This is a genomic window from Pontibacter sp. SGAir0037, assembly GCF_005491705.1.
Taxonomy (GTDB): Bacteria; Bacteroidota; Bacteroidia; order Cytophagales; family Hymenobacteraceae; genus Pontibacter.
In genome coordinates this window covers 4,495,534-4,610,876 of sequence record NZ_CP028092.1, presented here as the reverse complement: position 1 = coordinate 4,610,876, position 115,343 = coordinate 4,495,534, and the positions used below count along the sequence as shown (strand labels likewise).

The window sequence follows — 115,343 nt, the reverse complement described above, 5'->3', positions numbered from 1 at the left end:
AGAAGAGCAGCCTCGAAGTGGATTTGAGCCTAGTTTTTTCCAGACTGAGCGGGGTGTTTATGGTGGCTTAACTTCTATGTATGCCCACTTGAGGTATATTTACGGACAAGCCTATTATTACAATACCACCCTTACAGGCACCGACGAAGTAACGTATGGGCAAAGTGCTGACGAAAATTTTCTAGTCATGGACCTGTCCGGCCGTGGTGCTATCAATCCTACTAATAGCCGCGCAGATGCTTTGTGGGGAGCTGCCTACTCGAATATTAATACCGCTAGCGGCATAATAGAAAATGCAGCCGTTGTAGGCACCATTTCACCGGCACTGATTGCCGAAGCTAGATTTTTCCGTGCTTTTGATTACTTTCAACTGGTGCAAACCTTCGGTGGCGTACCATTAGATTTAGGGGCTGGTGAGCTTAGATTTAATACAAACCCAGTAAGAACCTCTGTTCGGAATACAGTTCCTGAAGTATATACAAAGGCTATTTTCCCTGATTTGCTTACCGCAGTTAATGATTTGCCGGCAACCTCACGTGTTACGGGAGGCGCAACTAAGACACTGGCACGTCTTTATCTTGCAAAAGCCTATTTAACCTACGCATGGTGGCTGGAAAACCCCAATAATATCCCCACTTATCCTGAGGCACAACGTGTTGATCCTGATGGACATAATGCTCAATGGTATTTTCAACAGGCATATGATGTAGCAACGACAGGTATCGACGATCCAGGGCCATTTGGTCTACTGGACTACTACTACGATGTTAATCTTGGGTCAAATGATCGGAACAAAGAAATCATGCTTTATGCCGACCATACCGAAACCAGTGAGTTTTATAACGGATCCAGCCTTACGTATGCTAATGGTGGCGCTCCAGATAACTTTGCCGGTTGGATGATGACGTGGAACTACACAGAAATAAGAAGCAGTTCCTCCAGTACTTCCTGGAATGCTGTAAGTTCTGTTCAGCGGGAAGCAGTACAACATCTTGGCCGCCCTTGGACACGTATGGCTCCCACTATTGGTGCTATTAAAAACACCTTTGCTGATAAAACAAATGATTCACGCTACGATGGTACCTTTGTAACCGTTTACCGCGGCAACTGGCCTAAAGGCGGCGTAGCTAATTCTACCCTTTATAATGCCAATTTATTACCGGTTCAGCCTGGTGATGCAATTCTGACATTCCTTAACGATGAACCTGCCACTCCTATCACTTATCCGACTGGAGGTGGACAGAATAACGTTGGAGCAGGCGTATTACCAGGCAGAGCCGATTTCGTGGTATCGCCAAACGGCATTAGCAGAATTATGTATCCAGGCCTCTGGAAGCTTGGCCCTTATCGTACTGATAATGGCAATGGATTAGGACAGCCTAATGCTGCAAGTACCCGCCCTTTTAACATTGCTAAGTTTTCGGAACTATACTTTGTAGCTGCTGAGGCCGCTGTAAAGGGAGCATCAACACAGGCTGGTAAGACTGCCCGAGATTTAATAAACGTAATACGTGCCCGTGCAGGCAAGTGGCGTTGGGACAACAACGGCAATGTAGCTAAAGTGCAGGACAACAGTGCTGCCATGGTGGCTGCAACACCTGCAACGATAGATATTAACTATATTCTGGCAGAACGCTCACGGGAATATTTTGGCGAAGGCTATCGTTGGTTCGATTTAGTGCGTACGCAAAAGTGGAATGAACTTGCTTCCACATATCAAATAAGCGGGGCAGCAAAAGGAGATCATACACCTGAAACGATAACACGTACTATACAGCCGCATCACTACCTGCGACCAATCCCGCAGGGGCAGCTGGATGCCATGGATGTTAGCTTAGCAGAAAAAAGGGCTTACCAAAACCCTGGATATAACTAATCTAATTATCATAAAATGGCAGCCCGATATGTCGGGCTGCCATTTTATGATTTTAATAAACTTGTAAACTGGTATATTCAGCTCTTTTATTTTAATGTAAGACATGTGCCTACATTTCCTATATCAAAACAATGAATTAGCACTTATAAACAGATCAACATTTAAGATACATTATGTCACTACTACAAAGTTGGAGATGGTACGGGCCCAATGATCCGGTTTCATTACAAGATGTTAAACAAGCCGGAGCTACGGGTATTGTTACTGCACTACATCATATACCGCATGGAGAAATCTGGCCATTGGAAGAAATACAGGAACGAAAACAAATAATAGAAGAAGCAGGATTACAATGGGTGGTAGTGGAAAGTGTGCCGGTGCATGAGTCTATCAAGACAAGACGTGCCGATTGTGAAAAATATCTTGAAAATTACCGTCAGTCCTTACGCAATCTGGCGGCTTGCGGCTTAACTACAGTATGTTACAACTTTATGCCAGTGCTGGACTGGACCAGAACTAACCTGGCTCTGCAAATGCGGAATGGGGCTAAAGCTTTGTATTTTGATTGGACAGACCTGGCAGTGTTTGACCTGTTCATTCTGAAAAGAGAGGGCGCTGAGCAGGATTATGCACATGAGATCGCACAAAAGGCAAAACAAAGATACGCTTCTTTATCGCAACAGCAGTTAGACGCCTTAAGCGAGATTATTAGGATGGGTGTTCCTATGGAGGGCTTTATTTCTCTGGAGCAGCTAACTGAGAGCATTGAAATTTATAAAAGCATCGGGCATAATGGTTTACGGGAAAATTTAGCATATTTCCTCGAATCTATTATGGATGTTTGTGAAGAGGCTGGAATCAGGATGACTATTCACCCGGATGATCCACCTTACCTAATCCTAGGGCTACCTCGTATTGCTTCCAGCAAAGAAGACCTTTTATATATTATTGAAAGAGTAGATCGTGCTCCTAATGGCATATGCTTTTGTACTGGTTCTTTGGGAGCAGGAGCACACAACAACGCTGTAGACGTTCTGAAAGCAGTAGGCCATCGGGTGTACTTTGCACACCTGCGCAATGTAAAAAAAGATGAGGCGGGTAACTTTTACGAATCAGATCATCTGGCTGGCGATGTAGACATGTATGGCGTTATGCGCGAGCTGGTTGCCATCAACAGAGACCGACAGCAGCCTATTCCTTTCCGCCCCGACCACGGGCACCAGATGCTAGACGACCTGCATAAAGTAACTAATCCCGGTTATTCTGCAATAGGCAGGCTTCGGGGATTAGCTGAATTGAGAGGATTGGAAATGGGTATAGAAAGGACTTTGTACTAATGCTTCTGCCCTTTTTAATTATATAGCATTAAAATTTTTATAATGAATACATCCACCAAAAAAGAACCCGCCACACAAAAGGTTAAAATCGGCTCTTACCGCTGGACCATTTGCGCGTTGCTGTTCTTCGCTACTACCATTAATTACCTCGACAGGCAAATTATCGGCTTGCTGAAGCCTGCTCTGGAGCAACAATTTAACTGGACAGAAAGCGACTATGGCAGTATAGTTATGGCTTTTACAGCTTCCTATGCTTTGGGTATGGTGATATTCGGAAGAATAATAGATAAGATTGGCTCGAAACTGGGTTATTCCATTTCTATTATAGTATGGAGTGTAGCTGCCATGGCTCACGCCGCAGCCAGAAGTACATTTGGCTTTGGAGTAGCCAGAGCGGCTTTAGGTTTGGGCGAAGCAGGTAATTTCCCGGCTGCCATAAAAACAGTTGCAGAGTGGTTTCCTAAGAAAGAAAGAGCTCTGGCAACAGGTGTTTTTAATTCTGGTGCCAACGTTGGCGCTGTAGTAGCCCCAATTATGGTTCCTGCTATACTCGGAGCCTACGGCTGGGAAGAGGCCTTTATTATAACAGGAGCTATAGGTTTTATATGGCTTGTGTTCTGGTTAATTTTTTATGAAATACCGGCTAAGCAGAAAAGGCTTGGAAAGGTAGAATATGAATATATCCACAGCGATAACGAAGACGCTGCTGTAGAAGAAAACCCAAAGCCGATGAGATGGGGCAGGTTACTCGTCGTAAGGCAAACCTGGACTTTTATACTTGGAAAATTTATGACGGACCCCATCTGGTACTTCTTCCTTTTCTGGCTTCCCTCCTACTTCAGCACGACCTTTAACCTTGATTTAAGTAAACCGAGCATGCCCCTGGTTATTGTCTACACTGCCACGACAGTGGGTAGTATTGGAGGAGGTTTCCTGTCTTCCTATTTTATTCGCAGAGGGTGGCCTGTGTTTCGGGCCCGCAAAACAACTATGTTTATTATAGCTTTGCTGGTCATGCCGATTATGGCAGCCCGTTATGCTACTGATATTTGGGTGGCAGTTGGCCTGATTAGCTTAGCAGCTGCTGCGCACCAAGCATGGAGTGCCAACATTTTTACCACCGTATCAGATATGTTCCCTAAAAGAGCCGTTAGCTCAGTAGTGGGTATAGGCGGCATGGCAGGGTCATTAGGGGGTGCCCTATTCCCGCTTTTTATAGGATGGTTGCTCGACTATTATAAAGGCATGGGCAACATTATTGCGGGCTATAACATCATATTCACTATTTGCGGCTGTGCCTATGTAGCAGCCTGGCTGGTTATGCACTTCCTGTCACCTCGCATGAAACAGGTGGAAATATAACAATTGTAAATCCAGGGTATATCATCCTTAAATCTACTGAAATGAAGATACCAAACTTATATAGCACAGTTAACTACAGTTTAGGAGCATTGGCTAAGGCAGCTTGTGCAAGCAGGGGTGTAAGAACTCATTCTCTGTTTTTCTTGCTGGTGTTTGTCTCTATGGCAGCCTCATACCAGGCACAAGCTATCGATAAAGATTCTTATATCTCCAACAAACAGGAAAAAGGATATTTCCCACTTTCAGTAGCCGGTAAACCGGCTAACATATTTGTCGGCTCTGAGGATTATACTGGCGTTATTCGTGCTGCCAAAGATTTGCAGGCCGACATCAATCGTGTTACAAAATCGGAACCCGCCTTACTCGCTGCTAAAAAAGCGCCAAAGGCAAAAGAACTGGTACTAATAGGCACGCTCGGTAAAAGTCCGGTTATCGATAAGCTGGTTAAAGACAAAAAAATTGACGTATCGGATGTAAAAGGTCGCTGGGAAACATACCTGGTGCAGGTGGTTAAGAAGCCCTTACCCGGTGTAGACCAGGCTCTGGTAATTGTAGGAAGCGACAAACGAGGCACTATCTTCGGCATTTACGATGTATCTTCACAGATAGGAGTTTCGCCCTGGTACTGGTGGGCCGATGTGCCTGTAAAGCAGCAACAGAACTTATATGTAATGCCTGGACGCCATACCCAGGGTGAACCAGCCGTAAAGTATAGGGGTATCTTCATAAATGATGAGGCTCCTGCACTGGCAGGCTGGGCCACAGAAAAGTTCGGAGGCTTTAACCACAAAATGTATGTACATGTGTTTGAGCTGATTCTGCGCATGAAAGGAAACTATCTATGGCCAGCCATGTGGGGCAGAGCTTTTTATGATGATGATCCAATGAACCCGAAGCTCGCCGATGAGTACGGTGTGGTGATAGGCACTTCGCACCACGAGCCCCTGATGCGCGCACATGATGAGTGGCGCAGATACGGCAAAGGCTCCTGGAATTACCAGACCAATGCTGCTAACCTGCAGGAGTTCTGGAAACAAAGCATTCAGCGGATGGGCAACAACGAGAGCCTGGTAACAATAGGTATGCGCGGCGACGGAGATGAACCCATGAGCGAGAGCAGCAACATTGCTCTGCTCGAAAAGATAGTAGCCGATCAGCGCCAGATTATTTCCGAAGTAACAGGCAAAGAGGCTTCGGCTACACCACAGGTTTGGGCACTTTACAAAGAAGTGCAGGAGTACTACGACAAAGGCATGCGTGTGCCCGACGATGTCACGCTGCTGCTGTGCGACGACAACTGGGGCAACATCCGCAAGCTACCGAAAGCAGGCGAGAAACAGCATGCAGGAGGCTACGGCATTTATTACCATTACGATTATGTGGGCGGACCAAGAAACTATAAATGGCTTAACACCAACCCAATTCCAAGAATATGGGAACAGATGCACCTGGCCTACCAGCACAAAGCGGATCGTCTCTGGATTGTGAACGTAGGCGACATCAAGCCCATGGAGTTTCCTACAGAATTCTTCCTGGACTACGCCTGGAACCCGGAAAAATGGCCGGCAGAACGCTTAGATGAATACACGCAGCTCTGGGTGGAGAGGCAGTTTGGGTCAGAGCATGCCGCTGCTATTGCCGATATACTTTCGAAGTATGCCAAGTATAACAGCCGTCGTAAACCAGAACTACTGGATCAGAACACATACAGCCTTACTCATTACCGCGAAGCTGAAACAGTAGTAGCAGAATATAATCAGCTGGCTACAGAAGCAGAGAGAATTTATAATAAGATTCCTGCGGAGCAAAAAGACGCTTATTACCAACTGATTCTGCACCCGGCAAAAGCCTGTGCCAACCTGAACGAACTCTATTTTACAGTTGCTAAGAACCGGCTGTACGCAAAGCAAGGCCGCGCCATCACCAACGATCTTGCTAATAAAGCAAAAGAACTGTTCGCCAAAGATGCCGAGCTATCTCGCTACTACAACCAAACCATGGCAAACGGCAAATGGAGCCACATGATGGACCAGACACACATCGGCTATACCTATTGGCAGCAGCCTGAAAAGGATGTCATGCCCGAGGTAAGCGAGCTAACTGTACCGGCTTCGGCAAGCATGGGTGTAGCAGTGGAAGGATCTGATGCATGGTGGCCCCAGGAGAAAAGCCAGGCTATTTTCCCAGAGCTTACACCCTACGGCCAGAGCAACTATTACATTGAAATATTTAACCGTGGCAAGGCTTCTTTCAATTATACAGTGCAAACGGGAGCAGAGTGGCTGCAGGTTTCGTCTAAACAGGGGCAGGTTGAGCAGGAGCAAAAAATATTGGTAAGTGTTGACTGGCAAAAAGTGCCTGCAGGCATGCAGCGCATTCCGATTACGGTAGCCGGAGCCAATGGCAAAGTAGTAGTACAGGCTGTAGTAAACAACACTACCTCTCTGAAACCAGATCAAATAAAGGGATTTGTGCAAAGCAACGGGTATGTCTCTATGGAAGCTGCACATTATACACGTGCTGTAGAGGCTGGCGGTATCAGCTGGAAGCTAATTCCTGACTTAGGTCGCACTTATTCAGCCATGTCGCCTTTTCCTGTTACAGCACCGGCGCAGACACCTGGCGGGAACAGTCCTTGTTTAGAGTATCGCATGTATCTGCAGGACAGTGGCGCAGTAAATGTTCACGTTTACCTGTCTCCTACTCTGAACTATCAAAGCACCCAGGGAATTCGGTATGCCGTGTCTATTGATGACGAAGCTCCACAAATAATCAACATGCACCAGGATGAAAATAAGCAAGGCATGTGGGATAAGTGGGTGGCGAATAACATCAACATCCAAACATCAAAGCATACTGTTAAGAAATCAGGGGAGCATGTACTTAAGTTCTGGATGGTAGACCCGGGCGTAGTGCTGCAGAAGGTAGTGGTAGACACAGGTGGTTTAAAACCGTCTTACTTGGGTCCACCAGAAAGCTTTTACAAACCTGAAAAGGTAGCAGCGCAATAGCAAAATTCCAAGAGGGGGGCTGCTTTCAATTACAAAGTAACTTCCCCCTTGTACTTCTTTAATTAAATTCTTTTGAAATCAACCCAGTAGTCAGAGGTGGCATCGGAATAGGCTTTTAATTTTTGCAATAGCAGCTCTGCATCCTCCTCTACTATAATATTATCCCGCTGATCTGGTTTTATAAAGCCCTCAGCTACACAATGGTCAATCATCGAAAAAAATTTATCATAAAAACCATTTACATTATAAAAGGCAACAGGCTTTCTGATAATCCCCAATTGGTTCCAGGTGATGATTTCACAGACTTCATCAAAGGTTCCGAAACCTCCTGGCATAGCTATAAAGGCATCTGATCTGGCTGCCATCATGGCTTTTCGCTCATGCATTGTCTGCACCACATGCAGTTCTGTTAAACCTTTGTGGGCCACTTCCCTGTCTACAAGGCTTTGCGGGATAACGCCTATGGCTAAGCCTTTACTGCCTAAAACAGCATCTGCAATAATGCCCATCAGGCCTACATTTCCACCACCATATACCAGTGCCACATCCTGCTCCGCCATTAACTTACCCAGTTTAGCAGCCGCGTGTGTATAAGCCAGGTTTGCACCCGCATTGGCACCGCAAAAAACACCTATACTTTTCATACTTACTTATTTGTTCAAAAACAGAAAAGGCTTTAGTTAAACCAAAGCCTTTCTTATTTTAACTATAAAATTGCTATGCCGGAATCTTTTTATACATGTTAATAAGAACCTCAGCTGCATAATCGATTTCCTCGGGGGTATTAAGTTTACTAAACGAAAACCTGACATTAGCCCGATCAGGATCAACGCCAAGTGCCTCCAGCACATGAGAGCCAGCGTTGGCTCCACTACTACAGGCACTTCCTCCAGAAACCGAAATCTTATTGATATCCAGGTTGAAGAGCAGCATTTCCGTCATGGATGAAGGTGGCAGAGAAACGCTCAGCACGGTATAAAGACTTTTATCCGCCACTGCAGACATTCCATTAAAAGAAACACCTTCCAGGCCGTCTCGCAGTTTATGGATCATTCTGTCTTTCAGGCTTTGTATATGCAAGCGATGCTCCTCCATATCACGGTAAGCAATTTCTAAGGCCTTAGCCAGACCAATAATGCCGTACACGTTCTCAGTGCCACCACGCATATTCCGCTCCTGGGCACCTCCCTGGATTAAAGGCTGAATTTTAACGCTTGCGTCGCTGTACAAGAATCCTACACCTTTCGGACCATGAAACTTATGTGCCGACCCAACTATAAAATTTGTATGCAGCTTCTGCAGATCATGCTTAAAATGCCCCATCGTTTGAACAGTATCAGAATGGAAAATAGCATGAAAGCTCTTGCAGATATCTCCGATGGCCTCTACATCATTTAACGTACCGATCTCGTTGTTGGCATGCATAATTGTCACCAACGTCTGAGAGTTTTGCGCCAGCAACTCTTTCAGGTGATCCAGATCCAACACACCACGCTCATCGTGGCGCAGGTAACTTACCTGTACCTCTCCACGCTTCTCCAGCATCTGTACAGTATGCAGCACTGCATGGTGTTCCAGCCTGGTTGTGATAATATGCTTCAGCCCTAAGGTTCGCACACTACATACAATAGCAGCGTTATCTGCTTCTGTACCTCCGGATGTAAAGAAGATCTCAGCGGGAGAAGTATTCAACAGATTGGCTACCGTTCTGCGTGCTTTTTCTATGGCAGCACGCACCTCGCGCCCATGCCCGTGTATAGAAGACGGGTTGCCGTAGTGTTCCAGCATATAAGGTGCCATCACTTCAAATACTTCCTTATCTAAAGGTGTAGTAGCAGCATTATCTAAATAAACACGCATCTTTTATCTTGATATATAATATAGTTCAACTAAAAAAGATCTTAAATAATTGCGCCAAGCGAAAAAAAGTACATCTTCTTCGCTTGGCGCAACAAATTTATCTTTTAAACCATCTGCAACAGCAACAATAAGCCATGAGCATCTTAATCAGGCAGAGATAATCTCTTTTATATCAGCAATAATTTTATTAGCCAGATGCTCTGCAGTTGCATTACTATCCGACTCGGCATAGATGCGGATAATAGGCTCTGTATTTGATTTGCGCAGGTGCACCCACTCCTTATCGAACTCGATTTTAACTCCATCTATGGTATTGATAGGCTGCTTGGCATAGCGCGCCTGCATCTGTGTAAGCACCTCATCCACGTTTACCTCCGGAGTAAGCTCAATCTTATTTTTGGAAATATAATAGTTCGGATAAGATGCCCTCAACCGCGTCATGCTCAGGCCGGATTTTGCCAGGTGCGACAGGAACAGTGCTATTCCCACTAATGCATCGCGTCCGTTGTGCAGTTCCGGGTAAATTATACCGCCATTACCTTCACCACCAATGATAGCGTTCTGCGCCTTCATCATGTTTACCACGTTCACCTCGCCTACAGCGGCTGCAAAATAATTCCCGCCGGCGCTTTCTGTTACATCGCGCAGAGCTCTTGTAGAGGAAAGGTTAGACACCGTATTACCTACCGCATTTTTTAACACATAGTCCGCAACAGCTACAAGTGTATACTCTTCACCGAACATGCTGCCATCTTCATTAACTAAAGCCAGGCGGTCAACATCCGGGTCTACCACAATACCTAAATCAAAGCGCCCTTTCTCTATCAGCTTAGAGATTTCACGAAGATTTTCCGGCAGTGGCTCCGGGTTATGCGCAAAGTTTCCATCTGGCTCGCAAAACAGCTTTTCAACCTGCTTCACGCCTAAAGCCTCCAGCAACATTGGCACCGCAATACCCCCGCTGGAGTTAACGCAATCTATAGCAACTTTAAAATTCTTAGCTTTTATAGCCTCTGCATCTACTAAAGGAAGTGCTAAAATTGCTTTAATATGTTTTTTAAGGGCTTTATCGTTCTGCGTGTACTTGCCTAAATTATTTACCTGGGCAAACTCAAAAGCTTCCTGTTCTGCCAATTCCAGTACCAGTTTTCCTTCTTCATCGGAAATAAACTCACCGTGCTGGTTGAGCAGCTTCAGCGCATTCCACTGCTTGGGGTTATGGCTGGCTGTCAGAATAATTCCGCCACCCGCTTTATGATCCGGAACTGCCATTTCCACGGTAGGCGTGGTAGACAATCCAAGATCAATCACATTTATACCTAAACCCTGCAGGGTAGCACATACTAATTTGTTGACCATGTCTCCGGACAAGCGGGCATCGCGACCAACAACAATGGTGTTGATATTTGTAGTCTGGAGTACCCATGTGCCGAAAGCAGCAGAGAACTTCACCACATCGATAGGCGTAAGTCCCTCTCCGGCACGACCACCAATAGTACCCCTGATTCCTGAAATTGATTTTATTAAAGCCACTTATTTATTTGTATTTAGAGAGACAAAAGTAGTTATTTTTACTTGTAGATATATAACATCTACTCTATTTTAAACGTGTAGGATACACACTATAGCCAGCCTGCATGGCAACAGTTTAGCCAAACAAAGCTGTAAAGCACCGCAGAGGATGCTGTGAACCCAGGAAAAACTCTTCATTCTATTTATTATATTTGCCAATATGGATACAACACAATTTGCCGACACCCCCAGAGGCGAGCAACTGAAAGCATTTGACAGGTTGCTTGATATTATGGAGGAACTGCGGGAGAAATGCCCCTGGGACAGAAAACAAACCATAGATAGCCTACGACATCTGACCATAGAAGAAACCTACGAACTCTCGGATGCAATCATACGCCAGGACATGCAGGAGATCAAGAAGGAAATCGGCGATATTATGCTGCACTTGGTCTTCTATTCTAAAATTGCATCAGAGCTGAATGCTTTTAATGTTGCCGATGTACTGAACACACTTTGTGAGAAGCTGATTTTCCGCCACCCGCACATCTACGGCGACACATATGCCAGCACAGAAGAAGAAGTTAAAAGAAACTGGGAACAATTAAAGTTAAAAGAAGGCAACAAATCGGTGCTTGGTGGCGTTCCTGCTTCACTACCGGCCCTTATTAAAGCCATGCGAATTCAGGAAAAGGCCCGGGGAGCTGGTTTTGACTGGGATAATAAATCACAGGTCTGGGAAAAAGTGCAAGAGGAGCTGCAGGAGTTTCAGGCGGAATTCAATAGCGAGAACAACACAACCATTGATAAAGAAAAGGCAACGGCTGAATTCGGCGATGTTCTCTTTTCGCTCATTAATTTTTCCAGGTTCATAGACATCAATCCGGAAGAGGCACTGGAAAAAACCAATCTGAAATTCATAGATCGCTTTAAGTACCTGGAGACTGAGGTTGCAAAAGCTGGCAGAAAACTACAGGACATGAGCTTGGAGGAAATGGATTTTTACTGGAATAAAGCAAAAGAAGGCAAGTAATATATACAAGCTATAAATCGAGTTATTATATTTAACACTTATTTTCAAAAGTGAGGGCTTACAAGCAGCATATAACTTCTTCAAGACCTCCGCTTAATGGATAAATAAAAAACAGCAACAAGTCGATTGGCATCATAATTAACTGGTGAAGAAAGGATAAAGAAAAAAACAAGGCAGTAACAGAAGCAAACTCATTTTAAAATCAATAGATTAGAGAAGGTAATAGCCGCTTTAACCGAATATTGCTGCTAAAATCTACCAAACTAGCTTTGCATAGTATTTTAAAATAATTAGATTTGTAGAACTGCATACTCTATTCCATCTAATTTTTATAAAAACATTATAAAATTTGATGGTTTGAAAAAGATGTGATAACAATAAAAGCTTAAAAAAACGGCATAATTGTTTGAAAACTGGAGAAAAAGCAGAAATTGCAGTTATATTAAAGAACTAAAAACAAAACAATTTCATTACATATTTATACAAACAATTAAATTACAACACAAACAGCTAAACTTTAAACTTTAAAAAAATGGAAAAAAAGACTGCAGTAGTGAATAAAGATGCTAAAGCAGAAGCAACAACAGGCGGCAAAACAAGCTCTTTATTTGCCACTATCGTAATTCCGGTTGCATATGTAGTAGCCCTACTTATTTATTTATTTGTTTTAGGTAATCCTGAAAACTTCGAAGGTGGAGATCCGCATGGTCACCCACTACCAGGTAACTACTTGGGTATCGTTTATAAAGGGGGTTACGTGGTATCTGTTTTAATGTGCCTTGTACTGTTAATCTTCATCTTCGCGATTGAACGTTCACTTACAATCAGCAAAGCAAAAGGTACTAAGAGCGTTACCAACTTCGTTCGTATCATTTCTTCTAAATTAAATCAGCGCGACATTAACGGTGCAATCGCAGCTTGCGATGCTCAAAAAGGTTCTGTTGCAAACGTTGTAAAAGCAGGTTTGCTTAAGTACAAAGAGATGCAAGGAGAAAGAGACCTTCTTAAAGCAGAGAAAGTAGCAGCTATTCAGAAAGAAATCGAAGAGTCTACGTCATTAGAACTTCCAATGCTTGAGAAAAACTTGGTTGTAATTTCAACTATTGCCTCTATCTCAACGCTTGTTGGTCTGATTGGTACGGTACTTGGTATGATTAACGCGTTCTCGGCTCTTGCAACTGCAGGTTCTCCAGACGCAGTAGCGCTTGCAAACGGTATCTCTGAAGCCTTGATTAACACGGCTCTTGGTGTAACTGGTGCTGCTCTTGCGATTGTTGCTTACAACTACTTTACAAGCAAGATCGACGAGTTAACTTACAGCATTGATGAAGCTGGTTTCAGCATCATTTCAACTTTTGCTACAGAGCACGATACAGTTGCTGCTCCTAGAACACAAACAGTTTAATTTTTTAAAAAGACACAATGCCGAAAGTAAAAGTAAAAAGAACCAAACCGACATTGGACATGACGCCAATGGTTGACTTGGCCTTCTTACTGGTATCTTTCTTTATGCTTACTACTAAATTTGCTCCAGACGAAGCAGTTGCAGTAGACACACCATCTTCAGTTTCAGAAATTAAATTGCCGGAGTCTAACGTTATCGTAATATCAGTAGATAAAGAAGATAGAGTTTTCTTCGGAGTAGATGGTCAGAGTACAAAAGAAAAAGTGCTGGATAAGATGGGTAGCAAGTACGGCGTTACGTTCTCAGAAGAAGAACGCAAAGTCTTCTCTCTACTAACCAACTTTGGGATTCCAATGAATCAGTTACAATCGTATCTTTCATTAGAACCAGACGCTCGTAAAAATGCTCGTCAGCCAGGTATTCCTGTCGACTCTCTGAATAACCAACTTTCTGACTGGGTTCACCAAGCCCGATTAACAAATCCGAAAGTAGTTATAGCTGTTAAAGGAGACGTTGATGTAAGTTATGAAACTGTTCAGAAGGTTATTAATACACTGCAGGACAGAAAGATTAACAGGTTTAACCTGATAACTGATAAGGAAGCAAGACCTACATCGTTATAAAAGAAAGGAATAATCAATGGCAGAAATACAAGAAAAAGCTGACTCCGGCGGGGGTGGTAAGAAAAGAGCCAAAAAGATGTCAGTTCACCTGGACATGACACCAATGGTTGACCTTGCTTTCCTACTGCTAACTTTCTTCATGCTGACGACTACATTCAATAAGCCTCAGACAATGGAGATTAACATGCCTGCTAAAGCTGATGCGCCAGAGGATCAAACACCTATTAAAGAGAGTAATGCATTAACTATTATTCTGGGTGAAAACAATAAAGTATTTTACTACTATGGTTTAGGCGATCCTGCTCAGAACCCGGAAGTAGTAGAAACTGATTTCTCTAACAACGGCATTAGAAAGGTATTGATTTCTCCAAGAGTGAAGTCTAATCCTAAAATGGTAGTATCAATAAAGCCAATGGAAACTTCACGCTACAAGAATGTAGTAGATATTTTGGATGAAATGAAAATCACGGATACCAAAAAATTTGCCTTAGTTGATATTACAGCTAATGATAAACAATTGGTACAAAACACAACAGGACAATAATCATGGATGTTACAAAGTTAGAAAACGCCACGCTTGATGACATCGTCTTTGCTGGACGAAACAAAGCGTATGGGGCCTATCTGCTACGTAAAATCTATAACAAGCACGTTACAATTGCTGCTACTGTTGCTATTCTTCTATTCCTTTTATTTATAAGCATGCCGCTTATAGCTAAATATCTTAAACCAGAAGAAGAAGCAGCTCCGGTAATCGAACGCGTTGTTACAGAAGTAGAACTGGCTCAGCCACCACCATTAGAAGAAAACACGCCGCCGCCGCCGCCGCCGCCACCGGATCTTCCGCCACCGCCGCCGCCAGTAAGGGAGCAGGTGAAATTTACGCCACCAGTTGTTAAAAAAGACAACGAGGTACAGGAACAGGAAGAAGTTCCGGATGTAGAAGAGCTGGTTGGTGTGGATATTGGAGTTAAGAACGTAGAGGGTGTTAAAGGTGCCCCAATGGACTTAGGCTCTATAGAAGGAACAGGTACTGTTGCGATAGTAGAAGAGGTAGTTGAGGAAAAACCATACGAGTACGTTGAGCAAATGCCAGAATTCCCAGGTGGGGAGAAAGCGATGCTTCAGTATCTTGGTAAAAATATCCGCTACCCAGCTGCAGCAACAAGAGCAGGTATAGAAGGTATATGTGTACTTTCTTTCGTAGTAAGCAGAACCGGTGAAATCTCTGACATCCAGATTGTAAAAAATCTTGGTGCTGGTACTGGTGAAGAAGCTGTACGTGTTGTGAAAACAATGCCTAAGTGGACTCCAGGAAAGCAGAATGGTAGAGCAGTGCCAGTACGTTATACACTACCTGTACGCTATACACTTAAGTAATGCTAGAATTGCTTATAAACAGAAAAGGCCATGCAGAAGCATGGCCTTTTCTGTTTATAAGCTTTAATTATATACTTTGTTAACTGAAAAGCGTATATTAATCAATATATATACTAGGATAACAATAGCACTTCCGCAGAGAAAGAAGAAACCTTATTGCACATAATGAACAAAAACATCTGAATAATGGAAAGACCAACAAGAAAAAGAAGGCCTACAAATGTATATGGTAAAATAGCTTTAGCGTTCGGAGTACTGATGACAGCAGTATACTTGGGGTTAGGACTTTTCATTATTTTTTCGGATTCAACACAAATAAATTTGAACATCCCACAAAATATTAAAATATTGCTTGGTGGAACGTTCATTTTATATGGAATTGTTAGATTTGTAAGAGTGTATCAGAATAATTCGAAATCTAAACAAAACAGAAATAATGATTAAGTGGATACAGAACGCCTTAAAGATTAGCCCGATAGTGCTGTTAGCAGCTTGTGGTGGCAATTCAGCAGGTACAGTGAATGATACTCCTACTTCTGGTAATGTAACTATAAGCGCGGATGAGACTTTCCAACCAATCATAGAAACACAGGTAAGTACGTTCCAGGGCATCTATAAGCGCGCAAGCGTAACAGCAAACTACAAAACGGAAGGACAGGTTATCAAAGATCTGCTAAACGATAGTGTGCGTGTGGCTGTTATTTCCAGAGAGCTGAACCAGGAAGAGAAAGAAGTTTTTGCTCAACGTAAACTTGTTCCTAGAACAACTAAAATAGCAATAGATGCTATTGCGCTGATAGTTAACAATGACAACCCTGATTCTTTACTGACATTAGAGCAGGTAAAAAGCATCTTTAATGGGCAAACCACTAAATGGAACGAAATTAATAGTGCCAATAGTTTAAATAATATAACTATAGTATTTGACAATAATAACTCGAGTACAGCACGTTACGTAAAAGACTCGCTGATAACAGACCATAAATTGCCAGGAAACACGTATGCCAGCAATTCTCACAAGGACCTGATAGATTACGTAGAGAAGAATAAGAATGCTATAGGTGTGATAGGTGTAAACTGGATAAGCGATGAAGATGATTCGGCTAGTATAGATTTCCTAAAAAGAATCAGAGTGGTTGGAATAAGCACAGAAAGCCAGCCTTTAAGTTCAGATACTTATTATCAGCCTTACCAGGCTTACATTGCACAAGGGAATTACCCTCTTTACCGTTACCTGTACATTGTTAATACAGAGTCGCGTACAGGCCTTGGCACAGGTTTTGCATCCTATGCAGCAGGAGACGGTGGGCAAAGAATAGTATTGAAGTCAGGATTAGTACCGGCAACGCAACCAATTCGTGTAGTAAGTATTAAGAATTAACAACGTAATCAAACAACTAACCTAAAATAAAAAACGATGACAAATAACTGGAAATATGTTCTTATGATGGCAATAGCATTTCCTTCAGCAGCAGCAGTAGCTCAGACGGGAGATGCGGGAAGAAGGGCAATTGATTTAGAGCGTTACCAAGAAGCAAAAGGTATTTACAAGTCTCAGTTAAATGGTAAAAATGCAGATGAGGCATATTTCTCTTTAGGAGACGTTTATTTAAGAACTGAAAATGTAGACTCTGCTGCTTATTATTTTAATCAGGGTATAGCTAAAAACAAAAAATCTTCCATTAATATGGTAGGTTTAGGCAAAATAGCCTTGAAAAAAGGAGACAGAGCTGGCGCACTGAACCAGTTTGAGCAAGCCGTTAAAGCAAGTAAAGGTAAAGATCCATTCGTTCTGACAATGGCTGCAGAAGCTTATGTAAATGACGAAGCATCAACAGATCAGGAACTAAACAAAGCTGTTGAATATCTTGAGCAGGCAATTGCAAGAGATGCCAACAATGCCGTGGCCAACGTGATATTAGGTGATGCCAGAAGAAGGCTGAAAAATAGCGGTGGTGCTATGTCTGCTTACGACAGAGCTACACAAATAGATCCTAATTATGCAAAGGCGTATTTAAGAAGAGGCCAGGTTTATACAAACTCTAAAAACCTCGGAGAAGCTGAAACTAACTTTAAAAAAGTTTTAGAAATAGATCCAAACTACGCACCAGCTTACCGTGACTTGGGAGAGTTATACTTCTTTGCAGGTCAGTACGACAGAGCATTGTCTACATTCCAGCAATATGTTAATATGGCTGAAAAAACGCCGGAGACGCAGGCTAAATATGCTTCTTTCTTGTTCTTAACAAAAAATTACGAGCAGACACTGGCAGAAGCACAGCAAGTGCTACAAAAGCAGCCTGACAACGTAACCATGAACCGTCTGGTAGCCTATTCTTACCTGGAGCTTAAGCAACCAGAAAAAGCATTGCAGGCTATTGAAAATTATTTCAACAAGGTAGATGAAAACAGACTGGTTGCTGAAGACTATGAGTATTACGCTAAAATTTTAGGCAGAAATAAAAAAGAGCAGCAAGCTGTTGATGCCTATAAGAAAGCACTTAGCATAGAGCCTAAACCTGAACTATATTCAGAGTTAGCCAACTTGTATGTAAGCTTGGAGAAATATGATGAGGCGATTAAAACTTACGAAGAGAAACGTGAGAAAACAGAACCGCTAAATGCCGATTATTTCTACATGGGTAACATTTATATGCAGTCTGGTGACTTCAAAAAAGCTGACGAAATGTTTGCCAACGTAACAGAGGCGGCTCCAACTTATGCTTACGGACACCTTTGGAGAGCACAGGCTAATGCAAACCTGGATCCGGACAGCGAAAAAGGTTTAGCAAAACCTCATTACGAAGAGTTTATAAAAATTGCTAGTGCAGAACCTGAGAAATTTAAAACAGAGTTAGCTCAGGCAAACTACTACTTGGGAGCCTACTACTATCTGGTAGAGTCTGACAGACAAAAAGCTATTCAGCATTTCCAAGAGGTTAAAAAATTAGACCCATCTAATGCTCAAGCAACAGCTGCTCTGGCAGAGATTAATAAATCTGCTCAGAAAAAGCGTAAATAAGATAAATGAAGCTACAAAAAAGGCTGCCTTTATAAGGCAGCCTTTTTTGTTATAGCATAGATCAAGGGCTAATACAATAGCTAAATACTATCCAGCATATAGCTCCCATTTAGCCAAAACCTCTTTAAAATCAGCGGGCAGTTCGGTTTCAAACTGCATAAACTCCTTCGTTACCGGATGTATAAATCCTAAAGATTTAGCATGCAGCGCCTGCCTGGGCATTAGCTTGAAAGCATTATCTACAAAAGCCTTATAAGAACCATTTGGTGTGCCCGCTAAAATCTTATCACCCCCATATACAGCATCTGAGAACAGAGGATGCCCGATATGCTTCATATGAGCTCGTATCTGATGCGTTCTACCGGTTTCTAAGTTACACTGCACCAGCGATACATACTTAAAGCGCTGCAGCACCTTGTAGTGCGTTATAGCATGTTTACCATAATCTCCGTTAGGATACACAGACATTACTTTACGATCTTTCTGGCTCCTGCCTACATGCCCTGTAATAGTGCCTGCATCGGCTTTCGGGCTACCCCATACCAAAGCATAATAAGTTCGCTCAATAGAATGATCGAAGAACTGCTTGGCCAGGAAAGCCATGCTATACTCCGTCTTAGCTATTACCAGCAAACCGGAGGTATCTTTATCAATTCTGTGCACTAGGCCCGGGCGCCCTTCGCCGTTGCGGCTCGTTGGCAGGTTTTGTAAATGATAAACAAGCGCATTTACCAATGTGCCCGACCAATTATTGTAAGCAGGATGCACGACCATACCGGCGGGTTTGTTCACCAGTAGAAGTTCATCATCTTCGAAAAGTATATCAAGCGGAATATTCTCAGGTAAAATATCCGTATCTCGAGGAGGCTCTGCTAGTGTGATAGTGATAATATCGGAAGGTTTTACCCTATAGCTCACTTTCACAGGCTTCTGGTTTACCTGAACAGCCTCCGAACGAATGGCACTCTGTAATTTGTTTCGGGTAACATTCGGCAACCTATCCATTAAAAACTTATCAAGCCGGAGCAGCGCCTGTCCTTTATCAACTACAATACAATGGTGTTCATACAACTCATCAGACTCTTCCTCATTTTCCTGATCTACAAATTCTGTCACGTCTCTTCTATTTAACTATAACTACAAAGTTAGAAGTTTTCTAATTCCACATTGCCACAGCTGGCCTCTTAACAGTAATATAAGCTTAAAAGCTTGCCACCATATAACAGTAGCCACAAAAAAAGGAGCCGAAGTAAAAACTTCGGCTCCTTTAAGAGAATTAAAGTTCTACTACTTATTTCTTCTTAGCAGGTGTTGTTTTTACTGGAGTAGTTTTAGTAGCAGGAGCTGCTGCAGCCGGGCTTGCAGCGGCAGGCTGCTGCACTTTGCTAGGATCTACGCCTAATTTCCTAAGTACAAGAGGAGAAATATCACCATCTTCAGGGCCAGCAAGTAAAGCCTGGTTGCTCAGTACGTATGTGTAACCATTTTCTTTAGCTACGTCTTTAATAGCCTGGTCAATTTTGTTGATAACAGGATCAACTAAAGACTTCTCTTTTTGCTGTAAAGAAACCTGCGCATTACGCTGAAACTCCTGGATAGAGTTATTCATGTTCATCAACTCTTTTTCCTTGTCTTCACGGACTACTTTATCCATGGTAGCAGCAGTACTTTCGTATGCTTTAAGTTTGGTATCATATTCCTGATACTTAGCTTTTAACTGGTTCTCAAGCTGCGTACTAGTAGTTTTTAATTCAGACTCAATTTGTCTGCTTTCCGGTAATTGCATCAGGATATACTCCACATTGGTATAGCCAAATTTTGGCTGTCCGTCATTCTGTGCAAAAGATGCAAAACTGATTAATAAAAAAGCTACTACTAAGGTTTTAACTTTGTTCATCATTGGGTTGATTGATTAATAAATTCTAAGTTTAGTTATTTGACTTCTTTTTTGTTGCCGTCTTTGGTGGTTTATTTTGCTGGTTCGTCTCCTGTACTGCTGTACCTTCTGTTTCACCAACCGGCGGCAAATCATCCGGATCGTCTATCACACCACCAGCTGGTTTAGCACCTGGTGTATTCTGTCCTTCGGAAGCCAGCCCAAGCTCCTCCAGCACATATTCAGTATAATCATGAACAGGGTTAGTATAAATCATGACAATGTCACCTGATTTATCAAACATGATATCTATACGCCTCGCTTTAACTACTTTCTCTACGGCAGTAAAAACTTCGTCCTGTATAGGCTTTATCAGTTCCTGACGTCTCTTAAACATAGTGCCTTCATACCCGAAAATCTTTCGCTGGTAATCGCGCACTTCATTCTCTTTGCCTGCAATCTCCGCCTGGCGTTTCTTCTTCATCTCATCGGTCAGAAGCACCTCCTCAGCTTTATAATCCTGCTTGAGCTTCTCTACATTCTGATGCATCTTTTCGATATCCTGCTGCCATACCTCCACTTGCTTATCCATCTCCTGCTGCACCTTATTGTAAGCCGGCAGTTTACTCAAAATAAAATTTGAGTCAATATAGCCAATCTTCTGTGCTTGCGAAACAAAGGCAAGTAAAAAGCAGCTTAAAAAGAATCCAAAACGCTTCATACCAAGTTGAACAAAAAGTTTGTCTTACTAATTCCCTTTTATCGAATCTGTTGTCCGATTATAAAGTGGAACATACCTCTGTTTGCTCCAGTCTGGCCAGGTAATGTATCTAAGCGCCAACCATAATCAAATCCTAACAAGCCGAATGCCGACATAAATATACGGGCACCCAAACCAGCAGAGCGGTACAATTTAAACGGACTATACTGATTGTAAGAACCGAAGTTGTTACCTGCCTCCAGGAAGGCCAAACCATAAATAGTAGCCGCCGGATTAGGTGAAATTAAGTAACGAGGTTCTATTACAAACTTGTTGTAGGCAATACCACCGGCCTGTAAAACGGTAGCATCTGCTGTATTCACAACTCGTTCATCTTCATAACCACGTAAACCAATATACTCAGTACCTACAAATATATTACCGCCTCCTAAGCCGGAGCCACCTAGTTTAAATCGTTCGAACGGACCAACGTCAGCAGAACCATAAGATCCCAGGAAGCCAAAGTGCGCTCTTGTATTTAATACCAAATTCCCTGCCAAGTTTATAAAATAAGAGGCATCGAACATCCATTTATTATACTCTACAAACTTATAGTTATCCTGCTTCTCTGTAAACAGCGAGTATGGCGGCGTTAAACTTAAACTCAGAGAGAATGAAGAACCTCTTCTAGGGAACATTGGATTATCTAAGCTGTTACGGGCTATCGTGTTTACGAAGGATACACCATGCGAAACACCTGTATTAAAATCAGGGAAGATCGGGTAATTCTCCAGCGCATATCTGTTATAAGACAGTGAATGGCTCATCATGAAGAAGTCATCCGGCCAGTTAATGCGCCTGCTTAAGCCAATAGAACCACCATCTACATTTAAGCTCTGCTGTAGTCCGTCAGAAGCTGTAGGTATTCTTCTTACAGTTTTAAACACGCTCACAGAAAGAGCATTACGCTTACGACCTCCTAACCATGGCTCTGTAAACGACAGAGAGTATGACTGGTAGTACTTACCGTTAGCCTGCACATTCAGCGCTAGCCGCTGCCCGTCGCCACTCGGAATAGGCCTCCATTCTGATGGTTTTAAAAACTTACGTGTGGAGAAGTTATTAAGAGTAAGACCTACTGTAGCAATAGCGCCGATAGAACCACCCCAACCACCAGACAAGCTGATCTGGTCGTTCGGACGCTCGGTAACACTATAGTTAATATCCACAGTACCGTCTGCTGGATTAGGGACAGGCTGCAGACCTATCGTTTCCGGATCAAAGTATCCTAAACCGGCTAATTCGTTCCTGGTTCTGATAAGATCATCGCGGCTGTACTTTTGGCCTGGCAGTGTTCTTATCTCACGCAGGATTACGTGCTCACTTGTTTTGGTATTACCTGTAATTGTTATCTTATTAATCGTTGCCTGCGGGCCTTCAGTCACACGCATTTCCAGATCAATAGAGTCTCCTTCTATATTTACCTCTACCGGATCTATACTCGAGAACAAGTATCCATCGTTCTGATACAGAGCAGAAACATCTATACCATTCGGGTTAAAGTTTACACGTTTCTCCAGTTCTTGCCTATCATACACATCCCCTTTCTTTATACCCAGAATTCTGGTCAGGTAGCTGTCCTCGTACAGGTTGTTCCCTTTCCAGGTAATGTTGCGGTAATAATAACGGTTTCCTTCGTCTAAGGTAATGCGAATGCCTAACCGGTTTTCCCGCGTTTTGTATACCGAATCAGAAACTACAACGGCATCACGGTAGCCTTCTGAATTATAAAAGTCGATTAGTAGCTGTTTGTCGTTTTCGTATTCACTTCTCTGAAACTTAGATGAAGTGAAAATTTTATAAAATTTCTTCTCCTTTGTCTTCTTCAGCTGACGGCGTAACTTCCTGTCAGTAAAGGCCTCATTTCCTTCAAATATAATCTCATCGATCTTCACTTTATCGCCTCTGTCGACATGTATATTTAAGACAACGCTGTTAGGCAGTAAAGAGTCTGGCTTCTGAGAGATATTAATTTTAACATTCAAAAAGCTTTTCTCCAGGTAGTAATTACGAATGATGGTACGAGCTGTATTCAGAACAGACGCATCCACTGTCTTACCGCGAATAAGATTAAGCTTTTCTCTTAAGGCATCTTGCTGTGATTTACGGATACCTGAAAAAGTATAGCGCGACAAGCGGGGGTTCTCTCTAAAGTGGAAGGTAAGGAAAATCTGATTCCCCTCTATACGTGATGTATAAACCTCAACATCACCGACAATACCCTGATCCCATATTCTCTGAATAGCTCGGCTAATTTCCTCACCGGGCACAGTAATCTCATCTCCTACTTTTAAACCCGTAACAGAAATAAGGGTAGAATTATCCAGGAAATTGGTACCGGTAACATCAATCCCACCAATACGATATTGTTTAGGCTGGGAGTAATCTATGGCATTCTGTTGTGAAGGGTTATTCAGAACTTGAGACGAGGCCGTGCCTGTAATTAACAGAAACACAAGAACCCAAATGCATCTTGTCATTAATATTTTTACTTAGTTAATTGTTCACTGGTTTTACCAAAGCGACGTTCACGGCTTTGAAAAGCTATAATTGCTTCATATAAATGCTCCTTCCTGAAGTCGGGCCAGAGCAACTTTGTTATATATAACTCCGTATAGGCTAATTGCCATAACAGAAAGTTACTGATTCTTTGTTCACCGCTTGTCCTGATTAATAGTTCAGGGTCAGGCATACCTGCAGTAGAAAGGTAATCTTTGAACAGGTTTTCGTTAACATCCTGAGGTTTAACAGCACCGTCTTTTACTTCCTGGCTCAGCTTTTGAACCGCCTGCGTAATATCCCACCTTCCGCTGTAACTCAGAGCGAGTACCAGTGTCATGCGGGTATTGTCTTTCGTTATCTCCATTGCCTCCTGCAGCTCAAGCTGGCACGAAGCAGGCAGACTTGCCGTATCGCCAATGGTTAAAAGGCGAATGTTATTCTTATTTAAAGTAGAAGTTTCTTTTCTTATAGTAGAAACTAACAACTGCATCAGCGCCGAAACCTCAAAAGCAGGTCTCGACCAGTTTTCAGTGGAAAATGCGTACAGCGTCAGGTATTCTACACCTAATTCTGCAGCTGCCTCAACAGTTTCGCGCACAGCTGTAATCGCACTCTGATGCCCGAAAATGCGTAAGCCCCCCTTTTGCTTTGCCCAACGCCCATTCCCGTCCATGATAACGGCAATATGCTTGGGTAAATTGTCTAAATCAACTTTTTCCTTGAGACTCATTTATTCCAATTTCGTCGCAAGTTACAAAAAGCAAGACAAATTTGTGAATTTTAACTATTTAATCTAAAATACCTGGATTGGCTTTATAGGTAGGCGGACAATTTATTCTGTAGATTGTATAGGAAAGGCTAATGCCGTTATAAAAATACCAGTCTTTGTCATACGGATTTGCTACCCGCTTATCCTGTCCCTGGCTGTTTTCCATATGAATATTGTCTAGTCGGTCTGTAAAAAGCTTCCTGGCTCCGAACTCAAGACCTAAATTCCAGTACTTGTTCAAGGCATATTTAACTCCTACACCAAAAGGAATGGCAACTCCCAAAGAGGTACGTGCCCCCTGGTTGAAAGCTGCTGCATACACTTCGTCTCCGAACTCGGTTCTGATGTTATATACAAAACCAGCCACACCTGCAAAAAGGTAAGGTGAAAATCTTACTTTCTGAGTTAGATCATAGTAGTCTAAGAAGTTATACTCCACTACTCCCGATATTTCGCCTACGGTAAGGCGCATGTTAGCCTGGCGGAAGTTCGGCAAGGGCAGATCAAAATCGTCGTCACCCATAGTATTATTATTTAAAATCCGATGGCTACCCATTATAGCCCCACGTAACGTAATAGGATGCGATAGATCGTGCCTGTAGAAGACGGTTAAAGCTGGCTGGTTGCTTAAAAAGCGATAATGAGGCGCAAGATCACCCTGGTAGTTCAACCCTCCAAGGCCCACACCTATTTCGCTTGTAGCAAGAGGTTTTTGTGCTACAGCTGGTTCAGAAAAGAAAATATTGATCAGTAAAAATAAAAAGCAAGCAGTAAGTGCCAGTCTAAAACTGAAGATTGTCATGTACACGTTTCAAAGTTTAGATGGATAACGAACAAAAGCTATATTCTGTTATCTAAACTTCGGCTTTCTTCTGGTTTTAGGAGAGATAATATAATTAACCCCTAAACCAGCAATAATGTACCAATCTTTATCCGAAGCATTTCCCCGTCTGTACCGGTTAGGTATGCCATAACCAGTTATATGATTATAAGCCGTACCACTTGGGTCTTGCTCATACTCTACTAACCCTTCGGCACTTCGGTCGGATAATAAGGCCGCTGCCTTGGGGTTAAGGCCGCCTCCGCTCAATAAATCTGCTTTGCTGATATACGAATCGGAGCTTACATCATCTAAGTAGTCAGTAAAAGTTTTTCTCCAGCCAATTTCGAACTTCAGGTCCCACTGGCGGTCCAGTTTATAACGTAAACCCAAACCAAAAGGAATTGCAACCTGCACAAGGCTATAGGGTGCCGACATGCCCACTCCCTCTACATACTGGCCTTCGGTACCAAGAGGCTGCAAGGCATACCAGCCTGTTGGAATATCATTGGCCTCTGATAAGCCGGGATGGGAACCACTTTCATAATAGGTTTTAGGATTGTGATGAAACACTGCTATTCCCACAAAACCGTATGGCACAAAATCCGGCCGGCGCTGGTAGTTAAAGCGGTTCTCAAATAAGTCGATAATTGCAACCGCACTAAACTCGGCTATATTACTCTTGAAAGACAGATTGCGCGTATACCGTGGCTCATTTTCAATTTCTGCTTCCGAGGCACTTTTCTTATCGTCTCCTGTTATAGTACCCCAGCTAAAGGCGGCACGGCCAGAAATACGAGGAGCAAATCTGTAGGTATAATCTAAGGTGAAGTTCGACCGTGTAGACTTAGATCGAAAACTTGTAAAATCAGGATCAGGTACAATATCGCCAAAGTAGTTCATCGCGTTCATACTGAACCCAACAGTTCCGTATTTGCTTCTACTCGAGAAGCGGGGTTGCGCTTCGGCGAGGGTGTTTACTAGAATAAATAAGACAAGCAGCAAAAGGAGAGCTCGAATATTCTTCATGGCACTAAAAATATGGCAATAATAAGTAATAAGACATGTTTTCTTACTAAATCAAGTCTGCTTAAAGAGAATTTATTAGCTTCTATTATATTTAGAGTATGTTATAATTATAGCTTTAAGCCAAAACTGCCTACTAATGATGCCTTATTACCTTAAAATAGGAAGTGGTACTTTAACTAACACTAAATCAGAGACAAAAATACACTAATATTTGTACCAAAAAATACTAGATCAGATATTTGATATCTTTTTATTTTATAATACTATTCCTTTTATCCAATCCCCAATTCAGCTTATTTCGGAGGGTAGATAAGAAATTTACATGATGCAGCTTTACCAGTCGTGCAACAAACTCCTCCCGTCTTACAGCAAGCTGCACTGTCATATCAACAGATACCGACCTGGAGTCTACGGATGCCAGGTAGCTACTGCTTCTTCCTTCTACTTCGAAAGATATAACGCTCCTGTCTGATACGATCATAGGCCTTACATTAAGATTGTGCGGACAAACAGGCGAAACAACAAAATTACCTGTTTGGGGCAGTACTAAAGGACCTCCGCAGCTTAAGGAATAGCCGGTAGAACCGGTAGGAGTAGCTACAACCAGCCCGTCTCCCCAGTAAGAATTCAGGTATTCTCCATCTATGTAGGTATGCACTGCTATCATGGCAGAAGTATCGCGCTTCAGCACACTGAATTCGTTTAACCCAAAATTAATTCCTTCAAAAATATCCTGATCTGAATCAACCCTTATAAGTGCGCGGTCATCCAGGGTATAATGCCCTTTGTACAAAGCATCGAGGGCCATGTTTATGCCATCGTAGGGTATAGTGGCCAGAAAGCCCAGCCTGCCTGTATTAATTCCTAATATAGGAATTTGCCTAGCACCCACATACGTAACAGTATCTAACAAAGTGCCATCTCCTCCTATACTAAGCACAATGTCAACATCTGTTAAATCATCGTTTCGTTTAAACGACTTTACATCTGCTGAGATCCGAATAGTATTGTCGAGGTAAATCTTAAAATGCTCAACTACAAGTAAATCAGCTCTCCGACGCACCAGTTCATCAAACAGGGTTTGAATGTAGGGAGCAAGATCATCGTTGAAAGGTTTACCCAGTATAGCTATTCTCATCTGTTTATTTTAGCATTAAAAAGCGAAGCCGCCATCAATATACAATCCACGGTTGCCTTCGCGGTTTATGGCATATTCAAACCTAAATACAAAGTCATAAAATGTAACAATGTTTAACCCGACACCTCCTCCATATAACAAGCGGTTTGCCAGCGGATTTTGCGCGTAAAACACATTATCTACAGCATAGCCTGCATCTGTGAAAGTAGTAAAATATACTGACAATGGTATGTTATTAAATTTCGGGTTTTTTATTTGTTTGATTCTGATGCTCTTAATATTGAGCAGTTCGTACGACAGCGTTTGTTTAAAAATGCCATAGTGTTGCCCGCCAATCACATTTAATTCATATCCACGTATGTTTGCCCTGAAACCTATTGCCTGGTTATCAGCATAAGCATATTCTTTCGACAGCCTTACCTGGCCCTCTCCTCCTACAGAATAATAGAACTTATCAGATAGCTTCATATAATCCACATATTTTGCTCTTATCGTAGTTATAGGAGTGCCTGAATCTTTAAAGAAGAAAGTTTGCCCGATAATAGCTTCAAAATAGCTTCCGCCTAAAGGATATGAAAAAGATTCCCTTAAGTTGATTACCTTGTATAGCTCGAACTGGGCCGCCTGCCGCTGAATGGAAGAGTTCAGGTAGTAATCAGGGTTTAGCCGCCTTACGGTATCAAGCACCTGCTCCTGCCTGTAAGACACCCTTGCCCCCGCCTGCCTTTGCACACTTTCGCGTTGAATAACACCAAGAGAAACTGAGTTACGCCGGATTGGCCGATCCTCATCCAGGATAAGAAAGCGTTGCTGGTTGCTGGTTGTGTTAAAATCGATTGCATGGCTACTATAGTTAGCTACACCAAACTCCAGCCCCAGGTTATGATTCCGGTTTATGTAAGGTATTCGGTAGGCAAACTCAATCCTCCGGCTAAAGCCGCCCTGTACCCTGAAGCGGATGTCTTCGTTCCTGCCCCTGAAGTTTCTTCTTTGCAAGGTAATGCCATAGTTCACCCTGCTCCAGTCGCCTCTGTCCCACCAGGCATTGAAGTTGCGGTCTGCCAATGAGAAGGTAGGAACAGGATAAAGATACCAGCGTTCCTGTATCGTAAAAGCAACAGAAGCAAATCCATTGTCACAGCTGTATGCATAGCTAACCGTGTGGAACAGGCGCAGGTTGTAAAGCCTCTTGCGGTTTTCCTCCAGCCGCTGTTCTAGGGTTTCGCTTGCCAGGGTATCTCCCACATTAAAGTCCAGCTCCACCATAAGCACGCGCTCCCTGGTAATGTCGTTCCCTTCAAAATCTATATTTTGAATAATAACAGAAGGCACTTCGCATGGCAAAGCGACAGCTGCTGAAGCAGCAACAACACAAGCAAAAAAAAGAAGAAGGCTATACCGGAACAGCACCAGCTTGCTTAAATATCGAGGTACTTAAATAACATATCCAGCCTGTCACGCCCCACATCGTAATTGTTGCCATCCTGAAACTGCGCAGTAATTCTATATTCGAAGCGCTCCAGAGTGGCAATAATGCGTGTCAGGTCGGTTGAGTTAAGCTTTAATGTTAGTTTTATATTGTAGGGGTCCAGCTCATCCGGAGAAACATAGGCGCTCAGAATCTTGGTGTTCTCCTCTTCAATTAAACGGCTGATATGACTTAAAGAGTAGTCGCGTTCGCTCATTGAGAGCACCAGGATGCTTCCCTGCCCCTGTAGAGCAGACATCTGGCCAAATGCAGCCAGCGTATCGTTGATAGTAATAATGCCCATGTACTCCTGCATCTCATCAAGCACGGGCACTACCTGAATTTTATTCTTAATAGCCGCCTCCATTACATCGTAAAAATGCTGGAAGTGCATCACCGTCACATCGCTAAACTCCAGCTGCACATCCTTTAGTGTCTGGCTGCGATCATTCAACTCAATCAGGTGGGACTCAGTAGCAAGTCCCATATATTTCCTGTTTCCAACAACAGGTAGCTCATTTACACGGAACTCATCCATCCACCGCAAAGCTTTCTCAACGGTATCGTAGAGCTTGAGCGGCGGGATCATTTGGTTGATGAGTTCTTCTGCTATCATGTTGCTGTCTCCGTTATACTATTCTTTACTAAAAATCTATTTAAGATACTGTTAAACTTCTCCGGATGTTCCATCATAGGAGCATGACCACATTTATCGATGAAATAAAGCTCCGAATTTTTAATGAGCCTGTTAAACTCATGTGCCACCATTGGTGGTGTAATAGTATCATTCAACCCCCATATTAACAAGGTAGGAACCTGAATGTTTGTAATGTCTTTGGCCATGTTATGGCGCTGTGCCGACTTGGCAATGGCAATTATCCGAAGGCATTTGGCATTGCTGTTCGTTATGTTAAACACTTCATCTACCAGCTCTTTTGTTGCTGTTTCAGGGCTATAGAAAGTATATTCAACACGTTCTTTTATGTAGTCGTAGTTGCCTCGCTTCGGAAAAGAACCACCCATACTATCTTCGAACAAGCCGGAGCTTCCTGTTAATACCAGCCGTTTTACATTGCCGCCATTGTTAAGTGTATAAGATAGCGCCACGTGTCCACCAAGAGAATTCCCTAGCAGCGTTAGGTTCTGCAACTTCTTAAATTTAACAAAGTCTTCTACAAAAGACGTTAAACCCGGCACACCGGCTTTGTGAAGCGACATTTCATAAATAGGCATCAGAGGTATTACAACGCGGTACTGCTTCGAAAAGAAATCGACTACTCCCTGCCAGTTACTTAAAGCTCCGAACAAGCCGTGTAACAAAAGCAAAACTTCACCCTCACCCTCATCAATATACTGGAAATCGCCTTCTTGTCTGATTTGTAGATTCATGTATGAAAACTATGTAAAACTAACGTGTAATAAAAGTGTCCTATTATTTTAATCTGTAAAATTAGCAATTGTCACCCAATTTCGCAGCATATCCAGGCCATAAGTCGTAAGTGCGGCCTCCGGATGAAACTGCAAAGCATATAATGGAAGCTCCTGATGCTTAAACGCCATAAGTTCACCTTCTTTTGTATGTGCCAACGGTATTATACAATCAGGTAGTTCCTTCAAAATTAAAGAATGGTAACGCACCACAGGCATGTTCTTTGGCAAACCTTCATAAATCGGATCGGGTTCACAGGTAATATCAGACAATTTGCCATGCATCGGCTTTATTCCTTTATCCAATGTAGCACCAAAAAACTCCCCAAGCGCCTGATGCCCCAGGCAGATTCCCAGCATAGGTACCTGCTTGTGGTAGTGTTTTATTAACTCCATCATACAACCTGCCTGTACAGGCGCTCCCGGTCCTGGCGACAATACGATGGCCCTGATCGGCAACGCCTTTATTTCTTCCAGTCCTACATCGTTTCGTAATACGTGCGCCTCTACCCCAAGCTGCCCAAAATAGTCAACAAGGTTATAGGTAAAAGAATCAAAATTATCTAACAGGAGAAGCATGAGGAGAATGTGCCAATTCTTTAATGTGTTATTGTGCTAATTAAAAATAATTTTGAAATATTATCATCCTTATGATTGAAGCAGCTATAGCTTAACAGATCTAATAGTAATAATATTTCTTATAAAAGAGTGAGCCTTAAATTTAAAGAAATTAACACATCAGCACACTCACCCATTAACACATTAAAACTGTTTCTTAAACGACTCGAACAGCGATTTTACAAACGGGAGTACGTAGCCAAGCAAGTTGAGCGCATAAGGCGTGGTTTTTAGAACGACAGGATAAATAACAGAGCCTGCGGCTGTTTCTTCTGTTATCGTGATGCCTGCCATGTCTGCTACATAGAGCAGAAGGCTCAGGCCAATGCACCACTTCAGAGCACCTAAAATGCCGCCTAACAGATTATCAAAAAAGCCAAAGGGCGTAAAATCCAATACTTTTTTAAGTAGGAGGCCCAGTACACGCACTCCGAGCACAATGCCTATAAAAACAATCAGGAAGGTTATAAAGGGGAGCAAAACACCCGCGTCGCCCACAAATCCTCGTATAACAGGTAAAGCAGTATCGAGCAGCTTTATCCCCATCAGCAGGGCAAACACCAGGGCAAAAAGAGAGATCAGTTCCAGCAGCAATCCTTTGCGGAAGCCCTGAAAGGCACCATATAGTATAGGCAGCGCTAAAAAAATATCGAATGTACTCAAGCTATAAACATTAAGGCAGTAGCAGGACCAATGCTCCCACTACTGCCTTCAAAGATAACTAAAACTTATACAGACACTCTATAAGAACGACTGCATTAAGCTATTTTTTTAGAAATCAGTATTATTAAGAAGTGCTCCCACAGCATTGGAAATGGCTCTCCCGTCAGCCTGACCGGCTAGTTCCTTAGAGGCTACCCCCATCACTTTACCCATGTCGGATGGTCCTGTAGCTCCCACACGCTGAATTATATCCAATAATCGGGCACGCAGATCGCCTTCATCCAGCTGCTTGGGCAGGTATTCTTCTATTACTGCAAGTTCTGTTAACTCAACCTCCTCCAGGTCAGGTCTGTTTTGTTTAGCATATACCTCCGCTGATTCACGGCGCTGCTTGGCTGCTTTTGTGAGTAACTTCAGCTCTGTGTCGGGCGACAATCCTTCACCTCCACCCTTTTCAGTTTCTGCCAGCAATATCTGAGATTTTATGCCTCTTAACGCCTGCAAACGGGCTTTGTCTTTCGCCAGCATAGCTTGTTTTATATCAGCCTCTACTTTTTGTTTTAAACTCATAGTTTCTTGTTGATTAATACTTAAGAACAGGCATTACCATGCTGCCTGTGCATTATACGATAATTGGCTTTCGCCATAGGTTATCATCTTATTTAAAATTCTACTAATTTAGTCATCGGATTTTAAATTTACTCAGAGCTTAATAAAAGCTCCCTAAACAGTACCATGACTAAACTGAGTGTAAATATAAACAAAATAGCTACGCTACGGAATGCCCGTGGAGGCAACAGGCCGAATGTTGTACAGGCCGCCAAAGATTGCGAACGCTTCGGAGCCCAGGGTATAACCGTACACCCAAGACCTGATGAACGCCACATACGTTACCAGGATGTACACGACTTAAAAGAAGTTGTTACCACTGAATTTAACATTGAGGGCAATCCAACACCTGAATTTCTGAAACTTGTGAAAGAGGTAAAGCCGCACCAGGTCACGCTGGTTCCCGATGCTCCGGATGCTATTACCTCTAATGCCGGCTGGGATACCATCCGCTTTAAAGAGTATTTAACAGACGTAATTGCAGATTTGAGGGAGAGCGGTATCCGAACATCTATTTTTGTAGACCCTGTAGAAGAGATGATAGAAGGTGCTGCCCTGGTAAAGACAGACCGAGTAGAGCTGTACACAGAATCGTATGCCACCGGCTATCACAGCAACCGGGAAACGGCCATTGCGCCTTATGTTAAGGCTGCCCTTTTGGCAAAGCAGCTAGGGCTTGGACTTAACGCCGGTCACGATCTGGACCTTGACAACCTCAGGTACCTCAAAGACAATTTAGCTGGTTTGGATGAGGTAAGTATTGGCCATGCCCTTGTTTGTGATGCGCTCTATCTTGGCCTGGAAAACACTATTCAACAGTACCTGCATCAGCTAAAGTAGCCTGTGGGTAAGAGCAAAGGCAACTCTGCTGTATACTTTCAGGTAGTATAAGAAAGCTAACTGACTTTAATATGAAGCTACACTACAAAGAAATGGGCCATGGCAAACCACTGCTGATCCTGCATGGCTTATTTGGCACATTAGATAATTGGCAAACCCTGGCGAAGCGACTTGCCGAAAATTATAATGTGTTCTTGGTCGATCTGCGCAACCATGGCCGGTCGCCGCATTCGGATGTGCATAATTACGACGCAATGGCTGCCGATGTGCTGGAACTGATAGATGACCTCCAGATTTCGACTCCTGCCATTATGGGGCATTCTATGGGTGGAAAAGCAGCGATGCACTTTGCTCTTACATATCCCACACGCCTGACAAAGCTTATTGTGGTTGATATTGCCCCTAAAGCCTATCCTCCTCATCACGACGAGATACTGGACGCTTTAAAATCTGTTGACATTGCTACTGTAACAAGCCGCAATGAAGTGGACGAGCAACTGGCAAAATATATTCCACAGCCAGATGTGCGTTTGTTCCTGATGAAGAACCTTTACAGAAAAGAAGAAGGAGGCTTTGGCTGGCGCATGAACCTGGAAGCGCTCGACAAGAATTACGACAACGTAAGTGCAGCTATTACTTCCGATATTCCTTTTAAGAAAGACACTCTTTTTATCAAAGGAGGACGGTCAGGATATATTAAACAGGATGATATTTTTGGATCTATTCCACATCTGTTCACGCAGGTAGAGGTAGAAACTATACCTGAGGCCGGACATTGGGTACACGCACAGGCTCCCGATCAAGTATATGATCTGGTAACAACATTTTTGGAAGGGTAGTCCATCATTTTTATAAATTTATAAAAAGCCGCAGCAGTACTTCTGTTCTGCGGCTTTTTTATTTCTGGCACCACCATATTGTTTATACTTTTGTACCATGAAAAAAACAGGCAGCTTATACTTGATACCTACCATCCTGGCAGAAGGCACCGCCGATGCAGTTATATCACCACAGGTAAAAGAAACGGTAGCAAACCTAACTTACTTTATTGTGGAGAACGTACGCACCGCCCGCCGCTATGTAAAAAGTATTTGCCCTGCACTTGTCATTGAAAACCTGAATTTTGTGCAGATCGATAAAGATGCTACTCCCGCGCAAGTTCAGGCTTCTCTTAAGCCCCTCCTTGAAAAAGGAGTTGATGCCGGTGTAATCTCTGAAGCCGGCTGCCCTGGCATAGCTGATCCTGGGGCTGAAGTAGTAAAGTATGCACACCAGAAGAACATCAAGGTGATACCCTTTGCCGGGCCTTCTGCCATATTTATGAGTTTAATGGGGAGCGGCTTTAACGGCCAGCAGTTTGCCTTTCATGGGTATTTGCCCATTGAGCGCGGGCCTCGTTTGCAGGCTCTCCGCCAACTTGAGAAGGAGATGCAGCAGCGCAACCAAACACAGATTTTCATGGAAACTCCTTATCGGAACAATAAACTTCTGGAAGACTTGGTGCAGACGCTCAGCAGCAACACGCGCCTCTGTATTGCCGCCAATATTACCTCTCCCGAACATGAGCTAATACAAACAAAAACTATAGCCGATTGGAAGAAAGGCCTGCCAGATATACATAAGCAGCCTACAGTGTTTTTAATTTATGCGTGAGGGGGAGTAGAAACAACATCTTAATACTTTGTTTTCCCATTAATTCATATTTCCCAAATTAGATATCAACCTATTGTAGGACAAGACAATTTTTAACAAAAAAGGCTGCCAAATAGGCAGCCTTTTTTGTTAAAAATAAACTACTATCTAGCCCCTTTATAATTAAAGGTTACTCGAATTTTTAGAGGTTCAAAATTTGTTGTTGCTGTTGTTTGCGTCATTATAAATGACGCATAAACTGTATGTGTCTCAGGGTCGAAATAATTTGGTCCAGTTGGATCAATTTGAAAAGCTCTTCCATTAGCTGGATTTACCGTTGTATTAACCACTGATGTTATCTCATTTGTTTCCATATCAAACGTAAACCGTGGACTCGCTGATCCAAAACCACTCCAGCCTCCAGTATTAGTTTGTATTGGAAGAATATATGTCCCAAAACCCCATGCATCAAATAAGTCAACTGTATTTTCACCCGTTGTAACTAAGTATACATCTCCAGGCCAAGTCCACTCAGTACCAGTTGCATTTACTGTTGGCCTATCTGATGCAGTCATACTTGCAGTCATGCTATAAATACCATCATATCTGTTAGCTATAGCAAGAACTGTAACTACTTCTTCTCCACCAGTTGTTATTGGTAAACCATTAGCATCTTGAATCCTGAAAGCAACTCCATACTTTTGAGTTAAGTCTTCCCATCGCTGACCATTAAGCATAATGGTTAATTCTTCTGAGAACTTGCCAGGCGCTAATGTTACAGTATAACCTCCGTTACCGTTTGAAGTAAACGCTGAATTGGCTAAGGTGAAAAACTCAGCAGGAAGAGGTTCAACAGCCTCTTCATTATCCTCATTATACTGCTCTATCAGCTCAGGTGCAGGAACTAAAGTTACCGTTACAGTTGAATTTAATGACAAAGTTGAATTAGCATCTCGCCTTATACTTAATAGATCAATTTTTTTTGAATCTTCAAAGGGTTGAAAGAACATTATGTTCTCTGGTGCCTCTAGTAATTTTATATATGTTCTTCCTCTATCTTCTAATTCTTCTACTTCATTATCAATACATGATGTAAAGAGAACTGTAAAAGTTAGGCTGAACAGAAGAAACCCTAAAATTTTCCGTTTCATTTTTTTATTTTTAAAAAGTTAATTTTTAAATTACGAAATTTATTACTGCACATCCCACCATACTCTTGCATCCTGAGTGTCTCCACCAGTAAGCCTTGCAGCAGCAGCATTAACAGCTGCTTCGTTGGTAGCATACTCACTCTGTGCATATACATATCTACGCGGAATTTGTCCGCCAGCATTTGTGGCAGCTGGAGCAGGAGTTAACTCTGGATATCCAGTTTTGCGCCAGATATTCCAACCTTGTAAACCATCTGGGTAGAAGGCTATATAACGTTGTATAGCTATTTTCCTTGCGTTATCAGTCCCAAGCTGAACTCCTGCTTGTGTTAAATAATTATTAGGCATAGTAATACCCCATTGCTCAAATGAGAATCTAATTCCGGCATTATAAACGTCAGTAACATTTTCAGTGGTCCACCCAAGATTTGCTGCTTCTGCTCTTGCTAAAGCAACATGAGCAGCAGTTATAATATATACTGTGCTACTTTGTGTTCTTAAATCACCTCTTAAAATTCGAGCCCAATTTGTGTTAGCGCCTGTAAATGCCTCTGCATTTGCCCGAGCTAAGCCATATGGAACACCAACATTTGAACTTGCATTCGAATTTGCCTGATTTGCCAGATCGTTAGCTCCACCAAAAGCATTTTGACGTAGATCACTTAAAGATCCCATTAAACTTGTCATAGTTGCGCTTTCGGCATAGTCTCTACGGCCATTATACAAAGACCAGTAGTCGCTTGGGAAATTACCACCTGGATAAGCCACATCAAAATTTTCAGCGTTAGTACTAATATAACCAGCTGAATGATTAAGAGCTGCTTTAAATTCAGTAGCCGCATATCCATTTGCATCAGGGAATCTTTCTGAAAGCTGAAGTGCCATCAGCATACGCAAAGAATTTGCAGCTCTCTTCCAAGATGCCACATCTCCAGCATATATTACATCACCTGAAATTAATGAAGCATTGTCAAATGAATTCACTGCATCAGCTAGCGTACTCAACATACCTCTATAAACATCTTCTTGAGTATCATAAGCCGGAGCTGTGTTAACACCTGTTAAAGCTTCACTATATGGTATATCTCCCCACCTGTCTGTAATTGTCCAGTAAATATACTGCTGCAATATTCTGGCCACCTGCGTCATATTATTGCTTTGGTTAGCATTAATGATTGTTTGCAGATCTTGTAATGGACCAGAATAATTACCAGTAAAAGATAACTGTGGCAGCGAATAAAGCGACTCATCAGTATATTGTGTCTGAGAAAAATACTGTGAGTACAAACCTGGCCTTGTTTGAAAAGCGTAGCTTCCCATTTGGGCACCTACGTTAGTCAATAAAGCACTTAAGATTGGTTCCGTCGTAGCAGCGGGATTAACGTTTGTATCACCAAAGTCACTAAAAAGCTCACACCCCGATACTCCTACTAGTAGGAAGCCAGCAAATGCATATTTATATAATCTTTTCATTTTATTCATTCCTATTTCTTTACTATTACCCACTTTAATTAAAATGTAACTCTCAGATTAAAACCTAAGCCACGTGTGCCTGGTAGCTGTCCTGTTTCACCTTGGAGGGCATCAATCTCAGATGGATCAAAATCTGGAGTCTTAGCATAGATTAACAGAGGATTTCGGGCAACTAACGAGAAGTTCGCATTTTGAATAACATTACTTAAACCAAATCTTTTAACTGGGATATTGTAGCCAAGAGACAGTTCACGAAGCTTCACAAAAGTTAAGTCATAAACAAACTCATCAAATGTCTTATTTGTGTTAAGCCCATGGAAATAATCTTGTGCTTCTACATAGTAATCTACAGGCTCACCATCAGCATTCACGCCAGATACATGTACGCCACCCCCATCGGCAACTGCATCTCTTATTGGATTGCCCTTATCATTTATAGTTGCAGTACGTGCAGTTAATCCACTATAAGATCCAAACATATTTGATAAAGAGACGAATTTGCCACCAACTTGATAGTCGATGTTTACATTAAGAGTAAAGTCTTTTAAGAAGTTAAATGAGTTCTGTATACCTCCTGTGTGATTAGGCAACACACTACCAAAGAATACATTCGGATCATTTACGTACAATCCGTTCTCATCTAATACAGGTTGACCATTAATTCTCTTTATACCGTTACCATATATTTGTCCCCATCTCATGCCTTCCTGATGCACCATATATGGCATCGTAGATCCCCATACACCTGCAACAGAAATTCTAGTTACATCATATTCAGGACTCATCTCTACGATTTCATTTTCAATCAATGGAGACCAAGTACCAGTGATGCTCCATGAAAAGTTAGGCAGATCTACTGGACGAGCGTTAATTTGGAACTCCATACCTTTTTTGCGGATTTCGCCAATGTTTGTATAGATTGAAGTAAAACCACTAGCTCCATTTACTTGCAAAGAATAAGGGAAACCTACCTGTGCCTGCTCAAAATAAGTGGCAGATAATCCAAATCTATTGTTGAACACCGCTAAATCTAACCCAAATTCTGTTTCTCTAATAGTAGAACCAGTGATTTGTGGGTTTACTATCTGATCAGGTGTTGACATTAAGAAGTTATTACCCCACTTAAATTGGCCTACACCATAAGCCATACCTGGATAAATATAAGCACCAAAGCCAGTATTACTACTCCCTAAAGCTTTAGGTGCTTCTCCCCAAGAACCTCTTAACTTACCATAACTCAGCCAAGTATTTGACTCAGGAACCAGATCACTAAATACAAACGATCCACCAAAAGATTTAGATAAAACTGAATTGTTATCAGCAGGCAAAGTAGAGTACCAGTCATTACGCAAGGTAACATCCGCAAACAAAATATTTTTAAAACCAAGTGTTGCTCTACCAAAAATAGCATTATAGGCTTCTTGCGACCTACCATTACCAATGCTTGCCTCATTTACAGAATTAGCTATAGTGAACAGATCAGGAACATTCAAGCCTTGATTTGTACTGGCGCTATTACTGTTGCTTCTTGCTCTGAAAAAGTCAGTTACCAAGTTAGCTTCTATACTAAAGTCATTGATTTTCTTAGAATATGCGGCTGCTATTTCAATATTTCTTCTATTAGAGAAAGTATTTCCAGTTCCATAATAACCTCGGGCAAATGCGTTATTACCAGTTGTCTGCAAGCCACTTTCATTTAAACGTGAGCTGTACCTATCTTCATAGAAAGTTGTATTTTGCTGTTTTCTATAAGTTGCAGATAATCTTAAATCGTTATTTATTTTGTAAGTAAATGTTAAATTACCATACAACCGATCTCGTTGATTCTCCATGCTGATCAGATCATAGTAGGTATAGAAATTATACCAGTAGTTTGCAGCATAAAAATTATTTGGGCTACTAGGATTGTAAGTGTTTGGATTAGCATGGTTCCATGAAGCATATATACCTTCAGGAGTTCTTAAGCCTCTAAGTTCTTCCATAATTCCCATGTCCAAATTCCGGTGAAACCATTGATTAAAAGAACCTGTAGATTGATTAGAATAATCATCCGAAATTTCTCCGTTTAAAGTACGGTTAATATAATTAACATTAGCGGATAGCTCAAAGTGACGATTAATTTCGTAAGTAGTATTTAGGAGGATTGTATTCTTATTTAAGCTAGAATTCGGAATAAGGCCTTGCGTATTTTGGTTACCATAAGTAAACCTCAATCGAAGCGCATCTGTTTCTTTGTTAAATGTAATAGAGTTATTTAAGGTAACACCAGTATTGAAATAATCTCTCGCATTATTTGGTTGAGGGTCAAGAGTCGCTGTTTGATAAGACCGGCTATGCCCGCCATACCATGCGTACCAAGGAATATATTCTTGGCCTAACATACGAGGTCCCCAGCTAGCATCATCACTATAGTCGTGGTAGTACTTGCCATCAAGAGCCTGCCACTCAACTGGATCACCTTCTTTCCAGTTATATTTTATTAAGTCTCCAGCACCACCTCCAGCATATGAGTTCTGGTAATTTGGTAATATATAAACATTTTCAACCAAAGCGCCTAGATTGAGTGTAACTCCTAGTCCATCAGTCTTTCTACCTTTTTTAGTAGTGATTACAATGGCACCATTAGCCCCCTGAGATCCGAACTGCACAGCTGCTGCTGTACCTGATAATACAGAGACATCTGCAATATCATCTTGGTTAATATCTTCTATATTTGGAAGAATTGTACCATCTACTACATAAATAGCACCCTGGCCTGATCCAAAACCAGCTGCTCCACGAAGCCTAACTTCTGTTTCTCTGCCAAGTGCTGCAGCGGATTGGCTTCTCACTTGTAAGCCTGCCACTTTTCCAGCAAGGGCATTATTAACATCTGGTTGGCGAATCACATTTAGCTTTTCATCTGTTACTACCTGAGAGTTAGTGGTTGTTGTTCTTGATGTTCTGGTAGTACCGTACGCACCGGTTATAACAACTTCGGATAGCTGTTGTGCATCTACTCCAAGACTCACATCAACTGTTGAAGCAGTACCAATATTACGTTCAACAGTAGTATAACCGATAAAGCTGAATTGAAGTGTATTGTTTCCTTCTGGTACGTTAATTGAATAATTACCTGTGGCATTAGTAGCAGTACCTACTTGTGTACCTTTTACTAAAACGGTCACGCCCGGAAGACCTTCATTGGTAGTAGCATCAGTTACCCTACCTGTAATCGTCCTACTCTGTGCCATAGCTTCTTGAAGAAGAGCAGACAGCAGAAAGAAACTTAGAAGTACTAGTCTTTTCATTTGTTGTTAGGTTAAGTTATAGTTGTAAAAGTAATTAAGAGAATATAAATTTATACAATATGGAATTTATGCCCACCTATGTAAAATCAATAATCCGAAATTTAAGCAAAAAAATCAAAGTTTAAACAATATATAATAAAATTCGCAATGGCTAATTATTAATTTACAGGATATGTTATAGTACAAGTAAGGCTCATTTTTATTAAACAATTTCCCATTAAATTGTTGAAGTAAATCAGCTACAGAAATATTATAAGTAATAACACTTAATACAAACCTGAACACGAAGCACTATTAATTTTCAACTTAAATCTGCAGGTAATAAGCTTCATTCAAGAATAAGTAAAGTAGTAATCTTCAATTTTACTTAAATTTAACTTAACAAACAAAAAATTTACACCTATAAGACTCATTAACTTCTTCTACAAATCAATATAGGATGATATTTAAAAGGCAACAGCAGACCCTAAATTCAAAATTATCAGGAAATAATATAAATTATATACGAAAAGAATGCAGAAATAGATTAGATACACTTTAAAGTGTATCTAATCTATTTCTGGCATCAACTGTTGAGATAGTATCTTTATCAGGATGTAATTAATTATTATGATAGAACAAATGGTATTAAGGATAGATAATCTTGTTCATCAATTGAAGTAACGGTAGAGCAACTACCTAAAAACCTGAAATGTAATGAATGCCGCCACATACGCTAACCCGCTCATGTAAAGTAACTGGGCCAGGGGCCAAGTCCAGCTTTTGGTTTCGCGGCGCACAATGGCCAGTGTGCTGATGCATTGCATCGCAAACATATAGAATACAAGCAATGAGAAGGCGCGGGCTGGAGTAAAGAATGGTTGCCCCTGATCGTCTTTCTCGGCCATCAGCTTGTTTTTAATGGTACTTACATTCTCTTCTTCACCAATGCTATAAATGGTGGACATAGTACCCACAAACACCTCGCGTGCGGCAAAAGATGTAAGTAGGGCTATACCAATTTTCCAGTCGTAGCCCAATGGCCTGATAACAGGTTCTATTGTACGACCAATAATACCGGCGTAAGAAGACTCTAATTGAGCAGAGGCTATTTGGTTTTGCACCTGTTCTTCAGAAAGCCCCTTGCCGTCAACTTGCTGCAGTACCTGCTCTTCTACTGCTTCAAAACTATTCCCAGGCCCGTAAGAAGCAAGCACCCATAACACAATAGAAACAGCTACAATTACCTTTCCGGCTTCAAAAACAAAGGTCTTCGACTTTTCCACAATGGTTAAACCAACATTCTTCCAGCGAGGCATTTTGTATACCGGGAACTCCATGATAAAGTAGCTACGTTCACGGGCTTTCAGAATCTTCTTCAGCACCCAGGCAGAAAGTACGGCTGCCAGAAAACCCGTCAGATAGAGTCCCATCAACACCAACCCCTGCAGGTTCAGAAAACCAAAGTAGTACGTTTCGGGCACTACCAGCGCAATAAGTACAGTATATACAGGAATGCGTGCCGAGCAACTCATCAGTGGTGTCACAAAAATCGTGATCATGCGGTCTTTCCAGTTCTCGATGGTACGAGCCGACATAACCGCCGGTACAGCACAAGCCACACCGGATATAAGCGGCACTACACTTTTACCATTCAGGCCAAACTTGCGCATAATCTTATCCATCATAAAGGTAACACGGGCCATATAACCCGTCTCCTCCAGTATGGCAATAAAAGCAAATAATATAGCAATCTGAGGAACGAAAATAAGCACTCCTCCCAAACCGGCAATAACACCCTCTGTTAGCAGGTTTATTAACGGCCCGTTAAAATTTTCTTGTATCAGTTCATTTAAACTGGCAACCCCAACATCTATCAGGTCCATGGGGTAACTGGCCCAGGCAAAAATGGCCTGAAACATCAGAAACAGCACCATAAAGAATATCATGAACCCAAATACTTTATGGGTAAGTACCTGGTCGATGCGGTTACTTAACCTCTCATCCTTACTTACCTTCTCCACTTTTACCACATCCAGCAACACATCGTTGATGCGGGCATAGCGGGCAATCGTTTCATTAGCCTGCTGTGTAGTAGAATGAAATCCTTCTGCTGCTAACTGATCTTCGAGCCACGCCTTATCTTTTTCGGACAGAAACTTCAGGCTCTTATACTGATGCGCATAATGCAACGCCAGATAATCATTCTGCAATTCAAAGTAAGCTCTGATATTTTTAACCAATGGCTTCACTTCTGCTGGAATTGCGAAGAATTTAGAAGTAGTGTTAGCCAGCTGCTGGGATATTACAATTTTTAAAGCTGCCACTCCAGCACCTTTTCGCGCATTCATAGGAATGATAGGCACCCCCAACTCCTTTTGCAGCGACTCAATATCAATCTTTATACCGGCCTCTTCAGCCACATCCATCATGTTCAGCGCAAGCACAGCTGGTATCTGTAAATCTGCTAACTGGGTAAACAGCAGCAGGTTTCGCTTCAGGTTTGAGGCATCAGCTGTAACTATAACCAGGTCAGGATAATAATTTGATTTTGGATCGTATAAAAGATCTATAATTACACGCTCATCTAAAGACTTTGGATATAAGCTATAGGTACCAGGCAAGTCGATTATCTGAGCTTTCTGGTTTTGCGTGATCTGGCTAATACCAGTTTTTTTGTCGACTGTAACACCAGGAAAATTCCCCACCTTTTGGTTAAGGCCCGTAAGTTGGTTAAAAAGGGAGGTTTTACCTGAATTTGGATTACCTATCAACGCTATTTTAGCTACCGCACGACTGGCTGTTGCTCTTTTTTCTTCTACTATTTCAGGCTGGGCAGTTACAGACATGTATTATTTACTTCTTCAGCAATATGGTTTCGGCTTCGTCTAAACGCAGGGAAAGGGTATAGTCGTTTATTATAATAGTAATCGGGTCACCAAGAGGTGCTTTACTGTTCATTTTCACCTCTGTACCAGGAATACAACCCATTTCCAGCAGTTTTAGCGCCATTTCAGGATCATTCAAAGAACTTATCACTCCGTACTCGCCTACTTTTAAATCGCGTAGACTTTTCTGCACCTGCTTCTCTTCTTTCCTGTTTTGCACTTGTAGCTGCTTTTATTTAGACTGTTTATAAACAAACGCAATTTACAAGCTGTTCACTTCTAAAGCAAAAGAATTAGGTTAATGTGCTGATGTGTTAATTGAATAATGTGCTAACCAGGTAATGTGCTACCTAAATCAGAAGATATGTTCGTGTACTAATGCTAATTGAGCAGCGCGAATTAGAGGTTTTAGAATTAGCTCCAGAATTTATTTTGAGTTACTCATTTGTGAAGGGAAAAACTTTATTAAAACATTAATAGATTACCTATTAACACATTAGCACATTAAATCATCAACACATTAACTACTCCGCATAGAACACCCGCTTTACCCTGGAACTCACGTTGGTAAGAAGTTCATAGGGAATAGTGCCTATCTTTTTTGCCAGTTCTACTAAAGTTAATTGTGGGCCGAATACCGTTACTTCGCTCCCTGCTTTTGCCTCTATGCCTGTAATATCTACCATACACATATCCATGCATACATTACCGATAACAGGTGCATAACTCCCATTAACAAGCACCTGCCCTACACCATTGCTGAACCGACGGTCGTAGCCATCGGCATAGCCAATAGCAATAGTGGCTATTTTTTTATCCACATCTGCGACACCCTTTCGGCTATAGCCAACCGTTTCGCCTTGCTTTATTTCTTTTATCTGGGAAATAGTGGTTTTAAGTGTGCTCACGGGCCGTAGCGCCTCCTGCTCCGATCCTGTAGCTTCTACACCGTACAAACCAATACCCAGGCGCACCATATCTAACTGATGCTGTGGAAACCTTACGATACCAGCTGAATTGAGGATATGCTTGATTACTTTGTAGCCGATGTTCTCCTCTACCTCTGCTGCCAGTTTTCTGAAGGTAGCAATCTGTGTTTCAGAAAAATCGTTGTGCAGTGCTTCGTCGGCTCCGGCCAAATGGCTGAAGGTGCTGATAACCTGCACCTGCTGGTACTGAGACAGCAAAGAGAAAAGCTGTTTAAAATCACCGGCAGTAAAGCCAAGGCGATGCATACCGGTGTCCAGTTTCAGGTGAATCTTAAAAATCCCTGATTTAGGTAAAGACATACCAAAGGCCTCTAATTGCTCCAGCGAATATATTTCGGGCTCCAGGTTATACTGCCTCAGTTTTGCAAAACTATCGGAAGAAGGGTTCATAACCATAATCGGGACTGTAATGCCATGCTCCCGCAGCATTACCCCCTCATCGGCATACGCTACAGCCAAGTAATCCACATTGTGGAACTGAAGCAGGTTAGCTACTTCAAAACTCCCGCTTCCGTAAGCAAAGGCTTTCACCATTACCATCAGCTTGGTACCTGGTGCTATTTTAGAACGGTAAAAGTTCAGGTTATGCACCAGTGCATCCAGGTTCACTTCCAGCACAGTGCCATGTACCTTCTGCTGAAAAGCCTGTACAATTCTTTCAAACTCAAATACCCTGGCTCCTTTTATCAGGATTACCTCGTTCTGAAACTGTGCTGGCCTGAACTGCTCCAGAAACTCTGTAGTGCCCGGAAAAAAAGTACAATCGCAGGCGAACTGGTGGGCATGAGCGGAAATGGTGGTTCCGATACCAATCAGCCGCTGTACCCCACGGGCCTGCACCAGCTCTGCTACCTGCTTATAAAGCGCCTCTTCCTGCAAGCCCGATTGCAGGAGGTCAGAGAGTATAAGCGTGTGCTTTTCTCTTTTTGGCTGGCTTGCCAGCAGGTCCAGTGCTATAGCCAGTCCAGCCAGATCGTTATTATAAGTGTCGTCTATCAGATAGCACCCGTTAATGGCTTCTTTCATTTCGAGGCGCATCGCTACTGGGTGCAGCCTGTCCAGCCTGTCCTGTATCTCATTTAGAGGCAAACCGCGGTAAAGCAACACCGCCAGGCAGTGCAGTACATTTTCTACCGAAGCCTCATCTGTAAAAGGTATAGCTAAACGCTGTTTCTGCCCCAGATAGTTATACACCACGATAGTCTTATGGCCAGCTGCTGTCATACCCGAAATAGTAACATCTGCTTCACGGCTGCGCGACCAGGTAAACGTTTTTAATTGCTTTTCTTTTACCGCCTGATGGATCAGTTCATGGTCAGAGCAGTAAAAAAGAAGTGCTGTAGCCGAAAATAACTTCAGCTTTTCTGCTACTTTCTGCTGCCTCGAGGCAAAGCCTTCGTCGTGGGCACTGCCTATATTCGTAAAAATGCCCCAGGTTGGCTGAATAATAGATTGCAGGTTATCCATTTCGCCAGGCAGTGATATGCCTGCCTCAAAAATACCCAGTGTATGGTTTGAGTTTAATTGCCATACCGAGAGCGGCACTCCAAGCTGCGAATTGTAACTGCGCGGACTTTTTACCACCTGCTCATCTGCACTTAGCAGCTGTGCCAGCCACTCTTTCACAATGGTTTTACCATTGCTGCCAGTAATCCCAATAACAGGTATCGAAAACTGTTTCCTGTGCCATGCAGCTACATCCTGTAAGGCTTTCAGGCTATCTTTCACCTCCAGGATATTAGCCTCCTTCAGCTCCTGCTTTAGTTCCTCGCTGGCCTTTTCTACCACAAATTGCCTTACCCCCTGCTCATAGAGGGAGGCAAGATACCTGTGCCCGTCGTTCCATGTACCTTTTATAGCAAAAAAAAGAGTGCCTGCAGATTGCGATAACTTACGACTATCGGTAAATAATTGCTGCACAGGCACTTGCTGCACATACTGCAACACCTGCCCTTGTGTAATAGAAATGAGCTCCTGAAACTTAAGCATAGTTTATAAATTCTGCTTCAAAGATAGGCAAATTTAAAAGCAGGCAGGTATTGCCGGCTCTCACTTCTGCTAACTATATGCTTCCTGGCTCTAAACATTTTTCATTACAAAAGTACCCTGTCTCATTTACCTGATGTATTCTTTCTGTACTTTTGCGCCTTATTTTCCTGAAATGAAGACACTAAAGGCAAACCCATACTATGCAGCCGGTATTGCGGCATTTGTTATCTGGGGATTTATACCGTTCCCACTGAAAGCACTGGCTGCGTTTCCCAGCGGCCAGATCCTGTTCTTTAGAATAGCCTTATCTATTGTTTTTTTACTGATCATCTCCCTGTTATTCCGCAGGAGAAGCATCAGGAGCACAATACAGCAAGTAAAGCAATCTGCCGCCAGAGAGCGGAGGCTGTTCTTCACTTATACTTTTTTGGGAGGCCTGCTTCTTACAGTAAACTGGCTTTCTTTTATCTATGTCATTAACCATATCAACATTCAGACAGGCTCTTTTTCTTACCTGCTTTGCCCTATTTTAACAGCTGTACTTGGGTTCCTGCTGCTAAAAGAGCCACTACGAACAAACCAATGGCTGGCAATCGGGCTAAGTGCTTTAAGCTGCATTTTGGTTGGCACCGGAGAAATAACCAGCTTACTTTATAGCCTGTTGGTTGGCCTGAGCTATGCTTTTTACCTGATCACGCAGCGTTTACTAAAAGTATACGATAAGATTGTACTGCTTAATCTGCAACTGATTCTTGCGTTTGCCTTTATAGCTCCCTTTTACAGCTACTTTACAAGCGGAACCACACCAGCATTAAACACGCATTTCTTTCTGAACATTGCAATGCTGAGTGCTTTATTTACAGTATTACCACTGTTCCTGAACCTGTATGCCTTAAAAGAACTCACCTCGGGCACCATTGGGATACTTATGTACATAAACCCGCTCCTCAACTTTATAATGGCTTTCCTGTATTTTAACGAAGAAACCACTCTTACTAAAGTTATGGCTTACCTGCTCATTTTTGTATCGGTTATTATTTACAACATTAACCTGAAAGGCAGAAAGAAAACCGGAGCAGGCATGGTGATACCACCTGTAGGCACTACGGCCGTGGTAAAGTAATACCTTTCCAGAACAAGAAAGCCATACCTAGACATGTAGGTATGGCTTTCTTGTTCTGGAAAGGTATGCTCTTATTGAATATCACTTGTTCCATCCACTCGCCTGTTTGACGGCGTTCTGGGAGTTGGTTTTTGGTTAGGGTTCTCTTCCAGCTGCCTTTGCTGATCAACTCTGTTCATTTCTCTTGCCGATGAATCTACGTTAGAAGGTAAATTACCAAACTGATCGGCCTGGTTACCTGTTCTGGCAGTATCTCCTACTGGTGCAGGGCGCGGGTTGTTCAGGTTAGCAGCAGATGGGTTATCTTCCACAATAGCGCTGGATGTTCCGGCTCCCTCTTCCACTAAATCTTCCGGAGCTCTTTCCTGTCCGCAACCATAGGTGAGGGCTGCTACAAAAGTAAGTGCAATTCCTTTTTTAAGTATATCTATAGTCTTTTTCATGTCTGTAAAATGTTATTTCCTTAATTTTAACGACCATGAAAGTTTTTGGTTGTAAAACAGCTATAGCAGCATTTATTTAAGGCTGTTAAGCTGGCTTTTTTGTCTTAAATTTTACAGTAGCACGCCTTCAAGCTGCCTCTAAAGTACAATTAAAGACACTATACAAGCTACCTCAGAAGCCAAGCCCGATCCTAAAGCCTGTGTGCACTTTCTGTTTCTCCTGAAAAGCAGTGACAAAATCAATACGCAGTACTTTAAGAATATGCTCCACACCCAGATTTAGCTCCAGGTAATTATCCGATTCTTTTGTATACAGGTAATGCAAGCCTGCCACTTCCTGCAACTTCAGGTGGCGGAATAAAGGAATTTTATTAAACAGAAAGCCATTAAAATGATGCTCAAAATGCCCTTCCAGGTACGCATGGCTGGTACTATAGCGGTAATAATCTAGCAATTGAAAGCCTTCGTAAGCACCTGCAAATACAGTTCTGTTGCCGTTAAAGTGCTTAAGATCTACCACTGTTATATTTTCTTTGCCCCAGAAGGTGCCTCCCTGCACACTATAGCTGCTGGTTCCGAGTAAACCTAAATCCAGGTCATCTGTAATGCGCATGGCTATGGTTTGGTATTTTACGTCGCTGCCTAATATACCTTTTATACCTGCCCTGTAACCAAACGAGAAAGTAGGATAACCTGTATTAATATTAATTTTCATATCAGGACGGGTAATGTAGCGTTGTCCGGGCCTGTAGCTAAGTATAACAGATGTAGTTAATGCCTGGTTTTCCTGAAAAGAAGCATCTGCCAATTCTGCATTTACAGGTACATTAGAAGTAAAACCTGCTGATTCACGCTCTCTGAAGGTAAAGTAGGTCGCATTCTGCAGCGGAATGCGATTCGCATAATTCACAAAGGTATTCAAGTACACGCCGTTCAAGACTTCTCTTCTGAAGCTCACCTGCCCATAATCCCGCTGATACAGCTTCATGTAGTTCTGGTGCATAAAGAGCGTATAAAAAGTATTTGCAAAAGAAGAGATAGGCTCCAGGTTATTGAGCTGCTCTACATACCTGCCACCTTCTACAGCTATAACACTGCGCTTTACCGGGTTATAGTTATAGCTAGCCCTTAGCCTTACATTTAGCTGGCTGTTGGCAAACCCGTAGCGGATCGCAGGAGCAATTTCGTAGTTGCGGCGGTCTTTGTACCGCTTCGTATAGCGCGTTGCCAGGTTAATAACGGCACCTTCCACTGTATTGTACTGAAGCAAGCTTTCGCCACCCCGTATATTAAACAAAGGCACTACTTCATAGGCTTTTCGGTCATAACTGTTGGAGTAAGTATAGCCCCTTATAAAGAGGTTCCCGACAGATGGCTTGTTACGAAGTCTGTCTACTGAGTCTTTATACTCCCGAGAAGTTACAATTACCTCCAGGCTGTCTTTTGTGTGATAATCCTGGATTTCCTCTCTTGTTAAAGGAACAGGCCTTATAGCAGCCCAGTAAGCAGAGTCGCGGGCATTAGCTTCCCGCTCTATCACCAGCACTTCTTTGCTAAATAGCTTTTCATCGTGAATAGGCGGCTGCTCCTGTGGTGTAGCTTCTTTAGGCTTCACCAGCTTAGGCCGCTTTTTCCGGGCAGGTTTGGCAGCCACAACCTCCGGAACAGTTTCTTCAGGCGCTGGCTCTTCCAGCGCAGGGGGTTTACTGTAAGCAGCCTGCACTTTATAGTTTGAATAAGCTCCTGTTATGTTTCCTCTGCCCTTAAAGCCCATGCCGGAAGCTTCAAAATTATACTTCTGTGAAACCAGCATCCACACGTTTTCCTGCACCGGGGCATACACCTGCTGTACCCGGATAAAATCGACAAACTCTACACCAGCACTTTTGTTCAGGCGTAAGTCGATGCTGTGTATGCGCCAGCTGCCATCTACTATATAGATATTACCTGAGAATACCGGATCGTTTTTGCGGCGGGGAATTACTTTTATTTTGTTGATGGTGCGCCCGTTTTCCTGGAAAGTACCCAGGTATTCGTAAGCATAAAAGAAGAGTGCATTGCTTGCAAGCGGCGAAACAAAGCCTCTTTCGCTCAAGCCCTCTACTTTAAGCAGGTTCTCATAAAAACTGATGTTCATTTCTGAGGCCTGGTTAAAGCTGAAGCCTTTCTTTTCGCCACTCACGCGCGAGGATATCATGCGTTCGTTTATTTTATTGGGCTGCTTAAAGTGTAGCTGCGACACAGATTCCGATAAGTAAACAATACCCGTGTCTACGTCAACCACTCTTATACCTAACACCTTCCCTGGCACTTTATCCATCCGAACCACACATTTCATATACACTTGCGCGCTCCAGGCCAGGGCTTCCTGCAAGTGATATTTCCGCAACCTGATGGCATTGCGCATGATGGCATAAGCAGGATCTTCATCGGAAGCCCGCACAATCACTTCTTTCAGGTGCAGCGTCTCCGGAGTAAGCTGTACGGTCAGCTCCTGGTTAGCCTCTCCTACTGTTATGGTTTTGATTTCAGCCTTATAGCCAACAAACTTAAATTCCAGGGTATAGGCTCCCGGAGGCAGTTGCAGCTGAAAATAGCCTTGCTCATTACCGCTGGTTCCACTGGCTGTTTCTTTTATATAGATACTGGCAAACGGCAAACCCTGCCCCTTCTCATCTAGTATGCGCCCGCTTACAACAGCAGCATTAGCAAGAAAGGGTAGCAAAATACAGCACAACAAGAAATACAATCGGCGCATGCTTTCATCAGGATTTAAACGCAGTTAGAGACGGATAACAAGTATAATTGGTTTGTTATCTGCTAAAGAAAACAGAGCAAAAATGACTTATTTACCCTTACCTGCGTCTGATGCGACTATGGCAACGCAAACTTTTGCTACTTTGTGTTATGCACACCTATCTTCTCTATAAATATATTTAATTTATTTATTAAATAGATGCTCTTTTCTGAATTTGATTTACCTGCTGCTTTGCTAATCTGTTTTTGTAGGCCACATTAAGCACTACCCCTACCAGCACCAGTGCCATGCCAAGGTAAGACCACAGTGTAAAAGTCTCGCCAAAGAATATAAACCCAAAAGACAGGGCGTAGATAATGCCCAGGTAATTCAGATTAGCAACTTTGGATATTTCTTCTGCCTGGTAAGACATAGTCATGTAATACTGCCCCAGTTGCGTTAGTACGCCCACTAGTAAAAGCATTGCCCAATCCCAGCCCTGAGGCTGCACCCAATTAAACAACGATAGAACCAGCGTAACCGGAAAGCCTACCAGCGGAAAAGAAAGTACAATTACCAGCGGATGCTCCCGCGCATTCAGCCTTCTTACCAAGCCATAAGCCACGCCCGAAAAAACGGCCGACAATACACCTAACCATATATAGAAAGGATCTGCGCTTATGTCTACTCCCTGTATCACCAGTATGCCTCCAAACGAAACAGCAAAGAAGAGCCATTGCCACGGCTTCACCTGCTCCTTTACAATAAATATACCCAGGATGGTGGTGAAGATAGGAGCCAGGTACTGTAGTGTAGCAGCTGTTGCCAACGGTATTTTTTGCAAGGTAGTGAAGAACAGCATCAAGGCAATTACACCCGATGCTCCTCTGGCAAACAGCAAACCGTAATTGCTGCTCAGTGCTTTTACTCCTTTGCTCCGAAGCACAGCATAGCTCATTACCAGCGAAATAGCTGACCTGAAAAAGATAACCTCCACCGCCGGTATATGCGACACCAGTTTTACGCACAGATTCATGAGCGCAAAAAAGAAGGTTGACAGCAACATATACTTTACACCTTTCGAAAACATAATTTATTCTGATTGTAAGGGTGCAAAGGTAGCTTTTTATAAGCTGGCAACTATCGCAGGCATATTATTACTAATTTTGAATCTGGCGCACTTGCCAGGTGTTATATTTCTATACCATTGCTTCAGCACTTTTCAACTACATGGACCAGCAGAAGAAAAAGAAAACCTATACTCCCAAAGAGGCTCTTGTAAAAGCTGCTGCCTACTGTGCCTACCAGGACCGTACACAGCAGGAGGTGCGGGACAAACTATATTCTTACGGCCTGGAGCCCGACGATGTGGAGGAGCTTATTATACGCCTGAGCCAGGAAAAAATGATTGATGAAGAACGCTATGCGCAATCTTATGTCCGGGGTAAATATGGTTTAAAGAAGTGGGGCCGACGCAAGATTATGCAAGGGCTTAAAGCCAAAGGCATCTCTGATTACTGCATCAAGCAAGGAATGAAAGAAATAGACCCGGAAATCTATGAACAGAACCTGCATAGCCTGCTGGAGAAAAAAAGTGCCTCCGAAAAAGAAAAGAATCCTTTCCAGCGCCGCCAGAAGCTAACCTACTTTATGCTCAGCAAAGGGTACGAAAGTGATTTGGTACAAGACGCACTGAAGCAGTACGAGTAATTTATTTAACAGCCTTTTGCACACTGCGAATGGCTGTAGCAGTACCATTAGCTTGATCACCTCTTTTGCGGCATTTGAGGATTCTGTATAGCCCGCTGTTGCACCAACACTACTTTTCGGCCTGTAATTTCTTCCAGCATCGGCTTGAGTATCTTTTCGGCATTTACCTGCGTCTGGCGCAGGATGCCAGCATTCAGGGCTGCATTTTTTACGTTTTCTTCGGCATAACGGTAGCTTTCCTGCACCAGGTCAGCATCCTGAAAATAAGTATTCTCTTTCGAAAACACTTTCGATTTGCTATGATCCAGCTTGTAGTAGCATATTTCCGGCTGCGGCACTGCCACCTGCACCAATGTATCGCCTCTAAAGAAGATATCCTCTTCCCGGATTTTAGTAAAGTCGATACAACCTACAGCTTCACCTGTTACAATAAGTGCTATTTTGGAATTCGGAATCCAGCGCGACACTTCCTTCTCATACTCTACCACATCCTTAAAGTTATACCGCACCAGTTCCATTTTCCCCAGCTCATCTACCGAGGTAAGTATTGTATTATGGTTCACAACCACTTCAGGTTCTTTCGTTTCATTTGTACCTAACAAAGAATCCTTTAAACGCCATACAAAGAGCACGGCAGCAATTATCAGCAATAGAGGAAGTAACTTGATAAAAAATCTTATAAGGGGCATTTTAGCTCTTTAGGTTTAAACATGCACTTAACAAAGATAGGGCAAAACAAGTGCCAAATACTAAAGCACCAGCCCCATCCGCTCTTTAAAACCCGCATTGCCTTGTAAGCCACCTGTATGAAGTGCTACAATACGGCTGCCTTTCGGAAAGAAGCCTTGCCGGATAAGGTCGTAGAGGCCGAACAGCATTTTACCAGTATAAATTGGCTCCAGCTGCACGCCGTGTTGCTGCTGAAAGTACTGCATAAACTCTAGCAGCTCCGGCTTTACTTTGGCATAACCTCCAAAATGATAACCTGTTATAAGCTGCCAGTTTGTAAAGCTTCTGTTGCAATAGCGGCTAACAAGCTGCTCCACCTCCTGCTGCAGAAACTCGCCGCCTTTTAAGGCCGGGAAACCCAGCACCTGCTTCTCCCCTGACAGGCCTGCAATAATCCCGGCTATTGTTCCTCCCGTACCGCTGGCACAACAGATATAGTCATAGGCAATCTCGATGTCCTGCACTATTTCTGCACAACCCTGTACAGCTAAATTATTGGTTCCTCCTTCGGGTAGCAGGTAAGGCTGGTTAAACTGCTGTAAAAGTGCCTCCAGAAACATAGGTTCCTGCTTTTGCCTGTACTGTTCGCGGCTTACATAGTGCAGCTCCATACCACAGGAAACCGCAAAGCTTAAAGTTGGGTTTAATGGCAGGTGCTCCTCCCCCCGAATTATGCCAACAGTTTTAAGTCCGAACGCATGACCTGCTGCTGCTGTGGCTGCAATATGGTTAGAATAAGCTCCTCCGAATGTTAGCAAGACTTTCTTTTGCAAGCGCTGTGCCTCCTGCAGGTTATACTTTAGCTTGCGCCATTTATTACCCGATATGTGCGGGTGCAGCAAATCTTCCCGCTTCAGCCAGAGACTTACCTCCTGTGCTGCAAAAAGTGGGTCATGTAGTTGTTGTAAAGGTGCAGTTGCTATCATGGTAAAACGAAAGCCCCAGTTTTCAGGCTGAGGCTTTTTATAAAGTTTAGGATGAACTCAGTGAAATTCGCAGGTTTATGTATCCAAAGCATCAGGCTTAGTTCCCCTTTTTACGCCATATACCACAGCACCTATAACCACCAGCATCAGCAGAATAGAAGACACTAACGATACTGTATTACCTGTTTCATAAGATGAAGGAGCAAAACGAAACTCAATGGTATGGCTCCCGGCCGGCACCTGCATGGCACGTAGCACATAGTTAGCCCTTATATGCTCCACCGGCTGCCCATCTATATAAGCCTGCCAGCCCTTCGGGTAATATATCTCTGAAAATACAACCATACCTGCCTGTGCTGCCTGGTAAGTGTATTTCAGATAGTTTGGCTGATAATCTGTGAGTTTAATACTTGCATTTTCGGCCGAGAAACTGCGCTGCTGCACTGGGAACTTCTCAACATCTACAACAGCAGTTCTGGCTGCCTCAAAGTCGCTGAGTGCGGCCAGTTCTTCATCGGGAGAATTTACAGCCTGCACCTCCTGCACAAACCAGGCATTACCCAATGCACCGGGCACACGCTGTACCGGCTGCTGCTGGTTACCGGTGATGGCATAGCGGGTGTTAAGCATGCGCAGCACTTCGATGTTATTTTGTGCAATATGATGCTCAATCAGATCCTGGTAACGTCGCAGTTTGGCTCCGTGGTAACCGCCCACTGATTTATGGTAGTAAGACGTGCGGGCATCCTGGAACGGGTTCGGAAGATTGATAACACGGTAGCTCAGATACTTATCCTGCAGAATCAGCTGATCGGCTTGTGTAGGCTGGAAATAATTTGCGATAGGGTTCTTCTGGAAGTCATCGTTGTTCAGGTAACGTTTGTTCACAGTCCAGAGATCGCCTAATGTTAAAATGCCTACACCCGCCACAGCTATAAGTGCTGACACTTTGTTTTTCAGAAATACATACAGCAGCCCTGCAGCCAGCACAATCAGGATAAGGGAGCGTAAAGCATCTGAACGCATCTCGGATTCCCGGTCGGCCCGAATGGCATCTATCGGGTACTGCGCCTGTATGAGCTGCTGGTCAGAACCTCCCACAAAGTTGGCTGTACCAGCAAACAACCATACCAGCAGGCAAAGCCCTCCTGTTATGCCTGCTGCGTAGAGCAGCTTTTTGTCTATGTTCGGAATAAGCTTGTAATCGCGGAGCAGCGTGTAAAGCGCCAGCATGCCCAATAATGGTATAGTTATCTGTGCAATCACCAAAGCCGATGAAACAGCCCTGAACTTATTGTAACCCGGGAAGTAATCGAACATCAGGTTATTAAATGCTTCGAAGTTATGCCCCCACGACAGCAAAAGCGACAGCACTGTAGCGGCTACCAGCCAGATACTCCAGCGCTTATCTACTATAAGCAGGCCTAATATAAATAGAAAACACACAATGGCCCCAACATAAACAGGACCACTGGTAAAAGGCTGGTCGCCCCAATAAAGCGGTAACCCTTCCTTTACAATCTGCTCTGCCTGCCCGGCAGGCAGCCCCATGCGTACAAAAGCATCGTAGGTCTCGGAGTTTGTGCTTAACGGCACTTTACTGCCACCACCATAAAAATGAGGAATCAGTAAAGTCATTGATTCAGACACGCCATAGCTCCACTGAAAGGCATATTCCCGGTCAAGCCCTGTTCCGGTCTGGGCACCGCTGTTAGGGGCTGACAACTCTGATTTACCACGAATGGAGTACTGCGAATATTCGGCTGTTGTATAGAGGCGTCCAAAGTTTACACCTGCAGCCAGAATGGCTCCTGCCAGCAACAGCAAGCCACGCTTGAACAGGCCTGCAAAACGGTTTTCCCGGATGGCAAAAACTACTTCCGCTACAATGAATACCAGGATCATGAGCAGCATGTAATAGGTCATCTGCAAGTGGTTAAAGTGCAGGTTCAGCGTAAGCCCCAGCGCAAACAAGGCTGCCCCTATCCACATGTTGCGGCGCAAGGTGTAAAAAAGCCCGCCTAACACAACCGGTATATAGGCTATGGTTAAGGATTTGGTATTGTGCCCCGCCTCCAGGATAATGAAATTATAAGAAGTAAAAGTTATAGCAACAGCTCCTACCACCGACAGCCATACATTCATACCCAAAGCCAGCATAAGGATATAGGCACCAAGTAAGGTAATAAAGATATTCCCCGCTAAGGCAGGCATATCAAGTGTAAGTACTTTATGAATAAACCCGGACCAGTCACCCGAATAATGCGTGTTGATAAGATAGGCTGGCATACCGGAGAACATCGAGTTTGTCCAGAGAGGTTCTTCTCCTGTGGCTGCCCTGAAATCCTGGATTTCTTTATCGGCACCCCTTGCCTGCATGATGTCCTGCTGCGGAAGACCTTCGCCATTAAAAAGTACCGGAGAAAAGTAAATAGCCGTGAGCAGCAGGAAAATGACAACAGCCACTACATGCGGCAATACATTACGTTTAAAATCAATAGAAGCCATAGTATCTTTCGAAAACCTCAAAAACAGAGCCTGAAATTAGTTTTTTTATTTCACTTCTGCACCATATACCTGCTAAAGGCTTGTTTCTTCGCTAGAAACAGAGAGGCCTGGCAATTTACGATCACCAGGCCCCTCTGCATATTTCCGAATTCCTATTTATTTACTTTTTCCTGCCCCAAACTGAAACTGTAGGCCAAGCGAAGGTATAATGGTCATACCGGAGAAGCTATATACATTGTTCTCCAGTAATGGATAGCTGCCATAGTTCTGATAATACATTGTTAGCGCTGGCAGCAGGTATACATACCTGTACCCGATCTTTCCATTTACAAATATTCCGAAAGAAGGAAAGTTATTTCTTTCTGTAAAAGCATCTACCCGCACTATATCTTCTCCATACTTCTTAAACAGGCGGCCTGGCTCAAAGCCGTACTTAATAAACGTATGGTTGTAAACAGCTCCAAAAGCAATGTGCCCTTTTTCTTCTTCTACACCAAAAGATTTGCTGAAGATTAGCGGAATGACTACGTCTCTGCGCGATGCTGTAAAGCCTATGACAGGCTGTAACTTATTCAGGAAAAGTTTATTGATAATGCCAGACTGCTGGCCCGCATACTGTATGCCTACGCTGCCATACCAATCTCCCGCACCGGGGTTATCAAACGTGCCGGTTGGCCCCATAAACTGGTACATAGCATCCAGCACATGCGCACCCGAAGCATATTTATAGCCTACATCAAAGCGTGGTGCAAGGCCATAGCGCACATAAAAATCGAACGTAGGCCCAACAGGATCGAGTGCATAGGCTACAAGTGCCTTAGAGGCTACATCTATCTGGCTGTTGTAGTAAACAGAATCTTCCCGGGCCAGGGCATCCACAGCAGCTTTTGTAATATCGTCTAACTGGCTTAAAGGTGATGTAGCTATATTACCGCCTGCATTAAAGCCTACCCTGATCTGACCCGGTGCTGTTACCTTTCCAGAGTTGATGACAGAGCGGGGAGCTGTACAGCCTGCCATTGCCCCCAACAACACGAGCACCCATGCATAATGGGGAAATGGAAAAAATCTGCGCATTTTGTTTCTCTACTTCACTTCTTCATAATCCACATATTCGCCGCCATCAAAGCCTTTGTTTTTAGACTGATCAGGTATATAGTCAATCTTTACATTGCCATTGCCGGCTCGCTGGCTGTTTTGCTCCTGCTGGCGCTGTTGCTGGTTGTTTATGTTACCATAGAAAAAGGTGCCGTTGCGCATACTCTTCTTCACAAACATTCCTAATAACCACCGAAACAGAAAAGGTGCGACTAAACGAATTAAAAAAATAATAACTAATGTCGTGAATATGAATTTGATCATGATATCTGGTGTAAATAAAACTACAAATGCTGCTGTTGGAATCTTAGCTCCCTGCTAGAAAGCACTATACTTCTTATACAACTCTTTTGCCAAATCTTTGTTACCTGCCGTTTTGACTGAAAACTTTGATACACAAAGATAGCTAATTTTCAATTCTGCCTTTACTTAACTCATAAACCTGTAGCAGGCTAACAAGCAATTAGGCAAGTATAGCTAGCAGCATTAACCAACTATTGTACCTCACAGCTCTACCGTTTAAACAGCCTTACCTAACTTTTCATTCAAAAAACAGTTCTTCAGTTTTAGCAAACAATTTTAAGCGACTCCTATGATTGTAAATGCAATAGCTGAAGGCTGGGAAGTAATTTACCAACAGGCACATGGCGTATTGGCAGCACAGCTGGCCTGTTCCCTGAAACCTGCCTTACGCTCCCGCCACTGGGTAGAAACCATTATTGCTATAGCCAACCACGACAACAGGCAGAAGACCTGGCATGGAAAGGATGGATTAACCAAAGCAGGCGCACCAGCTGATTTCACCTTGCTACCTGTTACCATAGAACAGGCCAAAGACCTGATGCAGGAGGTGCGGTTCCAGAGCCAATGGGTAACGCTGCTGACATCTATGCACATGAGCTACCTGTATGAGAGCCAGCGAGGCAAGAGCAAAGACATAGCGGCTTTTATGGATGAACAGGTGGCGCTGCAAAAGCGATGCAGGAAAAGTGTTGGAGTAAACAAACAGGAAGCAGAGCAGGCGTATACCATTATGCAATGGTGCGATCGCCTTTCCCTGATTCTATGCCGAAACGAGCTGCCCGAAGACGAACGTACACTTGAAATAACGGCTGGCCCCGACGGAAATACTTACTTTATAAAACATTTAAAAGATAAAGCCATTCAGGTAGCTCCCTGGCCTTTTGAGCAAAATAAGCTGGATGTTCAGGTAGAATACCGTACGCTGCAGCAACTGCAATACAGCAACGATTCGGAACTGGCACAAGCCCTGCACAAGGCAGAAGTAAAGCGGAAGACATGGACATTAGCCAGGTAAGCTGCTCGCATCTATTCATTAACCAATGTCAGGCTTTCCTCGTCTATACAAGCAAAAAAGCTGGTACAGGTGAGCCTGCACAGTTTTAGCTAAACCAACAACCAATGACTATTTTAGAATCAAACGATAAAGAACTAAGACAGCTGATTTTTCAAAAGCCCAAAGTAATTGTAAAATTTACAGACGAAAACTGCCCCATCTGTAAACAACTGCACCCCAAATTCAATCTACTATCTACAGCTCCTGAATATGAAGGCATTACCTTTGTCAGGATGAATGCCAAAGAAAATCCTGTATCCAGTAAAGAAGTAAAATTAACGGGTACGCCCTTCTTTGCTATTTACAGAGAAGGTAAACTAGTAGATTGCGGAATTGCCGCCACTGAACAGGAACTCCGGAAAATGTTACAGGCTTTGCTGTAGTCCTGAAAAATTAAATTTCACGGCACAAACCTTGCAATTGATAGCTGAAATGAAAAAGCCGTTGTAACTTGCATCGCTATTTTTTAAATCAGCTTATACGTGAGAAAGTTAACTCAAATAAACACCTTCTTTTTAGCAATCTTCTGCTCTGGTACTCTGCTGCTGCAGGGTTGCACCAGCACTTCGAAACTTAATGCAGATTCACCTTCAACTGCTGTAGCAACAGCTCCGGTATATCAGCCACAGCTTTCCTCTATCTCTGTGCCTGTATCGGTTTCTATAGCCACTATAGAACAAAAGCTTAACCAGGAGCTGAACGGCATTCTTTACAAAGACGATAAATTAGATGACGATAACGTTGCCGTTATAGTGTCTAAGAAAAGCCGCATGAGCATTCGTGCCGAACAAGATAAAATATACTTCAGCATTCCCCTGCATATATATGCCAAAGGACGCTGGAAATGGGACCCTTGTAAGTTCTGCCCGGCTATTGATAAAACAGAAGACACGTCTTTTGATATGGTAATTAAAACAGAAAGCAGAATTGGCCTGACCGAAGACTACAAAATCAATACAATTACCAGCGGCAACTTTGAGTGGGGCGAAACCAAACCAACCCTGCAACTAGGGCCTTTAAAAATAGGCTTAGCACGATTTGTGGAGCCTGCTTTACGTAGCCAGATGTCTGCTTTATCTAAGCAACTGGATAAAGAACTGCAAAATTACCTCGATATGCGCAAGTATGTGGCAGATGCCTGGCAACTGATACAGCAGCCAGTAAAGATAGACGATAATCTGAATGCCTGGCTTTCTATTGTCCCTAAAGAAGTACGCATAGCTCCGCTTGTTGCTAAAAACGGAGTTTTGAGCACAAGACTTGGCATTTCGTCTTACATAACTGTATCTACAGACGGCAAGCCACAGGTACAGCTAAATAAGAATCTGCCAAAGCTTATTGTAGACAGCCGCATGGGGGAGGATATCCAGATTGGTTTAACGGCCACCATTCCGTATGCACACGCCAGCAAAATGCTGCATGAGCAGGTAGCTAACCAGACCTATAAGTTTGATGGCGATAAAAGCCAGGTAACTGTTAAAGATGCCGCCATTACACCAAGTGGTGAGCAACTGGTGCTGATGCTCGATGTAGACGGTAAAACGAAAGCTGGTATTTTCACGAAGAAGATTGTTGGTAAGGTATACCTGCGCGGCACACCCTATTATGATGCCCCATCAGCCTCTATCAAAGTACGCGATGTTGATTATGACCTGGATACAAAAGACAAGCTATTAAGCACTGCCAGCTGGCTGGCAAAAAACAAGTTCAAGGACATGATTCAGAGCCAGGTAAACATCCCGGTGCAAAGCCAGATAACGGCAGCTAAAAGCATGTTACAAACCACCTTAAACCAATCAGGCAGAGTACATGAGTCGGTGTTGCTGCGCGGTACTATTAAGGAGATCACACCGGATAATATTTACCTGACACCTGAAGGCATTAAAGCCATTGTAACAGCGAAAGGCAATATGACAGCCACAGTAGATAAACTATAACTGTATTAACCCGGATTATACAAGCGTTGGGTGCCAGCTAGTGCTGGCACCCAACGCTTTTTTTGGGCCATATCAGGAGTTGGTAAAGCATCCGGTTATTGTATAAACTAACTAAATAGCAAAGCAAGACGTATCAAAAAAATCTTATGCAAATTGAATGAAACGAACAAAAGCCTATGGCAAAATTTTCAGTTAAAACAGTATTCAGCCTTTTTAAATCAGCTATCTCCGGATTTACTGACAACAGTTCTTTGCTATTGGCTGCTGCTCTTGCCTTTAATGCCATATTCTCTATTCCTCCTTTGCTGGTAATTATTATACGGGCCGCAGGTTTTTTCCTGGGTGAGCAAGCTGTTTCAGGAGAACTTTCGGAACAGATTTCTGATGCCATCGGAGAAAATGCTGCAGAAGCTATACAAGGTGTCGTACAGAACGCCAGCGAAAGCGAAGAAGGTGGTCTCGCCTTCTGGATTGGTTTAGGCACACTTATATTTGCTTCCACCACTTTTTTTGCCACTTTGCAGGAGTCGCTAAACCGGGTATGGAACCTAAAGCCCAAACCAACAAATGGCATTGTAAAAATGCTTAAAGTGCGCCTTTTCTCCTTTGGCATTGTATTAAGCATTGCTTTACTAATGCTGGTTTCCTTCTTTGTAAGTGCCGTTATAGCTGTGTTAAGCGATTATATAACTAAAATGCTGCCTGAAATCAGTGTGGTGTTTATCACTATTACAGACCTGGTTCTTTCTATAGGTATCATTACAGTACTCTTTGCACTGATTTTCCGCTTCCTGCCAGATGGCATCATCCGGTGGAGAGACGTATGGGTGGGTGCTTTAATTACAGCCACTTTGTTTGGAATTGGCAAGGTACTGATCGGCTGGTTTATTGGCACCAGCGATCCAGGCTCTGCTTATGGTGCAGCGGGTTCTATTATTGTGGTACTTATCTGGATTTATTATACTTCGGCCATTGTGCTGTTCGGTGCCGAATTTACGCAGCAATATGCCTGCGAGTTAGGCCAGGCCATCAGGCCTAAAGAACATGCTGTATTTTACAAAGAAGTAGAGGTAGTAGAGCACCCAGACGATAAAGCCAGCGGCAGGCCACCTGCAGAAGGCAGGTTCAACAAGAAAGGGTAAAATGTAGAAAGCCTTTACCTCGCTTCAGGTAAAGGCTTTCTTTTTAAGAGGAGCTTTAAGAGCTTATTTCTCTTTGACAGCAAGTTGCCCGCAGGCTGCATCAATATCTTTGCCACGGCTGCGGCGTACATTCACCTGCACACCTCTATCTGCCAGGTAGTAGATGAAATCCTGCAGGCGATCATCTGCTGTATTTACAAAATCAGCATTTTCAATAGGGTTATACTCTATCAGGTTTACCTTGCAGGGGATCAGCTTTGTGAAACGCAGCAGTTCTTCGGCATCTTGTAGCGTATCGTTAAAATTATCAAACACGATGTACTCGTACGTTACCTTACGCCCTGTTACCTGGTGATAATACTTTAAAGCGTCCGATATAGCCACCAAAGAGTTAGTTTCGTTAATCGGCATAATCTGGTTACGCTTTTCGTCGTTTGCCGCGTGCAGCGATAGTGCCAGGTTAGCTTTAATGCCATCGTCAGCCATCTTCCTGATCATTTTGGCTATACCTGCTGTACTTACTGTAATACGACGAGCCGCCATATTTAAACCATTCGGAGAAGTGATGTACTCGATGCTCTTCATTACATTAGCGTAGTTCAGCATCGGCTCACCCATTCCCATATATACAATGTTCGTTAATGGCTCACCATACTGCTGTAGGCTCTGCTCATTAATGCGTACCACCTGGTCGTAAATTTCGGCGGCATCCAGGTTACGCACACGATCCATATAGCCTGTTGCGCAAAACTTACAGGTAAGCGAGCAACCTACCTGGCTGGAAACGCAAGCGGTTTTACGCTCATCGTGTGGTATCAGCACACCTTCTACAATGTTATTATCATACAGCCTGAAAGCTGACTTGATCGTGCCATCAGAACTCAGCTGCTTTGTAGCCACCTGCACCGAGTTGATGGAAAAGTTCAGCTCCAGCTTCTCACGCAGCGCCAGCGAGACATTGTTCATCTCCTCAAACGACTGCGCCGCATGCTTCCAGAGCCAGTCGTGTACCTGCTTTGCCCGGAACGGTTTTTCGCCATTCTCTACCAGCCAAGCCTTCAGGTCGTCCAGAGATAACTTACGGATATCCTTTTTATTGATGATGTTTATGTCTGCAATTAAGTTCATACTGCAAAATTACAAAATTCCTCAGGCATTAGTTTCAATTTTAGCCTTTACTTCATCGGGCAACGGCATCAATTTTCGGGTAGTGTAGTTAAAGCAAAGTATTCCGGTCTTGGCCCGGGCTACTTCTTTGCTAAGCTGGTTCAGTACATGGTAGGTGATATCGAAACCATACCTATGCATATCGGCAAAAGCCATTTTTATAGTGAGTGTGTCTCCGTAAAAGCCTTCGCCTTTATACTCTATTGCTACATCGGCCATAATCATACTGGTTCCCCCCAGGTTCAGCTCTGTGTAGCCAAGGCTTTGCAGTAAACGAAGTCTGGCTTCATGCAAAATTGATAGCAAGGCATCGTTGCCTAAGTGGTTTCCATAGTTTAAGTCGGTTATCCTGATTGGTAGCTGTGTTTCAAAAATTGTAGTTTCAGGTATTTCTACTTTTATTCGCGCCATAGTTATTTCTTTAAAGGCTATAACATAGGAATAATATATACGTATGCTGCATACTCCCAATTACTAAAGTGAGTACATACTATTGCACACACGTATAACATATACTTATATTTGTAAGGTAACACAAAAAATATGCTCCTCGAAATACGACAGACCAAAGATGGGTCTAATACCCTATATGTTCCAAAGCTGAACGAGCACTATCATTCGGTGCATGGAGCCTTACAAGAGTCGCGTCATGTTTTTATTAAGCATGGGCTGGAACATGTGCTTAATATTAAGAAGGATATCAAGATTTTAGAAGTAGGTTTTGGCACTGGCCTCAACGCCATTCTTACCTACCCATATGCTCTTTCGCACAAGGCTTTTATACAGTACGACACCCTGGAAAAGTATCCGTTAGGCCCGGAAGTGGTGAATAAGCTGCACTACAACAAGCTGATCCTGAACCCTGAGCTGTATGATACTTTTACAGAAATGCACTCCAGCCCCTGGAATGAGCCTGTTAGCCTGATCCCATACTTCACTTTGCAGAAGATACACGAGGCGCTAGAGGAATTCTACTCTCCTGATTCTTATTACGACATTGTTTATTTTGATGCCTTTGCTCCTGAGAAGCAACCGGAGCTTTGGGAAGATGCCATGTTCGTGAAACTGTACAATGCCCTTCGCCCTGGCGGAATTCTGGTAACTTATTGTGCGAAAGGATCTTTTAAAAGAAGCTTAAAAGCAGCCGGATTTGAGGTGGAAGCTCTGCCCGGACCTCCGGGAAAACGTGAGATGACAAGAGGCATCAAACCTATCTGATCAAATTCTACAGATGATACTACGGGCAAAATAAGGATACTTATTTTGCCTTTTCTTTTGCCCCTCGCCTCATTTACCCAGTCTTGCTTCTGATCGCATTTAAAAGCTTCCGGGGCAAAATGATTCACTAAAACTTTATAGTGGAATTTCCGGTTATCAGATAAAGCTTATATTTGAGCAAACACAGGAAATTAATGGAAAAAGAATTTTATCAGCTATCGGCCACATCTCTTCAGGGAAAGCAAGTACCGATGGAGTCTTATAAAGGCAAAGTAGTTTTAGTGGTGAACACGGCCAGTAAATGTGGCCTTACTCCGCAATACGAGGGATTGGAAACACTTTACCAAAAGCATAAGGATGAAGGTCTTGTTATTCTTGGCTTTCCCTGCAACCAGTTTGGAAACCAGGAGCCTGGAGGCAGAAAAGAAATAGAAGAAGGCTGCCTGATTAACTATGGTGTTAGCTTCCCCATGTTCGATAAAATAGATGTGAACGGAGACAATACACACCCCGTATTTAAGTATTTGAAAGCTAAGCTGGGCGGGTTGTTTGGCACTAGAATCAAGTGGAATTTTACTAAGTTTCTAATTGATTCAAACGGTAAGCCGGTAAAACGTTTCGCGCCAATCACTAAGCCAGAGAAAATAGAGCCTTATATAGAGCAACTGCTGGCAAAAAAACAGTAAATACGATAGTTCCGCTACCCGAAAAGAAAACTTAAACTATAAAACTATGGGATTGTTAAATGGCTTAATGGGGCATGCCTCCGAAGTATCTACAGACAAAATAAGCAAAGAATTTCAGCCAATTCTGCTTCCTGATGAGCAGATAGAAAAAGCTTTTAAGCTTATCCGCGACATGCTGGTATTTACCAACAAACGCCTTATTATGGTTTATAAACAGGGTATTACCGGCTCTAAAATCGATTACCAGAGCATTCCCTACGCCAGCATTAAAATGTTCTCTAAAGAAAGTGCCGGCATGATGGATTTTGACGCTGAACTGAAGATCTGGCTAACAGGTGAATCCACCCCAACTATAAAGCAGGAGTTCAGAAAAGGCGATAATGTAAATGAGGCGTATAAAGTGCTGAGTAAGTATGTACTGAAGTAAAACCTCCCTGCCCTTCCCTGTTTCAGGAGAGAGCAGGGAGAGCTCCTATACTACCACTTCTCCATATAAATCAAAATCGGAAGAGTCGGTGATCTTTACTTGAGCAAAGTCTCCGATCCTTACGTAAGTATCTGTAGCAGGTACCAATACTTCATTGTCTACTTCAGGAGAATCGTATTGTGTACGGCCTACAAAATAGCCGCTCTCTTTGCGGTCGAATAATACTTTATAGGTCTTTCCTACTTTTTCTTCGTTCAGCTCTACCGAAATACCCTGCTGCAGTTCCATAATAGCATCGGCGCGCTCCTGCTTCACTTCATCCGGCACATTGTCTTCTAAAGTAAACGAGTGCGTGTTATCTTCGTGAGAGTAAGCAAAAATGCCCAATCGGTCGAAGCGGGTTTCCTCTACCCAGTCATACAGCTCCTGGAAATCTTTATCTGTTTCACCAGGATGACCGGCAATCAAAGTAGTTCTTAAGGCAATGTCTGGCACCCGCTGACGGATAGAATCCACCAGTTCGATGGTTCTGCGCTTGCTGATGCCACGGCGCATGGTCTTCAGCATATTATCAGAGATATGCTGCAGCGGCATATCCAGATACTTGCAGATGTTCTCCCGCTCATTCATTACATCAAACACCTCCATCGGGAACTGCGACGGGTACGCATACTGCATCCTGATCCATTCTATACCCTCCACATCGGAAAGGTGACGTAGCAAATCAGGCAATTTACGCTCGCCATAGTGCTGCAGGCCATAATAAGTCAGGTCCTGGGCAATCAGGACGAGTTCTTTTGTACCCATGCTTGCCAAACGTTTTGCCTCACGCACCAAGTCTTCGATTGGGCGATCAACGTGTTTGCCACGCATCAACGGAATAGCACAGAAAGAACAAGGGCGGTTACAACCTTCAGCAATTTTAAAGTAAGCGTAGTGTGACGGAGTTGTCAGCAGGCGCTCTCCTATCAGCTCGTGCTTATAATCAGCCTCCAGCTTCTTAAGCAGTTGCGGCATCTCCAGCGTGCCAAAGTATGCATCTACCTGCGGTATCTCTACCTCCAGCGAATCTTTGTAGCGCTGCGATAAACAACCTGTTACATAGAGTTTATCTATTTGCCCTGCCTCTTTTGCATCGGCATAACGCAGAATGGTATCAATCGATTCCTGCTTAGCATTATCAATAAACCCACACGTGTTTACGATAATAATATTCGAATCATCTTTATCAGACTCGTGTGCCACCTCCATATCGTTGGCACGCAGTTGCCCCATCAACACCTCCGAATCCACCAGGTTTTTAGAACAACCCAGTGTAATTACGTTTACTTTATCTTTTTTTCGTGTTCTTACTTTCACGTGTTAGTATATTGCCTTATAGTTAATCAAAAACTCAACAGCTGTTATTTTCTCCTCTTTCACCTCTACCGGAAATATATTGTTCTCTCCGTCGAAAAGGTTTGCATAAAGCCCTTGCTCCTCTTTGGTGAAAAGAGAATATCTTCCGGGCTTCAGGCTAACAGTAAAGTTACCGTTAGCATCTGTAACAACCTGAGTTACTAAATTAGTTTGAATAGAGGTGTAAAAAATCCCGTCTGGTGAGGTAGCCTGAGAGCTTTTAGTTAGCTCGTAAATATAAACAGTGCGTTGCACGCCACGTTTCCCACTGCTGGCAGGTGCATCAGGCGAAGGCATGCGATTACCTGCTTCCCATAAAACCTTACCAGCAATACCCTGTTTAATTGCTATTTGTGCCTGCTGCCCCAGGCTTTTATCTGCCTTACTGCCTGTCGTTTTAGAATGATTTTGCTGATTACCTGCTATAGGCTGCTCCATCTGCTTCTCAATATCTATGCTTTGTTCGGCAGGTTTCGAGCCGCTGCAACTACTAAGCAGCAACGTCAGGCTCAGCAGCAAAAGCTTTTCCATTTTTGAATTTACTTGCGTGAAAAGAAAGACTCTACAAATTCGTTCTTGTCGAATAATTGTAAGTCTTCAATTTTCTCGCCAACTCCTATATATTTCACAGGAATTTTAAATTCATCTGAAATACCGATTACTACACCACCTTTAGCAGTACCATCCAGCTTGGTGATAGCCAGAGCTGTTACATCGGTAGCTTTAGTAAATTCACGCGCCTGCAGCAGAGCATTCTGCCCTGTACTGCCATCCAGCACCAGCAGCACCTCATGCGGTGTGTCAACTGTTACCTTCTGCATCACACGCTTAATCTTGGAAAGCTCATTCATCAGGCCTACTTTGTTATGCAGTCGGCCGGCCGTGTCTATAATCACAACGTCGGCTCCTAATTCGACACCCTTCTTTACGGCGTCATAGGCTACAGAAGCAGGGTCGGTGTTCATCCCGTGCGAAATAACAGGCACTCCCACACGCTCGCCCCAGATAATCAGCTGATCTACTGCCGCAGCCCGAAAGGTATCGGCAGCGCCCAGTACCACTTTCTTACCGGCACGATGGAATTGAGAAGCAAGCTTACCAATAGTTGTAGTTTTACCTACTCCGTTTACACCCACCACCATAATAACGTATGGCTTAATATCTGCAGGTAAATCAAAGTTTGCCCCGTCACCGGCTCTGTTCTCCTCCAGCAGGGCCGCTATTTCCTCACGAAGAATACGATCCAGCTCAGAAGTATTCACATACTTATCGCGGGCAACCCGTTTCTCAATGCGGTCAATAATCTTGATAGTTGTATCTACGCCCACATCGGCATGTACCAGAATTTCCTCCAGTTCGTCGAGCACCTCTACGTCTACCGTAGATTTACCCATAACTGCCTTGCTTAACTGGCCAAAAAAGTTGCTTTTGGTTTTTTCCAGCCCTTTGTCAAGCGATTCTTTCTTTGTCTCTTTATTAAAAAAGTCAAAAATTCCCATACCGATGTTTTTGAAGGATGAAATCTATCTCGGTGAAACGGTAATATACTAAAAAAGTCCCAGTAGAGGGACTTCTTCGTTTTTTCTATCTATGTATAGTAGAGTAGGCTGTATTATTTTGCAAGGAACTCTTGCACTTTATCAACAGGTACCATTTCTTCTTTAAAGCTGTAAGCACCAGTTTTAGGAGACTTAACGGCTTTGATCACTTTTGCCCAATCTTTACCAGTAGCGGTTTTAAGGGTCGCAACTACTTTCTTAGCCATGGTTATTTAATTTCTTTATGTACAGTTACTTTTTTCAAATTCGGATTATACTTCTTAAGCTCCAGGCGCTCAGTCGTATTTTTTCTGTTCTTGGTAGTAATGTACCTTGATGTTCCAGGCACACCAGAGGCTTTTTGCTCTGTGCATTCCATGATTACCTGGATTCTATTACCTTTTGCTTTTTTAGCCATCTCAACAGTAATTTTTTATTTAGGACTGCAAATATACAAGCTTAAATCTCTAATTACAAACAAAGTATAAATTTTATTCAAAACCTTTGAATAATGTGCCCTAATCGAGTTTTGGCAGTGAAAATTTTTCTAATGCACTCGACTGCAACATCATTTTTTCTATCTCTGCCACTGTACGCGGTGCTTGTTTAGAAAGGTTTTCCCAGCCCTTGCTTGTGATGAGTATATCATCTTCTATACGCACGCCAATGCTCCACCATTTCTTATCACAGGGGCTTCCTTCCGGAATATAAATACCAGGCTCCACCGTGATAACTGTATTATGCTTGAACGGCCCGTAACTCCCGGCATCGTGTACATCAAGGCCCAGGTAGTGCGAGGTTCCGTGCGGGAAGTAGCGCCGTGCTTCTGCTTTATCTTTAATAATTCCCAGTTTTAGCAGGCCATTCGCTATTACCTCCTGCGCCGCCTGTCCGGGTGCCTGAAAGGCATTGCCAACCTTACATTGTTTCATACCCGCCTCCTGGGCCTCAAGCACCAGCTCATATATCACCTTCTGCTCCGGGCTAAACTTTCCATTGGCAGGGATAGTACGGGTTACATCGGCAGTATAGCCTTCATATTCAGCTCCCACATCCATCAGCACCAGGTTGTTGCCAGCCGAAGGTTTATCGTTGGTAATATAATGTAATACACAGGCATTATTACCAGCCCCAACTATAGAAGGGTATCCAACGTGCTGTGCTCCGTATTTTTTAAATACAAACTCATGTATTCCCTGTATCTCCATTTCCGACATACCAGGATGCATGGCTTTCATTACTTCAATTTGCCCGATAGCCGACATAGTGATGGCTTTACGAAGCAAATGCAATTCCTCCTCTGTCTTCTCCTCCCGCATCTGCCCCAGCACCTGCTCTAAAGTAGCTGCATCAAGTTTGGAAACAGGAATAGCAGCAACAGCCTTCTTAACGGCAGCATCACCTGTAGCCTCTAAATAAGTTTTCAGAAAAAGATCGTCCTGCAGCAGGCCACTACGGCGATACATCTGGTTGAGATACTTTTTCACCTCCGCATGCTGTTCTACACCTTGTTGCCGAACCAGGCTATACAACATTTGGCGGGTAGCGTCAAAATTTGCAGGATAGCCTACCTTCGCCTTAAACTGCTGCATCAGGCTGTAAAGATCGGCTTCGTCGCGAGGATTGTCGCGCACATCGTGCGGCAGTTCTTTAAATAGAATATGCAGCAGGTTTGCCGTGTCTAAAGCGAAGGATGCAAAAGCCGTATTAGGCTCTGTTACCATACCCAAAGCCGTAGCCGCACCTTCCACGCCCAAACGCTTTCCGTTCCACATTTCCGACTGCGGATCGCCCGGCTGCACAAAAAGGACTTCTGTTGTTTGCCTACCTCCAATGTTTCTGGTTTCAGAAAACAGCAACAGCACAGCATTGGGCTCTTTATAACCTGTGAGATAGTAGAAGTCAGGGTCCTGGTGGAAGTAAAAATCTACATCATTGGCACGGTTACGAACCGGATTAGCAAAAAAAACAGCAACGGAGCGAGGCGGTAGCTGCTTACGCAGTAGCTCTCTCCGTTGCTGGTGGAAATTTTTATCTAAAGTATCAGATGGCTTGTTCGTGCTTATGCGCGGCTGAGCAGAGGCAGCTGAAACAGCCAGCCACACCAACAGCGCACATAGCCGAATGGCGGCCACTAGTATACGATATAACCTTGCTCTACAGCTTTCTTCAACACAGCTGAGATACCATTCTTATTGATAGTTCTCAGTGCAGAGGTAGAAACTTTTAATGTAATCCAAGCATCCTCTTCCGGGATGTAAAAACGCTTCTTCTGAAGGTTTGGATAGAACTTACGCTTAGTCTTATTGTTAGCGTGTGATACGTTATTACCTACTTGTACTCTTTTTCCAGTTAAGTCGCAAACTCGTGCCATCTTGTATTATCTTCTAAATTATTTCAATAGGGGTGCAAATATCTGTAAAAAGATACAGAAATTCAAAGGTATACGTTATTATTTTTTATTTACATGCCTTTGCAGGCCCCAACAGCTAGCTTATTTACCGCACAGAAGGCTGCTTCAGTCCTTATTTCCCTGCTCTTTTTCCCGCTGCTTTTTTCTGAAACCATACGGGCAGTGCCGGCAACCATTTTCACAGCAGTAGCCTCTTTTCAGGTGATATTTAACGGTAAACACCATCAGGCCCTGCTCGTTAAAATAATAATCTTCGCCTTGCTTTAGCTCCTGGTTCAATGCTTCTGCTACTGTTTCAGGCTGCAAGATAAGCAGAATTTTAAATTCCGGGTGCAAAAGACATTGGATGCCAAATGTTCGGTATATTTCATAAAGCCCCTATGGTGCGTGTCGCTCCTGATTAATGTTTCTTTAAACTACCGCTGCAACAGCATTTTTTAGCATCTGCTATCACAAGCTTTGTGCTGTGCTGGTTATATCACACCCTTCCATATGTATAATCTCTTTATATTTTATCCAAAGCTTCGCGTTTAGCATCTGTCTAACACCTGGCATCTTTTTACTCCTCCTGCATTTTCCTATTTTTACAACATTAGCAGCTAAATTCTGTAGAAATACATAAATGATTTGGTGTTGCTATCACAGATTTAACCTATTTCAAAAACTATGAGCATGACAAGCATTACTTCGAGCCAAGAGGCTATAGAAACTGAGCATAAATACGGCGCCCATAATTACCACCCGCTTCCTGTGGTACTATCCAGAGGCGAAGGTGTACACCTGTGGGATATTGAAGGAAAGCATTATTATGATTTTTTGTCGGCTTATAGCGCTGTAAATCAAGGCCACTGCCACCCCAGGATAATTAAGGCCCTAACAGAGCAGGCACAAAAGCTTACCCTTACCTCCCGCGCTTTTTACAACGACAAGCTGGGACTAGCCGAAAAATACATTTGCGAGACTTTTAACTACGACAAAGCCCTCTTCATGAACTCAGGTGCAGAGGCTGTAGAAACTGCTATTAAGCTGGCACGCAAATGGGGCTACCTGAAAAAAGGTATTGCTCCGAACAGTGCCGACATATTGGTTGTAGAGCGCAACTTCCACGGAAGAACAACTGGCATCATTTCATTCTCAACAGATCCTGATTCTACAAAAGGCTTTGGGCCGTTTACACCGGGCTATAAAGTTATTCCTTACAATAATGTTGAGGCTCTGGAGCGCGCCCTGCAGGAAAATCCGAATGTTTGCGCCTTTATGGTTGAGCCTATACAGGGCGAGGCAGGTGTAATGGTACCGGACGAAGGCTACCTGGCAAAAGCGCATGCGCTTTGCAAAGAGTATGATGTGTTGCTTATTACCGATGAAATCCAGACAGGTATAGGCCGTACAGGAAAACTGCTGGCAAGTTATTATGATGATGTAAAAGCAGATATCCTGATTTTAGGCAAAGCATTATCCGGCGGTGTGCTGCCTGTTTCCGCTGTTTTGGCCAACGATGATATCATGCTTTGCATACAGCCTGGCGAACATGGCTCTACTTTTGGGGGCAACCCACTGGCTGCCGAGGTAGCTGTTGCTGCCCTGGAGGTAATAAAGGATGAAAACCTGACAGAAAATGCAGCTGCTATGGGCGAAATATTCCGGAGCCGCATGAACCAGATAAAAGCTATGCGCCCTGAACTGGTAACAATGGTGCGTGGCAGGGGCTTACTGAATGCAATTGTTATAGAACCTACAGCAGATGGCTATACTGCCTGGGATGTATGTGTTGCCCTGATGGAAAAAGGCCTGCTTGCCAAGCCAACCCACGGAAACATTATCCGCTTTGCTCCTCCACTTGTTATTACCGAAGAACAGCTAAGAGAGTGCTGCGATATAATTGAAGAAGTTGTGATGAACTTTTAAAGAGACAGCAACATGAAATTCGGCAGGCAGAAATCTGCCGGGTTTCATGTTAAACAAACAGAAACTCACTTAAGAACCAGGCCAGGTAAGCCAGGGCCGGAGCACACAACAGCAGTATAACACCCAGGTTCAGCCTTGTCCACTCGGGGTTGAGCAACATACTCAGGCAAGCTTCTATCGATAGCAGCAAAGAAAAGTAAAAGGTAATTTGCAGCAGCGTTGCCGTTATGTTTGCTTCACCGCGCATATCGGCTGTAGAGTACGCCAAAAAAGATACAACCAACCACGACATAACAGTACCTAATAACATCTGGCCTGCTTTTATATTCACTTTGTTCATAGCGTTTCTACCTGCTTTTGTGTTAATCTACTACAATATATAAAATAAGCCACTCCATTTACAGAAGTGGCTTACCTTTTTATCTAATTTAGAAGCATTCTACTTCAGCACGCCAAGTTCTTTGCCTACTTCTGTAAAAGCTGCAATAGCTTTATCAATATGTTCTTTATCGTGAACAGCCGATAGCTGCACTCGGATCCTTGCCTGTCCTTTTGGCACTACCGGGTAGTAGAAGCCAATCACATAAATACCCCTGTCGAGCATGCGGGCTGCAAACTCCTGCGCCAGCGGTGCATCATACAGCATTACAGGCACAATTGGGTGATCGCCTGGTTTAATGTCGAAACCAGCTTCGGTTATTTTCTCACGGAAGTACCTGGTATTCCACTCCAGCTTATCGCGTAGCTCCGTAGTAGAGCTTAACAGATCCAGCACTGCAATGGAAGCCCCTACAATAGAAGGAGCCAGTGAGTTAGAAAACAGGTACGGCCTCGATCGCTGACGCAGCATATCTATTATTTCTTTACGGCCTGATGTAAAGCCCCCCATGGCCCCACCCAGTGCTTTACCAAGTGTACCTGTTATAATATCGATCTTCCCCATCACATGATGGTACTCATGCGTACCACGGCCTGTTTTACCCATAAAGCCTGTAGAATGAGAGTCATCCACCATGAGCACAGCCTTATATTGCTCTGCCAGTGCCACAATTTTATCTAACTGTGCCACTGTACCATCCATCGAAAAGGCGCCATCTGTCACAATAATGCGATGTTTTGCATTCTGCGACTCCTGCAATTTTGCTTCCAGGTCGGCCAGGTTGTTATGCTCGTAACGGAAACGCTGTGCCTTACACAGTCGCACACCATCTATAATAGAAGCATGGTTCAGCGCATCCGAAATGATAGCCGAATCAGCATCAAACAAAGGCTCGAACACCCCGCCGTTTGCATCAAAAGCGGCGGCATACAAAATAGTATCTTCTGTACCTAAAAACTCCGATAACTTGCGCTCTAGCTCTTTATGTATATCCTGGGTACCGCAGATAAAGCGCACCGAACTCATGCCGTAGCCATGCGAATCGATAGCTGCTTTGGCCGCTTCAATTACACGTGGATGCGCCGAAAGCCCCAGGTAATTATTTGCGCAGAAATTAAGCACTTCTGGCTGCATGGTGGTATTTATCTCAGCACCTTGTGGCGTCGTGATGATACGTTCTTTTTTATATAAGCCTGCTTCCTGTATTTCTACAAGCTGTTGTTCTAAATCAGGTTTTAAGGTCTCGTACATAGTTTAGTGCTTCGTCAAATTAAAGTTCAGGATTGAAAGGTGTTGTTATACTGTTCTTACAGAAGGGTTATACTTATTTAACCTCGATGTGCTACATAATTGCGCTTGATCTTTTATTGCCTGCATTACTTATGGAAGCTCCGTTAGCTTTGTGCTTCTCCCCCTTCATCTGCCGGCTTGGGTGGCGGCCTTCGCATCACAGGCCTCGGGCGAGGAGGTTTGGGCTTATCTTCCTGCTGGCTTTCTCCTGCAGTTGGTTTTGCCGCAACTGATGCATCGGCTGCCGGATTGCCGGCTACAGGAGGCACAGGTCGCTTTATAACCGGCCGTGGTCTCGGAGGTTTGGGTGCCGGCACCTCGGCTGCAGTATTTTCAGCTGCTGCTCCAGCATCTGCCGTTCCTGTATCCTGTGGCTCTGGTTCAGGCGGCAAGGCTGCAGGCGCAGCCGGGCGTTTCATAACTGGCCGCGGCCTCGGAGGCTTAGAAGCTGCATCATGAGGCTCCTCAGCTGCTTTTTCTTCTGTTTTAGCCTCTGAAGGCTGGTCCTCTGTTGGCTTTTGCAAGGCAGTCGGACGTTTCATCACAGGCCTTGGCCGTGCTGCGGCAGGTTGCGCAGAAGTTTCTTTCGCATCTTTCTCCTGATCAGTTGTTTCTGCCGCTGCAGGTTTTTGCATGGCAGCAGGCCGGCGGATAACAGGTCTGGCTTTAGGTGCCTCAGTTGCTTCTTGTTTTTCTTCAGCGGCTGGCTGTGGCGCAGGAGCCAATGTTTTGGCTGGCTTAGCAGTCGGAGCAGCGCGCCTCACAACCGGCTTTGCGGCTTCGGCTGTAGCAGGTACGGGCTTAGGCACCTCCTCCTCACGCAAATGAAACCTCAGTCGAATATCGTTGAGCACCATTTTTACTGCCATATAAAAACTGTTCGGGTGCATTTGCGCATACATCTCCTCCCAGGCTTTATAGCGTGCCGAGTCCCCTGCCTCAAAGGCAGCTTTATTTATCCTTCTCTTAACCAGATATTCTTCAAACGTCATGCTGTTCTGGCGCTTACCAACGCCTTATGTGCAAAGATAATAAAATCAATTTTTGAAACAGGAGCCGCTAAAACCTTTTTCCAAGTGTATTATTTAATTATTAAATCCGCTTTTACCACATTTCCAGCCAAACTAATTCTTCTACATTTGTACTGTAAATATTGGTAAAGTTAGATTAGTTAGAGGAAAAACGCTCGCCAGATGGTGGGCGTTTTTCTCTTTACCCCTCTCTTACAACAAACATTTATATAACACACTTAAACGGTTTAGCAAATACTTCCTCTCTATATTTTAACTATTGAAATGAAATAGGTTACTTTGCAAAAAGATTAACCTATTTTATGGCAAATACCGGTGAAAAGGTGCTGGTAATCGGGGCTTGCGGTCAGCTGGGCTCTGAACTCACCCTGGAACTTAGAAATATTTACGGCGGCGACAACGTAATAGCCGCTGATATCTCCACTCCCAAACAGGCAGAGCTACGCGATTCCGGTCCTTTTGAGGAGGTTGATGTACTGAACAAGCAGGTTCTGAAAGACCTGGCCTCTAAATACAACTTCAAGCATATTTATCAGTTAGCTGCCGTACTTTCTGCCACCGGCGAAAAAAAACCTAAGTTTGCCTGGCAGCTGAACATGGAAGGTCTGTTTAATATTCTCGACCTGGCGCTGGAGCAGAAAGTAGCAAGTGTTTACTGGCCTAGTTCCATTGCTGTTTTCGGACCCAATACGCCACGCCGGCACACGCCCCAGCATACTGTCATGGACCCGAACACGGTGTATGGCATCAGCAAACAGGCAGGCGAACGTTGGTGCGAATACTATTTCTTGAAACATGGCCTGGATGTGCGTAGCCTTCGTTATCCTGGCCTTATCGGTTATAAAGCACTTCCGGGTGGCGGCACCACCGACTATGCAGTAGATATTTACCACAAAGCATTGGCAGGTGAAACGTTTGAATGCTTTTTAAGCGAGCATACTTACCTGCCTATGATGTATATGCCCGATGCCATTAAAGCCACAATAGATCTGATGCAGGCTCCTGCTGATGCTGTTAAGGTTCGAAGCTCCTACAACCTGAGCGCAATGAGCTTTTCACCGGCCGAAATCGCCAAAGCCATTCAACAACATATTCCGGATTTTAATATAACGTATAACCCGGATTACCGCCAGCAGATAGCAGATTCGTGGCCGCAAAGTATAGACGACAGCGCTGCACAACAAGACTGGGGCTGGAAACCTGCTTACGATTTAAACGCTATGACGAAAGACATGCTTTTAAACCTGAGGAAAATGCAGCTGGTATAGCTCTCTCAACAGTAAAGCCTGAAAGGATGACACATCAATGTCATCCTTTTTTATTAAACTATATTGCTGCTGCTCATCCTTTAAAATACGCTTTCTATCTGAATACAACCACTGCATCTGCAATTGAGTAAAATAAAGCTTTACTTTGCAGCGTAGCAGAACACACAGCACTATCGTATGAGTGCATAATTGCTATGTGTGCTCGAATAAACGCTACCCTAACATTTCAGGCTCCGCAGATGGAAGTATCTACTATGAAAGTTACCACTATGGACTACGCCGCTACCGGCGCTTTTTCCCAAACTATAACTGATTACCTGTGCCGAAGCGAAAAGCTGCGGCCTTTCTATAATCATTTTCCGACACCTGAGGCTTTTGAGAAGCAGATACAGGAAAAGCAATTTACACCGGAACAACGCCAGGTGCTGCACGCCTCGCTTCAGAGGCAATACAGATCAGTGGCAGAAATACACCCGCAGGTAAAACAGCACCTCGACCTGCTCCTGCAGCCTAATACTTTTACCATTACCACGGGCCACCAGCTGAACATTTTTACCGGCCCCTTATACTTTGTTTATAAGATTGTTACGGTCATAAACATGTGCAAGCAGTTACAGGAAAAATATCCCGCCTACAACTTTGTACCTGTTTACTGGATGGCTACAGAAGATCACGACTTTCCGGAAATCAACCATTTCAGCCTTTTCGGAAAGAAGTATACCTGGGAAACAGATCAGAAAGGCGCTGTAGGCAGATTCTCTACACAAGGGCTGGAGCAGGTGCTCGAGCAAATGCCAGAGCAGTATCCTGTTTTTGAAGCTGCTTACCGCAACAGTAATACCCTCGCCGATGCAACCCGCTTTATTACACATGCTTTATTTGGGGCCTATGGCCTGGTAAGTGTTGATGGCGATGATGCCGGATTGAAGAAAGCACTTGCTCCTGTTATTCGGCAAGAGCTAATAGAAAATATATCTAACAAACTGGTAGAGGAAAGCAGTAAGCAACTGGAAGAACTGGGATACAAACCGCAGGTATACTCCAGGGAAATTAACTTGTTTTATCTGCAGGAAGGGCTCCGGGAGCGTATTGTGCAGGAAGGCGAAAAGTATAGAGTTTTAAATACCGACATCAGCTTTACGCCTCAGGAAATACTTCAGTTAGCAGAGCAGCACCCGGAGCAGTTTAGCCCTAACGTTATTTTACGGCCTCTTTACGAAGAGCTTATCCTCCCTAACCTGGCTTATATAGGCGGCGGAGCAGAAGTAGCGTATTGGTTCCAGCTTAAAAAGGTATTCGATGCCTGCCAGGTGGCTTTTCCTATACTGGTGCCACGCAACTCGGCCCTTTATATTAACCGTGGCAACGCCAGCCGGATGCAGAAACTGGGACTGCAGCCTCAGGAGCTCTTTAAAGATTACCAGGAACTTAAAAAGTACTTATCGGCCCAGTTACACGAAGAGGAAATAACCCTAGAGGCACAACGCAATGCCGTAGCAACCGCCTTTGCCGAAGTAGAAAAGCTGGCGCAGGAAATTGAACCTACCTTAACCAAAACAGTAGGTGCCGAAGCTCAGAAAGCTGCTAACGCTCTGCAAATGCTCGAAAAGAAAATTTCCAAAGCCCGTGACAATAAGCATGAGCAAACATTTAAGCAGCTCGAGAACCTAAAAGATAAACTGTTCCCGAACGGCAGCCTGCAAGAGCGCCAGGACAATCTGCTCACCTATCAGACAAACAACCCTGATTTTATTCCGGCACTGGTAGAGGCATTCAAACCTTTTGAACTGAAGTTTACCATTCTGGAAGAAGCGTAATGCGAAAGGCTGATCTTCGCAAACTGATGTTGCAGCAGCGGAAAGCTTTACCTTTAGAGGAAGTAAACTTTCGCAGCCAACGCATGGCTAGTTTGTTTTTTCAGCGGTTCCGGCTGAACCCGGGTATAACGGTGCATGTGTTTCTTCCTATCATCAGAAATAAAGAAGTAAATACCTGGCCTTTTATAGAACGGCTAAGGCTGGAGCACCCTGAGGTACGTGTAGCAGTGCCTGTTACAGATATAACAGAAAACAACCTGTCGCACCATATTTTAACAGACGAAGCCGTATTGGTAGAAAATGCTTGGGGAATACCGGAGCCACAGCATGCGCATGTTATTTCGGCAGCAGAGGTAGACATGGTGCTGCTACCGCTGCTGGCCTTCGATAAGACCGGCCATCGGGTTGGCTATGGCAAAGGCTACTACGACCGCTTTCTGGCCGACTGCCGCCCAAACGTACTAAAGATCGGGTTATCTTTAGAGCCTCCTGTAGAACAGATCGCCGATGCAGGTTTGCATGATATACCTTTAGACTTTGCCATTACGCCCGCAGGTATCTGGGCTTTTTAAGGCAGGTATGTTATGAGGCAGAAAGCCGTTCTTCTGCCTGTGCTATAGCAACCTGCATCACAAGCCTGGGGCTGCCATCGAGGTAGTAGCTGCTCTCTAAAACCTGCTCCCCGAAACCTAATTTCTTATATAAGCTCAGCGCAGGTGTATTTGACGGATGAACCGTTAAAAAAACAGTTCTGGCGCCTTTTGCTTCCAGGGCCTGCAGCAGATAAACGGTTAATTGCTTTCCGATTTCTTTACCTGCAAAAGCTGGCAATACTCCCAAAGAAAGTACCCACCCCTCCTGCCTCTCCTGGTCGTGGTGCCCAATGGTATAGCCAACTACTTCGCCAGCCGAAACAGCAACTATAAACAGGCTTTTGGCAATGTCGAAGAACTGGCGCAGGACAAACAGCGGGTAGCTGTCTTTTCCGAACAAAGCCTCATCTATACTTTTTACCGTGCGCAGGTCATGTAGCGTTGCCCGCCTTATTTCTATCATGCTCTTTTTACCTTGATTCTTCTTCCCCGTTGGCTGCACCACTGGCGGTGCTTTCCAGGCCCCTGGTAAAGGCTTTAATGTAAGCGTGCCGCAATACGTTCAGCACTGTTTTCCACGTATTGGTGTCCGGCTGATTCAGGTCTCCTTCAATAGGTATCTGAGTAGCTATGTTATCTTCTTTAGGATTTTCCACTACGTCTTTTACAAGGCCAACCACAGCTTCCCAAGCTGCCCGGAAAAAGCCGCCTTCTTCCCTGTCTTTTTCCCAGTTCAGCACCTTTACATTTTCAAAAAATGGTTTAACATAACCATCGAGTTTTCCGTCTTTTGCTTTTAGTTCGCTATACAGCTCCATCTGCCCCTGCTCTATATCAAATTTCCCGTAAGCCTTCACAAAGTCGTTGAGACTGGTTAAATTTACCTTTGTCAGCCTCATCTTCATATCAAAATCCGGTACTTCCTTTAGCATATTTACCTTCATGTCTCCTCGAAGGCTACCTCCTCCAACAGAAGTACCTGTAAGCGAAACCGTTGATGGCAATGCATTTCCCTCTTCCTCCACATTTGCCAGGTTAAGCGCAACCAGGTGCATGTTCTCAATATGCATGTTTATGTCAGGGCTTGCATTAAAATCGCGGTAGGCAATCATGCCATTTGTTGCCTCGAAACGGTTTATCGTAATGGGCATCAAATCCTTTACAACCTCCGTCCAGTGCTCTTGTGTGGCTTGGCTTGTATCGGTGCTGGAGGTGGCTACAATGTTGATTTCCGGTGTCCCCATCAATACTTCTCCGGCTACCTTTCCCTTAAACAGCGACTTCCATTCAACAGAGAGATCGGTCTCGGCAATTTTAAGAAAAGGGTATTTAGGGTTACCTTTCTCTTCCTCCAGCACCAGCCCTTTTATTTTGTAAGCTCCTCTATACAGGCTCAGGTCTATGTCTTCTATATGCCCGTTATAGCCAGGCAGTTCGCTGAGGGTTTTATTTACATATCTTTTTACAATGGAAGGCAGTGCCAACCTGAAAATGATAAGCAGGAGTAAAATAATCCCCAGGGTAATGTATATTCTTTTTGAACGTCTTGTCATAACCTTTATGGAACCAGGAAACCGCTGATTCTAGGATTGATACGACCAGACTTGCACATAGTTAAGTAGAAAGGCTGGAGATGACAGGCTTTACTTGACTATGTTTACACTAAACCCGCTGCTAAAGCAATATTTTAAAAACAGCTATAAACAAAAAGCCCTTCTGTACTATACAGAAGGGCTTTTTGATGTTATTTCAGTCCAGATTACATACTCAGGTATAAGTTCCTTTCGGAGTATACTTTGGTGAAGTAATCGTCTTGCAGATCATCGATAAAGTAAATTGCTTCACCTGTCGATTTCATCTCAGGCCCAAGCTCCTTGTTTACTTCAGGGAACTTGTTATGTGAGAACACAGGCACTTTAATGGCATAGCCTTGCTTGTATGGGTTAAAGTTAAAGTCTTTGATCTTCTTCTCTCCCAGCATCAGCTTGGTAGCGTAGTTAATGTACGGCTCACGGTAAGCTTTTGCGATAAATGGTATAGTACGAGACGCGCGTGGGTTTGCCTCAATCACATAAACCACCTCATCTTTAACCGCAAACTGTATGTTAATAATACCTACTGTGTTCAATGCCAGTGCTATCTTCTTGGTATAATCTTCTATTTGTCTGAGCACATGCTCCGACATATCGAAGGCAGGCAGTACCGCATAAGAGTCTCCTGAGTGAATGCCAGCCGGCTCAATGTGTTCCATTATACCACAGATGTACACGTCTTCGCCGTCAGAGATAGCATCAGCTTCTGCTTCTATGGCATTGTCGAGGAAGTGGTCTAGCAGCACCTTGTTGCCCGGATGGTCTTTCAGGAGGTCGATTACGTGTGCCTCCAACTCTTTCTCGTTGATCACGATTTTCATGCTTTGCCCACCTAGTACATAGCTTGGGCGCACCAGCAGCGGGAACTTCAGCTCTTTGCAGAGCTCTAACGCTTCTTCAGCCGATTCAATCACACCAAACGGAGGATACGGAATATCCAGGTCGCGCAGCAGTGATGAGAAGGAGCCACGGTCTTCGGCCAGATCGAGCGACTGGTAGCTCGTACCCAGAATCTTAATACCGTAGCGGTCCAGCTTCTCTGCCAGCTTAAGAGCCGTTTGCCCACCCAGCTGCACAATAACGCCTTCTGGTTTTTCGTGCAGAATAATATCGTAGATGTGCTCCCAGAATACCGGCTCGAAGTACAGTTTATCTGAAATATCGAAGTCTGTGGAAACTGTTTCAGGGTTGCAGTTGATCATGATGGTTTCGTAGCCACACTCTTTGGCAGCCAATACGCCATGCACACAGCTGTAGTCGAACTCAATACCCTGCCCGATGCGATTCGGCCCGGAGCCAAGTACTACAACTTTTTTCTTGTCTGTAACAATGCTTTCGTTTTCGCCATCAAAGGTGCTGTAGAAGTACGGTGTTTTCGCTTCAAACTCGGCTGCGCAGGTATCTACCATTTTGAACACACGCTTAATGCCAAGTTCCATACGCACACTGTGTACTTCACTTTCTTTGCAACCCAAAATGTGCGCAATCTGGCGGTCGGCATAACCTTTCACTTTTGCATCGCGCAGCAGGTCGGCAGGCAGCGTAGCCAGCGTATATTTCTTTAGCTCACGCTCCAGCTGGTCCAGCTCCTCAATCTGGTTCAGGAACCACGGATCTATCTTTGTCAGGTTACGGATGGTGCTCATTGGTATACCGGCACGCATCGCATCCTTGATACAGAACAGTCGGTTCCAGCTCGGGTTCTTCAGGTTGTAGATCAGGTCGTCGTAGTTGGTCATTTCCTTCCCGTCGGCACCCAAACCGTTGCGCTTAATCTCTAAGCTCTGGCAGGCTTTCTGAAGCGCCTCCTGAAATGTACGGCCGATGCCCATTACCTCACCTACCGACTTCATCTGCAGACCAAGGGTACGGTTAGCACCTTTAAACTTATCGAAGTTCCAGCGAGGGATCTTTACAATTACATAATCCAGTGCAGGCTCAAAGAAAGCAGAGGTTGTTTTAGTAATGGCGTTTTTCAGCTCATCCAGGTTATAACCGATAGCCAGTTTCGCTGCAATTTTAGCAATTGGGTAACCGGTAGCTTTAGAAGCCAGAGCAGACGAACGGGAAACACGTGGGTTAATTTCGATGGCAATGATGGTATCATCCTCCGGGTTTACCGAGAATTGCACGTTACAACCACCGGCAAACTGCCCGATGCCATTCATCATTTTGATGGCCAGGTCGCGCATTTGCTGATACACCGTATCAGGCAAAGTCATGGCTGGGGCTACCGTAATAGAGTCGCCTGTATGCACGCCCATTGGGTCGAAGTTTTCGATAGAGCAGATAATAATGATATTACCCGCATTATCGCGCAGCAGTTCCAGCTCGTACTCTTTCCAACCCAGAATACTTTGCTCGATAAGTACTTCGTGCACAGGAGAGGCATGCAAGCCGCGTGTAAGGGCTGCATCAAACTCTTCGGGTGTATTTACAAAGCCACCGCCGTAGCCCCCAAGTGTAAACGAAGGACGAATAACAAGCGGGAAGCCTATTTCCTGCGCAATCTCTTTACCTTCCAGGAAAGAAGTTGCCGTTTCTCCTTTACAAACATTAACGCCAAGCTCAAGCATCTTTAACCTGAATTCCTCCCGGTCTTCGGTTGTCTCAATAGCTTTAATATCAACGCCAATAATCTTTACGTCATATTTCTTCCAGATACCTGCCTTTTCACATTCTATGGCCAGGTTCAGGGCAGTCTGGCCACCCATTGTAGGAAGAACGGCATCGATTTTATGCTTCTCCAGAATCTCAATAATGTACTTCTTCTCTAGTGGTTTTAAGTACACATTATCCGCCGTAATACTATCTGTCATGATAGTGGCAGGATTGGAGTTGATAAGTGTCACTTCTATACCCTCTTCGCGTAGCGAGCGGGAGGCTTGTGAGCCAGAATAGTCGAATTCGCAAGCCTGGCCAATTATAATGGGACCAGAACCAATAATAAGAACAGATTTAATGCTGGTGTCTCTAGGCATGGTATGGTATGTATAAATTGCCCCAAGTTAGCGCAAATTGTTGGGGGGTACAAATTAAAATTATTTAACAGTGCAAACAATTCCTTATAACACTGATAATTAAATAGATATAAATATTAAATATAATTGTTGCGATCTCGAAAAAATACTATATTGCTAAACCAATCTTTTTAATACTCATGAAAAAGCTGTACACTCCCTTTATTCTGATCCTGCTTTTTACTTTTTCTGCCTTTGCTCAAAACTCCGACTGGAAGACAAAAGAAGACTACCTGCGCGACACGGCACAGGTGGCCAAAACTATTGTCTGGCTCGAAGAAAATCCTTTTCCGGACAGCCAGCGCGACAGGCAGGAAAAAGCGCAATATGCTTTTAAATGGTTGGAAGGTGCACCTTATTCTGTTACAGTAGACGGCATCTTTATCCAGGATATTATGCAGGACAACAGTTTTGCCTAAAAGATATGCTGGTTCCGCAATTTATCTTTGGCAAAGGCTTGTTCTTAATAAAAAACAAAGGCGAAAAAGACGAACTGCAAGCAAACATCCGTGGCATTGAAAGTATGGTAACGCTCTATACCAAGATCAAGGCAAAAGATAAACGCGCCAAGAACAAAACACTGGAGAAGTACGAAGGCTTGGTGGCAAAAAACACGCTGGAGGCTTATGTAAGGAAGCAGATGAGGCTTTAATGTAGCTGCCGCCAATAGCTCGGCTTAATGTTGCATATATTTTAGGAGTTGTGCCTTCACCTGAAATACCTGACGCTGTATTACCTGAAAAAGCAACCGTAAACAGCTTTATTGGTTCTCCACTTTAGGCACAATCAAAATGCTGCAGTAGTACTTGTACTTTGATTTAGAGTTATAGGCAATACCAATCCCGACATGCGTAGTTGGTGTTTTGCCATCGTCGAGTCCCAACAAGTGCTTTCTGTGGCCATACCCAGGCACCCCTTCATCTATAATTAACTGCTTTATAAATTCCTGCGGCCCCTCTGTGTTGGCGGCAATCGACTCTACATTATTGGCATTGTCTTGTTTCGAGAAGTAGTGCGGCAAAGGGTAATCAGATTTCCAGAGGTAATAGTTCATGCCTTTCTTTCTCTTATCTACGTGCGCAAAGTAATTATTCTGCGCCATATCTTCTGCCTTTTGGCGAGCTAGCCTGGCAAGCGTTGTGTCCCAAATCAACTCGTGCTTTTTAGGCACCTTCAGGAGTGCCGGAAGCTTATACACCGAAGCATACTGCTTCGGATTCTGCCGCACCCGGTTCAACTCTGTAAAACTGGCTTTTGCTGCTTTGTCGGCATCAAAGGTACTCTGCTGCTGTGCACGCTGCGGGAGCAGCATATACAGTAAAACAACTATAATTATCTGTAGTGGCATTATTTATTAAAAGCAACATTCACTCCCTCCTAACGACTATACCATAATCTAAGTATACAACATACCCTCTCCTAACAAACTACCCAAGCCTTCTACCTGATCTGGCAGCAACACCTATTGCTGGTTCTAACCGTAAAACCAAAGTATACCTATAAATTTAATTACTATGGAAGCACCTCAAGAAGACGATATCATTACAAACCAGGACGAAAGCAAACGCTTACCTGATGAAAACCCTGAGCCTTTAGAAGGCACCAAGATGGAAAAGACCGATATTATTGAACCAGAAGTAGAAGGCAAAGAAGCAGGCGGTAATGCAGCAGCTAAAAACGAGGAGGATACCCGAAAGCTGGACGGCAGCAATGCAAACAACCTCAGAACAAAATAGCAATTAGCTATTAGTTAGCTATTAGAATACCTGTATAAGCCACACCTCAACAGCAATGAAAGGTGTGGCTTATTTCTTAACATCATATTTATGTTCAGTATTTAAATAACATAATGCTATAAAGTATTGCTTTTTAACAAATATTCTTTAATTTTATTTCTTTAAAAGCATACTTTCCCCTTCTCCCCAGTAAGCAAAACAAGGGCTTTATTATTTAAAGATTTAATAACAGCAATTTAATACCCCTGGTTTTGTAAGAGTTCATTTAATGCTTAATCTTACTTCGCTAACCTAAAGCCGCGTGAAATGGTGTTTTTTGATTCGAATTACCTTCATGTAGAATACTATGCGGCAACTAATGTGCTGGTTACGCAGTGGTATGGCGGGTGTAGCAGCTTACAATACCGGCAAGCGCTTATTAAAGGGCTGCGAATTTCTAAAGAGCTTCAAGTAGAATACGCCATCATAGATGAACGCATGATGCCTCCGCTCTCATCCGAAGACTTTCAATGGTTACGCCACACCTATCTGAAAGCATTCAACAAACTTCCTTTTAAACGGTTTGCCGTTGTAAACGCCTTTGATAACACAGCATTAAAGCAGCTAAAGAAGGTGCACCAGTTTACAGAAATTGAAGCCCCTTTTGAAACACGCGCTTTTGACGACCTTACCTCTGCCTACGACTGGCTGATTTCAGCAGAGTAACTTCCTCACCTGCCCGTGTTCCTGTGCCCTTTTCAGGTGCTTTTCATAATAAGTTCTGTTAAAATTAAGTATATTGCTCTTCTCCAACTGAACTTTTGTGCACAAGTATCTGCTCCTCCAACTTTTGCTGGCTGTTTGCCTGAACACCCTGCCTGCTTATGCTGCACCAGCTGACACTGTTCGTTTAAGGCAGCACCTTATTGCACTTACCACAACAGCCGAACCCAGGAACCATGAACACCCGGAGGCATTGGATAAAGCCGCTGATTATATTAAAACCGCTTTTGGTATGCTACAGGGGCAGGTAACAGAGCAGGCTTACTTTGTAGCAGGCAAAAAATATAAAAATATTATTTACTCTACCGGAGCTGCTCATACCCGCCGTTTGATTATCGGAGCTCATTATGATGTTTGCGGTAAACAGCCTGGTGCAGACGATAACGCCAGTGGCGTGGCTGGCCTGCTGGAACTCGCCCGCTTGCTGGAGCATGAAGTGTTGCCCTACCGCATAGATTTTGTAGCCTATACCCTGGAAGAGCCGCCTTATTTCAGAAGCGAGTACATGGGTAGCTTTATCCATGCCCAATCGTTGCAGGCAGAGCAGGCCAATGTAATAGGAATGGTATCTCTGGAAATGATCGGCTACTTTTCTGACGCCAGAAAATCGCAGGACTACCCGATAGCTCCTATGAAATTGCTTTATGGCAGCCGGGGCAACTACCTTGCGCTGGTGCAAAAGTTTGGCAATGGCAGCTTTGGCCGTCAATTTAAGCGGCTCTATAAAGCAGAAGCACCCCTGCGTGTAAAGTCGCTCAGGGCACCGGCGGCAGTACCAGGCATTGACTTTTCGGACCATCTGAATTACTGGCGCTTTGGCTATAGTGCCCTTATGCTCACCGATACCTCTTTCTATAGAAATAAAAATTACCATCAGCCTACCGATACATGGGATACTTTAAACCTGCCAAAGATGGCACAGGTGGTAGAGGGCGTTTATAAGACAGTACTTCGTTTAAGATAGGCTATAGCATGTTATACTTTATACTGAAACTGATTTTTAAAACAGGGCTTTGGATTTTCTTTCGGAAGTTTGAAGTACGCAACCGCACTGCTTTACAGGCACAGGGGCCGCTGCTGGTGGTATCGAACCACCCTAATACTTTTATGGATCCTCTCATTATAGCTTCGCTGCTCCGGCAACAGGTGTATTTCATAGCTAAAAGTACCGTATTTAACTCTCCTTTTAAGAAGTGGCTGCTGCACCGCATGCACCTCATTCCTATTCACAGAAAAGAAGATGCACCTGCACAGAGCGTAGGTAACGATGATGCTTTTGCTGCCAGCTATAATGCTTTGGAAGCGGGCAAAACTATTCTCATTTTCCCGGAAGGCAACAGCTTTAACGAGAGGAGGCTACGCAAATTAAAAACAGGCACAGCACGCATAGCGCTTGGCGCACAGGCAGCCGCCTCATCAGATGTGAGAGTCAGGATTTTACCTATTGGCCTTAACTACTCTGCACCCACCAATTTCCGGAGCAACGTTTTTGTAAATGTCGGAACCCCTATAGATGTAACAGATTACCTTACCAGCTATAGCCAGAACACATCGGCCACTGTGCATTTGCTTACAGAACAGATGAAAGTTGAGCTTGAGAAACTGATTATAGTAACGCCCACCAATGAAGAAGATAAGCTTATCAGGCAAATTGAAAGCATATACAAGCGTACTTTTGCCGCTGAAGTACCGGCAGCACCAACTGAGCACGAGCAGGATTTCCTGTTAACCAGAGCCATTACAAAAAGCCTGGCCTACTTTAAACAGGCGGCACCCGAGCGTGTCGAAGCATTAAAACAGCAAATAGAAGCGTATATGCTGCAACTCAGGCAGCTAAACCTGCACGATGCAGCTTTAAGCAAGAATACTAAAACAGTAGTATGGCAAAGTATACTGGCTATGCTTTACCTTGTAGCAGGCTTGCCGGTATACCTTTACGGATTGCTGCATAATTACCTGCCTTATATTATTCCTTCCAGAGTAGCCTATATGCTTGCCAGGGAGGAAGAATGGCATGCACCTATGATGCTTTCGGTCGGCATCTTCACCTTCCCGATTTTCTATACCATACTGGCTATACTATGCTATCAACTTTACCCTTCGTTGCCAATATTGTTTCTTTACCTGCTGTCGCTGCCGATCACTGGCTTTTTTACCCTGCACTACTGGAAAATACTCCGGCACGCGAAAAGCAACTGGATTATGCTGCGACTCTTTTCGAAGCGAAAAGAGCTCGTGGAACAGCTGGTGCATAAAAGAAGCAGTATCATTCAACAGCTGGAGCAGGCAAAACAGGAGATTTTACTTAAGCAACAATAGTATAAATCGAATATTACAAAGCAGCTTTTTTTAGGTATTAATACGTATTTTCCATACCTTAACAACAGATAAAAGTCTGATAAACAGAACATAATTATACATTTCTTTATCCATTTGTGAGAAGCTCCGTAAAAGGTGAATTAGAATGTAAAAAATATGTACTGTTAAATCAATCTTGAAATCTATGAAAAAGACATTTGTAAACCTTCTAGCTTCATCGTTTGTAGTAGCCACCGTTTTAGCTGGTTGCTCTGCTAACAACACAACGGGCACCGAAGGTATGGACGACACTGATACTTATGGCACGACATCAGGAACAACAACTGATGGCACCACAACTACCGGAACGACTACTACTGGTACAACTGCAGGTACTACCACAACCGGAACTACCAGCGGCACCACTTCTGGCACTACTACTACCGGAACAACATCTGGTACTACAAGTGGCACAACTACTGGAATGACAACTGGTACAACTACTGGAACCACTACTGGTACTACCACTGGAACAACAACAGGTACTACCACTGGAACTACTACCGGTACAACAACTGGCGGAACCACTACTGGTACGACAACAGGTGGAACTACAACCGGAACAACTACTGGTAATACGACTGGCACAACAACCGGAACTACCACTGGCACTACGACAGGAACAACTACTGGTACAACTACCGGAACTACAACAGGTGGTACTACTTCTGGCACAACCGGCGGAAGCACTACTATGTAATTATTAACTCTATCGTACGAAATATGTAAAAAGGCAAGCACTTCGTGTTTTTGCCTTTTTACTTTTTAGCCTACCAACAACATCCTTATCCTATTATGAAGCAGTTAGAGGTATATTTAAGAAAGGTATTCACAGTAGACTTGCGTGCACTTGCTTTTATGCGTATATGGGTAGCTGGAATTATCTTAACAGATCTTGCTATCCGGTCTACTGATCTTGAAGCCCACTATTCCAACACAGGTGTACTTCCTCTTCATGTGCTCCATCGCTTTGCCTGGAACCCTTATTTCTTCTCCCTTCACTCTCTTAGCGGCTTATGGCAGGTTCAGGCAGTGCTTTTTATTGTAGCAGCTGTTTTTGCCGTTTTTTTACTGGTGGGTTACAAGACCCGTTTAGCTACTGTTGTTAGCTGGACCCTGCTTGTGTCGCTCCAGAACCGGAACACACTCATTTCACAGGGTGGCGACGACCTGCTCCGAATGCTGCTCTTCTGGGCTATTTTTCTGCCATGGGGTAAGTTCTACTCTTACGACGCCACAAAAGCCAAACCTGAAAACGAACTACAAAGCACCAACTACTTCAGCGCAGCAACGGTAGCCTATATCATGCAGATATTCTTGGTATACTTTTGCACCGCACTGCTTAAAAATTCACCTGAATGGAATTCCGAAGGTACTGCCCTCTACTATGCATTAAGTCTGGATCAGATTCTTATGCCTGGCGGAGAACTGATTTATCCATATCCTGAGTTATTACGCTTCCTTACCCTTACAACTTGGTATACAGAGCTTATTATACCTTTCCTCCTGCTGATTCCGTTCTACAATTCATTTTTCAGGATGGTAGTTGTCAGTGTACTGCTCATGTTCCATATTGGAATCAGCCTTACACTTTTTGTAGGTCTGTTTTATCTGATCAATATTGCTTCTGTAGCAGGTTTACTGCCTCCTAAAGTGATGGATTGGATTGATAAGCGGCTGCTGGCATCATTCAGGAGACCTAAAACCGGGCAGTTTAAACGCATTTTCCAACGGTTTAAAAGCCCTGCTACAGTTAATTTTCAGCTTCAGATTCACCGCCCCCTTATCTCTGCACCCCTAAAAAGGCAGCTTCGGGATGTTTTTGTGGCAAGTGTTCTTTTGTACTGTTTCTGGTGGAATTTAACAGGTGCCGGGGTAAAGAACATACCTAAGCTTCCGGATAATGCCCGCTGGGCTGGTTACTTACTGCGCGTAGACCAGCATTGGGGTATGTTTTCTCCTGTCGTTTTTAAAGATGATGGCTGGTATGTATTGGAGGGGCATACAGAAGATGGCAAAATGCTGGATCTGAATCAGCAAGGCAAAGAGGCAGATTATATTAAACCTGCCTCTGTTATGGCCCTGTTTAAAAACGACAGATGGCGCAAATACTCTGAGAATTATCTATTTGTGCATAATTCTTTTATGCGCCCTTACTACTGTAATTACCTTGTCCGCCGCTGGAATGAATCTCACCCGGATCAGCCTGTAAAAGAACTACAGGTAGTCTATATGAAAGAGCCTTCGCTGCCTGATTACCAGGTGGCAGAACCCACCCGGGAAATGTTGTGCGCCTGTGCTAACCTGCCTGAGTAAGCAGAGAGCTAAAGGCGCACCTTTTTTAATCTTCAGAAGCCAATAAATGCCCTACTGCCGCAGCCACAAGCCCTCCGGCCAGATATAAACCGAATGTCATGGCTTTGGTTTGAGGAGTGCGGCTACTAGGAGCTTCGCCCAAACCTAAAGGACCAGGTAGCACAATAGCTCCCAGGCCAGCTCCGGCACCTAACAAAGCGCCACGTAGCCATGCTCCGTTTCCTGTACCTGCCAGGCTGTAGTATAAAGAGTTGGAAACAATGTCACCAGCCATAGCCATACGATGCAGTTTGTCGTCAGCAGGCGGTTCTTTACCTGCACCTTTCATGATATCTGCTATCGCACGCATACCCAACAGGTCCATTCTAGGTGCATTGGGTACGGTATGTCTTGTTGTCTCGTGCAATAAGGTAAGCACACATGCTCCTGCCAGCCCACTTGCCAGCGCTTTAAGTATAGCCATAGTTTTATAAGCGTTTTTAATTTAAGAACAGTATACGCAAGTACATCAGGCATAGGATTACGCAGACCATTAGTTTCTGTAAACTTAAAACACAAAAGCCGGGCTTACAGGCCCGGCTTTTGTACTGCAATTACTTAAGCGTATGCTTAGCTTTTGCTTATGTTGCTTTTAGAAGCCGATGAGGAAGCCAGACCTTTGATCTTGTCGAACTGGCTGCTCACCTGATGTTTGATTTTGTTCTTGCTGGCAGGGCTCATAGAATTAACAGCCAGCCAACCAGCTCCAACAGCTAGCAAAGAGCCGCCCACCACTTTCTGGGTAGTGCTTAAGCTGCCTACTTTCTGTACTGTACTGCTTCCAAATTCCTGAAGTTTGCCTGTGATATTACCAAGGCCTCCCTTACCGGAAGTGCCTGCTATACTACTCTTACCAGAAGCCACTTGGCTTGATTTATTTTTCTTAGTTGCCATAACTCAATATTTTAATTTATACAAAAATTAAAGATGCTTCTATTTAACACGTGAGTTTCCATCTGTAGGTGCATCAGAGTTATTTTATCGTTAAACAACTTAGTTAGTTACAATTTTTACATAATTTCTATTAATACCCAATATAAACTTATTTAAGTTATAAAACCAGCTTCTTTACCGGGAAACATAAACCAAATTACTTAGCTCAAGTAATGCCTTTTGCTTTACTATGTAGAGGCAGCCCGCAAATTTTATATTTTACAGATTGTTCAGGAGGATTCTCTATACTTAAAGCTGATAATCTCTATCAGCGAAATACCCGTTAACAGCCACATCCCTCCCAGCAGAAAGCCAGCCAGTACGTCTGAAAGAAAATGCACCCCCAGGTATATCCTGCTAAACCCTATGGCTATAATCAACACTGCCATCAACCACAGGACCACCCTGCGCTTCCAGCGATCTCTGAATACCTGAAGCAACAGGTGTGCAACTATACCGTATTGAGCGATAGCCGTGGTGGCATGTCCGCTGGGGAAAGAGAAATTTGGTTCTTCATAATAACCTACATCTACAGGCCTGTCGCGGCTAATGTACTTTTTGGTATATTGTACCGACAGGCCTACAACAGCCATTGTGAGCCAGAAAGCGAGTATAAAGGCATAGCTCCTGCGGTACAGGGCCATTGCCGTAACTAAAGCTCCCACTATGTATGTAGAAGCCCTTGAGCCAAACTGCGTGATGATATACAATGCTTTGCTGAGCCATCCTGTTCTGGCATCATAGAGGAAGGCTGTAAAGTGTTTATCTACCACTACAATGCCCTCCGACTGCACCACGTCTTCGGTTATCCGCGAAAGCAAAGCCAGGTTGATCATGCACCCCAGCAGTAACAGTGTAAGTGGCAGGCCTGTAAACGACCGGGTTTGAAACCTTTGAAAAATAAAATCTGCAACTCTAGGAAAGCGTTTGCTGAACTTTTGCACTTCCGATTGCTGCCGCAGTTCTTGTATATACTGCCTTATTTTATTAGAGAGAATGTTTATCATTAGAAAAAAGCACTTTAGGCTTATACGCACACCGCTCTTTCTGATGCTGAATATTTCCTTTCACCTGCTAAAATTAATTACTCACCCTTAAATACCACTTTACACACAACTATTAGCTTCTAAATAAAGTACATATTTAACATGAGAGGGTTTGAGAACATATTAGATAAACTTCTAATTGGTGTAGGGGTGCTTTTACTGGCTATGGTCTGGATGCTGGTACCATCAAAGCCATACCAGGATGTACAACATTATGCCGTATACAGGGGAGCCGAAGCTGAAACAGGATCTACGTCCAAATGGAGTTATGTACAGCCATCTAAGACTTTAACACCGCGCGATGTTATCAACATTCAGCTAAAAGCCCTTCAGCAGAACGACAGAAGCGACAGCGGAATAATTACAGTTTTCAACTTTTCTTCTCCTATGAGCAGGGTACAGCTAGGGCCTGTCAATCATTTCAGGCTGCTGGTGCGGGAACCAGCCTACCGGCCAATGCTAAACTTTAAATCATCCAAAAAAGGTAAGTTAATCATAACCGACGATACTGCTTACCAATTGGTGGTAGTAACAGATAAGGATGGCGACGAAACTGCTTATCTGTTTATTTTAGCGAAACAGAACCGGGGCATGTTTAAAGACTGCTGGATGACCGAAGGCGTTACGAGGCTGGAACCTGAGCGTGAGAGCAGCATGATCTAAGCCCAGCGAGCCAAACCTCCCATTTAAATAGCAGCTACCGTAGATGTAGGAACCTTGATTTTCTCGGTTTTCTGCAGCCCTGATACAATTTCGATGTTAATGCCATCGGAAAGGCCAGTTTTAACCTGCCGTTTTTCAAATACCTGAGGCGCTTTCTCCACTTCCACAAACGTGGCATCTTTCTCGAATAACAGCATGCTCTCTTTTACGGCCACAACCTTTTCTCTTTTATCCAGCACAATATCCGCATTGGCACTATAGCCGGCTCTTAAAAAGTCTTTTTCGCTTAAAAGCACCTGTGCTCTTATCGGAAACTTAATAGCACCTTCTTCCAAGGCTCCTTTCGGAGCAATGTACTCCAGTTTCGCATTGTAAATTTTGCCTTCTATAGCTCCTATAGTTAGCAGCAGATCCATGCCCTCTTTTAATTTGCCTACCTCCGATTCATCAATCTTACCTTCAAATACCAGGCTGCGCATATCAGCTACCGAAGCAATGGTAGTGCCTTCGTTAAAATTGTTGCGCTCTATAATAGAGGTACCTACTTTTACGGGCACATCCAGTAGCATGCCGTCTATAGTTGAAAGCACGAGGTTAGAAGACTGCCCATTTCGTTTTGAGGCCCCCTCACGCACCAGTTGCAGGTTATTTTCTGCTGATTGCAGTGCTTCGCGCTTTAGGTTATAGTCGGCTTTGTATTTGCGGTATTCCTGCTCCGCCACTACTTTCTGCTGGTACAGCTCATCGTAACGCTCCAGTTCCCGTTTGGCCTCTTCAAAGTTTATTCTTGCCGTCTCCAGGGCATTTTCAGCATTGTTTACATTCACGATGTTGGGCACGATCCTGATCTTGGCCAGCAGCTGCCCTTTCTTCACCGTCTGCCCGGCCTCTACATACAGCTCTTCCACCACACCCGATACCTGCGACTTAACCACTACTTCTTTGCGGGGCACTATAGAACCTGTAGCAACCGTTTTCTTTATAATATCCGTCTCAAAAGGTGCCTCTGTTTGGTACACAATGGGGTCAGTGTTAGACTTATTGTAAAAATAGTATCCCAGCCACGCTGATAAAGCCAGAAAGATGAGCACAAATACACTTAGCAATACCTTTTTCATAGGATTATAAAAATTAGAATTCTTTGTTACTTTTTAAATGCTTACCAGCTTACTCATCTTTTAAAGCCACCACCGGATTAACACGGGCAGCTTTGGTAGCCGGAATAAGCCCGGCTAATGCCCCAGCCACGACCAATACTGTTACGGCAGCTATGGCTATACCCGGATTTACTTCCGGATTACCGAAAAAGCCTGCCTGTACCTCAAACTTCACCATCAAGTAATCTATAAAAGCAATAAGCCCCGTACCTGCCAACAGACCTACATAACCTGCCAGACCAGTTATCACAATCGATTCCTGCATGATAAGGCTGATAATGGAAAAAGGCGTAGCTCCAAGAGCCTTGCGCACACCTATTTCTTTGGTCCGTTCCTTCACTACTATCAGCATAATGTTGCCCACACCAATAATCCCTGCCAATATAGTTCCGATGCTAACCAACCAGCTAAAACCGGCTATTCCGGCAAAAAGCCCTTGTATTTCTTTAAACTCTTCTTCTACATTGGCCGAGCCAAAGGCCTTTACATCTTCCGGAGCCACACGGTGCCGCTTGCTCAGCAATAGTTTTGCTTTACTTTCTACTACCGATGCCGGAATACCTTCCTGGGGAATAAGCGCAATAGATCCGATGAAATTGGGTTGGTTAAAGCTTTGCTGTAAGGTTGTGGTAGGAATATAGATTACCTGTGCATCCTGCACCACATCTTCGTCTGTGCCTATGGGCTTAAAGGTGCCAACAATTTTAAAGTGGTTTCCCTTGATGTTGATATATTTCCCGATAGGATTCTCGCCTTTTTCAAACAGCACTTCCAGCACACGCGGCCCTACAACTGCCACTTTACGCCGTTCTTTTACATCGATCTTGTTTAAAAAGCGACCGGTGTTTACCTCCAATGGCTTTATAAACAGCAGGTCCTGGGTTTCTCCGTTCACTGTAAAAGAAGAGCTTTTTGTACCATATGTAACTGCAAAGCTTCCCCAAAGCTGGTTACTGGGGGCAACCACTGCCGCCTCTGGCAGGTTAGCCCGGACAGCCTCTACATCTTCGTTTGTCATGCGGATGTAGCGGCCAGCCTGAAAGCCCATATAAGGAATGCTGGTGCGCTGCGACCACACAAACACAGCGTTCTTAGCCACGTTAAATTCTTTTGTTATACCATTCTCCAGCCCTTTGCCTGCCCCCAGCAACAGCACCAGCATAAAGATGCCCCAGAAAACACCAAAGGCAGTAAGTGCTGTGCGAAGCTTGTGCTTTTTTACAGTATTATAAATTTCCGCCCATTTATCAACGTCTATCATAAATTCTCAGGTTTGTTGGTGTAGTATGATGAGTTAATCAGCGCGTAGTGCTTCTATTGGTTTAATCCGGGCTGCTTTTAAGGCTGGCATAAGCCCTGCTATAGCACCAGCCAAAACCAGCACAAGTGTAGCCGAAAGCGCCACACCAAAATCGACTTCAGGAGCAGCAAAAAAAGGCATTTCAGCCCCCGAAGACACAATCAGATACTCTACGCCGGCCAGCAGTCCTGTGCCGGCCAGCAAACCGAGGTAACCAGAGAAGGCCGTAATTACAACAGACTCCTGCAAAATGAGGCTTACAATCGAAAAAGGTGTAGCTCCAAGTGCTTTGCGTACCCCAATTTCACGGGTGCGCTCTTTCACAATAATGAGCATTATATTGCTTACCCCTACTATACCTGCTATTAAAGTACCGATGCCCACTATCCATACAAAAATGCGGATGCCATTAAAAAGGCCCATTACCTTTAAATACTCCGCTTCTGTATTTCCAACGTCGAGCGCCATCTTATCTTCCTCAGAAAATTTATGCCGCTGGGCCAGTAGGGTTCTTACCCGCTTCTCCATTTCCATGGCACTTACACCGGGTTGGGCCACCAGCGCCATCATCTGCACTTTGTTATTTTGATTAAAAGCTGTTTGCATGGTAGAAAAAGGAATGTAGGCCCGCTCTTCCCTCCTGCCACTGTTATTGCCCTTCACTTTAAAAGTACCCACCACCTTAAAATGAATGCCCCTGATGTTAATATACTTGCCTATAGGATCTTCTTCGAGAAACAGCACTTTGCTGGCCTGCTCACCTAGTACGACCACCTTGCGTTTTTCCTGTTCATCCAACTTGTTTAACAAGCGGCCTTTAAAGGCTCGTTCTCCATTCAGCACCAGGAAACCAGGTTCGGCACCAAACAACTGGTAAGAGCCATTCTGTTTGCCATAGTTAAGTGTAAACTCTCCCCAAAGCCGGTTACGCGGCGCCAGAATATCCACGTTATTTATCTCTCTGTCAACAGCTTTCAGGTCTTCGTTGGTAAATTGCAATTGCCGGCCTGGCGCCATACCTTTATGGGCCAATGCCGTTTTACCAGCAAACACAAACAGGCTGTTTTTAGCCCCATCCCCAAAACGATTTACAACACCATTCTCCAACCCTTTGCCTGCTCCCAATAGCAGCACCAGCATAAAAATGCCCCAAAAAACACCAAAGGCAGTAAGGAACGTACGCAGCTTGTTCTTCTGCATCGTACCCAGGATTTCCTGCCACTTATCTACATCAAACATGGTATCAGCTTGGTTGGTAAAAGGGATAGTTATGTAAAAATCAGTGCGCGGTAGCAGCCGCCTCGCCATTCAGAACAGCAGCTTCACGGCCATCGCTCAGAATAAGCCCGTCTTTTAGCCTGATAACACGGTGCGTTTGTTCAGCTATATCGTTTTCGTGTGTTACAATCACAACCGTCATGCCTTTGCGGTTTACTTCTTTAAAGATGTCCATTACATCGTAAGATGTCTGCGTATCCAGGGCACCTGTCGGTTCATCAGCTAAAATAAGTTTGGGTTGCGAGATAAGAGCCCTGGCAATGGCTACCCGCTGCTTCTGCCCGCCCGACATTTCGTTGGGTGAGTGTTCCGCCCAGTCCTTCAGCCCCACCATATCTAGGTACTCCAGGGCCAGTTTATTTCTCTGCTTGCGCCCAACCTTCTGGTAGTAAAGCGGCAATGCAACATTCTCCATTGCATTTTTAAACGAAAGCAGGTTAAACGACTGAAATACAAAGCCTAAAAACTTATTCCGGTAATAGGCTGCTTTAGCCGCAGAAAGATTTTTAATAGGTGTTCCTGCCAGCGTATAAGCGCCTGTATCGTAATCATCCAAAATACCGAGTATGTTTAATAAGGTGGATTTACCCGAGCCGGAGGAGCCCATAATAGATACCAGTTCCCCTTCCTGCACATGCATATCTATCCCCTTCAGCACATGTAACTTATTGTGCCCTACGGCATAATACTTCTGAATATTACTTAACTGGATCATAGGCACGGGCTAAAAAGTAAGTAAAATGTAAGAAGCTCTGAAATGAAGCAAGATATTTAAATTGTTCAAATTTTTCAGCATAACTTATACCTAGCATCCTTTTCTATAGATAGACTTCTGTTTCTGTTCGACCAAGCAGCTTTTTATGCTTCTTATTTTCTGGTTTTAAAATGCGTTGCTTGTCGCGATGCGGCAACTATAAGCTTGTAAACTATTGTAATGATGCACCAGAGCAGACCAAGGTTGCCTGCCGCTTATCTTTTTTTACTCTGAACAAAGCCTACAGGATTTCCTGCAAAGCCACAGCTTAAATTGAATCTAAGTTTAATTGTTGCTGTTCCGGCTACAGAGTAATTTAACAAATTGAAGTATAATTTATTAAATTGCTTAAGCTTGCGGCTCAGGCCCAATAAAAGTAAACGCACCCTGTATTTTTATGAAACTCAGAAGCCTTTGGCTTGTTGTATATTCTTTTGCAATAGCTGTACCTGTTCTTGCACAGAATGCACCCAAACCTGTTTATGTAAACTCTAAAGCTTTAGCGCAGCTAGCCGCAACCGAAGAAAAAGCTTACAGAGCTAATCGCACAAAAGCCATTGAGCTTGCCAAAGAGCGTGGCTGGGTAATAGAAAAGCACCTTTCCGATGGCTCTTATATCGCTTTACAGGGCCTGGACTCCAGGGGGCTGCCTATCTACTACATAACACACAATAACACGCGTGCGGCTGCTACTACTAAAACCGACCAACTGTGGCCAGGCGGAAGCACAGGCCTGAACCTGAGCGGCGCCAGCAACAGCGTTAATCAGAAAATGGCCCTCTGGGATGGCGGCGGCGTGCGCACAACCCACCAGGAGCTGACAGGCCGTATAGAGCAAAAAGACACTCCTAAAACCGATGCTCTTAATAACGACCATGCCACGCACGTAGCAGGTACGCTGATAGCCTCCGGAGTGAACCCTTTGGCAAAAGGTATGGCTTTTGGTGTAAAAAAGCTTTCAGCCTATGATTTCAACAGCGATTTGTCAGAAATGGCGGCAGCGGCTCCAAACCTGTTAATCTCGAACCACTCCTATGGCTCTATTGCCGGCTGGCGCTATAACTCCGACAGAAAAGGAACAGACGAAGATCCTTACTGGGAATGGTGGGGCGACACAGACATCAGCCAGACCGAAGACTATAAATTCGGTTACTATGATGAAACTACTGCTAAATGGGATCAAGTAGCTTATAATGCTCCTTACTACCTTATTGTGAAGTCGGCAGGCAATTCGCGCTCTGAAAATGGCCCGGCAGCGGGTGCACCTTATTTCCAGCGAAGCAAATCCGGTAATTTTACGTTAGTGAAAAGCCGCCCTAACAACATCAGCAGTAACAATAGCTATGATATTATTTCAACGTATGGGAATGCCAAAAATATATTAACCGTAGGTGCTGTAGCTCCTATCTCAGGTGGCTACAGCAAACCCTCGGATGTACAGAGTTCGTCTTTCAGCAGCTATGGCCCTACCGATGATGGCCGCATCAAGCCTGATTTAGTAGGAAATGGTAGCTCGGTTTTGTCTTCCTCAGGCGAAAGCAATCGTTCTTATATGTCCTCCAGCGGCACTTCTATGGCCGCCCCGAACATTGCGGGTACACTGCTGCTACTGCAGGAGCATTATAGCAATATTAAGAATGGCAGCCTGATGCGTGCTGCCACCTTAAAAGGACTGGCTATTCATACGGCAGACGAAGCAGGATCGCAGCCTGGGCCGGATTATATGTATGGCTGGGGTCTTCTGAATGCAGCGCGGGCAGCAGCAGCTATCAGCAATACCAACCAAACGCACCTGATCCAGGAAAGAACACTTGCCAACAACCAGACTTATACCTTTGAGGTAACGGCATCAGGCGCAGGACCACTGGTAGTTACTATTTCCTGGACAGACCCGGAGGCCACCGCTTTGGCTGCCTCGCTCAACAACCGTTCTCCCCGTTTAGTAAATGACCTTGACCTGCGAATCACCGGCAGAAACACAACGTATATGCCCTGGATACTTGATCCTGCCAATCCTGCACAAGCAGCATCGAGAGGGGATAATAAATTGGATAATGTAGAGCAGGTGCTTATTGCTGATGCTGTACCGGGCGAAAAGTATACCGTGACCATAAGCCATAAAGGCACGATCAGCAAAGGGCCGCAGGCATATTCCATACTTGCCAGTGGCATTGGAGGCACCGCATACTGCACCAATACCGGCACAGCCACAACAGGTGCCAGAATAAACAGGCTGGTACTCGGAACTTCTACTGTAGCGATGCCTGCAACCTGCGCTACTTACCGCGACCTGACAAGTAATATTTTCAGCTTTGAGCCGGGCCAGGCGCAAACCATTTCGCTGCAGCTCAGCGACTGCTCCACCGAATCGGCTAAAATGGCAAAAGTGTTTATAGACTGGAACGGCGATGGTGATTTTAACGATGCCGGTGAAACGGCAGCAACATCCGGAGTTATAAATGGCTCCGGCACTTTTAATGCGTCGGTTACAGCACCCTTTGCCTTAACAGCAGGTTATAAGACCCGGATGCGCATTGTAGTAGAAGAAACTACCAACGCAGCCAATGTAGTTGCCTGCGGCACAACCCAAAGAGGGGAAACGCAGGATTATCTGGTTCAGTTTACACAGCCGCTAACTGATATAGGCATTTCGCAGGTAACGCTTGCCGGCACATCTACCTGTGCCACTCCCACACAATCTGTAGTAGTGAAACTACGAAACTATGGCACTGCAGCACAAAGCAATATTTTGGTATCTGTTATTGTACGCCGAAGTGGCACTCAGATCGCGCAGCTTTCCGGCCTCTACTCAGGTACTCTTAGCCCGAATAACGAGGATGAGCTGCTGCTTGCCAACAGTTTTGCCACAGAAGCAAACGTTACTTACGAATTGGAAGCAAATGCGACATTGGCAGGAGATGTAATTACAACCAACAACAGCAGCAGCTACAGGTTTACAGCCAGCGGTGTCGAAGACCTGCCCCAGGCAAGCATTTACCGCTGTGGAGCCTCCGACTTCTATACACTTTCAGGAAAAGGCAACGGTACTGTGTTTTGGTTTAATTCTCAGAGCGCAACCGAACCGTTTGCAGCAGGCAACCTGCTACAGCTGCCTGTTAGCCAGGTTGGCAGTACTGTTTATGCCTCGCTAAACGAGTTTTCCGGTCAGCTGGGGCCAAAGACCAAAAGCTTTGCTTCTAACGGGGGCTATAACCAGTTCTCTCCGGATGTACGCATTCAGGCAAATGGTGCTCTTGTGCTGGAGAGTGCCAGGCTCTACATTGGCAATAGCGGCAAAATAACGTTTACTGTATTTAACAGCGATGGCTCTCCCGTCTCTACCAAAACACTTACTGTAACTGCTACCCGCACCACTCCAGGACCTGACGCTCTTCCCGATGATCCTGCAGACGCGGGGGCTGTTTATTATTTAGGTTTAGTGATACCAGAAGCCGGCGAATATCGCATTGCCATTTCCTACGAAAACGGAGCCACTATTTTCAGAAACAATGCAGGTGTAACCGGTTATCCTTTTCAGATACCAAACATTGTAGCAATTACAGGCAATACTGCTACAACCACGCCGGAAAGCTATTACTACTATTTCTATGACCTGAAAGTAAGTGCCTTAGGCTGCAAAAGCGATCGTATCCCAGTAAGCATACAAACCGGCACTTCCATAGAAAAACCGTCTTTAGAAAGAGCAGGACAAACGTTGGTCTCAAGCCAGGCTATCGGCAACAGGTGGTACCTGGATGGCAGGCCAATTGAAGGTGCCACCGGGCAGGTATATACCCCAAAAGAAAGTGGCACCTATAGTGTGCTCGTCATGAAGGATGGTTGCGTTTCAGAAATGTCGCTTGCCTATACGTTCGATTATAAGCCTGAAATAAGGGAGTTAGGTTCTGAACTGGTCGTATCGCCAAACCCAGGCACCGGCCGCTTCAGAATTGAACTGGAAACACACGAACACCAGGATATTCTGATAGATGTGACCGATATGCTGGGCAGAAGCATCTATACCAGCCAAGTAGCCAACTACTATGGCCAGTACAATGGCTTTATCGAAATTGGCAACCACCCGGCAGGCGTGTATATCCTGAGGGTCAGGCACGGCAATGTAGTAGAGTCTCAAAAGCTTGTACTACGAAAGTAGCATAGATACTAAAAGTAGACTCGATCTATCATGAAAGAGGGCGGTTCAGAAGTTCTTCACCGCTCTCTTTCATAGATTTCGGTCTTATTTCTTTGCCAGCTTATTCTTCAGCATGAGGTAGTCGATGTAGTAGAGTACTTTTACAGATAAGCTGTTTGTTTGCGGGGCCGACATCGTGCGAGAAAAGTTATCATAGTACCCGGGTATAAGCTGCCGCACCTCCTCTTCAATGGCATTTTTCCAGACAATGCTTATCTCGCTGCCGGGAGCAAACCACCAGGAGTAAACCATATCCACATTAAAGGTATTATAGTTTATGTTGTGGCTATGGCTAGCAGCCACTCCATACCTGCTATACCCTAGCGGATACGAATCTTCCTGCAACATGCCTGCCGATGTTAGCTGATAGTACTGCTTGTAATCTGCCCCAGACCAGTAGTGGCGGGCACGAAGCGTAATGGACATCCTGTTGCTAAAGATATAGCTTACTGCCAAGGTATTGGTAGTGGTTTTTACATTTCTCCGGCCAAACATAATTGTATCCTGCGCTTCAGCAGAACGATCAGCATTGAAATGGTTTACAAAACCGATGTCGTCGTTCTTCGTGTTATTATTTAACGTATAGGTAAAGGATAGCCTGTCGTTTACACGATAGCGGGGCGAGACGTAAATGCTGATATTATGGCGGCTATTCTCATTAAAGCCCCTGTATCCGATCTCCACATCAAGTGCCAGTTTTTTACGATAATCTGAAGATACCCAGCCTCCAAAGCCATAGTTGGTAGGGTATGTATAATACCAGGCTCCTCCTATACGCGGCTCAAAAAAATCGTAAGTAGTAACTGGCTCCAGCGTAAGCCAGGCTCCAGCGCTCATAAAGTTTTTAAAAGTACCATTAATGTTGCTGTTCAGATAGAAATTCTGAAAAGCATCGGGCTTGTAGCGGCGGGCGTATCCTCCTTCTATGTTTGTGTAAAGGTTCAGCATTTTCCAGAAGGGCTGGTAAATGTTGTACTGTAAGCCTACCGACTGCTCACTAGTGTTGTTTGTGAAGAGTATACCCATATCATTCGGATTATAGGTATCAGATATTACTTTATGAGAGGCACTAAACTGAAAATTACCACTTACCTTGCCTACTCCCAGTTCATATGTATGGCCCAGATCAGTCTTATCTGTAAAAAAGCGCTGACTTAGGGCTCCTCTGCCACTAACTGCGTATTTGTTGCCCTTATTAGCCAGCCTGAACAACATACCCGTCAGGTTGGCATCATAGGTTTTGCCTTCGCGCATAACGTTGGTATTTACCAGCGTTACATAAGAGTTATTCTTAAGCGACTGATCCAGTACAGCTATATTATAATTCGTAAGCGGGTGTGTTTCCCGCTTTGTCCTGTTGCCTTGCTCATCTTCCAGGGTTGCATACGTTCTTCCTACCACGGCATTAAAAACACCAATACCCAAGCCTGAAGAGGTACGACCGGATAGCTTGGTGCCATTAAGCATTTTTGTTTCGGTCGGATTTTGGATAACAGTATATCCCTCTGCCTCTGCTGCCTGTGCATTCAGGTAATTAATGGGGCTGCTTCCAATTCGACGAGAATAGAAAAAGTCTCCCTTGTTAAATAACTCAGTCCCTTCCATAAAGAAAGGCCTGTTCTCGTTAAACTGCACCTCGAATGGAGACAGGTTCAGCACGCGATTGTCCGACTGCACCTGGCTAAAGTCTGGTATAAGCGTCATGTCTAAAGTAAAGGCATCGCTTATACCATATTTCACATCCATTCCTCCACTAAAGTTAAAGTCGTGGTTATAGTCTGTTTTTCCGGAGCTTTCGGTGTTGGCAGGATATATTACACCAAACCCAGAGACGTAAGGCGTTAGCGACAAGCGCAACGGAGCCTTGATATCTTTTATCCCTACCAGCTTTCCAAACTGGTTTACGAAACCATCTTTGGCCGGATCGACATGGTTCCAGAAAAAGCCCCGCCTTGTTACCTGCCTGTTACGCATAAAATTCAGCCCCCACACCTGTTCAGGCTTGCTACTGAAGCGCAACGCGGAATACGGAATCTTAAATTCTGCTATCCAGTTGTTTCCTTGTATACTGGCATTGCTTTCCCATACCGCGTTCCAGCTCCAGTCTTCTCCGTTCGAAGAATAGCGGGCATCCAGCTGCACACCAGCCGGCGTTGTCAGGAACCCGAACCCGTTGATCTGGTCGTTGTAGGTATCCAGAAAAATACCAAAGAAATCTGTGTTACCGATATCGTCGCGTTGCCCCAGCTGCCTCAGAATACTATCTGGCGATACATCATGCATAATAGCTCCTACATAGATAGCTACGTCATCATACAGAATGCGTACTGCTGTAGGGTGTACCTCTTTAGGGCCTGGGTTAGGTCTGTTCTGGATAAAGTCGGTGGCTATTTCAGCCTGCTGCCAGATAGGTTCATCTAAAATGCCATCAATTTTAACAGGCTCGGTAATACGTAATGCCTGCAGTTGCTTTGGTGGTTGAGGTACCGACTTTACCTCCTGTGCCTGCGCTGCAAAACCAGGCAAGAATAGCAGGAGAAACAGCCTGCAGGTAAAAGGGGTAAAAAACCGGCAAAAAAAATTTTTCATAGTTTTAATGTACTGGTGCAGCCCTGCAAGCAAAGTGCTGAGGTATTTAAAAGATGTAGCTTCTGCTGCAAAGGTTGCTCGAAATTAGAGATATAATTTTGAAGCAGGACAGAATCTATACATACCCTCATTTTTTATATGCGAAAGGCTGCTTTTACCGGATAATGCGCAAAAAAAGCCGCATTCAGCAGAATGCGGCTTTACTCCAGTTGTAGCCAGCTACTAAAGATCTTCCTCCCGCACCAGCATCAGCACGGCCGATTGAGGTACAATAAAGTATTTTTCTCCCAAGTAATTGATTTCTATAGCATCGCGCTGCAGGTATATTGCCAAGTCACCTTCTTTGGCCTGCAGCGGAATATAGCGCACTTCCTCTTCCTCATTTTCCCAGGGTTCTTCATCGAACCCGTAGTCGGCAGGTATAGGATAACCCGGCCCTACTTTCATTACATACCCTTCCTGCACCCGCTCTTTTTCCTGCACTCCCGGCGGCAGGAATAAGCCGCTTTTGGTCTGCTCACGTGCTGTTTTCGGTTTTATCAACACACGATCGCCTACTATAATTATCTTCTCCAGTTTATTCTTCTCAGAAATCCTCATTGGTAATGTACTCATACTATATAAAAGAGTCTTAACTTACTCTAAGTTGTATTTATGTGCTCAGCAACCTCACTACCTGTAAGTTTGGTAGCGGGCAGATTTGCAATTGGTGTGCAAAAGTACAACAACAGCTGCTAAATGTAAAGTAGCACAAAAAAGAGGAGAACAAGGCTATGCTTATTCTCCTGAAGCATTCATATGCAGAAAGTTGATGCAGTCTTATTTCCAGCTCATCGGGTAATGCGCATCCATTAAGGCCACCGCTTCCTCTGTTAAATGCAGCGGCCTGAAGGTATCTATCATTACCGCATATTCTTTTGTTTCTTTTTTACCGATACTGGCTTCTACGGTGCCCGGGTGCGGGCCATGCGGAATGCCACCCGGATGTATCGTAAAAGAAGCTCTGTCTACCCCTTTGCGGCTCATAAAATCGCCGTCTACATAGTAAAGCACCTCATCCGAATCTACATTAGCATGGTTGTAAGGCGCAGGAATAGACAAAGGGTGGTAATCGAACAGGCGTGGCACAAATGAACAAATAACAAAATTATGTCCCTCGAAGGTCTGGTGCACTGGTGGTGGCTGGTGTATACGCCCTGTTATCGGCTCAAAATCATAAATGGAAAAAGCATAGGGATAAAAGTAGCCATCCCATCCGATGACATCGTAAGGCCTAAAATTATAATAATACTGATGCAGGTAGCCTTCCTTTTTGATTTGCACCAGGTGTTCCCCTCCCTCCTGGTACTCTACCAGTTCATGTGGCGGTCGCATATCGCGTTCGCAAAAAGGCGCATGCTCCAGTAACTGCCCAAAATGGTTCCGGTAACGGCGGGGTGTCTCCACCGGGCTAAAAGACTCTATAATCAGCAACCTGACAGGAGCCTGGTTAAATTCAAAATGATGGATGATAGTACGCGGAATAACCAGGTAGTCGCCCTCTTTAAATTCCAGCATTCCCATTTGAGAATACAGCACGCCGCTTCCCTCATGCACAAACACCACCTCGTCGGCCTGCCCGCTTTTGTAGCTGTAGCCCATCTTCAGCTCCGACGGATTGCAGATACTGATCACTACATCGTTGTTAAACAACAATGGCTTTCTAGCATTCAGATAGTCTGAACCGGTAGTAACCAATTGCAACGTACGCAGGTGATGCGGCGCCAGCTTTACTCCTTCAGCAGCCTTTGGAGCATAGGGCACAGGCTCCTCTATGCGGCTGATGCGTGTTGGCGGGTTTACATGATACAGCAGCGATGAAACACCGCTAAACCCCAAAGTTCCCACCAACTGCTCTGCATACAGGCTCCCGTTGGGCTGCCTGAACTGCGTGTGCCGCTTATGCGGAATTTCGCCTAATTTATGATAGTATGCCATGTATATTTATTTTGGTCGCACTATCTGCAGAGGCACGATATTACCTACACATCGCCTCTGGCTAAACGCTTTGCCCTGGTAAATTCTTTGAGCGCCTGCTGAAACTCTTCATCAGATTCGTGCAGAATCGGGTAAAAGCCATTGTTACCGTACACACTTCTGGCAATAAATGCCTTCAGGTTATTGCGCAGCAAATTCTTAGACCGTTCAAATTGTGCCGTATTCTGCTCAATGCCTGCTTCCTTTGCCAGCGTCACAATGTCCTGCAGCATTTTATCTGTTACATCAAAAGTCTTCTGAAACTTATCAAACGACATTTTATCAAGCTTCTTACGGTTATCACGGTAGTAGTTAAGGGTATATTCCCCGATAATGTTCTTATTGTAAATTTTGCTCAGATACTCCGACATTTCAGTGGTATCGCGTGCTACAAAAACATCCGGCATAATACCACCCCCACCGTAAACAGTACGGCCAAGCGTAGTACTATACTTCAGTGAATCCACGAACAAGGTACTATCCGGGTGAAAGTATTCGCCGCGTTCATAGCGGTTCAGCATGTCTTTCTGGTATTCGTCGGTACCCGCTACATATGGTTTCTGGATAGAGCGGCCGCTTGGCGTGTAGTAGCGAGAAATAGTAAGCCGCAGCTCGGACCCATCGTTCAGCGGAATTGGCATTTGCACCAGGCCTTTGCCAAACGAACGGCGGCCAACAATCAGGGCTCTGTCGTTATCCTGTAAGGCTCCTGCCACAATTTCAGAAGCAGAGGCACTCCCTTCATCTATCAATACGATTAGAGAACCATTCTCGAAGTCGCCTTTAACATTTGCAAAGGTCTTGGAGTCATACTTGGAGCCTTTACCATCGGTATACACAATCAGTTTCTCCCCCGACAGGAACTCATCGGCCATGCGGGTAGCATGATCCATATAGCCGCCCGGGTTACCACGCAAATCCAGTATCAGCTGCTGTAGTCCCTTTTTCTTCAGTCCGGTAAGTGCCTCCTTAAATTCTTCGAAAGTATGTGCCGAGAAACGACTTACTTTAATATAGCCTGTATGCGCATCTACCATATAGCTCACGTCCACAGAATGCGTTGGAATTTTATTGCGCCGGATCGTAAAGTTGAGTGGCTTATTATTACCCTTGCGCAGTACAGTAAGTTCTACCTTAGTACCTTTTGGCCCCCTCAAGCGCTTAAACACGCCTTCATTTGTGATATTTACCCCTGCTACGCTCTCTCCATCTACCTGTATAAGTTTATCTCCGGCCTGAATACCCGCTGCTTCCGAAGGACCACCGCTAAGAGGCGTAACCACATAAATAGTGTCTTTAAAGATATTAAATTCCACTCCTATACCTTCAAAGTCGCCATCGAGGTAAGAACGGGCCATGGCCAGCTCCGATGCCGGAATATAAGAAGTATGTGGATCGAGCTTTTCCAACATCTTTGAAATAGCATAATCCGATAATTCCTCAATATTAACTGTATCCACGTAGTCGCGGTCGATATAGCTGAGAATATCTCTGAACTTAAGATAACTTTTTGCGGTACCTTGAGGATTATGGCCAGAAGGGGCAAAAGTAGTTGCGCCAATTAATACACCTACCACCAAGGCAAATGCTATAAACAGCGGCAAGCGAATCTGGAACAGTGTATTGCTGTTCCGGTTCTGCTGCGGCTGAGGGGTTTCCTGATCTGAAAAATTATTTTTATCCTCGCTCATTGCCTGATCTATAAAATTGTGATTAAAGATAAGAAAGTAGATCAATTTTACTAATCTTACCCTCTAAATTCTGTCCGCCGATACGACCTCCTATACCTGCTTTTTACTGTAGTTTAAAAGATGTGTTCTACTTTTAACAAGTAAAAGAATAAAATTTGTTCTTTACCTACACCTTATTCTCCTGTACAGGTTAAGCTTCAGGTCTAAACGTAGTGCAATTCTGCTTAATTAAAAAGAAAATCTTACCTTTGTACGGTAAATCTTACAGCCATAATCTTGCCAGTATACAATTACTGCCAGGATTATATAAACAAAAGCAATGGGTAGAATTTTGGCAATTGATTATGGGAATAAACGTGTAGGCCTGGCTGTTACAGATGCGTTGCAATTGATTGCCACCCCATTAGAAACCGTTCACGCCAAAGATGTGTTAGCTTATTTAAAGGCTTATACACAACGAGAACCGGTGGAGGCCCTGGTGGTAGGCATGCCCCGCACACTCAGCGGCGATGCAACCGACTCTACACAACATGTAGTCGGCTTTATCCGGTTGCTGGCTAAAGAATTTCCTGCCATACCTGTGCATACCGTAGACGAACGTTTTACATCCAGTATAGCTCAGAAAGCTATGTTGGCCGGCGGTTTAAGGAAGAAGGCAAGGCAGGACAAAGCAACTGTGGACCGGCTAAGTGCAACAATTATTTTACAATCGTATTTAGAGAGCAAAAATATATGATTTACCCTATAACCGCTTACGGCGACCCTGTACTGAAAGAACCTGCACAAGATATTCCGAAGGATTATCCTGAACTGAAGGAACTGATTGATGATATGTTTGCTACCATGTACCATGCGCATGGCGTGGGTTTGGCAGCTCCTCAGATAAGTAAGAGCATCCGTCTTTTCGTGATAGATTCTGAGCCTATGATGGACGAAAAAGACGAAGGAAAGGGGGTTAAAAAAGCATTTATCAATCCTGAGATCTTAGAAGAAGACGGTGAGGAATGGGGCTTTGAAGAAGGCTGCCTTAGTATTCCGGGAGTACGTGAAGTAGTTTACCGCCCGGAGCGCATTGTGATTCGTTATTTTGATGCAGAATGGAACGAACATACAGATACCTATGACGGCATGACAGCCCGTGTTATCCAGCACGAGTACGACCATATAGAAGGGGTTCTGTTTACGGATTACCTTTCCGGACTGAAGAAGCGCATCATCAAAAATAAATTATCTAAAATTACAAAAGGCGAGGTAGATACGGATTATCGTATGAAGTTTCCAGCCTTAGCCAAGAAAAGGTAGTTTAACTTATCTTTAACATGGAATCGCCTGTTGCAGCACTGTAACAGGCGATTCCATGTTAAACCTGTTTTGCTCCTCCCGCCGCGAGGATAACAAGCTAAAACAGAAGCCTTAAACACAGGAGCAAAGTACTTCCATATACCAAGATAATTTCATTCTTTTGCAAACATTTAAAATACTAATTATAAAAAGTAATACTTTAATATTAGTTTAAGCACCACTGCTGCCATATTTAAAATGCTTTTTATTTAGTATTATTTTTTTGTTATTTGGACTTGTCTCCTGAAAATGAAATAGTATAATTTTATTTTATATATTTAAGTAAAAGAAATAACCAGTACACATATGGTTCACGAAATTGACAAGCTGGACAAACAGATCCTAAAGCTGCTGATGCAAGATGTTACACGTGCTTACACCGACATCGCAAAGGAGTTAAACGTATCGGGTGGCACTATACACGTTCGTATGAAAAAGCTGAACGACCTGGGTGTAGTAAAAGGAGCACAATTGCTCGTGAACCCAAGTGCTGTAGGCTACGATATTTGCGCATTTATTGGCGTATATCTTGATAAGGGCTCCGACTATAAAGCTACAGTAGAACAAATGCGCCAGATACCGGAGATTGTAGAGCTGCACTATACCACCGGCTCTTACAGCATGTTCGTAAAAATCATCTGCCGCGACACCAAACATCTTCGTGAAATATTAAACGAAAGAATACAAGCCATAGAAGGTGTACAGCGCACCGAAACTCTAATTTCGCTGGACGAAAGCATCTCACGGCAGATTACGATCTAAAGAAGTGAGCGCCTGAATATCAGACAGCAGACTTTTCTCTTAAAAACAGGAGGGGCTGTTCCGATAACGGAACAGCCCCTCCTGTTTTTAACTTTTTAGTTCCTGACACAAATTTTATAGAGCAATGCACCAATAAACTTAATGGCCTTACCCTACACCTACTGTAGTTTCTGCAATGCCTCACGCAGCCTTCCCAGCGAACTTTTTATGGCTTCTAAAGATGCCCCGCCTACCGATAGCCTGAACCAGTTCAAATCTGCACCGGATCCGAAAGCAGAGAAAGGAACTACGGCCAGCTTAGCTTCTGACAGCAGGTAAAATGTAATGTCTTTGCTGGTGCGCAATACTTCGCCTGCTGGAGTAGTCTTGCCAGCCAGATCTAACTTGGCAGACAAATAAATAGCACCCATTGGCTCTATGGCATCTACAGGATAACCTTCCTGCTTCAGCTCCTGAAAAGCATTGTACAATGCATCCAGGCTCTGCTGCACCTTCCCTTTGAACCCACCCAGGAACGAGCTCAGTTGCTCCTCCTCTTTCAGAAATCTGGCCGTAGCCACTTGTTCTGCTTTAGGTGCCCAGGCTCCTACGTGTCCTAAGATAGACTTCATTTTATCCAGCACGGTAGTTGGTCCGTATGCATAGCCTACACGCACACCTGTAGCTGCAAAGCTTTTCGATATCCCATCAATATATACCACATACTTTTTCAGTTCAGGGCGAAGGCTCACCGGGTCGAAATGTTGGGCACCGCCAAAGGTCAGCATCCAGTAAATCTGATCGTAGAGTATGTAAAGCGGCTTTTCACCTTCTGATCTGCCGGCGTTCTCCTCCAGTACCAGGTCGCATATAGCCTCCAGATCATTTTTGGCAAACATTGTACCTGTCGGGTTTAGCGGAGAGCAAAGTGCCAGCATGGTAGCACCTTTCAAATGCGGAGCCACATCGGCGGCAGTAGGCATAAAGTTGTTCTCCGGCTTTGTTTCAATCATTACAGGAGTTGCACCGGATAAATAGCAGTAGTGGTTATTGTTCCAGGATGGTGTCGGGAAAACCACTTTGTCGCCCGGATCTACTATAGCCAGGTAAGTGGCATAGATAAGAGGGCGCGAGCCACCGGCCACCAGAATATCGTTTTCCGGATACTCCAGCCCCAGTGCTTTCTTTGTAAAAACGGCCACCGATTGCCTTAAGGCAGCCACACCGTTTGCAGGCGGGTAATTTGTCTGGTTCTGCGCATAAGCTTTGGTGATCTCCTCGCTTAACCCTTCTGGTATAGGGTATATAGAAGGATCAAAATCACCAATGGTGAGGTTGCAGATTTGCTCTCCACGGGCTATCATGCTGTTCACCTCACCGGCAATCCGGATAATTTCGGAGCCGATCAGATTTTGAGCCATTTTAGAAACACTCATAAAATAGTTTAGTTTAGTTTGTGCAAAGTTACGCATCTTATAAAGTATACCATACCTATACCAAGCCAGAAATCATATGCAGCAATAAAAAGCCCTGCAGCTAAGGTTAACTGCAGGGCCTGAGAGATAAACTATATTCTAGACTACCACTTATAGTACCCGTTCTCCTCGCCATCGTTCAGCACATCGGCTGCGGTGTTGGGGCTGCGGTTGATATCGGCTAGTTTACGTTCTTTCCAGACAGCAGCTGACTCGCGCACCACTTCCAGGTGTGTATCCGACTTAAGTTTTTCTTCTTCTTTCTTCGCATTAATTTCATGCTCGGCTCGTGCTGCAAACTTCGCCTCCGCCACTGCCTGCCGTGTATCGTACTGCTTCTGCCGCTCTGTTACACGCTGCATCTCCTGGGTAGTACGTTCGTGCTCTACCCCCTTCAGTATATCATCGTACGGGCCTTTGTTCGAAATAAGCTTTGTAAAGATTGGTGCCGTTTCCAGGCAGATAAACAGAAGCGTAATAAAAAACACGGGCAACCAGGGCAACTGATCTAAAGCATCTATCCGGGCCATCAGGCCATCGTAGTTTTCAAAGCTTTCCTGCCCCTCTGCCACCACTTTATCCTGATTCTTCATCAGGTCAGCGATTCGCGCTTCCCGCTGCAGGATACGCTCCTGTGCCCCTGCCTGCAACAGCTTCAGCTCTTCATCAATCTTATCATACTGCAGCTTTTTTTCCTGGTAAATAGGTCCTTTTCCCACTTTACCTGTTCCCCCGGTTCCATCGGCTTCTGCAGCCAGCAAATCATATAACTTGTTACGTTCCTGCACCTTTTCCTCTACCTCCTGGCGTATACCTGCTATCTCGCCTTTGATAGAATCCACCTCAGAGAATTGCCTACTTACCAATGCTTTATGATCGATGGCCAATTGCGCCTGCTTTTCTTTCAGGATGGCTTGTATTTCTTTATCGAAGATTTTCAGCTCCAGCGGTTTAGAAATAACAACAGCCAGCACTAAAGCCAGCAAAAGGCGGGGCATTACCATGAGCAGCTCTTTCCAGAACCTGCCCTCTTTCCGAAGCGTGGAGACTATAAAGCGGTCGAGGTTAAAAATGACAGCGCCCCAGAGTATACCGAAGGCAATGGCCATTAGTGCCGAGTCGAACACAGTATACAGGGCATAGGCTCCTGAAATACCAGCCAGTAAGCCAGTAAAGAGCACCGTAGCACCTATACCTGCATATTTTACATGCTCCGACTTAGAGCATTTTTCAAGGATTGTGTCGTCTGCACCGGCACACCACCAAAAGAATTTTGTCATCTACTATCTATCCAGGTCTTTATTTTGCAGAAGACTGCAAAATAGCTTGTAAGCTTATAACGCAAAGATACTCAACAGGTATATCTCTTCACACATAAATATCTAAACGCCAGCTTTCTCTATACGAACAACAGCTTCTGCTATATGTAGGTTCATAAACAAAGAAGCTATTGTTCGCCATGTGTTACTTCAGACTAAGCTCCCTCGATACGTCAGTTAACTTATCGTATAGCAGCAAAGAGGCTATTGCGCCAGTAAGTACCATGCGCTTATCTTCTGATAAACCTGGTTTCAGCCACACTTTGCCATTGTTTATTACCTGCACCGCTGCTACCCTTTCGTTGGCTTGCATAAACTCGTAGCCCAGTATATCGTCTGATGGCAGCTTTTTTCCTTCTGCTTTATAAACAGGAGAAATCTTTATTGACACCTCGCCATTGCTGAGCTCTCCCTCGAATTCTTTGCGTCGCAGGTACTGCCCCGGATCTGTAGTGAGCAGGTGCCATTGGCCACTTTGAGGAGAGGTAAAGTGGCTGGCATAGTACTCCAGGTTGGGCGCAACAGCAATGCTTATACCATTGTTGGACTTCAGTGTTTTCTCATGCAGCTTGCTGGCCCCAAACACATACCACTCATGGCCTTTGCCATCCTGCAGACTAAACTGGTGCTTTTGGCTGGCTTTTATGTTTTCGTAACCTGCAACTGCAAAGCCACCTACGCTTGGCCAGCCTCTGTTTACATTAGCTACAGTGTATGTACCTATGGCAAAGTTGCCGTTAGGTTTAAACGCTTTACGCCCTGCAACAGGCACTTCTTCTGCCTGCTCTTTAAAGGAAGGCTCCACAGCCATAGTAGCCACCTGGCAGGAAGATAGCATGAGCATACTTGCTAAGGATACCAGCAATAATTCTTTTTTCATAGTTTTATGGATCAGGTAGTTTTAAAATCACTCTGCCACAGGTAAAGCATAAAATATGCCAGATGTTTAATGCATGTATAGCTGACCTAACTAGTAATTTGTATTTCATCAGCTTGTAATCAATATTAGCCATTTATGCAGCTCATCGTTCAACCATGTTCCTGCACCATTCCGTAAGAAGAACAACACGACAAAAAACTATACATGCTAACCGGACGAGTAAATGCCCCTGAACTTACAACTGCCCATGGCTGGCTGAATACTGCGCAGGAATGGTCGATAAAAGATTTGAGAGGCAAAATTGTGCTGCTCGATTTCTGGACATTTGGTTGTATAAATTGTCAGCACATTGTGCCCGACCTGAAACAACTGGAAGAGGAGTTTGCCGATATCCTGGTAGTAATTGGGGTACATTCCGCCAAATTTGATAACGAGAAACACAGCGAAGCTATCTTACAGGCTATTCAGAAGTTTGGGATAGAACACCCGGTTGTAAACGATGCCGACTTTGAACTCTGGAACCAGTACGGCATACGTGCCTGGCCTACCATTGTACTAATAGATCCGAATGGCAAAGTGATCGGGCAACACGCCGGCGAAGGAGTATACAACACAGTAAAACCACACATCCTCAAGCTGCAGGAAGAATTTAAAGAGGACCTGAACCGAACTCCCATCCAGCTTCAAGCAACAAAGGCAGCAGCATCAGCTTTGTACTTTCCATCCAAATTAGCCAGCGATACCGAAGGTAATCTGTACCTCTCCGATAGCGGCCATAACCGCATATTAAAACTAACCCAGGAGGGACAGGTGCTGGAGGTAATCGGCAGCGGTAAGCAAGGCTTCTCAGACGGCGACTATACCGAAGCCAGCTTTTACGAGCCGCACGGACTGGTTGTACACGAGAACCTACTTTATATTGCCGATGCCAAGAATAACGCCATTCGCAAAGTAAATCTGGAGCAAA

The 115,343-nt window shown here is 44.0% G+C and carries 103 protein-coding genes (2 of these 103 only partly in view); 41 read left to right on the top strand and 62 right to left on the bottom strand.

Features of this window, described 5'->3' with window-relative positions:
- The 4 genes from C1N53_RS19135 to C1N53_RS19120 all read left to right on the top strand — a co-directional run.
- Positions 1 to 1,876, top strand: partial view of a RagB/SusD family nutrient uptake outer membrane protein gene (locus tag C1N53_RS19135; RefSeq protein ID WP_137760844.1) — the 3' portion only. It extends 77 nt beyond the left edge of the window; 1,876 of the gene's 1,953 nt are visible here — the last part of the coding sequence; its start codon lies beyond the left edge, outside the window; its stop codon occupies positions 1,874 to 1,876.
- A 173-nt stretch (positions 1,877 to 2,049) separates the two neighbouring features.
- Positions 2,050 to 3,213 (top strand): mannonate dehydratase, encoded by a 1,164-nt coding sequence (gene uxuA, locus C1N53_RS19130; RefSeq protein ID WP_137760843.1) that lies wholly within the window; start codon positions 2,050 to 2,052, stop codon positions 3,211 to 3,213.
- A gap of 42 nt (positions 3,214 to 3,255) precedes the next feature.
- The gene (locus C1N53_RS19125; protein WP_137760842.1) at positions 3,256 to 4,575 is read left to right on the top strand and encodes an MFS transporter; all 1,320 of its coding nucleotides are present in this window, start codon (positions 3,256 to 3,258) and stop codon (positions 4,573 to 4,575) included.
- 161 nt (positions 4,576 to 4,736) lie between these two features.
- Entirely contained in the window at positions 4,737 to 7,586 is a 2,850-nt protein-coding gene (locus tag C1N53_RS19120) for a glycosyl hydrolase 115 family protein (protein ID WP_137760841.1), read from the top strand.
- A 62-nt stretch (positions 7,587 to 7,648) separates the two neighbouring features.
- Here the strand turns inward: C1N53_RS19120 and C1N53_RS19115 are convergent, their stop codons facing one another.
- The 3 genes from C1N53_RS19115 to glmM form a co-directional block, all read right to left on the bottom strand.
- The gene (locus tag C1N53_RS19115; RefSeq protein ID WP_137760840.1) at positions 7,649 to 8,230 is read right to left on the bottom strand and encodes a TIGR00730 family Rossman fold protein; all 582 of its coding nucleotides are present in this window, start codon (positions 8,228 to 8,230) and stop codon (positions 7,649 to 7,651) included.
- A gap of 73 nt (positions 8,231 to 8,303) precedes the next feature.
- Positions 8,304 to 9,446 carry a cysteine desulfurase family protein gene (locus C1N53_RS19110; protein ID WP_137760839.1) on the bottom strand — a complete coding sequence of 381 codons (1,143 nt, stop codon included), beginning with the start codon at positions 9,444 to 9,446 and terminating at the stop codon, positions 8,304 to 8,306.
- Between the two features lie 147 nt (positions 9,447 to 9,593).
- Positions 9,594 to 10,979 carry a phosphoglucosamine mutase gene (gene glmM, locus C1N53_RS19105; protein ID WP_137760838.1) on the bottom strand — a complete coding sequence of 462 codons (1,386 nt, stop codon included), beginning with the start codon at positions 10,977 to 10,979 and terminating at the stop codon, positions 9,594 to 9,596.
- 199 nt (positions 10,980 to 11,178) lie between these two features.
- On the opposite strand from glmM, the gene mazG reads away from it, so the two are divergent.
- The 7 genes from mazG (at position 11,179) to C1N53_RS19065 (ending at position 18,421) form a co-directional block, all read left to right on the top strand.
- Positions 11,179 to 11,991: a nucleoside triphosphate pyrophosphohydrolase gene (gene mazG, locus C1N53_RS19100; protein ID WP_137760837.1), complete on the top strand. Its 813-nt coding sequence runs from the start codon at positions 11,179 to 11,181 to the stop codon at positions 11,989 to 11,991.
- A 532-nt stretch (positions 11,992 to 12,523) separates the two neighbouring features.
- A complete protein-coding gene (locus C1N53_RS19095) occupies positions 12,524 to 13,396 on the top strand; it encodes a MotA/TolQ/ExbB proton channel family protein (RefSeq protein ID WP_137760836.1) in 873 nt (290 codons plus the stop codon).
- Between the two features lie 17 nt (positions 13,397 to 13,413).
- Positions 13,414 to 14,019 (top strand): biopolymer transporter ExbD, encoded by a 606-nt coding sequence (locus C1N53_RS19090; protein ID WP_137760835.1) that lies wholly within the window; start codon positions 13,414 to 13,416, stop codon positions 14,017 to 14,019.
- A 16-nt stretch (positions 14,020 to 14,035) separates the two neighbouring features.
- On the top strand, positions 14,036 to 14,563 hold the full coding sequence (locus C1N53_RS19085; RefSeq protein WP_137760834.1) for a biopolymer transporter ExbD: 528 nt from the start codon (positions 14,036 to 14,038) through the stop codon (positions 14,561 to 14,563).
- 2 nt (positions 14,564 to 14,565) lie between these two features.
- Complete coding sequence (locus C1N53_RS19080; protein ID WP_137760833.1) at positions 14,566 to 15,399, top strand: energy transducer TonB; 834 nt, start codon at positions 14,566 to 14,568, stop codon at positions 15,397 to 15,399.
- Between the two features lie 436 nt (positions 15,400 to 15,835).
- Positions 15,836 to 16,780 carry a PstS family phosphate ABC transporter substrate-binding protein gene (locus C1N53_RS19070; protein ID WP_137760831.1) on the top strand — a complete coding sequence of 315 codons (945 nt, stop codon included), beginning with the start codon at positions 15,836 to 15,838 and terminating at the stop codon, positions 16,778 to 16,780.
- A 36-nt stretch (positions 16,781 to 16,816) separates the two neighbouring features.
- Positions 16,817 to 18,421 (top strand): tetratricopeptide repeat protein, encoded by a 1,605-nt coding sequence (locus C1N53_RS19065; protein ID WP_137760830.1) that lies wholly within the window; start codon positions 16,817 to 16,819, stop codon positions 18,419 to 18,421.
- A gap of 87 nt (positions 18,422 to 18,508) precedes the next feature.
- Here the strand turns inward: C1N53_RS19065 and C1N53_RS19060 are convergent, their stop codons facing one another.
- The 14 genes from C1N53_RS19060 to C1N53_RS18995 all read right to left on the bottom strand — a co-directional run bounded on the left by C1N53_RS19060 (position 18,509) and on the right by C1N53_RS18995 (position 32,062).
- On the bottom strand, positions 18,509 to 19,537 hold the full coding sequence (locus C1N53_RS19060) for an RluA family pseudouridine synthase (RefSeq protein WP_137760829.1): 1,029 nt from the start codon (positions 19,535 to 19,537) through the stop codon (positions 18,509 to 18,511).
- Between the two features lie 175 nt (positions 19,538 to 19,712).
- Positions 19,713 to 20,321: an OmpH family outer membrane protein gene (locus C1N53_RS19055; protein ID WP_240773280.1), complete on the bottom strand. Its 609-nt coding sequence runs from the start codon at positions 20,319 to 20,321 to the stop codon at positions 19,713 to 19,715.
- A 28-nt stretch (positions 20,322 to 20,349) separates the two neighbouring features.
- Positions 20,350 to 21,018: an OmpH family outer membrane protein gene (locus C1N53_RS19050; protein ID WP_137760828.1), complete on the bottom strand. Its 669-nt coding sequence runs from the start codon at positions 21,016 to 21,018 to the stop codon at positions 20,350 to 20,352.
- Positions 21,019 to 21,056: 38 nt separating this feature from the next.
- On the bottom strand, positions 21,057 to 23,537 hold the full coding sequence (bamA, locus tag C1N53_RS19045) for an outer membrane protein assembly factor BamA (RefSeq protein ID WP_137760827.1): 2,481 nt from the start codon (positions 23,535 to 23,537) through the stop codon (positions 21,057 to 21,059).
- 8 nt (positions 23,538 to 23,545) lie between these two features.
- Positions 23,546 to 24,289 (bottom strand): isoprenyl transferase, encoded by a 744-nt coding sequence (locus C1N53_RS19040; protein WP_137760826.1) that lies wholly within the window; start codon positions 24,287 to 24,289, stop codon positions 23,546 to 23,548.
- A 58-nt stretch (positions 24,290 to 24,347) separates the two neighbouring features.
- A complete protein-coding gene (locus C1N53_RS19035; RefSeq protein WP_137760825.1) occupies positions 24,348 to 25,130 on the bottom strand; it encodes a DUF6089 family protein in 783 nt (260 codons plus the stop codon).
- Positions 25,131 to 25,178: 48 nt separating this feature from the next.
- On the bottom strand, positions 25,179 to 26,177 hold the full coding sequence (locus C1N53_RS19030) for a DUF6089 family protein (RefSeq protein WP_137760824.1): 999 nt from the start codon (positions 26,175 to 26,177) through the stop codon (positions 25,179 to 25,181).
- A 250-nt stretch (positions 26,178 to 26,427) separates the two neighbouring features.
- Complete coding sequence (locus C1N53_RS19025; RefSeq protein ID WP_137760823.1) at positions 26,428 to 27,315, bottom strand: NAD kinase; 888 nt, start codon at positions 27,313 to 27,315, stop codon at positions 26,428 to 26,430.
- 15 nt (positions 27,316 to 27,330) lie between these two features.
- Complete coding sequence (locus C1N53_RS19020) at positions 27,331 to 28,659, bottom strand: POTRA domain-containing protein (RefSeq protein ID WP_240773279.1); 1,329 nt, start codon at positions 28,657 to 28,659, stop codon at positions 27,331 to 27,333.
- 74 nt (positions 28,660 to 28,733) lie between these two features.
- On the bottom strand, positions 28,734 to 29,399 hold the full coding sequence (locus C1N53_RS19015) for a CBS domain-containing protein (RefSeq protein WP_137760822.1): 666 nt from the start codon (positions 29,397 to 29,399) through the stop codon (positions 28,734 to 28,736).
- Positions 29,396 to 30,172: an alpha/beta fold hydrolase gene (locus C1N53_RS19010; RefSeq protein ID WP_137760821.1), complete on the bottom strand. Its 777-nt coding sequence runs from the start codon at positions 30,170 to 30,172 to the stop codon at positions 29,396 to 29,398. Before C1N53_RS19010 ends, C1N53_RS19015 begins: the two co-directional genes overlap by 4 nt.
- A 48-nt stretch (positions 30,173 to 30,220) precedes the next feature.
- Positions 30,221 to 30,790: an aminodeoxychorismate/anthranilate synthase component II gene (locus C1N53_RS19005; protein ID WP_137760820.1), complete on the bottom strand. Its 570-nt coding sequence runs from the start codon at positions 30,788 to 30,790 to the stop codon at positions 30,221 to 30,223.
- A 183-nt stretch (positions 30,791 to 30,973) separates the two neighbouring features.
- Positions 30,974 to 31,492 carry a CvpA family protein gene (locus C1N53_RS19000; RefSeq protein WP_137760819.1) on the bottom strand — a complete coding sequence of 173 codons (519 nt, stop codon included), beginning with the start codon at positions 31,490 to 31,492 and terminating at the stop codon, positions 30,974 to 30,976.
- A 108-nt stretch (positions 31,493 to 31,600) separates the two neighbouring features.
- Complete coding sequence (locus C1N53_RS18995) at positions 31,601 to 32,062, bottom strand: GatB/YqeY domain-containing protein (RefSeq protein WP_137760818.1); 462 nt, start codon at positions 32,060 to 32,062, stop codon at positions 31,601 to 31,603.
- A gap of 165 nt (positions 32,063 to 32,227) precedes the next feature.
- Between C1N53_RS18995 and C1N53_RS18990 the strand changes: the two genes are divergently transcribed.
- From C1N53_RS18990 to C1N53_RS18980, 3 genes are all read left to right on the top strand, one after another.
- Positions 32,228 to 32,941: a pyridoxine 5'-phosphate synthase gene (locus tag C1N53_RS18990; protein ID WP_137760817.1), complete on the top strand. Its 714-nt coding sequence runs from the start codon at positions 32,228 to 32,230 to the stop codon at positions 32,939 to 32,941.
- Between the two features lie 71 nt (positions 32,942 to 33,012).
- Positions 33,013 to 33,780 (top strand): alpha/beta fold hydrolase, encoded by a 768-nt coding sequence (locus C1N53_RS18985; protein WP_137760816.1) that lies wholly within the window; start codon positions 33,013 to 33,015, stop codon positions 33,778 to 33,780.
- A gap of 97 nt (positions 33,781 to 33,877) precedes the next feature.
- Entirely contained in the window at positions 33,878 to 34,594 is a 717-nt protein-coding gene (locus tag C1N53_RS18980) for an SAM-dependent methyltransferase (RefSeq protein ID WP_137760815.1), read from the top strand.
- 143 nt (positions 34,595 to 34,737) lie between these two features.
- On the opposite strand, the gene C1N53_RS18975 is transcribed toward C1N53_RS18980, so the two are convergent.
- The 6 genes from C1N53_RS18975 to C1N53_RS18950 form a co-directional block, all read right to left on the bottom strand.
- Entirely contained in the window at positions 34,738 to 35,724 is a 987-nt protein-coding gene (locus C1N53_RS18975; protein WP_137760814.1) for a DUF1735 domain-containing protein, read from the bottom strand.
- A 42-nt stretch (positions 35,725 to 35,766) separates the two neighbouring features.
- Positions 35,767 to 37,206, bottom strand: coding sequence for a SusD/RagB family nutrient-binding outer membrane lipoprotein (locus C1N53_RS18970; protein WP_137760813.1), 1,440 nt, complete (start codon positions 37,204 to 37,206; stop codon positions 35,767 to 35,769).
- Between the two features lie 29 nt (positions 37,207 to 37,235).
- Entirely contained in the window at positions 37,236 to 40,487 is a 3,252-nt protein-coding gene (locus C1N53_RS18965; protein WP_137760812.1) for a SusC/RagA family TonB-linked outer membrane protein, read from the bottom strand.
- Positions 40,488 to 41,161: 674 nt separating this feature from the next.
- Complete coding sequence (feoB, locus tag C1N53_RS18960) at positions 41,162 to 43,315, bottom strand: ferrous iron transport protein B (RefSeq protein ID WP_137760811.1); 2,154 nt, start codon at positions 43,313 to 43,315, stop codon at positions 41,162 to 41,164.
- A 7-nt stretch (positions 43,316 to 43,322) separates the two neighbouring features.
- A complete protein-coding gene (locus C1N53_RS18955; protein WP_137760810.1) occupies positions 43,323 to 43,574 on the bottom strand; it encodes a FeoA family protein in 252 nt (83 codons plus the stop codon).
- Between the two features lie 304 nt (positions 43,575 to 43,878).
- The gene (locus C1N53_RS18950) at positions 43,879 to 46,332 is read right to left on the bottom strand and encodes a bifunctional UDP-N-acetylmuramoyl-tripeptide:D-alanyl-D-alanine ligase/alanine racemase (protein ID WP_137760809.1); all 2,454 of its coding nucleotides are present in this window, start codon (positions 46,330 to 46,332) and stop codon (positions 43,879 to 43,881) included.
- Positions 46,333 to 46,504: 172 nt separating this feature from the next.
- Here C1N53_RS18950 and C1N53_RS18945 point away from each other — a divergent pair, with 172 nt between their 5' ends.
- Entirely contained in the window at positions 46,505 to 47,455 is a 951-nt protein-coding gene (locus C1N53_RS18945; protein WP_137760808.1) for an EamA family transporter, read from the top strand.
- A gap of 71 nt (positions 47,456 to 47,526) precedes the next feature.
- On the opposite strand, the gene C1N53_RS18940 is transcribed toward C1N53_RS18945, so the two are convergent.
- From C1N53_RS18940 to C1N53_RS18930, 3 genes are all read right to left on the bottom strand, one after another.
- Positions 47,527 to 47,898 (bottom strand): hypothetical protein, encoded by a 372-nt coding sequence (locus C1N53_RS18940; protein ID WP_137760807.1) that lies wholly within the window; start codon positions 47,896 to 47,898, stop codon positions 47,527 to 47,529.
- A 172-nt stretch (positions 47,899 to 48,070) separates the two neighbouring features.
- Positions 48,071 to 50,656, bottom strand: coding sequence for a DUF5686 and carboxypeptidase regulatory-like domain-containing protein (locus C1N53_RS18935; protein WP_137760806.1), 2,586 nt, complete (start codon positions 50,654 to 50,656; stop codon positions 48,071 to 48,073).
- 190 nt (positions 50,657 to 50,846) lie between these two features.
- Positions 50,847 to 51,725 carry a DMT family transporter gene (locus C1N53_RS18930; protein WP_240773278.1) on the bottom strand — a complete coding sequence of 293 codons (879 nt, stop codon included), beginning with the start codon at positions 51,723 to 51,725 and terminating at the stop codon, positions 50,847 to 50,849.
- Positions 51,726 to 51,865: 140 nt separating this feature from the next.
- Between C1N53_RS18930 and C1N53_RS18925 the strand changes: the two genes are divergently transcribed.
- The gene (locus C1N53_RS18925) at positions 51,866 to 52,345 is read left to right on the top strand and encodes a regulatory protein RecX (protein WP_137760805.1); all 480 of its coding nucleotides are present in this window, start codon (positions 51,866 to 51,868) and stop codon (positions 52,343 to 52,345) included.
- Positions 52,346 to 52,401: 56 nt separating this feature from the next.
- On the opposite strand, the gene C1N53_RS18920 is transcribed toward C1N53_RS18925, so the two are convergent.
- The 5 genes from C1N53_RS18920 to C1N53_RS18900 form a co-directional block, all read right to left on the bottom strand.
- Positions 52,402 to 53,034, bottom strand: a complete 633-nt coding sequence (locus C1N53_RS18920) for a DUF4230 domain-containing protein (protein ID WP_137760804.1) — start codon at positions 53,032 to 53,034, stop codon at positions 52,402 to 52,404.
- Between the two features lie 60 nt (positions 53,035 to 53,094).
- Positions 53,095 to 54,000, bottom strand: a complete 906-nt coding sequence (locus tag C1N53_RS18915) for a 1-aminocyclopropane-1-carboxylate deaminase/D-cysteine desulfhydrase (protein WP_137760803.1) — start codon at positions 53,998 to 54,000, stop codon at positions 53,095 to 53,097.
- 75 nt (positions 54,001 to 54,075) lie between these two features.
- Positions 54,076 to 56,508 carry a YfhO family protein gene (locus C1N53_RS18910; protein ID WP_137760802.1) on the bottom strand — a complete coding sequence of 811 codons (2,433 nt, stop codon included), beginning with the start codon at positions 56,506 to 56,508 and terminating at the stop codon, positions 54,076 to 54,078.
- 156 nt (positions 56,509 to 56,664) lie between these two features.
- A complete protein-coding gene (locus C1N53_RS18905; RefSeq protein ID WP_137760801.1) occupies positions 56,665 to 57,585 on the bottom strand; it encodes a hypothetical protein in 921 nt (306 codons plus the stop codon).
- A 9-nt stretch (positions 57,586 to 57,594) separates the two neighbouring features.
- On the bottom strand, positions 57,595 to 57,870 hold the full coding sequence (locus C1N53_RS18900) for a DUF4834 family protein (RefSeq protein ID WP_137760800.1): 276 nt from the start codon (positions 57,868 to 57,870) through the stop codon (positions 57,595 to 57,597).
- Positions 57,871 to 58,198: 328 nt separating this feature from the next.
- Here C1N53_RS18900 and C1N53_RS18895 point away from each other — a divergent pair, with 328 nt between their 5' ends.
- The 4 genes from C1N53_RS18895 to C1N53_RS18880 all read left to right on the top strand — a co-directional run bounded on the left by C1N53_RS18895 (position 58,199) and on the right by C1N53_RS18880 (position 62,042).
- Positions 58,199 to 58,924, top strand: coding sequence for a DUF3891 family protein (locus tag C1N53_RS18895; protein ID WP_137760799.1), 726 nt, complete (start codon positions 58,199 to 58,201; stop codon positions 58,922 to 58,924).
- Positions 58,925 to 59,028: 104 nt separating this feature from the next.
- The gene (locus C1N53_RS18890; protein ID WP_137760798.1) at positions 59,029 to 59,346 is read left to right on the top strand and encodes a thioredoxin family protein; all 318 of its coding nucleotides are present in this window, start codon (positions 59,029 to 59,031) and stop codon (positions 59,344 to 59,346) included.
- A gap of 99 nt (positions 59,347 to 59,445) precedes the next feature.
- Positions 59,446 to 60,900 (top strand): DUF4403 family protein, encoded by a 1,455-nt coding sequence (locus C1N53_RS18885; protein WP_240773277.1) that lies wholly within the window; start codon positions 59,446 to 59,448, stop codon positions 60,898 to 60,900.
- 176 nt (positions 60,901 to 61,076) lie between these two features.
- Positions 61,077 to 62,042 carry a YihY/virulence factor BrkB family protein gene (locus C1N53_RS18880; RefSeq protein ID WP_137760797.1) on the top strand — a complete coding sequence of 322 codons (966 nt, stop codon included), beginning with the start codon at positions 61,077 to 61,079 and terminating at the stop codon, positions 62,040 to 62,042.
- Between the two features lie 63 nt (positions 62,043 to 62,105).
- On the opposite strand, the gene rlmN is transcribed toward C1N53_RS18880, so the two are convergent.
- The gene (gene rlmN, locus C1N53_RS18875) at positions 62,106 to 63,170 is read right to left on the bottom strand and encodes a 23S rRNA (adenine(2503)-C(2))-methyltransferase RlmN (protein WP_137760796.1); all 1,065 of its coding nucleotides are present in this window, start codon (positions 63,168 to 63,170) and stop codon (positions 62,106 to 62,108) included.
- 21 nt (positions 63,171 to 63,191) lie between these two features.
- Positions 63,192 to 63,620 (bottom strand): thioesterase family protein, encoded by a 429-nt coding sequence (locus C1N53_RS18870; RefSeq protein ID WP_137760795.1) that lies wholly within the window; start codon positions 63,618 to 63,620, stop codon positions 63,192 to 63,194.
- A gap of 132 nt (positions 63,621 to 63,752) precedes the next feature.
- On the opposite strand from C1N53_RS18870, the gene mnmD reads away from it, so the two are divergent.
- The 3 genes from mnmD to C1N53_RS18855 all read left to right on the top strand — a co-directional run bounded on the left by mnmD (position 63,753) and on the right by C1N53_RS18855 (position 65,540).
- The gene (mnmD, locus tag C1N53_RS18865) at positions 63,753 to 64,427 is read left to right on the top strand and encodes a tRNA (5-methylaminomethyl-2-thiouridine)(34)-methyltransferase MnmD (protein ID WP_137760794.1); all 675 of its coding nucleotides are present in this window, start codon (positions 63,753 to 63,755) and stop codon (positions 64,425 to 64,427) included.
- Positions 64,428 to 64,621: 194 nt separating this feature from the next.
- Complete coding sequence (locus tag C1N53_RS18860; protein WP_137760793.1) at positions 64,622 to 65,113, top strand: glutathione peroxidase; 492 nt, start codon at positions 64,622 to 64,624, stop codon at positions 65,111 to 65,113.
- 46 nt (positions 65,114 to 65,159) lie between these two features.
- The gene (locus C1N53_RS18855; protein ID WP_240773276.1) at positions 65,160 to 65,540 is read left to right on the top strand and encodes a PH domain-containing protein; all 381 of its coding nucleotides are present in this window, start codon (positions 65,160 to 65,162) and stop codon (positions 65,538 to 65,540) included.
- A 45-nt stretch (positions 65,541 to 65,585) separates the two neighbouring features.
- Here C1N53_RS18855 and rimO read toward each other — a convergent pair whose 3' ends face one another.
- The 8 genes from rimO to C1N53_RS18815 all read right to left on the bottom strand — a co-directional run bounded on the left by rimO (position 65,586) and on the right by C1N53_RS18815 (position 71,195).
- Positions 65,586 to 66,899, bottom strand: coding sequence for a 30S ribosomal protein S12 methylthiotransferase RimO (rimO, locus tag C1N53_RS18850; RefSeq protein WP_137760792.1), 1,314 nt, complete (start codon positions 66,897 to 66,899; stop codon positions 65,586 to 65,588).
- 3 nt (positions 66,900 to 66,902) lie between these two features.
- Entirely contained in the window at positions 66,903 to 67,469 is a 567-nt protein-coding gene (locus C1N53_RS18845) for a carboxypeptidase-like regulatory domain-containing protein (protein WP_137760791.1), read from the bottom strand.
- An 8-nt stretch (positions 67,470 to 67,477) separates the two neighbouring features.
- On the bottom strand, positions 67,478 to 68,437 hold the full coding sequence (gene ftsY, locus C1N53_RS18840) for a signal recognition particle-docking protein FtsY (RefSeq protein WP_137760790.1): 960 nt from the start codon (positions 68,435 to 68,437) through the stop codon (positions 67,478 to 67,480).
- A gap of 113 nt (positions 68,438 to 68,550) precedes the next feature.
- Positions 68,551 to 68,703 (bottom strand): DUF4295 domain-containing protein, encoded by a 153-nt coding sequence (locus C1N53_RS18835; RefSeq protein WP_137760789.1) that lies wholly within the window; start codon positions 68,701 to 68,703, stop codon positions 68,551 to 68,553.
- A gap of 2 nt (positions 68,704 to 68,705) precedes the next feature.
- On the bottom strand, positions 68,706 to 68,894 hold the full coding sequence (rpmG, locus tag C1N53_RS18830; protein ID WP_137760788.1) for a 50S ribosomal protein L33: 189 nt from the start codon (positions 68,892 to 68,894) through the stop codon (positions 68,706 to 68,708).
- Positions 68,895 to 68,994: 100 nt separating this feature from the next.
- Positions 68,995 to 70,611, bottom strand: coding sequence for an aminopeptidase P family protein (locus C1N53_RS18825; RefSeq protein ID WP_240773275.1), 1,617 nt, complete (start codon positions 70,609 to 70,611; stop codon positions 68,995 to 68,997).
- The gene (rpmB, locus tag C1N53_RS18820; RefSeq protein ID WP_137760787.1) at positions 70,611 to 70,850 is read right to left on the bottom strand and encodes a 50S ribosomal protein L28; all 240 of its coding nucleotides are present in this window, start codon (positions 70,848 to 70,850) and stop codon (positions 70,611 to 70,613) included. The genes C1N53_RS18825 and rpmB overlap by 1 nt, the downstream gene beginning before the upstream one ends.
- A 144-nt stretch (positions 70,851 to 70,994) precedes the next feature.
- Complete coding sequence (locus C1N53_RS18815) at positions 70,995 to 71,195, bottom strand: DUF5522 domain-containing protein (RefSeq protein WP_137760786.1); 201 nt, start codon at positions 71,193 to 71,195, stop codon at positions 70,995 to 70,997.
- A gap of 360 nt (positions 71,196 to 71,555) precedes the next feature.
- Between C1N53_RS18815 and rocD the strand changes: the two genes are divergently transcribed.
- On the top strand, positions 71,556 to 72,797 hold the full coding sequence (rocD, locus tag C1N53_RS18810) for an ornithine--oxo-acid transaminase (RefSeq protein WP_137760785.1): 1,242 nt from the start codon (positions 71,556 to 71,558) through the stop codon (positions 72,795 to 72,797).
- 49 nt (positions 72,798 to 72,846) lie between these two features.
- Here rocD and C1N53_RS18805 read toward each other — a convergent pair whose 3' ends face one another.
- The 3 genes from C1N53_RS18805 to C1N53_RS18795 form a co-directional block, all read right to left on the bottom strand.
- Positions 72,847 to 73,137, bottom strand: a complete 291-nt coding sequence (locus tag C1N53_RS18805) for a hypothetical protein (RefSeq protein WP_137760784.1) — start codon at positions 73,135 to 73,137, stop codon at positions 72,847 to 72,849.
- Between the two features lie 99 nt (positions 73,138 to 73,236).
- Positions 73,237 to 74,427 carry a glycine C-acetyltransferase gene (gene kbl, locus C1N53_RS18800; protein ID WP_137760783.1) on the bottom strand — a complete coding sequence of 397 codons (1,191 nt, stop codon included), beginning with the start codon at positions 74,425 to 74,427 and terminating at the stop codon, positions 73,237 to 73,239.
- Positions 74,428 to 74,570: 143 nt separating this feature from the next.
- Entirely contained in the window at positions 74,571 to 75,458 is an 888-nt protein-coding gene (locus C1N53_RS18795) for a hypothetical protein (RefSeq protein ID WP_137760782.1), read from the bottom strand.
- Between the two features lie 341 nt (positions 75,459 to 75,799).
- On the opposite strand from C1N53_RS18795, the gene C1N53_RS18790 reads away from it, so the two are divergent.
- The 3 genes from C1N53_RS18790 (at position 75,800) to C1N53_RS18780 (ending at position 79,154) form a co-directional block, all read left to right on the top strand.
- Positions 75,800 to 76,765 carry an NAD-dependent epimerase/dehydratase family protein gene (locus C1N53_RS18790; RefSeq protein ID WP_137760781.1) on the top strand — a complete coding sequence of 322 codons (966 nt, stop codon included), beginning with the start codon at positions 75,800 to 75,802 and terminating at the stop codon, positions 76,763 to 76,765.
- A 254-nt stretch (positions 76,766 to 77,019) separates the two neighbouring features.
- Positions 77,020 to 78,582, top strand: coding sequence for a bacillithiol biosynthesis cysteine-adding enzyme BshC (gene bshC, locus C1N53_RS18785; RefSeq protein ID WP_240773274.1), 1,563 nt, complete (start codon positions 77,020 to 77,022; stop codon positions 78,580 to 78,582).
- Positions 78,582 to 79,154 (top strand): 5-formyltetrahydrofolate cyclo-ligase, encoded by a 573-nt coding sequence (locus C1N53_RS18780; RefSeq protein WP_137760779.1) that lies wholly within the window; start codon positions 78,582 to 78,584, stop codon positions 79,152 to 79,154. The genes bshC and C1N53_RS18780 overlap by 1 nt, the downstream gene beginning before the upstream one ends.
- Positions 79,155 to 79,164: 10 nt before the next feature.
- On the opposite strand, the gene C1N53_RS18775 is transcribed toward C1N53_RS18780, so the two are convergent.
- From C1N53_RS18775 to carB, 3 genes are all read right to left on the bottom strand, one after another.
- Positions 79,165 to 79,638 carry a GNAT family N-acetyltransferase gene (locus tag C1N53_RS18775; protein ID WP_137760778.1) on the bottom strand — a complete coding sequence of 158 codons (474 nt, stop codon included), beginning with the start codon at positions 79,636 to 79,638 and terminating at the stop codon, positions 79,165 to 79,167.
- A gap of 7 nt (positions 79,639 to 79,645) precedes the next feature.
- Complete coding sequence (locus tag C1N53_RS18770; RefSeq protein WP_137760777.1) at positions 79,646 to 80,728, bottom strand: DUF748 domain-containing protein; 1,083 nt, start codon at positions 80,726 to 80,728, stop codon at positions 79,646 to 79,648.
- 206 nt (positions 80,729 to 80,934) lie between these two features.
- On the bottom strand, positions 80,935 to 83,748 hold the full coding sequence (gene carB, locus C1N53_RS18765; RefSeq protein ID WP_137760776.1) for a carbamoyl-phosphate synthase large subunit: 2,814 nt from the start codon (positions 83,746 to 83,748) through the stop codon (positions 80,935 to 80,937).
- Between the two features lie 179 nt (positions 83,749 to 83,927).
- Between carB and C1N53_RS18760 the strand changes: the two genes are divergently transcribed.
- Together C1N53_RS18760 and C1N53_RS18755 are read left to right on the top strand one after the other, a co-directional pair.
- Complete coding sequence (locus tag C1N53_RS18760) at positions 83,928 to 84,206, top strand: hypothetical protein (protein WP_137760775.1); 279 nt, start codon at positions 83,928 to 83,930, stop codon at positions 84,204 to 84,206.
- Positions 84,207 to 84,211: 5 nt separating this feature from the next.
- A complete protein-coding gene (locus C1N53_RS18755; protein ID WP_137760774.1) occupies positions 84,212 to 84,439 on the top strand; it encodes a hypothetical protein in 228 nt (75 codons plus the stop codon).
- 108 nt (positions 84,440 to 84,547) lie between these two features.
- Here the strand turns inward: C1N53_RS18755 and C1N53_RS18750 are convergent, their stop codons facing one another.
- A complete protein-coding gene (locus tag C1N53_RS18750) occupies positions 84,548 to 85,135 on the bottom strand; it encodes a CAP domain-containing protein (RefSeq protein WP_137760773.1) in 588 nt (195 codons plus the stop codon).
- 166 nt (positions 85,136 to 85,301) lie between these two features.
- On the opposite strand from C1N53_RS18750, the gene C1N53_RS18745 reads away from it, so the two are divergent.
- The 6 genes from C1N53_RS18745 to C1N53_RS18720 all read left to right on the top strand — a co-directional run bounded on the left by C1N53_RS18745 (position 85,302) and on the right by C1N53_RS18720 (position 90,959).
- Complete coding sequence (locus tag C1N53_RS18745; RefSeq protein ID WP_137760772.1) at positions 85,302 to 85,523, top strand: hypothetical protein; 222 nt, start codon at positions 85,302 to 85,304, stop codon at positions 85,521 to 85,523.
- 306 nt (positions 85,524 to 85,829) lie between these two features.
- Entirely contained in the window at positions 85,830 to 86,228 is a 399-nt protein-coding gene (locus C1N53_RS18740; RefSeq protein ID WP_137760771.1) for a hypothetical protein, read from the top strand.
- A 97-nt stretch (positions 86,229 to 86,325) separates the two neighbouring features.
- Positions 86,326 to 87,249, top strand: a complete 924-nt coding sequence (locus C1N53_RS18735) for a M28 family peptidase (protein ID WP_137760770.1) — start codon at positions 86,326 to 86,328, stop codon at positions 87,247 to 87,249.
- 8 nt (positions 87,250 to 87,257) lie between these two features.
- On the top strand, positions 87,258 to 88,604 hold the full coding sequence (locus tag C1N53_RS18730) for a lysophospholipid acyltransferase family protein (RefSeq protein ID WP_137760769.1): 1,347 nt from the start codon (positions 87,258 to 87,260) through the stop codon (positions 88,602 to 88,604).
- A 184-nt stretch (positions 88,605 to 88,788) separates the two neighbouring features.
- Positions 88,789 to 89,343 carry a hypothetical protein gene (locus C1N53_RS18725; RefSeq protein WP_137760768.1) on the top strand — a complete coding sequence of 185 codons (555 nt, stop codon included), beginning with the start codon at positions 88,789 to 88,791 and terminating at the stop codon, positions 89,341 to 89,343.
- Positions 89,344 to 89,438: 95 nt separating this feature from the next.
- On the top strand, positions 89,439 to 90,959 hold the full coding sequence (locus tag C1N53_RS18720) for an HTTM domain-containing protein (protein WP_137760767.1): 1,521 nt from the start codon (positions 89,439 to 89,441) through the stop codon (positions 90,957 to 90,959).
- 25 nt (positions 90,960 to 90,984) lie between these two features.
- Here C1N53_RS18720 and C1N53_RS18715 read toward each other — a convergent pair whose 3' ends face one another.
- The 3 genes from C1N53_RS18715 to C1N53_RS18705 form a co-directional block, all read right to left on the bottom strand.
- Positions 90,985 to 91,422 carry a hypothetical protein gene (locus C1N53_RS18715; RefSeq protein ID WP_137760766.1) on the bottom strand — a complete coding sequence of 146 codons (438 nt, stop codon included), beginning with the start codon at positions 91,420 to 91,422 and terminating at the stop codon, positions 90,985 to 90,987.
- 146 nt (positions 91,423 to 91,568) lie between these two features.
- The gene (locus C1N53_RS18710; RefSeq protein WP_137760765.1) at positions 91,569 to 91,892 is read right to left on the bottom strand and encodes a hypothetical protein; all 324 of its coding nucleotides are present in this window, start codon (positions 91,890 to 91,892) and stop codon (positions 91,569 to 91,571) included.
- Positions 91,893 to 92,161: 269 nt separating this feature from the next.
- The gene (locus tag C1N53_RS18705) at positions 92,162 to 92,938 is read right to left on the bottom strand and encodes a phosphatase PAP2 family protein (RefSeq protein WP_137760764.1); all 777 of its coding nucleotides are present in this window, start codon (positions 92,936 to 92,938) and stop codon (positions 92,162 to 92,164) included.
- Positions 92,939 to 93,079: 141 nt separating this feature from the next.
- Here C1N53_RS18705 and C1N53_RS18700 point away from each other — a divergent pair, with 141 nt between their 5' ends.
- Positions 93,080 to 93,640 (top strand): DUF4864 domain-containing protein, encoded by a 561-nt coding sequence (locus C1N53_RS18700; protein ID WP_137760763.1) that lies wholly within the window; start codon positions 93,080 to 93,082, stop codon positions 93,638 to 93,640.
- A gap of 23 nt (positions 93,641 to 93,663) precedes the next feature.
- On the opposite strand, the gene C1N53_RS18695 is transcribed toward C1N53_RS18700, so the two are convergent.
- Genes C1N53_RS18695 through C1N53_RS18680 form a run of 4 tightly spaced genes read right to left on the bottom strand, consistent with a single transcriptional unit; the run spans position 93,664 to position 98,090 of the window.
- Positions 93,664 to 94,758: an efflux RND transporter periplasmic adaptor subunit gene (locus C1N53_RS18695; RefSeq protein ID WP_137760762.1), complete on the bottom strand. Its 1,095-nt coding sequence runs from the start codon at positions 94,756 to 94,758 to the stop codon at positions 93,664 to 93,666.
- A 49-nt stretch (positions 94,759 to 94,807) separates the two neighbouring features.
- Positions 94,808 to 96,058 carry an ABC transporter permease gene (locus C1N53_RS18690; protein ID WP_137760761.1) on the bottom strand — a complete coding sequence of 417 codons (1,251 nt, stop codon included), beginning with the start codon at positions 96,056 to 96,058 and terminating at the stop codon, positions 94,808 to 94,810.
- 33 nt (positions 96,059 to 96,091) lie between these two features.
- The gene (locus C1N53_RS18685) at positions 96,092 to 97,336 is read right to left on the bottom strand and encodes an ABC transporter permease (protein ID WP_137760760.1); all 1,245 of its coding nucleotides are present in this window, start codon (positions 97,334 to 97,336) and stop codon (positions 96,092 to 96,094) included.
- A gap of 40 nt (positions 97,337 to 97,376) precedes the next feature.
- The gene (locus tag C1N53_RS18680; RefSeq protein WP_137760759.1) at positions 97,377 to 98,090 is read right to left on the bottom strand and encodes an ABC transporter ATP-binding protein; all 714 of its coding nucleotides are present in this window, start codon (positions 98,088 to 98,090) and stop codon (positions 97,377 to 97,379) included.
- A gap of 436 nt (positions 98,091 to 98,526) precedes the next feature.
- On the opposite strand from C1N53_RS18680, the gene C1N53_RS18675 reads away from it, so the two are divergent.
- On the top strand, positions 98,527 to 102,285 hold the full coding sequence (locus C1N53_RS18675) for a S8 family serine peptidase (RefSeq protein ID WP_137760758.1): 3,759 nt from the start codon (positions 98,527 to 98,529) through the stop codon (positions 102,283 to 102,285).
- A gap of 84 nt (positions 102,286 to 102,369) precedes the next feature.
- Here C1N53_RS18675 and C1N53_RS18670 read toward each other — a convergent pair whose 3' ends face one another.
- The 4 genes from C1N53_RS18670 to C1N53_RS18655 form a co-directional block, all read right to left on the bottom strand.
- Complete coding sequence (locus tag C1N53_RS18670) at positions 102,370 to 104,913, bottom strand: DUF5916 domain-containing protein (protein ID WP_137760757.1); 2,544 nt, start codon at positions 104,911 to 104,913, stop codon at positions 102,370 to 102,372.
- A 222-nt stretch (positions 104,914 to 105,135) separates the two neighbouring features.
- Positions 105,136 to 105,513, bottom strand: coding sequence for a co-chaperone GroES family protein (locus tag C1N53_RS18665; protein WP_137761563.1), 378 nt, complete (start codon positions 105,511 to 105,513; stop codon positions 105,136 to 105,138).
- 219 nt (positions 105,514 to 105,732) lie between these two features.
- On the bottom strand, positions 105,733 to 106,890 hold the full coding sequence (locus C1N53_RS18660) for a homogentisate 1,2-dioxygenase (RefSeq protein WP_137760756.1): 1,158 nt from the start codon (positions 106,888 to 106,890) through the stop codon (positions 105,733 to 105,735).
- Positions 106,891 to 106,934: 44 nt separating this feature from the next.
- The gene (locus tag C1N53_RS18655) at positions 106,935 to 108,620 is read right to left on the bottom strand and encodes a S41 family peptidase (RefSeq protein WP_137760755.1); all 1,686 of its coding nucleotides are present in this window, start codon (positions 108,618 to 108,620) and stop codon (positions 106,935 to 106,937) included.
- Positions 108,621 to 108,939: 319 nt separating this feature from the next.
- On the opposite strand from C1N53_RS18655, the gene ruvX reads away from it, so the two are divergent.
- The 3 genes from ruvX to C1N53_RS18640 all read left to right on the top strand — a co-directional run bounded on the left by ruvX (position 108,940) and on the right by C1N53_RS18640 (position 110,723).
- Positions 108,940 to 109,356: a Holliday junction resolvase RuvX gene (ruvX, locus tag C1N53_RS18650; protein WP_137760754.1), complete on the top strand. Its 417-nt coding sequence runs from the start codon at positions 108,940 to 108,942 to the stop codon at positions 109,354 to 109,356.
- Positions 109,353 to 109,922: a peptide deformylase gene (gene def, locus C1N53_RS18645; protein WP_137760753.1), complete on the top strand. Its 570-nt coding sequence runs from the start codon at positions 109,353 to 109,355 to the stop codon at positions 109,920 to 109,922. The genes ruvX and def overlap by 4 nt, the downstream gene beginning before the upstream one ends.
- A 345-nt stretch (positions 109,923 to 110,267) precedes the next feature.
- Entirely contained in the window at positions 110,268 to 110,723 is a 456-nt protein-coding gene (locus tag C1N53_RS18640) for an Lrp/AsnC ligand binding domain-containing protein (RefSeq protein ID WP_137760752.1), read from the top strand.
- A 158-nt stretch (positions 110,724 to 110,881) separates the two neighbouring features.
- Here the strand turns inward: C1N53_RS18640 and C1N53_RS18635 are convergent, their stop codons facing one another.
- The 3 genes from C1N53_RS18635 to C1N53_RS18625 form a co-directional block, all read right to left on the bottom strand.
- On the bottom strand, positions 110,882 to 112,138 hold the full coding sequence (locus C1N53_RS18635) for a pyridoxal phosphate-dependent aminotransferase (RefSeq protein WP_168194062.1): 1,257 nt from the start codon (positions 112,136 to 112,138) through the stop codon (positions 110,882 to 110,884).
- A gap of 143 nt (positions 112,139 to 112,281) precedes the next feature.
- Positions 112,282 to 113,457, bottom strand: coding sequence for a DUF4407 domain-containing protein (locus tag C1N53_RS18630; RefSeq protein WP_137760751.1), 1,176 nt, complete (start codon positions 113,455 to 113,457; stop codon positions 112,282 to 112,284).
- A 184-nt stretch (positions 113,458 to 113,641) separates the two neighbouring features.
- Entirely contained in the window at positions 113,642 to 114,376 is a 735-nt protein-coding gene (locus tag C1N53_RS18625; protein ID WP_137760750.1) for a hypothetical protein, read from the bottom strand.
- Between the two features lie 204 nt (positions 114,377 to 114,580).
- On the opposite strand from C1N53_RS18625, the gene C1N53_RS18620 reads away from it, so the two are divergent.
- Positions 114,581 to 115,343, top strand: the 5' portion of a protein-coding gene (locus C1N53_RS18620; protein WP_137760749.1) for a thioredoxin-like domain-containing protein. Its footprint extends 653 nt past the window's final position; 763 of the gene's 1,416 nt are visible here — the first part of the coding sequence; its start codon is at positions 114,581 to 114,583; its stop codon lies off the right edge, out of view.

Excerpts from the sequence above, each read along its gene's own strand:
- uxuA (WP_137760843.1), top strand. The coding sequence starts at position 2,050 with ATGTCACTACTACAAAGTTGGAGATGGTACGGGCCCAATGATCCGGTT.
- C1N53_RS19125 (WP_137760842.1), top strand. The coding sequence starts at position 3,256 with ATGAATACATCCACCAAAAAAGAACCCGCCACACAAAAGGTTAAAATC.
- C1N53_RS19120 (WP_137760841.1), top strand. The coding sequence starts at position 4,737 with ATGGCAGCCTCATACCAGGCACAAGCTATCGATAAAGATTCTTATATC.
- C1N53_RS19115 (WP_137760840.1), bottom strand. The coding sequence starts at position 8,230 with ATGAAAAGTATAGGTGTTTTTTGCGGTGCCAATGCGGGTGCAAACCTG.
- C1N53_RS19110 (WP_137760839.1), bottom strand. The coding sequence starts at position 9,446 with ATGCGTGTTTATTTAGATAATGCTGCTACTACACCTTTAGATAAGGAA.
- mazG (WP_137760837.1), top strand. The coding sequence starts at position 11,179 with ATGGATACAACACAATTTGCCGACACCCCCAGAGGCGAGCAACTGAAA.
- C1N53_RS19095 (WP_137760836.1), top strand. The coding sequence starts at position 12,524 with ATGGAAAAAAAGACTGCAGTAGTGAATAAAGATGCTAAAGCAGAAGCA.
- C1N53_RS19090 (WP_137760835.1), top strand. The coding sequence starts at position 13,414 with ATGCCGAAAGTAAAAGTAAAAAGAACCAAACCGACATTGGACATGACG.
- C1N53_RS19085 (WP_137760834.1), top strand. The coding sequence starts at position 14,036 with ATGGCAGAAATACAAGAAAAAGCTGACTCCGGCGGGGGTGGTAAGAAA.
- C1N53_RS19080 (WP_137760833.1), top strand. The coding sequence starts at position 14,566 with ATGGATGTTACAAAGTTAGAAAACGCCACGCTTGATGACATCGTCTTT.
- C1N53_RS19070 (WP_137760831.1), top strand. The coding sequence starts at position 15,836 with ATGATTAAGTGGATACAGAACGCCTTAAAGATTAGCCCGATAGTGCTG.
- C1N53_RS19065 (WP_137760830.1), top strand. The coding sequence starts at position 16,817 with ATGACAAATAACTGGAAATATGTTCTTATGATGGCAATAGCATTTCCT.
- C1N53_RS19055 (WP_240773280.1), bottom strand. The coding sequence starts at position 20,321 with ATGATGAACAAAGTTAAAACCTTAGTAGTAGCTTTTTTATTAATCAGT.
- C1N53_RS19050 (WP_137760828.1), bottom strand. The coding sequence starts at position 21,018 with ATGAAGCGTTTTGGATTCTTTTTAAGCTGCTTTTTACTTGCCTTTGTT.
- bamA (WP_137760827.1), bottom strand. The coding sequence starts at position 23,537 with ATGACAAGATGCATTTGGGTTCTTGTGTTTCTGTTAATTACAGGCACG.
- C1N53_RS19040 (WP_137760826.1), bottom strand. The coding sequence starts at position 24,289 with ATGAGTCTCAAGGAAAAAGTTGATTTAGACAATTTACCCAAGCATATT.
- C1N53_RS19035 (WP_137760825.1), bottom strand. The coding sequence starts at position 25,130 with ATGACAATCTTCAGTTTTAGACTGGCACTTACTGCTTGCTTTTTATTT.
- C1N53_RS19030 (WP_137760824.1), bottom strand. The coding sequence starts at position 26,177 with ATGAAGAATATTCGAGCTCTCCTTTTGCTGCTTGTCTTATTTATTCTA.
- C1N53_RS19025 (WP_137760823.1), bottom strand. The coding sequence starts at position 27,315 with ATGAGAATAGCTATACTGGGTAAACCTTTCAACGATGATCTTGCTCCC.
- C1N53_RS19015 (WP_137760822.1), bottom strand. The coding sequence starts at position 29,399 with ATGATAGCAGAAGAACTCATCAACCAAATGATCCCGCCGCTCAAGCTC.
- C1N53_RS19010 (WP_137760821.1), bottom strand. The coding sequence starts at position 30,172 with ATGAATCTACAAATCAGACAAGAAGGCGATTTCCAGTATATTGATGAG.
- C1N53_RS19005 (WP_137760820.1), bottom strand. The coding sequence starts at position 30,790 with ATGCTTCTCCTGTTAGATAATTTTGATTCTTTTACCTATAACCTTGTT.
- C1N53_RS18995 (WP_137760818.1), bottom strand. The coding sequence starts at position 32,062 with ATGAGTTTAAAACAAAAAGTAGAGGCTGATATAAAACAAGCTATGCTG.
- C1N53_RS18990 (WP_137760817.1), top strand. The coding sequence starts at position 32,228 with ATGACTAAACTGAGTGTAAATATAAACAAAATAGCTACGCTACGGAAT.
- C1N53_RS18985 (WP_137760816.1), top strand. The coding sequence starts at position 33,013 with ATGAAGCTACACTACAAAGAAATGGGCCATGGCAAACCACTGCTGATC.
- C1N53_RS18980 (WP_137760815.1), top strand. The coding sequence starts at position 33,878 with ATGAAAAAAACAGGCAGCTTATACTTGATACCTACCATCCTGGCAGAA.
- C1N53_RS18975 (WP_137760814.1), bottom strand. The coding sequence starts at position 35,724 with ATGAAACGGAAAATTTTAGGGTTTCTTCTGTTCAGCCTAACTTTTACA.
- C1N53_RS18970 (WP_137760813.1), bottom strand. The coding sequence starts at position 37,206 with ATGAATAAAATGAAAAGATTATATAAATATGCATTTGCTGGCTTCCTA.
- C1N53_RS18965 (WP_137760812.1), bottom strand. The coding sequence starts at position 40,487 with ATGAAAAGACTAGTACTTCTAAGTTTCTTTCTGCTGTCTGCTCTTCTT.
- feoB (WP_137760811.1), bottom strand. The coding sequence starts at position 43,315 with ATGTCTGTAACTGCCCAGCCTGAAATAGTAGAAGAAAAAAGAGCAACA.
- C1N53_RS18950 (WP_137760809.1), bottom strand. The coding sequence starts at position 46,332 with ATGCTTAAGTTTCAGGAGCTCATTTCTATTACACAAGGGCAGGTGTTG.
- C1N53_RS18945 (WP_137760808.1), top strand. The coding sequence starts at position 46,505 with ATGAAGACACTAAAGGCAAACCCATACTATGCAGCCGGTATTGCGGCA.
- C1N53_RS18940 (WP_137760807.1), bottom strand. The coding sequence starts at position 47,898 with ATGAAAAAGACTATAGATATACTTAAAAAAGGAATTGCACTTACTTTT.
- C1N53_RS18935 (WP_137760806.1), bottom strand. The coding sequence starts at position 50,656 with ATGCGCCGATTGTATTTCTTGTTGTGCTGTATTTTGCTACCCTTTCTT.
- C1N53_RS18930 (WP_240773278.1), bottom strand. The coding sequence starts at position 51,725 with ATGTTTTCGAAAGGTGTAAAGTATATGTTGCTGTCAACCTTCTTTTTT.
- C1N53_RS18925 (WP_137760805.1), top strand. The coding sequence starts at position 51,866 with ATGGACCAGCAGAAGAAAAAGAAAACCTATACTCCCAAAGAGGCTCTT.
- C1N53_RS18920 (WP_137760804.1), bottom strand. The coding sequence starts at position 53,034 with ATGCCCCTTATAAGATTTTTTATCAAGTTACTTCCTCTATTGCTGATA.
- C1N53_RS18915 (WP_137760803.1), bottom strand. The coding sequence starts at position 54,000 with ATGATAGCAACTGCACCTTTACAACAACTACATGACCCACTTTTTGCA.
- C1N53_RS18910 (WP_137760802.1), bottom strand. The coding sequence starts at position 56,508 with ATGGCTTCTATTGATTTTAAACGTAATGTATTGCCGCATGTAGTGGCT.
- C1N53_RS18905 (WP_137760801.1), bottom strand. The coding sequence starts at position 57,585 with ATGCGCAGATTTTTTCCATTTCCCCATTATGCATGGGTGCTCGTGTTG.
- C1N53_RS18900 (WP_137760800.1), bottom strand. The coding sequence starts at position 57,870 with ATGATCAAATTCATATTCACGACATTAGTTATTATTTTTTTAATTCGT.
- C1N53_RS18895 (WP_137760799.1), top strand. The coding sequence starts at position 58,199 with ATGATTGTAAATGCAATAGCTGAAGGCTGGGAAGTAATTTACCAACAG.
- C1N53_RS18890 (WP_137760798.1), top strand. The coding sequence starts at position 59,029 with ATGACTATTTTAGAATCAAACGATAAAGAACTAAGACAGCTGATTTTT.
- C1N53_RS18880 (WP_137760797.1), top strand. The coding sequence starts at position 61,077 with ATGGCAAAATTTTCAGTTAAAACAGTATTCAGCCTTTTTAAATCAGCT.
- rlmN (WP_137760796.1), bottom strand. The coding sequence starts at position 63,170 with ATGAACTTAATTGCAGACATAAACATCATCAATAAAAAGGATATCCGT.
- C1N53_RS18870 (WP_137760795.1), bottom strand. The coding sequence starts at position 63,620 with ATGGCGCGAATAAAAGTAGAAATACCTGAAACTACAATTTTTGAAACA.
- mnmD (WP_137760794.1), top strand. The coding sequence starts at position 63,753 with ATGCTCCTCGAAATACGACAGACCAAAGATGGGTCTAATACCCTATAT.
- C1N53_RS18860 (WP_137760793.1), top strand. The coding sequence starts at position 64,622 with ATGGAAAAAGAATTTTATCAGCTATCGGCCACATCTCTTCAGGGAAAG.
- C1N53_RS18855 (WP_240773276.1), top strand. The coding sequence starts at position 65,160 with ATGGGATTGTTAAATGGCTTAATGGGGCATGCCTCCGAAGTATCTACA.
- C1N53_RS18845 (WP_137760791.1), bottom strand. The coding sequence starts at position 67,469 with ATGGAAAAGCTTTTGCTGCTGAGCCTGACGTTGCTGCTTAGTAGTTGC.
- ftsY (WP_137760790.1), bottom strand. The coding sequence starts at position 68,437 with ATGGGAATTTTTGACTTTTTTAATAAAGAGACAAAGAAAGAATCGCTT.
- C1N53_RS18835 (WP_137760789.1), bottom strand. The coding sequence starts at position 68,703 with ATGGCTAAGAAAGTAGTTGCGACCCTTAAAACCGCTACTGGTAAAGAT.
- rpmG (WP_137760788.1), bottom strand. The coding sequence starts at position 68,894 with ATGGCTAAAAAAGCAAAAGGTAATAGAATCCAGGTAATCATGGAATGC.
- rpmB (WP_137760787.1), bottom strand. The coding sequence starts at position 70,850 with ATGGCACGAGTTTGCGACTTAACTGGAAAAAGAGTACAAGTAGGTAAT.
- rocD (WP_137760785.1), top strand. The coding sequence starts at position 71,556 with ATGAGCATGACAAGCATTACTTCGAGCCAAGAGGCTATAGAAACTGAG.
- C1N53_RS18805 (WP_137760784.1), bottom strand. The coding sequence starts at position 73,137 with ATGAACAAAGTGAATATAAAAGCAGGCCAGATGTTATTAGGTACTGTT.
- kbl (WP_137760783.1), bottom strand. The coding sequence starts at position 74,427 with ATGTACGAGACCTTAAAACCTGATTTAGAACAACAGCTTGTAGAAATA.
- C1N53_RS18795 (WP_137760782.1), bottom strand. The coding sequence starts at position 75,458 with ATGACGTTTGAAGAATATCTGGTTAAGAGAAGGATAAATAAAGCTGCC.
- C1N53_RS18790 (WP_137760781.1), top strand. The coding sequence starts at position 75,800 with ATGGCAAATACCGGTGAAAAGGTGCTGGTAATCGGGGCTTGCGGTCAG.
- bshC (WP_240773274.1), top strand. The coding sequence starts at position 77,020 with ATGAAAGTTACCACTATGGACTACGCCGCTACCGGCGCTTTTTCCCAA.
- C1N53_RS18780 (WP_137760779.1), top strand. The coding sequence starts at position 78,582 with ATGCGAAAGGCTGATCTTCGCAAACTGATGTTGCAGCAGCGGAAAGCT.
- C1N53_RS18775 (WP_137760778.1), bottom strand. The coding sequence starts at position 79,638 with ATGATAGAAATAAGGCGGGCAACGCTACATGACCTGCGCACGGTAAAA.
- C1N53_RS18770 (WP_137760777.1), bottom strand. The coding sequence starts at position 80,728 with ATGACAAGACGTTCAAAAAGAATATACATTACCCTGGGGATTATTTTA.
- carB (WP_137760776.1), bottom strand. The coding sequence starts at position 83,748 with ATGCCTAGAGACACCAGCATTAAATCTGTTCTTATTATTGGTTCTGGT.
- C1N53_RS18760 (WP_137760775.1), top strand. The coding sequence starts at position 83,928 with ATGAAAAAGCTGTACACTCCCTTTATTCTGATCCTGCTTTTTACTTTT.
- C1N53_RS18755 (WP_137760774.1), top strand. The coding sequence starts at position 84,212 with ATGCTGGTTCCGCAATTTATCTTTGGCAAAGGCTTGTTCTTAATAAAA.
- C1N53_RS18750 (WP_137760773.1), bottom strand. The coding sequence starts at position 85,135 with ATGCCACTACAGATAATTATAGTTGTTTTACTGTATATGCTGCTCCCG.
- C1N53_RS18745 (WP_137760772.1), top strand. The coding sequence starts at position 85,302 with ATGGAAGCACCTCAAGAAGACGATATCATTACAAACCAGGACGAAAGC.
- C1N53_RS18740 (WP_137760771.1), top strand. The coding sequence starts at position 85,830 with ATGGTGTTTTTTGATTCGAATTACCTTCATGTAGAATACTATGCGGCA.
- C1N53_RS18730 (WP_137760769.1), top strand. The coding sequence starts at position 87,258 with ATGTTATACTTTATACTGAAACTGATTTTTAAAACAGGGCTTTGGATT.
- C1N53_RS18725 (WP_137760768.1), top strand. The coding sequence starts at position 88,789 with ATGAAAAAGACATTTGTAAACCTTCTAGCTTCATCGTTTGTAGTAGCC.
- C1N53_RS18720 (WP_137760767.1), top strand. The coding sequence starts at position 89,439 with ATGAAGCAGTTAGAGGTATATTTAAGAAAGGTATTCACAGTAGACTTG.
- C1N53_RS18715 (WP_137760766.1), bottom strand. The coding sequence starts at position 91,422 with ATGGCTATACTTAAAGCGCTGGCAAGTGGGCTGGCAGGAGCATGTGTG.
- C1N53_RS18710 (WP_137760765.1), bottom strand. The coding sequence starts at position 91,892 with ATGGCAACTAAGAAAAATAAATCAAGCCAAGTGGCTTCTGGTAAGAGT.
- C1N53_RS18705 (WP_137760764.1), bottom strand. The coding sequence starts at position 92,938 with ATGATAAACATTCTCTCTAATAAAATAAGGCAGTATATACAAGAACTG.
- C1N53_RS18700 (WP_137760763.1), top strand. The coding sequence starts at position 93,080 with ATGAGAGGGTTTGAGAACATATTAGATAAACTTCTAATTGGTGTAGGG.
- C1N53_RS18695 (WP_137760762.1), bottom strand. The coding sequence starts at position 94,758 with ATGAAAAAGGTATTGCTAAGTGTATTTGTGCTCATCTTTCTGGCTTTA.
- C1N53_RS18690 (WP_137760761.1), bottom strand. The coding sequence starts at position 96,058 with ATGATAGACGTTGATAAATGGGCGGAAATTTATAATACTGTAAAAAAG.
- C1N53_RS18685 (WP_137760760.1), bottom strand. The coding sequence starts at position 97,336 with ATGTTTGATGTAGATAAGTGGCAGGAAATCCTGGGTACGATGCAGAAG.
- C1N53_RS18680 (WP_137760759.1), bottom strand. The coding sequence starts at position 98,090 with ATGATCCAGTTAAGTAATATTCAGAAGTATTATGCCGTAGGGCACAAT.
- C1N53_RS18675 (WP_137760758.1), top strand. The coding sequence starts at position 98,527 with ATGAAACTCAGAAGCCTTTGGCTTGTTGTATATTCTTTTGCAATAGCT.
- C1N53_RS18670 (WP_137760757.1), bottom strand. The coding sequence starts at position 104,913 with ATGAAAAATTTTTTTTGCCGGTTTTTTACCCCTTTTACCTGCAGGCTG.
- C1N53_RS18665 (WP_137761563.1), bottom strand. The coding sequence starts at position 105,513 with ATGAGGATTTCTGAGAAGAATAAACTGGAGAAGATAATTATAGTAGGC.
- C1N53_RS18660 (WP_137760756.1), bottom strand. The coding sequence starts at position 106,890 with ATGGCATACTATCATAAATTAGGCGAAATTCCGCATAAGCGGCACACG.
- C1N53_RS18655 (WP_137760755.1), bottom strand. The coding sequence starts at position 108,620 with ATGAGCGAGGATAAAAATAATTTTTCAGATCAGGAAACCCCTCAGCCG.
- ruvX (WP_137760754.1), top strand. The coding sequence starts at position 108,940 with ATGGGTAGAATTTTGGCAATTGATTATGGGAATAAACGTGTAGGCCTG.
- def (WP_137760753.1), top strand. The coding sequence starts at position 109,353 with ATGATTTACCCTATAACCGCTTACGGCGACCCTGTACTGAAAGAACCT.
- C1N53_RS18640 (WP_137760752.1), top strand. The coding sequence starts at position 110,268 with ATGGTTCACGAAATTGACAAGCTGGACAAACAGATCCTAAAGCTGCTG.
- C1N53_RS18635 (WP_168194062.1), bottom strand. The coding sequence starts at position 112,138 with ATGAGTGTTTCTAAAATGGCTCAAAATCTGATCGGCTCCGAAATTATC.
- C1N53_RS18630 (WP_137760751.1), bottom strand. The coding sequence starts at position 113,457 with ATGACAAAATTCTTTTGGTGGTGTGCCGGTGCAGACGACACAATCCTT.
- C1N53_RS18625 (WP_137760750.1), bottom strand. The coding sequence starts at position 114,376 with ATGAAAAAAGAATTATTGCTGGTATCCTTAGCAAGTATGCTCATGCTA.